The sequence below is a fragment of the Pseudomonas sp. KBS0707 genome, from assembly GCF_005937945.2.
GTDB lineage: Bacteria > Pseudomonadota > Gammaproteobacteria > Pseudomonadales > Pseudomonadaceae > Aquipseudomonas > Aquipseudomonas amygdali.
This window is the reverse complement of record NZ_CP041754.1, coordinates 893015-1008357: the sequence shown is the minus strand read 5'-3', so window position 1 is coordinate 1008357 and position 115343 is coordinate 893015. Positions and strand designations below refer to the sequence as shown.

General features: G+C 58.0%; 90 protein-coding genes, 2 tRNA genes, 3 rRNA genes and 10 pseudogenes (1 of these 105 cut by a window edge). 48 read left to right on the top strand and 57 right to left on the bottom strand.

From position 1 onward, the window contains the following. The 5 genes from FFH21_RS04705 to FFH21_RS04685 all read right to left on the bottom strand — a co-directional run. Positions 1-811, bottom strand: the 5' portion of a protein-coding gene (locus FFH21_RS04705; protein WP_011167788.1) for a phospholipase D-like domain-containing protein. It extends 431 nt beyond the left edge of the window; only the first 811 of its 1242 coding nucleotides appear in the window; it begins with the start codon at positions 809-811; the stop codon falls past the left edge of the window. A gap of 62 nt (positions 812-873) precedes the next feature. Next, entirely contained in the window at positions 874-1524 is a 651-nt protein-coding gene (locus FFH21_RS04700) for a MotA/TolQ/ExbB proton channel family protein (RefSeq protein WP_004655464.1), read from the bottom strand. A gap of 25 nt (positions 1525-1549) precedes the next feature. Further along, positions 1550-3832 (bottom strand): TonB-dependent receptor, encoded by a 2283-nt coding sequence (locus FFH21_RS04695; protein WP_041924448.1) that lies wholly within the window; start codon positions 3830-3832, stop codon positions 1550-1552. A 20-nt stretch (positions 3833-3852) separates the two neighbouring features. After that, entirely contained in the window at positions 3853-4614 is a 762-nt protein-coding gene (locus tag FFH21_RS04690) for an energy transducer TonB (protein ID WP_011167786.1), read from the bottom strand. 2 nt (positions 4615-4616) lie between these two features. Further along, positions 4617-5024 (bottom strand): biopolymer transporter ExbD, encoded by a 408-nt coding sequence (locus FFH21_RS04685; protein ID WP_002552107.1) that lies wholly within the window; start codon positions 5022-5024, stop codon positions 4617-4619. A 188-nt stretch (positions 5025-5212) separates the two neighbouring features. Between FFH21_RS04685 and FFH21_RS04680 the strand changes: the two genes are divergently transcribed. The 3 genes from FFH21_RS04680 to ycaC all read left to right on the top strand — a co-directional run bounded on the left by FFH21_RS04680 (position 5213) and on the right by ycaC (position 8125). Then, entirely contained in the window at positions 5213-5776 is a 564-nt protein-coding gene (locus tag FFH21_RS04680) for a GNAT family N-acetyltransferase (protein ID WP_011167785.1), read from the top strand. Next, positions 5773-7344, top strand: a complete 1572-nt coding sequence (locus FFH21_RS04675; protein WP_011167784.1) for an alkaline phosphatase — start codon at positions 5773-5775, stop codon at positions 7342-7344. The genes FFH21_RS04680 and FFH21_RS04675 overlap by 4 nt, the downstream gene beginning before the upstream one ends. 154 nt (positions 7345-7498) lie before the next feature. Continuing rightward, complete coding sequence (gene ycaC / locus FFH21_RS04670; protein WP_011167783.1) at positions 7499-8125, top strand: isochorismate family cysteine hydrolase YcaC; 627 nt, start codon at positions 7499-7501, stop codon at positions 8123-8125. Positions 8126-8135: 10 nt separating this feature from the next. Here the strand turns inward: ycaC and FFH21_RS04665 are convergent, their stop codons facing one another. The 4 genes and pseudogenes from FFH21_RS04665 to FFH21_RS30975 form a co-directional block, all read right to left on the bottom strand. Continuing rightward, the gene (locus FFH21_RS04665; protein WP_011167782.1) at positions 8136-8996 is read right to left on the bottom strand and encodes an SH3 domain-containing protein; all 861 of its coding nucleotides are present in this window, start codon (positions 8994-8996) and stop codon (positions 8136-8138) included. 25 nt (positions 8997-9021) lie between these two features. Beyond that, on the bottom strand, positions 9022-10287 hold the full coding sequence (locus FFH21_RS04660; protein WP_011167781.1) for a hypothetical protein: 1266 nt from the start codon (positions 10285-10287) through the stop codon (positions 9022-9024). Between the two features lie 174 nt (positions 10288-10461). After that, positions 10462-10896 (bottom strand): annotated as a pseudogene (locus tag FFH21_RS30980) (methyl-accepting chemotaxis protein); the annotation flags it as partial. A 162-nt stretch (positions 10897-11058) separates the two neighbouring features. Beyond that, positions 11059-11685 (bottom strand): annotated as a pseudogene (locus FFH21_RS30975) (PAS domain-containing protein); the annotation flags it as partial. Positions 11686-12033: 348 nt separating this feature from the next. Between FFH21_RS30975 and FFH21_RS04650 the strand changes: the two are divergent. Both FFH21_RS04650 and FFH21_RS04645 read left to right on the top strand, forming a co-directional pair. Next, positions 12034-13227: a diguanylate cyclase gene (locus FFH21_RS04650; RefSeq protein ID WP_041924447.1), complete on the top strand. Its 1194-nt coding sequence runs from the start codon at positions 12034-12036 to the stop codon at positions 13225-13227. Positions 13228-13310: 83 nt separating this feature from the next. Beyond that, entirely contained in the window at positions 13311-13748 is a 438-nt protein-coding gene (locus FFH21_RS04645) for a GNAT family N-acetyltransferase (RefSeq protein ID WP_011167778.1), read from the top strand. Positions 13749-13756: 8 nt separating this feature from the next. On the opposite strand, the gene FFH21_RS04640 is transcribed toward FFH21_RS04645, so the two are convergent. Further along, positions 13757-15397, bottom strand: coding sequence for a methyl-accepting chemotaxis protein (locus FFH21_RS04640; RefSeq protein ID WP_011167777.1), 1641 nt, complete (start codon positions 15395-15397; stop codon positions 13757-13759). A gap of 264 nt (positions 15398-15661) precedes the next feature. Between FFH21_RS04640 and FFH21_RS04635 the strand changes: the two genes are divergently transcribed. After that, entirely contained in the window at positions 15662-17671 is a 2010-nt protein-coding gene (locus tag FFH21_RS04635) for an alkaline phosphatase D family protein (RefSeq protein ID WP_011167776.1), read from the top strand. An 87-nt stretch (positions 17672-17758) separates the two neighbouring features. Further along, complete coding sequence (gene pcsA, locus FFH21_RS04630) at positions 17759-18478, top strand: phosphatidylcholine synthase (RefSeq protein WP_011167775.1); 720 nt, start codon at positions 17759-17761, stop codon at positions 18476-18478. Positions 18479-18544: 66 nt separating this feature from the next. Here the strand turns inward: pcsA and FFH21_RS04625 are convergent, their stop codons facing one another. The 5 genes and pseudogenes from FFH21_RS04625 to FFH21_RS04605 form a co-directional block, all read right to left on the bottom strand. After that, entirely contained in the window at positions 18545-19753 is a 1209-nt protein-coding gene (locus tag FFH21_RS04625) for a sugar transporter (protein WP_041924731.1), read from the bottom strand. A gap of 267 nt (positions 19754-20020) precedes the next feature. Next, positions 20021-20134: pseudogene (locus FFH21_RS30445) on the bottom strand (thiol-disulfide oxidoreductase); the annotation flags it as partial. 15 nt (positions 20135-20149) lie between these two features. After that, entirely contained in the window at positions 20150-21253 is a 1104-nt protein-coding gene (locus FFH21_RS04615; RefSeq protein ID WP_004663854.1) for an IS5-like element ISPsy19 family transposase, read from the bottom strand. Between the two features lie 14 nt (positions 21254-21267). Beyond that, positions 21268-21636, bottom strand: a complete 369-nt coding sequence (locus FFH21_RS04610) for a DUF393 domain-containing protein (RefSeq protein ID WP_011167773.1) — start codon at positions 21634-21636, stop codon at positions 21268-21270. Positions 21637-21744: 108 nt separating this feature from the next. Then, entirely contained in the window at positions 21745-22089 is a 345-nt protein-coding gene (locus FFH21_RS04605) for a zinc ribbon domain-containing protein YjdM (RefSeq protein ID WP_041924730.1), read from the bottom strand. Between the two features lie 255 nt (positions 22090-22344). Between FFH21_RS04605 and FFH21_RS30820 the strand changes: the two are divergent. The 6 genes and pseudogenes from FFH21_RS30820 to FFH21_RS30965 form a co-directional block, all read left to right on the top strand. Further along, positions 22345-24186, top strand: a pseudogene (locus tag FFH21_RS30820) (acyltransferase family protein); the annotation flags it as partial. 96 nt (positions 24187-24282) lie between these two features. After that, a pseudogene (locus FFH21_RS04590) lies at positions 24283-25515 on the top strand (IS91-like element IS801 family transposase). A gap of 172 nt (positions 25516-25687) precedes the next feature. After that, positions 25688-25867 (top strand): annotated as a pseudogene (locus tag FFH21_RS29890) (SGNH hydrolase domain-containing protein); the annotation flags it as partial. A 65-nt stretch (positions 25868-25932) separates the two neighbouring features. Next, positions 25933-26592 carry an HD domain-containing protein gene (locus FFH21_RS04580; protein ID WP_011167768.1) on the top strand — a complete coding sequence of 220 codons (660 nt, stop codon included), beginning with the start codon at positions 25933-25935 and terminating at the stop codon, positions 26590-26592. 119 nt (positions 26593-26711) lie between these two features. After that, positions 26712-27518, top strand: a pseudogene (locus FFH21_RS30970) (MCP four helix bundle domain-containing protein); the annotation flags it as partial. Then, positions 27513-28376, top strand: coding sequence for a methyl-accepting chemotaxis protein (locus FFH21_RS30965; protein WP_371217768.1), 864 nt, complete (start codon positions 27513-27515; stop codon positions 28374-28376). The pseudogene FFH21_RS30970 and the gene FFH21_RS30965, both read left to right, overlap by 6 nt. A gap of 71 nt (positions 28377-28447) precedes the next feature. Here the strand turns inward: FFH21_RS30965 and can are convergent, their stop codons facing one another. Then, positions 28448-29086, bottom strand: a complete 639-nt coding sequence (gene can / locus FFH21_RS04570; RefSeq protein WP_002552086.1) for a carbonate dehydratase — start codon at positions 29084-29086, stop codon at positions 28448-28450. Between the two features lie 170 nt (positions 29087-29256). On the opposite strand from can, the gene FFH21_RS04565 reads away from it, so the two are divergent. Continuing rightward, complete coding sequence (locus FFH21_RS04565) at positions 29257-29664, top strand: hypothetical protein (protein ID WP_011167766.1); 408 nt, start codon at positions 29257-29259, stop codon at positions 29662-29664. Positions 29665-29673: 9 nt separating this feature from the next. On the opposite strand, the gene rimI is transcribed toward FFH21_RS04565, so the two are convergent. Beyond that, complete coding sequence (gene rimI / locus FFH21_RS04560) at positions 29674-30126, bottom strand: ribosomal protein S18-alanine N-acetyltransferase (RefSeq protein WP_002552084.1); 453 nt, start codon at positions 30124-30126, stop codon at positions 29674-29676. Beyond that, entirely contained in the window at positions 30119-30922 is an 804-nt protein-coding gene (locus FFH21_RS04555; protein WP_011167765.1) for a hypothetical protein, read from the bottom strand. Before FFH21_RS04555 ends, rimI begins: the two co-directional genes overlap by 8 nt. 144 nt (positions 30923-31066) lie before the next feature. On the opposite strand from FFH21_RS04555, the gene mksB reads away from it, so the two are divergent. Genes mksB through mksF form a run of 3 tightly spaced genes read left to right on the top strand, consistent with a single transcriptional unit; the run spans position 31067 to position 35857 of the window. Continuing rightward, positions 31067-32344, top strand: a complete 1278-nt coding sequence (gene mksB / locus FFH21_RS04550; RefSeq protein ID WP_004661079.1) for an Mks condensin complex protein MksB — start codon at positions 31067-31069, stop codon at positions 32342-32344. Next, a complete protein-coding gene (gene mksE / locus FFH21_RS04545) occupies positions 32334-33041 on the top strand; it encodes an Mks condensin complex protein MksE (protein ID WP_011167764.1) in 708 nt (235 codons plus the stop codon). The genes mksB and mksE overlap by 11 nt, the downstream gene beginning before the upstream one ends. Beyond that, positions 33038-35857 carry an Mks condensin complex protein MksF gene (gene mksF / locus FFH21_RS04540; protein WP_011167763.1) on the top strand — a complete coding sequence of 940 codons (2820 nt, stop codon included), beginning with the start codon at positions 33038-33040 and terminating at the stop codon, positions 35855-35857. The genes mksE and mksF overlap by 4 nt, the downstream gene beginning before the upstream one ends. Before the next feature lie 101 nt (positions 35858-35958). Here mksF and FFH21_RS04535 read toward each other — a convergent pair. Continuing rightward, a pseudogene (locus tag FFH21_RS04535) lies at positions 35959-37212 on the bottom strand (IS256-like element ISPsy17 family transposase); the annotation flags it as partial. A gap of 104 nt (positions 37213-37316) precedes the next feature. On the opposite strand from FFH21_RS04535, the gene FFH21_RS04530 reads away from it, so the two are divergent. Beyond that, a complete protein-coding gene (locus FFH21_RS04530; RefSeq protein WP_011167762.1) occupies positions 37317-38441 on the top strand; it encodes a right-handed parallel beta-helix repeat-containing protein in 1125 nt (374 codons plus the stop codon). Positions 38442-38571: 130 nt separating this feature from the next. On the opposite strand, the gene rrf is transcribed toward FFH21_RS04530, so the two are convergent. From rrf to FFH21_RS04470, 11 genes are all read right to left on the bottom strand, one after another. Beyond that, positions 38572-38687: ribosomal RNA gene (rrf, locus tag FFH21_RS04525) — 5S ribosomal RNA — on the bottom strand. Between the two features lie 160 nt (positions 38688-38847). Then, a 23S ribosomal RNA gene (locus FFH21_RS04520) occupies positions 38848-41740 on the bottom strand. 239 nt (positions 41741-41979) lie between these two features. Beyond that, a tRNA-Ala gene (locus FFH21_RS04515) sits at positions 41980-42055 on the bottom strand. A 30-nt stretch (positions 42056-42085) separates the two neighbouring features. Continuing rightward, positions 42086-42162: transfer RNA gene (locus tag FFH21_RS04510), tRNA-Ile, on the bottom strand. A gap of 123 nt (positions 42163-42285) precedes the next feature. After that, positions 42286-43824: ribosomal RNA gene (locus tag FFH21_RS04505) — 16S ribosomal RNA — on the bottom strand. Together the 16S, 23S and 5S rRNA genes with 2 tRNA genes alongside form the textbook arrangement of a ribosomal RNA operon. A 499-nt stretch (positions 43825-44323) precedes the next feature. After that, entirely contained in the window at positions 44324-44956 is a 633-nt protein-coding gene (msrQ, locus tag FFH21_RS04495; RefSeq protein ID WP_004658606.1) for a protein-methionine-sulfoxide reductase heme-binding subunit MsrQ, read from the bottom strand. Further along, positions 44956-45969: a protein-methionine-sulfoxide reductase catalytic subunit MsrP gene (gene msrP / locus FFH21_RS04490; protein ID WP_011167761.1), complete on the bottom strand. Its 1014-nt coding sequence runs from the start codon at positions 45967-45969 to the stop codon at positions 44956-44958. Before msrP ends, msrQ begins: the two co-directional genes overlap by 1 nt. A gap of 69 nt (positions 45970-46038) precedes the next feature. Further along, complete coding sequence (gene pssA, locus FFH21_RS04485) at positions 46039-46884, bottom strand: CDP-diacylglycerol--serine O-phosphatidyltransferase (RefSeq protein WP_002552077.1); 846 nt, start codon at positions 46882-46884, stop codon at positions 46039-46041. A 145-nt stretch (positions 46885-47029) separates the two neighbouring features. After that, positions 47030-48046 (bottom strand): ketol-acid reductoisomerase, encoded by a 1017-nt coding sequence (ilvC, locus tag FFH21_RS04480; protein ID WP_002552076.1) that lies wholly within the window; start codon positions 48044-48046, stop codon positions 47030-47032. A gap of 47 nt (positions 48047-48093) precedes the next feature. Beyond that, on the bottom strand, positions 48094-48585 hold the full coding sequence (ilvN, locus tag FFH21_RS04475) for an acetolactate synthase small subunit (protein ID WP_002552075.1): 492 nt from the start codon (positions 48583-48585) through the stop codon (positions 48094-48096). 2 nt (positions 48586-48587) lie between these two features. Then, complete coding sequence (locus FFH21_RS04470) at positions 48588-50312, bottom strand: acetolactate synthase 3 large subunit (protein WP_002552074.1); 1725 nt, start codon at positions 50310-50312, stop codon at positions 48588-48590. A 397-nt stretch (positions 50313-50709) separates the two neighbouring features. On the opposite strand from FFH21_RS04470, the gene FFH21_RS04465 reads away from it, so the two are divergent. After that, on the top strand, positions 50710-51126 hold the full coding sequence (locus FFH21_RS04465; RefSeq protein ID WP_004663736.1) for a DUF4124 domain-containing protein: 417 nt from the start codon (positions 50710-50712) through the stop codon (positions 51124-51126). Between the two features lie 9 nt (positions 51127-51135). Here FFH21_RS04465 and FFH21_RS04460 read toward each other — a convergent pair whose 3' ends face one another. The 3 genes from FFH21_RS04460 to mrcB are packed head-to-tail and all read right to left on the bottom strand — an operon-like array spanning position 51136 to position 54544. Then, on the bottom strand, positions 51136-51465 hold the full coding sequence (locus FFH21_RS04460) for a YqcC family protein (protein ID WP_004658614.1): 330 nt from the start codon (positions 51463-51465) through the stop codon (positions 51136-51138). Next, positions 51465-52205: a M48 family metallopeptidase gene (locus tag FFH21_RS04455; protein WP_162893457.1), complete on the bottom strand. Its 741-nt coding sequence runs from the start codon at positions 52203-52205 to the stop codon at positions 51465-51467. The genes FFH21_RS04460 and FFH21_RS04455 overlap by 1 nt, the downstream gene beginning before the upstream one ends. A 17-nt stretch (positions 52206-52222) precedes the next feature. Further along, complete coding sequence (gene mrcB, locus FFH21_RS04450) at positions 52223-54544, bottom strand: penicillin-binding protein 1B (RefSeq protein ID WP_011167759.1); 2322 nt, start codon at positions 54542-54544, stop codon at positions 52223-52225. A gap of 130 nt (positions 54545-54674) precedes the next feature. Between mrcB and FFH21_RS04445 the strand changes: the two genes are divergently transcribed. Further along, entirely contained in the window at positions 54675-56213 is a 1539-nt protein-coding gene (locus tag FFH21_RS04445; protein WP_004658616.1) for a bifunctional aminoglycoside phosphotransferase/ATP-binding protein, read from the top strand. A gap of 101 nt (positions 56214-56314) precedes the next feature. After that, complete coding sequence (locus tag FFH21_RS04440; protein ID WP_002552068.1) at positions 56315-56659, top strand: pentapeptide repeat-containing protein; 345 nt, start codon at positions 56315-56317, stop codon at positions 56657-56659. 368 nt (positions 56660-57027) lie between these two features. Here the strand turns inward: FFH21_RS04440 and deoC are convergent, their stop codons facing one another. Further along, positions 57028-57807, bottom strand: coding sequence for a deoxyribose-phosphate aldolase (gene deoC / locus FFH21_RS04435; protein ID WP_011167756.1), 780 nt, complete (start codon positions 57805-57807; stop codon positions 57028-57030). Between the two features lie 214 nt (positions 57808-58021). On the opposite strand from deoC, the gene FFH21_RS04430 reads away from it, so the two are divergent. Next, a complete protein-coding gene (locus FFH21_RS04430; RefSeq protein ID WP_011167755.1) occupies positions 58022-58360 on the top strand; it encodes a Rieske (2Fe-2S) protein in 339 nt (112 codons plus the stop codon). Between the two features lie 20 nt (positions 58361-58380). Here FFH21_RS04430 and sfsA read toward each other — a convergent pair whose 3' ends face one another. Both sfsA and FFH21_RS04420 read right to left on the bottom strand, forming a co-directional pair. Continuing rightward, positions 58381-59094 carry a DNA/RNA nuclease SfsA gene (gene sfsA / locus FFH21_RS04425; protein ID WP_004658618.1) on the bottom strand — a complete coding sequence of 238 codons (714 nt, stop codon included), beginning with the start codon at positions 59092-59094 and terminating at the stop codon, positions 58381-58383. Further along, the gene (locus FFH21_RS04420; protein WP_002552064.1) at positions 59094-60266 is read right to left on the bottom strand and encodes a pyridoxal phosphate-dependent aminotransferase; all 1173 of its coding nucleotides are present in this window, start codon (positions 60264-60266) and stop codon (positions 59094-59096) included. Before FFH21_RS04420 ends, sfsA begins: the two co-directional genes overlap by 1 nt. Before the next feature lie 350 nt (positions 60267-60616). Between FFH21_RS04420 and dksA the strand changes: the two genes are divergently transcribed. The 12 genes from dksA (at position 60617) to FFH21_RS04345 (ending at position 76136) form a co-directional block, all read left to right on the top strand. Then, positions 60617-61057, top strand: coding sequence for an RNA polymerase-binding protein DksA (gene dksA / locus FFH21_RS04415; RefSeq protein WP_002552063.1), 441 nt, complete (start codon positions 60617-60619; stop codon positions 61055-61057). 768 nt (positions 61058-61825) lie between these two features. Next, positions 61826-62713 (top strand): tRNA glutamyl-Q(34) synthetase GluQRS, encoded by an 888-nt coding sequence (gluQRS, locus tag FFH21_RS04395; RefSeq protein ID WP_011167754.1) that lies wholly within the window; start codon positions 61826-61828, stop codon positions 62711-62713. A gap of 98 nt (positions 62714-62811) precedes the next feature. After that, positions 62812-62988 carry a hypothetical protein gene (locus FFH21_RS04390; RefSeq protein ID WP_002552060.1) on the top strand — a complete coding sequence of 59 codons (177 nt, stop codon included), beginning with the start codon at positions 62812-62814 and terminating at the stop codon, positions 62986-62988. After that, positions 62972-65926 carry a sensor histidine kinase gene (locus FFH21_RS04385; protein WP_138858487.1) on the top strand — a complete coding sequence of 985 codons (2955 nt, stop codon included), beginning with the start codon at positions 62972-62974 and terminating at the stop codon, positions 65924-65926. The genes FFH21_RS04390 and FFH21_RS04385 overlap by 17 nt, the downstream gene beginning before the upstream one ends. A 22-nt stretch (positions 65927-65948) precedes the next feature. Then, the gene (locus FFH21_RS04380) at positions 65949-67382 is read left to right on the top strand and encodes a sigma-54 dependent transcriptional regulator (protein ID WP_004663726.1); all 1434 of its coding nucleotides are present in this window, start codon (positions 65949-65951) and stop codon (positions 67380-67382) included. 700 nt (positions 67383-68082) lie between these two features. Further along, positions 68083-69486, top strand: a complete 1404-nt coding sequence (locus FFH21_RS04375) for a polynucleotide adenylyltransferase PcnB (protein ID WP_041924445.1) — start codon at positions 68083-68085, stop codon at positions 69484-69486. After that, positions 69479-69985, top strand: a complete 507-nt coding sequence (gene folK / locus FFH21_RS04370; protein WP_011167751.1) for a 2-amino-4-hydroxy-6-hydroxymethyldihydropteridine diphosphokinase — start codon at positions 69479-69481, stop codon at positions 69983-69985. The genes FFH21_RS04375 and folK overlap by 8 nt, the downstream gene beginning before the upstream one ends. Before the next feature lie 228 nt (positions 69986-70213). After that, on the top strand, positions 70214-71014 hold the full coding sequence (gene panB / locus FFH21_RS04365; RefSeq protein WP_004658626.1) for a 3-methyl-2-oxobutanoate hydroxymethyltransferase: 801 nt from the start codon (positions 70214-70216) through the stop codon (positions 71012-71014). Beyond that, positions 71011-71862, top strand: coding sequence for a pantoate--beta-alanine ligase (gene panC, locus FFH21_RS04360; protein ID WP_011167750.1), 852 nt, complete (start codon positions 71011-71013; stop codon positions 71860-71862). Before panB ends, panC begins: the two co-directional genes overlap by 4 nt. A 253-nt stretch (positions 71863-72115) precedes the next feature. Then, positions 72116-73780 carry a glucose-6-phosphate isomerase gene (gene pgi / locus FFH21_RS04355; protein WP_004658628.1) on the top strand — a complete coding sequence of 555 codons (1665 nt, stop codon included), beginning with the start codon at positions 72116-72118 and terminating at the stop codon, positions 73778-73780. A gap of 211 nt (positions 73781-73991) precedes the next feature. Then, positions 73992-74861 carry an oxygenase MpaB family protein gene (locus FFH21_RS04350; protein ID WP_011167749.1) on the top strand — a complete coding sequence of 290 codons (870 nt, stop codon included), beginning with the start codon at positions 73992-73994 and terminating at the stop codon, positions 74859-74861. A gap of 96 nt (positions 74862-74957) precedes the next feature. Then, positions 74958-76136: an acetyl-CoA C-acetyltransferase gene (locus FFH21_RS04345; RefSeq protein WP_011167748.1), complete on the top strand. Its 1179-nt coding sequence runs from the start codon at positions 74958-74960 to the stop codon at positions 76134-76136. Positions 76137-76154: 18 nt separating this feature from the next. Here FFH21_RS04345 and FFH21_RS04340 read toward each other — a convergent pair whose 3' ends face one another. From FFH21_RS04340 to ptsP, 3 genes are read right to left on the bottom strand one after another with little or no spacing between them, the layout of a single operon-like run. Beyond that, complete coding sequence (locus FFH21_RS04340) at positions 76155-77897, bottom strand: PTS fructose-like transporter subunit IIB (protein WP_011167747.1); 1743 nt, start codon at positions 77895-77897, stop codon at positions 76155-76157. A gap of 12 nt (positions 77898-77909) precedes the next feature. Continuing rightward, a complete protein-coding gene (gene pfkB, locus FFH21_RS04335) occupies positions 77910-78851 on the bottom strand; it encodes a 1-phosphofructokinase (RefSeq protein WP_002552049.1) in 942 nt (313 codons plus the stop codon). Next, the gene (gene ptsP, locus FFH21_RS04330) at positions 78851-81718 is read right to left on the bottom strand and encodes a phosphoenolpyruvate--protein phosphotransferase (protein WP_011167746.1); all 2868 of its coding nucleotides are present in this window, start codon (positions 81716-81718) and stop codon (positions 78851-78853) included. Before ptsP ends, pfkB begins: the two co-directional genes overlap by 1 nt. A 354-nt stretch (positions 81719-82072) precedes the next feature. On the opposite strand from ptsP, the gene cra reads away from it, so the two are divergent. After that, complete coding sequence (cra, locus tag FFH21_RS04325) at positions 82073-83068, top strand: catabolite repressor/activator (protein ID WP_004658635.1); 996 nt, start codon at positions 82073-82075, stop codon at positions 83066-83068. Next, complete coding sequence (locus FFH21_RS04320; RefSeq protein ID WP_041924444.1) at positions 83065-83865, top strand: TatD family hydrolase; 801 nt, start codon at positions 83065-83067, stop codon at positions 83863-83865. The genes cra and FFH21_RS04320 overlap by 4 nt, the downstream gene beginning before the upstream one ends. Positions 83866-83899: 34 nt before the next feature. Here FFH21_RS04320 and ampE read toward each other — a convergent pair whose 3' ends face one another. The 3 genes from ampE to FFH21_RS04305 all read right to left on the bottom strand — a co-directional run bounded on the left by ampE (position 83900) and on the right by FFH21_RS04305 (position 87737). After that, positions 83900-84736 (bottom strand): regulatory signaling modulator protein AmpE, encoded by an 837-nt coding sequence (gene ampE / locus FFH21_RS04315; RefSeq protein ID WP_011167744.1) that lies wholly within the window; start codon positions 84734-84736, stop codon positions 83900-83902. A 15-nt stretch (positions 84737-84751) separates the two neighbouring features. Next, a complete protein-coding gene (ampD, locus tag FFH21_RS04310) occupies positions 84752-85300 on the bottom strand; it encodes a 1,6-anhydro-N-acetylmuramyl-L-alanine amidase AmpD (protein WP_011167743.1) in 549 nt (182 codons plus the stop codon). Positions 85301-85481: 181 nt separating this feature from the next. Next, positions 85482-87737, bottom strand: a complete 2256-nt coding sequence (locus FFH21_RS04305; protein ID WP_011167742.1) for a DUF1631 domain-containing protein — start codon at positions 87735-87737, stop codon at positions 85482-85484. A 351-nt stretch (positions 87738-88088) separates the two neighbouring features. Here FFH21_RS04305 and nadC point away from each other — a divergent pair, with 351 nt between their 5' ends. Genes nadC through FFH21_RS04290 form a run of 3 tightly spaced genes read left to right on the top strand, consistent with a single transcriptional unit; the run spans position 88089 to position 91373 of the window. Then, positions 88089-88937, top strand: coding sequence for a carboxylating nicotinate-nucleotide diphosphorylase (gene nadC, locus FFH21_RS04300; protein ID WP_011167741.1), 849 nt, complete (start codon positions 88089-88091; stop codon positions 88935-88937). A gap of 57 nt (positions 88938-88994) precedes the next feature. Then, the gene (locus FFH21_RS04295; protein ID WP_004667371.1) at positions 88995-90071 is read left to right on the top strand and encodes a TIGR00266 family protein; all 1077 of its coding nucleotides are present in this window, start codon (positions 88995-88997) and stop codon (positions 90069-90071) included. Between the two features lie 60 nt (positions 90072-90131). Then, the gene (locus FFH21_RS04290) at positions 90132-91373 is read left to right on the top strand and encodes a VWA domain-containing protein (RefSeq protein ID WP_011167739.1); all 1242 of its coding nucleotides are present in this window, start codon (positions 90132-90134) and stop codon (positions 91371-91373) included. 306 nt (positions 91374-91679) lie between these two features. Here the strand turns inward: FFH21_RS04290 and FFH21_RS04280 are convergent, their stop codons facing one another. The 13 genes from FFH21_RS04280 to FFH21_RS04220 all read right to left on the bottom strand — a co-directional run bounded on the left by FFH21_RS04280 (position 91680) and on the right by FFH21_RS04220 (position 103219). After that, entirely contained in the window at positions 91680-92258 is a 579-nt protein-coding gene (locus FFH21_RS04280; RefSeq protein ID WP_002552039.1) for a TerD family protein, read from the bottom strand. Positions 92259-92295: 37 nt separating this feature from the next. Beyond that, positions 92296-92871, bottom strand: coding sequence for a TerD family protein (locus FFH21_RS04275; protein ID WP_002552038.1), 576 nt, complete (start codon positions 92869-92871; stop codon positions 92296-92298). A 27-nt stretch (positions 92872-92898) separates the two neighbouring features. Next, complete coding sequence (locus FFH21_RS04270) at positions 92899-93933, bottom strand: TerC/Alx family metal homeostasis membrane protein (RefSeq protein ID WP_011167738.1); 1035 nt, start codon at positions 93931-93933, stop codon at positions 92899-92901. A 26-nt stretch (positions 93934-93959) separates the two neighbouring features. Further along, positions 93960-94409, bottom strand: coding sequence for a tellurite resistance TerB family protein (locus FFH21_RS04265; RefSeq protein WP_002552036.1), 450 nt, complete (start codon positions 94407-94409; stop codon positions 93960-93962). A gap of 51 nt (positions 94410-94460) precedes the next feature. Then, positions 94461-95654 (bottom strand): TerD family protein, encoded by a 1194-nt coding sequence (locus FFH21_RS04260; protein WP_054073232.1) that lies wholly within the window; start codon positions 95652-95654, stop codon positions 94461-94463. Then, entirely contained in the window at positions 95651-96244 is a 594-nt protein-coding gene (locus FFH21_RS04255) for a TerD family protein (protein ID WP_005757133.1), read from the bottom strand. Before FFH21_RS04255 ends, FFH21_RS04260 begins: the two co-directional genes overlap by 4 nt. A gap of 47 nt (positions 96245-96291) precedes the next feature. Further along, positions 96292-97038, bottom strand: a complete 747-nt coding sequence (locus FFH21_RS04250; protein ID WP_005757136.1) for an HAD-IB family hydrolase — start codon at positions 97036-97038, stop codon at positions 96292-96294. Next, positions 97039-97989 (bottom strand): HpcH/HpaI aldolase/citrate lyase family protein, encoded by a 951-nt coding sequence (locus FFH21_RS04245; protein ID WP_005782711.1) that lies wholly within the window; start codon positions 97987-97989, stop codon positions 97039-97041. It abuts the gene before it with no gap. Next, positions 97989-99083 (bottom strand): cysteine protease StiP family protein, encoded by a 1095-nt coding sequence (locus FFH21_RS04240; RefSeq protein ID WP_011167735.1) that lies wholly within the window; start codon positions 99081-99083, stop codon positions 97989-97991. Before FFH21_RS04240 ends, FFH21_RS04245 begins: the two co-directional genes overlap by 1 nt. Then, complete coding sequence (locus FFH21_RS04235) at positions 99076-99834, bottom strand: hypothetical protein (protein WP_002552030.1); 759 nt, start codon at positions 99832-99834, stop codon at positions 99076-99078. The genes FFH21_RS04240 and FFH21_RS04235 overlap by 8 nt, the downstream gene beginning before the upstream one ends. Then, positions 99827-100960, bottom strand: coding sequence for a phosphoribosyltransferase domain-containing protein (locus tag FFH21_RS04230; RefSeq protein ID WP_011167734.1), 1134 nt, complete (start codon positions 100958-100960; stop codon positions 99827-99829). Before FFH21_RS04230 ends, FFH21_RS04235 begins: the two co-directional genes overlap by 8 nt. Before the next feature lie 66 nt (positions 100961-101026). Then, positions 101027-102166: a trypsin-like peptidase domain-containing protein gene (locus FFH21_RS04225; RefSeq protein ID WP_011167733.1), complete on the bottom strand. Its 1140-nt coding sequence runs from the start codon at positions 102164-102166 to the stop codon at positions 101027-101029. A 54-nt stretch (positions 102167-102220) separates the two neighbouring features. Further along, positions 102221-103219 carry an ATP-grasp domain-containing protein gene (locus FFH21_RS04220; RefSeq protein WP_011167732.1) on the bottom strand — a complete coding sequence of 333 codons (999 nt, stop codon included), beginning with the start codon at positions 103217-103219 and terminating at the stop codon, positions 102221-102223. Positions 103220-103338: 119 nt separating this feature from the next. Here FFH21_RS04220 and FFH21_RS04215 point away from each other — a divergent pair, with 119 nt between their 5' ends. From FFH21_RS04215 to FFH21_RS04205, 4 genes and pseudogenes are all read left to right on the top strand, one after another. After that, positions 103339-103884 carry a DUF1523 family protein gene (locus FFH21_RS04215; RefSeq protein ID WP_011167731.1) on the top strand — a complete coding sequence of 182 codons (546 nt, stop codon included), beginning with the start codon at positions 103339-103341 and terminating at the stop codon, positions 103882-103884. A gap of 189 nt (positions 103885-104073) precedes the next feature. Continuing rightward, positions 104074-105327: pseudogene (locus tag FFH21_RS30170) on the top strand (IS256-like element ISPsy17 family transposase); the annotation flags it as partial. A gap of 9 nt (positions 105328-105336) precedes the next feature. Next, positions 105337-106527 carry an O-antigen ligase gene (locus FFH21_RS30165; protein ID WP_054088532.1) on the top strand — a complete coding sequence of 397 codons (1191 nt, stop codon included), beginning with the start codon at positions 105337-105339 and terminating at the stop codon, positions 106525-106527. A 112-nt stretch (positions 106528-106639) separates the two neighbouring features. Continuing rightward, positions 106640-107866 (top strand): annotated as a pseudogene (locus FFH21_RS04205) (polysaccharide biosynthesis C-terminal domain-containing protein); the annotation flags it as partial. 42 nt (positions 107867-107908) lie between these two features. Here FFH21_RS04205 and FFH21_RS04195 read toward each other — a convergent pair. Together FFH21_RS04195 and FFH21_RS04190 are read right to left on the bottom strand one after the other, a co-directional pair. Further along, positions 107909-109168 carry an IS256-like element ISPsy17 family transposase gene (locus FFH21_RS04195; protein ID WP_004663377.1) on the bottom strand — a complete coding sequence of 420 codons (1260 nt, stop codon included), beginning with the start codon at positions 109166-109168 and terminating at the stop codon, positions 107909-107911. 564 nt (positions 109169-109732) lie between these two features. Then, the gene (locus tag FFH21_RS04190; RefSeq protein ID WP_011167729.1) at positions 109733-110128 is read right to left on the bottom strand and encodes a prepilin-type N-terminal cleavage/methylation domain-containing protein; all 396 of its coding nucleotides are present in this window, start codon (positions 110126-110128) and stop codon (positions 109733-109735) included. 224 nt (positions 110129-110352) lie between these two features. On the opposite strand from FFH21_RS04190, the gene pilB reads away from it, so the two are divergent. The 5 genes from pilB to yacG are packed head-to-tail and all read left to right on the top strand — an operon-like array spanning position 110353 to position 114967. Continuing rightward, complete coding sequence (gene pilB / locus FFH21_RS04185; RefSeq protein WP_011167728.1) at positions 110353-112047, top strand: type IV-A pilus assembly ATPase PilB; 1695 nt, start codon at positions 110353-110355, stop codon at positions 112045-112047. Positions 112048-112049: 2 nt separating this feature from the next. Next, on the top strand, positions 112050-113267 hold the full coding sequence (locus tag FFH21_RS04180; protein ID WP_011167727.1) for a type II secretion system F family protein: 1218 nt from the start codon (positions 112050-112052) through the stop codon (positions 113265-113267). 1 nt (position 113268) lies between these two features. After that, the gene (locus tag FFH21_RS04175) at positions 113269-114141 is read left to right on the top strand and encodes an A24 family peptidase (protein WP_011167726.1); all 873 of its coding nucleotides are present in this window, start codon (positions 113269-113271) and stop codon (positions 114139-114141) included. Beyond that, the gene (gene coaE / locus FFH21_RS04170) at positions 114138-114761 is read left to right on the top strand and encodes a dephospho-CoA kinase (RefSeq protein WP_011167725.1); all 624 of its coding nucleotides are present in this window, start codon (positions 114138-114140) and stop codon (positions 114759-114761) included. Before FFH21_RS04175 ends, coaE begins: the two co-directional genes overlap by 4 nt. Further along, positions 114758-114967: a DNA gyrase inhibitor YacG gene (gene yacG, locus FFH21_RS04165; RefSeq protein WP_007251656.1), complete on the top strand. Its 210-nt coding sequence runs from the start codon at positions 114758-114760 to the stop codon at positions 114965-114967. Before coaE ends, yacG begins: the two co-directional genes overlap by 4 nt. Positions 114968-115343: the final 376 nt, after the last annotated feature.

The following is a 115343-nucleotide window of genomic DNA, read 5'->3' as shown; positions in this document are numbered from 1 at the left end:
TGTCAGGTCCGTAGGACAAGGGTGCGTAATCCAGCAACTGGACGCGAACCTCGCGTCTGGCTTGCGCCAGCAAACGCGGCAGCTCGGTCTGGGAGTCGAGTACGCCGGGCGGGTTATAGCGCTGCGGACTGGCGACCAGATAGTTGCCAGCGGGCAAAGCGTTCTTGTTCGAGTGTGGCACCGGAATCGGTTTGCCTTCGGCGATGGCGGCCTGGGCTAGCCAGTCCTGATCGAACACGGCCTGCGTCTGGCGCACGACATTCGGCTCGTCGATGCGCAGGCCGGTTTCATGGATGTGCTCCAGAGAGCGCCAATCGAAATTCTGACTGCCTATGAACGCCTGCCGGCCATCCACGACGATGAATTTGGCGTGAATGATGCCGCTGCCCGTGAGCTTGGCGTATGGCAGTACGCGCAAGGTGAGGTTGGGTATCGCCCGCAACCGTTCAAGGGTCTGCGGATCGGACATTTTCAGGCCTTTTTCCTCCAGCAGAAAACGGATTTTCACTCCGCGCTGCCCCGCTGCAGTCAGGCTTTCAAGCACCTTGTCCATCACCGAGCCGGCCTGGTCTGCGACATAGAACTGCTCGATATCGATACCCTTGCGGGCCCCATCGAACAGTTCACGCCAGACCTCGCCGGGCGCTCGCAGGTCAGGCGTCTGCAGGTCGGTTCCGAGCGGAACGGTGTGTACCAGCTCGAAACCTGGAATAGCGAAGTCGGCCTGAGCAAACGAGCTCGTCAGCAGTAACGCTGCGATCAAGGCGCGGGAGCGCGCAAGTACCCTACGACCTGGAAGATTAAAGAACATGCGGGCCTCATCGCCGGACACAGGCAGGAAGGCGCATGCCAAGGGCACACGCCGCAGGTTGATCAGGCAGTGCGGTATTTCGGTTGGACAGGGGCAGCCGAATGCTCGGTTTCATCCTGCACCCGTGCGCCGCTGGAAGCGCGGATCAACAGGATCTTGAGTTGATCGTTGATGCGTTCCAGGCTGTCCTGAAAGTAGTTATGAAAGACCACGCAGAACAAGGCGATGGCAATACCCAGCCCGGTCGCGAACAGCGCCGTGCCGATACCGGCAGAAATCTGCCCGGGATCGGACACCCCGGCACTGGCCAGCGCCTTGAACGTGTCAATGATGCCCAGAATGGTGCCCAGCAACCCCAACAGAGGTGCAGCGGTAGTGATGGTCTCGATCAGCCAGAGGCTGCGGGCCAGCGGCGCGCGAGTGCTCAGGTACTGGGTTTCGATGACATCATCCAGATCCCTGCGCGAGCCCTGAGCATTTTTTTGCGCAAGCACCGGCAGGACCATGCTCAGCGGCAAACCGGCCCGGCGTGTCAGCGCCTCCGGCAGGTCCTTTTCACTGTGCACCGAAGCACTGAGTGCCGTTTGCAGCGCCCGTGCCTGACGGCGTACGTAAGCAAAGTAGATACCCCGTTCGATCGCGACAAAGATCGCTATCGCGATGGCGGCGTACATCACATAGAAGGTGATGTCGTGAAGCTGATTCATGTCCATGGCACAGACCTCTGGTCAATGAAGATTAGAAATTGGCTTCAAGAGAAACGGTAACGGTACGCTCGACGCCGACGATGTACGCCGGGTCGCCATCGCGGAAGCCGCTGTATGCACCTGCGTTGGTCTTGGTGGTGTACACGCCGTCCAGGTACTCCTTGTCGAACAGGTTGTCGACGTTCAGACGCAAGGTGGCATCCTTGACGATTTTCTTGTCCACCGGCAGATAGATGCCCGCGCCCAGATTGAAGATGGTGCGCCCCGGAATGCTTTCGTCGTTGGTCAGGTCGCCATACAGCTTGCTGGTGAACTTGGCTCCGAAGGTGCCGTAATAACTGCCGTCGTCGTAGCCGATGTTGGCGGCCAGCATGTTCTTCGGCACGTTGGCAAACTGCTTGCCGCTGGTAGGCAGCTCGATGGCGGCGCCGTTATTGAAAACGGTCAGGTCATCCTTCTGTTTGGCGCGGGTGTAGGTGTACGAGGTGTAGTAATTGAAATGGTGCGGCAGCAGGCCGCTCCACTCCAGTTCCAGCCCGCTGTTATCGACTGCACCGGCATTGATGTCGGCAAAGTCACCATTGATGTCTCTCGATGACACCTGGCGGTCCTTGAACTGCATATAGAACAGGGTGGCGGCCAGCGTCATGTCCTGTTCGGTAAAGCGCCAGCCCAGTTCATGGTTCCAGCTGGTCTCCGGCTTGCTGTTGATGGAACCGGTGCCTGGGTCATAAAGGACGTAGTTCTGCGGTATGCGCATGTTGCGCGACAGGCTGTAGAACAACTGGTCACGCTCATCCAGCTGATACTTGAGGCCTACGTTCGGCAGCAGTTTATTGTAGGTCTGGTCACGTTTTTCGGGCCGCTCGGTAAGGCTGCCGTGGTTATTGCCTTCACGCTCGACATTCATGTAGGCCAGGCCGCCGATCAGCGTCCAGTCCGGGGCGAAATACCAGGTGTCCTGAGCCCATACTTTTTGTGCAGGCGTCACGGTATAGCGATCACGGCCCTGGATCTCATTGCCGTTGGCATCGACCATGTAATCCGAGTCTGGCCAGATGCTTTCCGGCTTGCCGTTGCTCTTCAGGCGAATGAAAGGCTGAGTCTGCAACTGACGCGCGCGCTCATACCAGTAGCCGACTTGCACGCTGTGCTCGTCGTTGACATCCCAGTTGAGCTTGGTGGTGATCCCCGGACGCCAGGTCTGGGTGCGCGAAGGTCGGTAATACACGCCGGTGGTCGATGAGCCATCAGCGTTATAAGCGGCAGCCGTCGGCAAGTTGCTCAGGTCGAATACACCGTTCTGATTCGAGCCGCGATTGAGCGCATAGGAGGAACTGTTTACTCCGCTGCCGTTACCCCAGAAGTAATAGGGGATGACTGAAAGCGCCAGATTGTCGGCCAGTTTGAATTGGGTATTGAGCACGGCGGTGAACGTCTGGAACGGGTTTTGCGCCAGTTCGTAATAACTGGACAGCTTGCCGTTGCTGCCCCGCGCGGGCGTCGAAGGATAGGGGTCAAACTTGCGCCCGTTCTGCTGGAACTGGCTCTTGGTGAGCTGGCTGTAGCTGTTGTTGTCCTGCTCGTGATACTTGAGGATCAGGTTGGCCGTATTGCCCGAGCCCATGTCGAAGAAGCTGTTCCACTCCACCTTGTCAGCGCGCACGGCACCGTCACCGCGCCATTTCTGACCTTCGGTATGAGACATCGACAGCCAGTTGCTCAGCCCGTTGATTTCGCCGGTATTGAGCCGCGCAAAGGTTTTGTAAGTACCGTTGCTGCCTGCACTTTGTTTGACGAATGCGCCGGTTTCCTTGGTGGGCCGAATGGTGACAATACCGATGTTGCCACCGCTGGAACCGATGTGCGGGCCGTCACTCTCGGCAGAGCCCTGGGTGACGAAGATCTGATCGATGTTTTCCGGGTCGCCCAGCAGGTTGGAATACAGTGCATAGTTGCCGGAGTCGTTGATGGGCATGCCATCTACCGACATGCCGACCTGATCGGAGTTGAGGCCGCGCATGGTAAAGCGAAAGCCCGACAGGCCTGTGGCATCTTCACTGGAGATATTCAGGCCCGGCGTGTACTTGAGTTTATCGATCGCGTTACCTGTTGCGGTCTGCTTGTCGAGCGCCTCCTTGGTTACCGTGGAGCGCGCCTTGATGCTCTCCTCCTGAACCATGTAGCCACCGCCCACCGTCGCCTTCCCTTTTACGCCAATGGTGCCGACGTCACTGGCACTCGAATCAGCCATGGCCATGCCCTGGCTCATGCCAGCGGCGACCAACGCAAGGTGAATTCTGGAAAACTTCATCACTCTGTTCCTTGTCAGTGCTATTGCACGCTGTAGTTGAAGGTGGCGGTGAAGCGCTGTTCGCTACGCCCGCCGAAGGCTTGTTCGGGAAACGGTTTGACTTGCTTGATGCGTCGCAGACTGTTGGCTGCTGCGCGGTTGAGCAGCATGCTGGACGCCTGGGTCTGAATGCCGGAGTCCAGCACTCGCCCCTGGCGATCAACCAATAACCACACCACGACCTCGCCGCTCGGGCGCTCCAGCGAGGCCTGGCGTCCGGTCGGGTACTGTTTGTAGCCATCCAGATCGTTACGCAGCCCTTTGAGGTAGCCGCCTTCGAGGCCCTGCGTGTCTACTTTCGGCTGCGCCGGTGGCTGAGGCGGCGCGACGGCAGCGCTGGCCACAGGCTTACTGGGGGCCTGGACCGGCTCGGCGGGCTTTACTAGCGCCGGGGCTGGCTTGGGTACAGGTTCCGGGCGCGGCTTGGGTTCCGGCTTGGGCTTGGGCTTGGGGACAGGTTTAGGCATGGGCTTGAGCGGTGGCGGAGCAGGCTCGGCGTCTTCGCTTTCCACCACGGGCGGCGGTGGCGGCGACTCTTCAGGCTGAACCGGAAGCGGCTCGGTCGGCACCACGGGCTCTGGCGCTGGAGGCTCGGGCTCGATCAACGCCAGCTCCACGGCTGACTCGTCGTAAACCGGCTCTACCTTAAGGGCCCGCGTCTGCACCCCCATCACAATCACGATGAGCGCCACCAGCGCTGGAAGGCCTGCGAGCCACTGACGTACACGAAACAGGACATACATGGTCAGGATTTACGCGTGGCAATGGAAACCGAGGTAAAGCCACCCAGACGCAAGGTGTCCATGATCTCGACCAGACGTGCGACCTCAACGCCCTTGTCGCTGTTGACGATAATGGTGGTTTTAGTATCGGGCTTTTCCAGCGCCTTCAAGGCAGGCACCAGAGCCTCGACTGTGGTCGCCTTGCCATCAAGCTGTAATTCGCCGTTGAGGCCCAGGGTCAGGATCGATTTGTTCTGCGGCTTGAGCTGCTGTGAACTGCTGGCGCTCGGCAGCTGGGTTTTCATCCCCAGAGCCGGAATCACGTTCAGGCTGACCAGTACGAAAAAAACCAGCAGAAACATCATCACGTCGATCATCGGGATCAGTTCGATGTGCGCCTTGCGTTTTTTAGGTTCGTCCCACGTTCTCATACCATCCGCCCTTCTTGTCAGAGGCCGAGAATCTAGCAACCGAATATGACCGATCAGTTAGGTTTACATGACTGTTACATGGCCTTTGTAAGCTCTTTTGATGGCACTAAAATGTTTCTCGCAGCCGTCATAAAAACGCCATGGAAACGCGGCAATTCTTGAGTATTCAACTCAACGGAAAACCCGGGATGCGTCTCGATATGCCCAGTATCCGCACCTCACGACTATTGCTCTGCCCGTTGCGAGCCGAGCAGTCCAGCGCCTTGTCGCGACTGGCTGACGACCCCGTGATTGCGAACATGACGGCCACAGTCCCCTCGCCCTATACCTTGGAGCATGCACAGGCTTTCATTGCCGATGCACCGGAACAATTCGCCGCTGGACGAACATTGAGCCTGGGGGTTCATGCCCAGGAAACCGGGGAACTGACCGGGGTCGTCTCACTGCGCCTGTCAACCTCGCATCGCAGCGGCAACCTGGGTTACTGGATCGGTGCCGATTACCGAAATCAGGGCTACACCAGCGAGGCGGTGCAGGGTTTGCTGATGCATGGCTTCACCGTCATGAACCTCAACCGCATCGCCGGTCAGTGCTTTGCCGACAACATGGCCAGTGCCAGGGTGCTGGAGAAGTGCGGACTGTCGTATGAAGGCTGTATGAAAGAAGCATTTTTGAAAAACGGTGTTTTCAAAGACATGTTGCTGTTCGGGCTGTTGCGCTCGCAGTACGAATCAGCAGAGGCCGCGCAATGACTGATTTCAATCCGGATCGCCGACGCATCATTACCGGCGTGGCCGGTGCCACGCTGCTATCGATCCTCAGCCCGTTTGCCCGCAGCGCGGGTGTCGATTATCCGTTCACGCTGGGCGTGGCATCCGGCGACCCGCTGCCTGACGGCTTCGTGATCTGGACACGCCTGGCGCCACAGGTGATGACAGCCACGGGCGATGGCGGCCTGAAAAAACCCGTCGAAGTGCGCTGGAAAATCGCCAGCGATGCAGCGATGACTCGTGTAGTACGTACAGGACAAGCGACCGCCCAACCGCGCTTTGCCCATTCGGTACATGTTGAAGTGGGCGGTTTGCAGCCTGGACGTCCCTACTGGTATCAGTTCGAAAGTCTGGGCGCGCAAAGCGCCGTGGGTCAGGCCTGCACTGCGCCGCTGGCAACCACCATGGTCTCGGCACGGTTCGGCTTCGTGTCATGTTCGCATTGGGAGGCAGGATATTTCAGCGCCTACAGGCACCTGGCTGCAGAGCGTCCTGACATGGTGTTCTTTCTGGGTGATTACATCTATGAAATGAACGTCTCTCCCACAAACATACAGTTCCCGCGACGCCATGCCACCTCAGACCCGATGGACCTGGCGGGCTATCGCAACCGATACGCGCAGTACAAGACCGACCCTGACCTGCAAGCGCTGCATGCCTGCGCGCCGAGCGTGGCCACCTGGGACGATCACGAAGTACAGAATGACTACGCGGCGCAGTGGTCCCAGGACCCGAATGTTCCGGTGGACAGCTTTCTGCGTCGCAGAGCCGCCGCTTATCAGGCGTTTTACGAGCACATGCCCTTGCGCGCCGGCAGCCTGCCCAAAGGTCCGGACATGCGTATTTACCGGAACCTGGACTATGGCCGCCTGGCGCGCTTCCATGTGCTGGACGGTCGGCAGTATCGTTCCGAACAGGCGTGCATCCAGGCCAACGGCAGCCGTCGAGGCTACGTAGCGCCCAGCGACTGTCCGGATCTGAGTGACCCCAAACGCACCATGCTCGGCTGGGAACAGGAAGCCTGGCTGGACCGCAGCTTCGCTGAATCACCTGGGCAATGGAATGTCATTGCCCAGGACTTGCTGGTCGCTCCACTGGAACAGCGCAATCTCAAAACGCAGGCACTGGGCCACTGGACCGACGGCTGGGACGGCTACGCGGCGACCCGCGAGCGCATGCTGGCATCCCTGCAACGCCAGCAGACCCGCAACCCGGTGTTCTGGGGTGGCGATATCCATTCGTTCTGGACCACCGACCTGCACGCCGATGCGGGCAATCCGGATTCCGCCGTCGTCGCCACTGAATTCGTCGGCACCTCGGTGACATCCGGCGGACCACCATTCGACGCCTTCAACAGTATTCTGGGGCTCAACCCCCACGTGAAATTCTTTGACAGCCGCCAGCGTGGCTATGTGGCAGTGGACCTCAGTGAGCAGCAGATGCTGACCCGCTTCCAGGTAGTGTCGGATGTGCTCGACCCCGCTGCCAGTGTGTCGACGCTCAAACGCTTTGCGGTGGAGGCTGGCAAGGCCGGGGCGGTTTCTGGGTAGGCGATTCGTAGGGAGGGCAGCACTTGGGACAGTATTGTCCACTGTGAAGAGACAGTAAAACGCGCGTCAGGCGCTTTTTCCCTTTCCGGTGAGCTACTAGTCTGAACCCACGTTGAACGCCACACCTTACCTACCCAAACGAAAGGACTTGACCATGAAAAACGCCCCTTACAGCCGCCTGAACAAAGATGACGCCATCGTGCTGCTGATCGATCATCAGACAGGCCTGATCTCGCTGGTACAGGACTTCTCGCCGAACGAGTTCAAGAATAACGTCCTGGCCCTGGCTGACCTGGCCCGCTTCTTCGAACTGCCGACCATCCTCACCACCAGCTTCGAACAAGGCCCCAACGGCCCGCTGGTGCCGGAACTCAAGGCCATGTTCCCCGATGCGCCATACATCGCCCGTCCAGGCCAGATCAACGCCTGGGACAACGAAGATTTTGTAAAGGCGATCAAGGCGACCGGCCGCAAGCAGTTGATCGTCGCCGGGGTAGTGACTGATGTGTGCGTGACCTTTCCGACCCTGTCGGCACTGGCTGAAGGCTTTGAAGTGTTCGTGGTCACCGATGCATCCGGCACCTTCAACACCACTGTCCAGCAAGCCGCCTGGTCGCGTATGACCCAGGCAGGTGCGCAGTTGATGAACTGGTTCTCGGTGGCCTGTGAGCTGCAAGGTGATTGGCGCAACGATATCGAAGGGCTGGGCAACCTGCTGTCCGAGCGGATCCCGAACTACCGTAACCTGATGAACAGTTATTCGGCACTGACTGCCCGCTAGAGGCCCTGCTTCAAATCAACTCCCACGTATCATTGGTCTGCCTGCAGAATGTGTTGTCCTGCTTTTCAGTGGTGCCACCGTTGGCTTCCAGGCTTACAGAAAGCGGTCGACAAGTAGTCTCGACCGCTGTTTTGCCGGAGGGCAAGGAAGAGATTGAGCCCAGATCGAATGCTTCAGTCTCTTTGCTGGCCGACACATTCATATCATCGAACCTGACTGAAGCAAGCCTCTTTCTGGTATCGGCATCGGACTGCGTCATCACGTAGTCCTTGTGCACGTAGCCCACGGTCACGCCCTTGCGCCCCACCAGAATCCAGTCACCGGTAGAACCCACGGCAGTGAATTGCGTATTGCCCGGCAGGCTGCCCACCTTGTCAGCGTTCATGTTCGGTGCAGAGCGCACGTTGAGGGTAGACCGGGTGACATAGGGTTGATTGATAAGCTTCATCGACGGCACGCCCTGAATGTTGGGCGTGCGTTTGACATCGATGGTCCGGACCGCCTTGAACTCCGGGCCTGGCGTGATCCGGGCGCATGCATTGGAGTGATCGGAACGCCAGATGGCCGTGGGCTGCGCTACAGGAGTTGCGGGCTGACTCAGAACTTCCTGAGTGCGCAGCGCCAGTGCCTGTTTATCCCTGTCGTCGAGCAACTGACCGATGCGGTTACCAATATAGCCGCCGACGCCTGCAACGATCAGCGCGGCTGCGATCTGACCGTTACCCTTGCCCATCGTTGCACCGACCGCCAGACCGGCAATACCGCCGATAACAGTACCCGCCTGTTCCTTGCTGATGCCCATCTGCGCGCATCCGGTGACTGAGGTGGCGATGCTTACCGCCAGAATTGATGCAACGAATTTCTTGCGCACGGGGCTTACTCCCTTTTGAAACGTTTTACTCGGCGTTGAGCAGAGGTCTGGTCAAGTTGTACAACATGGCTTCTGCAGACATCGCCCAATGAAAGACACCGGCCATGAGGGTCGGGCCGGCCTCGATGTCCTTGAACGCAGTGCGATAGCCTGGCGATTGAATGATTGCGTTACCGGCGAGCAATGGAACCATCACGATCAGGGCCACCGCTGCCGCTCTGACGGCGACAAGCCTCTTCTGTATGAACGCGCGCTGCTCGACGGTCGACAACAACAACCCGACGATATTGAGCGCGCCCATGAAAAGACCACTCAGCAACGACCAGGGTACGAACCACATGTTTTTGAGGACGCTCAGGCTCTGTGCGCCATGCACATCAGTGCGCGCGACGTCGCTGGCCATGTTGCTGGCGATGCCATTGAGGTACGTGTTGAACTGACTGGGCGTGGCAAGCAGGTCCATTCCTTCCACGTAGAGCGGGCCCAGGACCTGACGCGCCATGCCGCGCACCTGCGCAGTATTGGCCATCGCCTGACGGGTACGCAGGCCTGAAGGCATCGCCAACGCGTAGTCTTCGGCGCTCGGCGGGGCCTGTTGCAGGGCTGCGTTCGGGAGCGCAAGCGGCTTGCGTTTATTACCCGCTACGCCAGAGCGCCGTAAGGCTTCTACCTTTGCGTATTCACGGGCGATATCGTCAAAGACCGGGATGACTTCTGCTTGCAGCCGGCTGTAGAGCCTATCGGCGTTGCGTCGGGTATAGCCCTTGAAGACGGTTTGGGCGAAGCCCTGAAAATTGTGGCCAATCTGCTCGACGTACGAGCCCTGAACACTCATGAGTACGCCAAGATTGGCGATGAAGGCCTTGCCCTCGCCCTTGTCGCGATATTCCTGATAAGGAATGCCGGGTATCTGCACCGAATCGTAGAGCAGGCCTTTTTTCGTCACGTAGGCGTAAAGGCTGTAAACCCGCAGATCGGCCGGAAACTCTTCAGCAATCGCGTCCGGGACCACACCCTGAACCCACCAGGTCAGCGGGGCCAGTACCACGGTACTGAGCAGGATGGAGCGCATGAGATGCTGCTGATGTCCCCATTTCCCGTGAGCCCAGATACACAGGCGCCAGGCCGCCAGGCACACGCTCACTGCGGCAAGGCTCTGCCCGTATATTTCCAGCGCCTGCAGGTTTTTGAGGGGAATATCGGCGCCAGCCTTGTTCAACAACTCTGCGTTGAACAGCAAGCCACCGATCAGGCAAAGGGCATTGAGAACGGTAAGTACAGCAAGCAGCATCCAACCAATCCTTGTCAGAGTGGAACCAGTGATTCACAACACTTGAGTGCGAAGGTGATCACTGACCAACTGCGGCGCATTCTGCCTGCCGTCCAAAAATGATGCCAGAGCTATCAGGTGTTGCCGGTCGTCCGTGCCCTGCAACACCTGAAATACCGACAGTGACGTCAGCTGCTACTTCAACTGATTGGCAAACCGACCCACTGCGCCTACCACCTGTTTGGCCCCCTCCTGAATCTCGACGATCACCGCGCCCGCCTCGTTTGCCAGCAAAAGACCCTGTTCCGCCTGAGTGCGGCTGTTGGCCATGCCGCGTACCGCCTCATCGGCCAGCGACTGGTTTTGCTGCACGACGCTGACGATCTCTTCGGTCGCGGCGCTGGTGCGGCCGGCCAGTTGGCGGACTTCATCGGCGACCACGGCAAAGCCCCTGCCCTGTTCACCGGCACGCGCGGCCTCGATGGCGGCGTTGAGTGCCAGCAGATTGGTCTGCTGGGCGATGCCGCCGATGGTCTGCACGATGGAGCTGATCAACAGGGACTGCTTGCCCAGTGCTTCGATGCCTGAGGAAGCCGACTGCATCTCTTCGGATATCTTGCGCATGGTCTGCACAGTGTTCTGCACCACATCCGCGCCGCGCTGGGCGCTGACGTCGGTCTGCTGGGAGATTTCAAACGCCACGCTGGCCGCCTGGCTGACTTCATCTTCGCGGGCGACCTGATCGGTCACCAGCGTGGCGAACTTGACGACCTTGTAGAGTTTGCCCTGAGCATCATGAACCGGGTTGTAAGTAGCCTCCAGCCAGACCTCACGCCCGCTGCTGTCGATACGTTTGAAGCGCCCTGCGACGAACTCGCCGCGGTTGAGCATCGCCCAGAACTCCCGGTACGGTGCCAGTGAAGTTTCAGCCGGATCACAGAACATGCTGTGGTGCTTGCCCTTGATCTGCGCCAGGTTGTAACCCATGCCACGCAGAAACTGATCATTGGCCGTGAGCACGTGGCCGCCAAGATCGAACTCGATCACGGCGGTAGAGCGCAGCAATGCCTGAATGAACGCAGAGTTCTCGGCAGCGGTCTCGACGGTCTGGGTGATGTCCGACCCGTAGCATTGCAAGGTCACCAGTTTGCCCTGGTCATCCAGAACCGGCTGCCACATGGCACGAATCCACACCAGACTGCCGTTGGCATGCAGAAAACGGTAGTTGTCGATCACCGACTCGCCTTTCTGCACCGCCAGCTTGAGGTTACGGTAGCAATCGAGCTGTTTGACGTAGGACGGCACCATCTGGTCCATATCCTTGCCCAGCAACTGGTCGGCAGAATAACCAAGCGCCCTCAGGAAGTTGTCATTGGCATGGACGATATGGTTGTTGGCGTCCAGACTCAGCGACACCATCCGCGCGTCCATCCCTTTCTGCATTTGCCGATACATCGATAACTCGGCGTGTTGTGCCTGTAATTCCTTTTTCAAGCGAGTGTTGAACATGACGGCACCAGTAGTGGGTTGTACGTATGTATCGGCCTAAGCGTAGACGGGATTAAGGCGTTTCGTCTGATGATGGCAGATTGAATTGATGCGTGTTGCCCAGCGGCATATACCCGCCTCCTGCCCCCCTTGCAGTCGCTCAGCCAGTGCCGACAGGAACCGCCGGTCGCCTTCAGGACCCACACACTACACACTAATAGCACTAAGACATCATTCGTGATGTCCTAATGTCTCTCGATGTTAATGTACCGGTGTCACATGCTCGTTTCTGCCCTTGAACGCCCCAATCCTGAAGATGCACAACTCCTTGCGGAGGTAGAGCAGACGATTACTTCAGGTGTGGGTGCGTTGCGCTTCAGCCGGGTGCTTGAGCAACGCTACCAGGCGGAAACCAGACCACAGCGGCGCGAATTCCTGACGGCGGTGGGGATTGGTGGCAGCCTGATCTACAACCTGTTTCTGATCAGTGACTGGTTGATTCTGCGGGATGTGTTTGTCTACGTGGCGCTAGGGCGTCTGTGCCTGATAACGCCGATGTTTATTGTGCTGTTAGTGCTGGCGCAGCGCTTTTCCACTCGCTGGGCAATGGAAACGACCGCTGCGACCGCGACGGTACTGTGCTCGCTCATGCCCATGCTGGTGATGATTCACAGTCAGAGCCCGTATCAAATCTTTTATCAACTGGGCATGCTGTTGATCATGGTCTATTGCACCATGATCCAGCAATTGCCCCTGCGCCATGCAGCCGTCGCGATGTCATGCATGCTGATCATCCAGCTGGTGACAACCTACATTGCCAATTTCGCAGACTTTGTGATCTGGCAGGCCAATGCAGTGCTGTTCGTCTCCACGGTAGCGCTGCTGTTAATGGCTTCGTATTTTCTGGAGCGCGCCAGCCGCATGAGCTATCTGTTCGCGCTTCGCGGACGCCTGCTGCAAGTGCAGTTGATGGAGTTCGCACGCACCGATGGTTTGACCCGCCTGTTCAATCGACGCTATCAGGACGAAGTGATGACCTCGGTTTGGGAACGCGCGCGTAAAACACCGGCGAACGTGGCCATCATCCTGCTGGACATCGATCACTTCAAATCCTACAACGACAACTATGGGCATCCACAAGGCGATACCTGCCTCAAGTTGCTCTGTCAGAAAATCCAACAAAGCGCACATGAAAACGATGCCGTGGCGTTTCGTTTTGGCGGTGAAGAGGTTCTGGTTCTGATGAATGGCGATGCCGGACAGGCCAGAGAAATGGCCGACGTCCTGCAGGCCGCTGTCGCGGCGCTCAAGTTGCCGCACCCGGCGCTGGGCGAAAGCGCGTTCGTTACTGTAAGCCTGGGGGTCGCGTGTGCAACCGCGCCGCAGACCACTGCCGACCACCTGATCAGCGCTGCTGACAATGCCCTCTACGCCGCCAAGCGCGCCGGACGTAACTGTGTTTGCTTTGCGTGAAATGACGCTTTGCAGGGCCTGGCTTTACCCCACATCCAGGCCGCTTTAAGCTCGTCGCGCAAACCAAGGCCAGGAGCCAGCGCATGAGCGTTCACATTGATGTCAATAACAACCCTACAGAAGAAGATCGCCTGGCGATTCTGGAACCACTGAAGCGCTTTAACGCCGAGCAAGCGGGTGACGGCAAGTCAGAGAAAGTGGCGATGTTCATTCGCGATGATCAGACCCGGGAAATTCTCGGTGGCCTGCACGCACGCATTCTTTATCAATGGTTGTTCATCGAGTTGCTGGTGGTGCCGGAGCAAACCCGGGGGCAAGGCATGGGCTCGCGTTTGATGCAGATGGCTGAGGATCTTGCGGTCGAGAAAAGCTGTGCAGGGATCTGGCTGGATACCTTCGACTTCCAGGCTCCGGACTTCTATCGCCGCCACGGTTACACCGAGTTCGGGCAGATTGACGACTATCCGCCCGGCAGCAAGCGCTTCTTTTTCCAGAAGCGCCTGCCGGTATCAGCGTCCTGACGCTTGCGTCAGACCTTGAACTTGCCTACCAGGTTGTTGAAGGAAATCGCCAGACGAGACAGCTCCTGACTTGAAGCGCTGGTCTGGTGAGCGCCAGCAGCGGTCTGGGTGGAGAGGTCCTGAATGTTGATCAGATTGCGATCCACCTCGCGCGCAACGTGGGACTGCTCTTCGGAAGCGGTAGCAATCAGCATGTTGCGATCGTTGATTTCAGCAATGCTCTGCGCAATGCGCTCCAGCGACTGACCAGTGGCCTGAGCCAGGGATTGAGTATTGCTGGCAAGGGTACGGCTGTTGCCCATGGCCCGCACAGCCTGATCGGCACTGGCCTGCACGCTGCCTATCATGGTTTCGATTTCACCTGTGGACGCCTGAGTACGAGCGGCAAGCGCACGTACTTCGTCGGCCACCACGGCAAAGCCGCGGCCCTGTTCACCGGCGCGCGCAGCCTCGATGGCGGCGTTGAGGGCCAGCAGGTTGGTCTGTTCGGCGATACCACGAATCACGTCCAGCACCTGACCAATCTCACGAACCCGCCCGGCAAGCTCTTCAACCATTGAGGTGGAGCTGCTGATCTCGGCGCTGACGTTATTGATCGCACTGACCGCATCACGCGCCTGATCACGCCCGGTAGCCGCTTCGGTACTGGTCCGCTTTGAGGCGTCAGAGGTAGACATGGCGTTACGCGCCACTTCTTCGACCGCAGCGGTCATTTCGGTGACCGCCGTGGCAGCCAATTGAATCTCGTCGTTCTGTCGCATCAGGCCACGGCTGCCTTCTTCGGTAACGGCATTGAGTTCTTCAGCAGCCGAAGCAAGCTGGTCGGCAGCGCTGGAGATCTGTCCGATGGTGCTCTTCAGGCTGTTTTGCATATCACTGAGCGCCGTAAGCATCAGGCCTGCTTCATCCCGGTGAGTGCTGACGATCGGCTGGGTCAGATCGCCACCGGCAATGCGCTGCGCACTGACAAGGGCAGAGGAAATGGGCGAACTGATCACACGACTGATAAACAGTGCCAAAAGGAAGGCGGCCACGAAGGCAATGCCGATCCCCATATACAGATTGAGATTGGCCGCTGATTCTGTTTTTTCAGCGGCGATTGCACCTTCACCTATCTGACGGTTGTTGGAGCCGACCATGATGTACAACTCGTCCACCACGGTCAGATAGGCCTTGCGAACGTCGCCTTCGATCAGCGCCCTCGCGGCTGCAACGTCTCCGGAAAAGACAACAGCCACAGCACGATCAACCAGCGTCTGATAGACGGGCCAGTCCTTGTCCATCTTATCGCCTGCAGCGCGCTCGTCATCTTCAAGCGGTGTTGCACGATAGGTCGCATAAGCTTTTTCTGCTTCTGCGCGATTGTTTTTCATACTGTCGAGAACTTCATCCTTCACGCTTTGTGGCGCGTTGCTGGCAGTGACCGAAAGCAAGCGATACAAATCACGATTCTGCTCGACAACATTGATGGTGGCCTCGTTGGTTTTCGACACCGACACCAGGTTGTTGGAGAACGCAAGTTTCAGGTTGCTGGCGAGCTCACCGATCCCCCGGCTGGCAACCATGCCCACCGCGAGGGTGATAACCGCGCAGAGTGCAAATGAGATAAACAGCTTGGTGGACAGCTTGGCGTTGTAGAACCAGTTCATGGAGAAATCTCTAGTTTTAACAGCTGGCTGAGGCTGGGCTGCGGTGCTCGGGGACCGGCAGCTTCAGGCTCTGTATAAAGCGTCTATCGGCAGCATCGAGCGCCACTGAAGTGACATTCATCCGATTGACCGTCAAGGGCTCAGGGCTAACGGCGCAATGCTTTGAAACAGGCTGAAGGTCGCAGCCCAGCGGTGTAACAAGAACTTTCCACACTGACTGCGTTAGTATTTCCCGCCTACGATCAGTCAGAGCCATGAATCAGGATGCCGTCTTCGCCCGCCGAAAAACGTCCATTACCGTCCATCCTTGCCGGTCCGCTGTTACGCCGCCAGGAAGCCGGACGCCTGGTGCTGTGGCTGGTGGGCTCGCGCCCGCTCAAGCTGATACTGCGTCTGCGTCATGGCGTTGAGAATGCAGCAGATGACTTCAACGACCATTCACTGACCGATCAGCAATGCCAGATCGTCGCGGTAGGTCGCCACGCATTCATTCATCTGATCGACCTGCAACTGGAGGCCGAGCTGCCCCTGGACACCTGGATCGATTACGACCTGTTGGTAGATGGCGAACCGGGCGGTATCGCCGAGTGGGCGCCGCACCTGCTATACGACGGTGCCTTTTATCCGAATTTCGTAGTGCGCAGCAGCATTGATCAGCTCTTGCATGGCTCGTGTCGCAAGCCACATCACAGCGCGGCCGAGGGTCTGCTCTGCGTGGATCGCCTGTTGGCCGACAACCAGGACCCGTTGCAACGCCCTGCGCTGTTGATGATGAGCGGCGATCAGATCTACGCCGACGATGTCGCCGGGCCGATGCTGCGCGCCATTCATGTGCTGATCGAACGGCTGGGGTTGTTCGATGAGCAACTCGACGGTGCTGTTGTCGACGACAGCACCAGCCTTTATGCGCACCCGGCCAGCTATTACCAGCGTGCCGACCTGCTACCCGCCCTGAAAAGCAACGACACGCTGCGTGAGCGGTTCTTTGGTGGCACCAGCAAGCCGGTATTTACCAGCAGCACTGCGGATAACCATTTGGTCACTCTGGCGGAAGTGGTGGCGATGTACCTGCTGGTCTGGTCACCCACGCCCTGGACCCTGATCGAGCCAGGCAAGCCGCATCTGGAAGCCGACGAAGTCGAGCGTTATGCCAGAGAGCAGCAACTGGTCGAGGATTTCACTGCGGGGCTTGAGGGCGTGGCGCGTGCGATGGCTCACCTGCCGTGCATGATGATTTTTGACGACCATGACATCACCGATGATTGGAACCTGTCGGCAAACTGGGAAGAAACCGCGTACGGCCATCCCTTCTCGAAACGCATCATCGGCAATGCCCTGCTCGCCTATCTGCTCTGCCAGGGCTGGGGTAACAATCCCGACGCACTCAACGACCTGGTCCGGCAGGTACATGAACTGAGTGCAGCGGCTGTGCGCAAGGATAACTGGCTGGACAGCACGGCCCAGGACGCGCTGATCGATCAGTTGCTGAAGTTTCAACAGTGGCATTACGTTCTGCCGACCAGCCCGGCGCTGGTGGTACTGGATACGCGCACCCGACGCTGGCGCAGTGAATCGAATTTCAATCACCCGTCCGGCCTGCTGGACTGGGAAGCACTCAGTGAACTGCAACAGGAACTGATCGACCATAAATCGGCGATTATCGTGTCACCTGCCCCCGTGTTCGGCGTCAAGTTGATTGAGGCGATCCAGCGTGTCTTCAGTTGGTGCGGCTACCCGTTGCTGGTCGATGCGGAAAACTGGATGGCGCATCGTGGAGCAGCCAACGTCATTCTGAACATCTTTCGCCATTCCAGAACCCCGGGCAATTACGTGATCCTGTCGGGTGATGTGCATTACTCGTTCGTCTACGAAATCCTGATCCGTCAGCGCAGTGGCGGGCCTCACATCTGGCAAATCACCAGCAGTGGCATCAAGAATGAATTCCCCCGTCGTCTGCTGGACACTTTTGATCGGCTGAATCGCTGGTTATACTCTCCCCGCTCACCTCTTAACTGGTTCACCAAGCGTCGCCTGATGAAGGTTGTTCCGCGCACGCCCGAGCACAGCAAGGCCGGTGAACGCTTATGGAACTCGGCAGGTGTCGGTCAGGTAATGTTCAATGAACAGGGCCAGCCGACCCTGATCAACCAACTCAATGCCAACGGTGACGCGCCTACCTGTTTCGTCGAACCGCAAGATTCCAGAGACGAGCGGTCTGACACAGATTGCGGTTTTCTGGAAAGTAACCGGGAAACAAGGGATAGTCACCGCTAAACTTATCGGCAATTGCCGGGTCGATAGTTGCTACCGGTCAGGTTTGCGGCACACCCTGGCAAGCATTATTTCCTGGAGAGCGCCCCCGTGATAACCAATCAACGCATAGCCAGACTCAACGCCTGGGGCGCGCATGGCTTCACCGCCACCGGCGTCGTCCTTGCGTTCCTGGCTACCATTGCACTATTCAACAACGAACCCAAAGCATGCCTGCTGTGGCTGGGCGCTGCCCTGATCGTGGATGGCGTAGACGGCTCACTGGCTCGCAAAGTCAATACCACGTCGGTACTGCCGCACTTTGATGGCTCGGTGCTGGACCTCGTCATCGACTATCTGACCTACGTGTTCATTCCGGCACTGTTCATCTATCGCTACATACCGGTGCCGGATTACACGTTGCTGCTCAGCGTATCGGTGATTCTGGTGTCGTCGCTGTTCTGCTTCTGCAACGTCGACATGAAAAGCAAGGACAACTATTTTCAGGGCTTTCCCGCAGCATGGAACGTAGTTGCCCTGTGCCTTTACATTCTGTCGCCCGCGCCGTGGCTGACGTTTATCACCATCATCGCCCTGGCATTGCTGACCCTGACGCGCATGAAGTTTCTGCACCCGTTCCGTGTGCGTCGCTTCATGCCGATCAACATCGCAGTCACCACCGTGTGGTTGTTGTCCAGCGCGCTGCTGATCATCAACCACCCACACAACGGTCATGTGGTCATGGGGCTGTGGCTGGCGATGTCGGCGTATTTTCTCGGAATTTGTGTCTGGAGAACGTCGCTGGAGTGGCTGGGCCGGCTTAAAGCCTGACGCCGAGGCCAGAACAAAAAGCTCGCTGATCGCATTGCGCGGTCTGCGAGCTTTTTTATGCGCGCCCTATTTGCTCTCGGCCTGCACCTCGGCAGCAGGCTGGATTTTGCCGAAGTAATGCGTCGTAAAGCAGCACAACCCCAACCCGCCCAAGGCCAGCAGGCCGCCCACAATACCGACATTGGCAACCCCGAGATGGCTGCTGACCACGCTGCCGAGCAGCGCACCGCCACCAATTCCGATATTGAAGATGCCCGAGAACAGCGCCATTGCCACATCGGTCGCATCCGGTGCCAGAGAGAGTACACGCGCTTGCAAGGTCAGCCCGAAGCACATGATCGCCATGCCCCAGATAATGGTCAGCGTGCCGAGCGCTGTCGCATCGCCGGAGAGTGGCAATAGCATGAGCAGGCAAACGGTCAGCGTGCCAATGGCGGTGATCAATAGCCCGTTAGGGAAGCGGTCGCTGAACAGGCTGAAGATGATCGAGCCCATGATTCCTGCACCGCCAAAGACCAGCAGCAGAATCGTGGTCATTTCGCCGCTGAGTCGGGACACAGTCTGGGTGAACGGCTCGATATAGCTGTAGGCGGTGAAATGAGCGGTCACCACAATCGCTGTCAGCAGGTAGATCGCCATTAACCGTGGGCGTTTGAACAGGATCGGCAGGCTGCGCAACGAGCCGGAGTTCTGGCTGGGCAGCAAAGGCAGCGCGCGAGCCAACAGGAAGACTACCAGCGCAGCGATGCCGGCGATGCCCAGAAAGGTAGTCCGCCAGCCCAGGGCCTCACCCAGCACGCGGCCCAGCGGAATACCCAGCACCATCGCCAGCGACGTACCGGTCGCCAGCAGGCCAAGCGCCTGAACCTGCTTGCCGGGCGGTGCGATGCGCACGGCCAGCGACGCCGTGACCGACCAGAACACCGCATGTGCAAAGGCGATACCGACCCGACTCACCAGCAGGATTGCGAAGCTGGGGGAGATTGCGGAGAGTACATGGCTGACCACAAACAGGCCGAACACGAACATCAGCAACTTGCGGCGCTCGATGTTGCGCGTCGCCAGCATCATCGGCAACGACATCAGCGACACAACCCAGGCATAGATCGTAAGCATCAGCCCGACCTGGGCCGGGGTCATCTCGAAGCTCTGGCCGATGTTACTCAGCAGACCGATCGGCACGAACTCGGTGGTATTGAAAATGAAGGCCGCCAAGGCCAGCGCGAATACGCCAAGCCAGCTACCTGCCTGCTCGTTTGGAGGTGAAGTTATCAAGAATCGCAACGCCCTGAAAATGTTCCGACCCGAAGGCCGATCGCCACGCATGAACACGCACGCCTGACACCTGTATGGAACCGCGGCTCGCCCCCACTGAAAAACCAACGCAAAAACGCTCCGCTCGACCTTCTGAATCGGGCGCAGTGTGCAAAGTGGATTATTGTGGATATGGGGAGTGGAGCCAGATGACACGAATTCTACGGACCGCCAGAGTGGATCACAACCCGTACAGTCATGACAGACTTTACAAATGACCGCCGGTCGTCAGCCGTCAAGGAAGCGCTGGCGGTTCTCGGGCGACGGCAACAGACAGTGATCATAGCGCCCGAACAGACGATATCGGTTGAGCGCGATACGGTTGTAGGCCCAGTCCCTTAGAGGGTGTAGACAAAATCATGTAGTGAGTCGGCGCGCGAGTATTCGAGCCTCGGCCAACCAAACCCATGCCTCGCTTACCGCAAAAAGGCGATCATGATGCATGATCAGTCGCCGAGCTCTCTCATTCCAGGCATGAGTTCGCTCCACTACCCATCGCTTGGGCATGACCACAAATCCAGTCTGAACAGGCTCCACGGAAAATAGATCGCCTTGTTCAGAGTGCCATTGCCCTGTTCTTCTGTTATTCGGGCCACGGATCACTTGAACATCGATAGCGTGCAGTTGATGGGTGCGCTGTGCCCATTTTCCTGCGTACGCACTATCAACAAAAAGCGTGCTCAGTGACGGATATTTTTCCTTCGAGTACGCCACCGCATCATCCGCCGCGTCACGATCCTGCACGCTTGCAGCACTGATACTGACAGCCAGCAGCAGGCCCAATGTATCGACAATCAGACTTCGTTTACGCCCCTTCACTTTTTTGCCTGCGTCGTAGCCGCTGTCACCGCCTTGAGGAGAACTGCGGGTCGACTGTGAATCCAGGATCGCTGCTGACGGGCTGTCAGCGCGTTCTTCCCGCTCACGCCATTGAGCTCGCAAGCGATCATGCATTTGCTCGAACTTGCCTTGAGCGCTCCACCGGCGGAACGTTTTGTAGACATTGTCCCAATGAGGAAAATCGCGGGGTAGCATTCGCCATGAGCACCCCGTGCGTACGACATAGCAACAGGCTTCCAGCAACGTGCGCCGAGAGTGAAGCGGTGGCACTCCTCGTCCGCCCTGGCTTTCAAACAGGTCGGCGACCAGTGCCCACTCGGTATCTGTCAAGCAACTCGGATATAGCTGCTCCGGCAGTTGGCGGCGGTGGGTTTCATTGTAGCCATAGGCTTTATTAGGTTCAGGTGACTGAAAACTTCCCTTGGCCCGCTGCTTTACACGCGTAATCCCTGCCATTTTCAACGCTTTTGCAAAGGTGTCGGGATGCGCAGTGATACCGGTTTCGGCGAAGAATACGAGCGCCAATTCGGCCTGGCTGGAATAGGGCTGTGCATGAGCGAGTTTCACCAGCACGGGATAGTGCTCGGCGGCAATCGAGCGAGGACGTCCGGTTTTAGGCATGGCTTGAGGGCTATTCAGACAAGGGAGTGAAAGTTTAATTTATTTTGTCTACACCCTCTTAGAAAGCGTGGAAAAATACCCAGCACTTTCAGCAGCGGCCACGGCGCAGGCAGCAGCCCCATGATGTGCAGAAATGCATCCGAGCGTACGAACACCCGATTGTTAACGATGACTGCGATGGTATGAAAATCGTCGAGCGGCAGCCCGGCCCACTTCAGCAATGCCTGCCCTTGCTCCGACTGTACGGCGGCCAAGCGCAGACGCTGGTGCGGATCATGGCGAATCAGAAACTTCACCACACCATTGCACAGTTTGCAGACGCCATCGAACAGCACGACACATTCATCGGGTTTCAGATACGGGGCGGGGGTAGTCGTCGGCACGGTATTCACCTGTTCAGGAAAAACAGCCCTGGCGCGCCCGGAAACATGAACGCCCCGCCAGTCGAAGGACCGGCGAGGCGTTCAGGCTAAAGCCATTGCCCGACAGAATCAAACCTTGCGGACGAACTCGGACTTCAGCTTCATCGCGCCGATGCCGTCGATCTTGCAATCGATATCGTGGTCGCCATCGACCAGACGGATGTTCTTGACCTTGGTACCGACCTTGACCACCAGCGAAGAGCCTTTGACCCTCAGGTCCTTGATCACGGTAATGGTATCGCCGTCCTGCAGCACATTTCCCGTGGAGTCCTTGATGACTTTCACGTCGTCGGCTGCATCGGCGCCAGCAGCGTCTGCAGACCATTCATGGGCGCATTCCGGGCAGATCAGCAGGCTGCCGTCTTCGTAGGTGTATTCGGAATTGCATTTCGGGCAGGACGGTAAGCTCACAATGGTTCTCGCATCGAGGATGGGTAAAACCATGCATTATAAAGGGCTTTTCCTGTTTCAGGTGGGAAGAGACTGATCTGTCTTCATAAACCGGCTTCAGCCATTGGACAGAAGCGAATACCTGAACTAAAAAATACACCACTCTCTCCTGCGATTCCCTTCTGATCCTTCATCCCCAACGCCTGCGCCCTGCGTTGGCGGTAGCTATTGCAGCGCGCATTTACCGCCTTTCACCACTTCCTGTATCGAGCACACTTCATGGGCATTCCTCATAACCCGGCGCTCGACTATCGACCCGAAATCGATGGCCTGCGCGCGCTCGCGGTGATCCCGGTCATCCTGTATCACGCGGGTTTGCCGTTATTCAGCGGTGGATTCGTGGGGGTCGACATCTTTTTTGTGATCTCTGGCTATCTGATCACCTCGATCATTCTTGCGCAGATGCTCAACGGCAGATTCTCGCTGATCGATTTCTACGAACGGCGCGCCCGACGCATTCTGCCGGCGCTGTTCGTGATGATGCTGGTCTGCCTGCCTGTCGCGTGGTTGACGCTCGATCCGTCTGACCTGAAATACTTCGCCAAAAGCCTGGTGGCGGTGCCGACCTTCTCTTCCAACCTACTGTTCTGGCTGGAAAGCGGCTATTTCGACGCAACCGCTGAACTCAAACCCTTGCTGCACACCTGGACGCTCGCGGTAGAGGAGCAGTACTACCTGTTTTTCCCGCCGCTACTGATGTTGGCCTGGAGCATGGGCCGCAAGTGGCTGATTGTGCTGCTGATCGCAGCTGCCCTGGCAAGCCTGGCGCTGGCGGAGCTGGGGGCGCGTCATAACGCCAGTAACGCTTTTTATCTGCTGCCTGCACGCGCCTGGGAATTGCTGACGGGCTCGTTCATCGCCTTCTACTTTGTCTGGCGCCCGCGTAGCGTTGATAGCGCCAGCCATCTCGATCAGGCGGCGACGCTGTTGGGGATTTTGCTGATTGGTTATGCCGTGGTTTGTTTCGACAGCAGTACAGCCTTCCCTGGCCTCAACGCGCTGCTGCCTGTGCTGGGTGCGGCATTGATCATTGTCTTCGCCAATGGCCAGACCTGGGTCGGCAACGCGCTGAGTTCACGGGTAACGGTCCTGATCGGCATGATCAGTTACAGCGCCTATTTGTGGCATCAGCCCGTCTTTGCCTTCGCTCGTCAGCGCAGCCTGATTGAGCCAGGCCTGCCGTTGATGCTGGCGTTGACCCTGCTCTCGCTGCTGCTGGCCTGGCTGAGCTGGCGCTTCGTCGAGCAGCCCTTTCGCAAGGCCGGTGCATTCAACCGCCGTCAGCTCTTCGCCTCGGCAGGCGTTGCTTCGACGCTATTTGTCGTGCTGGGGCTGGTCGGCTATCTCAATAACGGCTTTAGCCAGCGCTTCGCTGTCGATCCGGCGATGCATTAGGCATTTGTCGACCCGCAGATACGCGAAAAATGCGACCGGAACCTTGATAGCCAAGGCTGGAATGTCGATTTTTGCCTGTTTGGTCTTGCCGACAGCAACGTCGTACCGGAGATGGCTCTGTTTGGTGACAGCCACTCAGAGGCCCTGTTATCGACGTTTGACGCCGCCGCGCGGGATCTGGGCAGAACTGTCGCGCACATAGGTCTGGGCGGTTGCCTGCCCTTGCTCGGCGTGGACATCGCCAAGGGTAACTACTCTGCCGGGGTATGCGAGGCGCTGGCCAATCGCGAGTTTGAATACGTGAAGCAGCGGCAGATCAAAAAGGTCGTGCTAGTGGCACGCTGGACGCTGTACACCGACGGCAATTACGGCGAGCGGAAGATGAGCAAGTATTTCCTGACCTCCCGCACCCACCCGGAAAAAAACCGGGAAACCTCGCGAGCAGTGTTCAGGCAGGCATTTGAAACCACGATAAAGGCCTACCGCGATATCGGCACCGAGGTATTCATCGTCGCGCAGGTGCCGCAGCAATTGATCAATCCCGAGAGCCTCTACTACCGCCTGGCCCGTGATGCCTGGGACAGTGATGCGCAGAAACTGCAGCGGGTCAGTGAATTGTCGGTGCCAGTCGAAAAACATGCTCTGTTGCAACGCTTCACTCGCGAACAGGGCAGCCTGCGGCTGCAAATCGCCCGTTCTTACGATCGCGTAGCAGCAGAAACATCGATTTGAGCTTTGCCATGAGGCCCGTTATTGACCATCATGAAGCCTGCTTACCCACCGCTGCTGCTTCAGATGAGTCCTGCCTACACACCTCGACCGCTCAAAAACCTCTTCACCGCTAACCAGTGCTGGGCACACCTCCTCGAGGAGGGCGGCTTACGCGACATCGAAGTCGAGTCCGTCACCAAAATGCTCGCCTGCGGCACCTCGATACTGGGCGTCAAACACTACACCTGCGGCAACCACAGCTGCCCGCACGTCAAATACCTGTGCAACACCTGCCATTGCCGGGCCTGTCCCTCCTGCGGCAAAAAGGCCACCGACCAGTGGATCACCGTGCAAAACAACCGTCTGCCCGACTGCCCCTGGCAGCATCTGGTGTTCACGCTGCCCGACACGCTATGGCCCCTGTTCTTCTACAACCGCTGGCTGCTCGATGCGCTGTTTCGGCTGGCGGCCGATAACCTGATCTACGCCGCCAAGCGGCGCGGTTTGCGCGTCGGGATTTAAGGGGCGCTGCACACCTATGGCCGGCGGCTCAACTGGCATCCCCACGTCCACCTGTCGGTGACCGCGGGCGGCCTGGATGAGCAGGGCGTCTGGAAAAATCTGTCGTTCCACAAAGAGGCCCTGCGGCGGCGCTGGATGTGGCTGGTGCGCGATTACCTGCTGGGACAGCCGCTTTCGCAACTGACGATGCCGCCGCCGCTGGCCCACATCCTCTGTGAAAGCGACTGGCGCCGTTTGATACTGACCGCTGGTGGCCAGCACTGGCACATCCACTTGTCGAAGAAGACGAAAAACGGCCGAAAGACCGTCAATTACCTGGGCCGCTACCTGAAAAAACCGCCCATCTCGGGCAGTCGTCTGGCGCATTACACCAACGGGGCCACGTTGAGCTTCACCTACCTGGATCACCGCACACAGACCTATCAGCAGGAAACGCTGAGCCAGGCCGACATGCTTTTCCGGGTGGTGCAGCACATCCCGGAAAAGCATTTCCGGATGATCCGGTATTTTGGTTTTCTGGCCAATCGGGTCTGCGGGCAGTACCTGCCAAAGGTCTATGAAGCACTGAAGATGGCGACGCCAGGACCGACACCGAAGCTGTATTTTGTGCAGATGGCCAAAGCCTTTCTAAACGTCGATCCGTTCCGCTGCGTGCTGTGTGGCGCGCGGATGGTATACACGGCGGCAATCAGCGGGCTGACGGTGCAGGGACTGAACCTCAACGCTCAGGCGATTGCGCAGATGAGGTACGTGAAGCCCTGACAGGGCCTAGGTGCGTCCGCACCTAGGCTTCGCGGTGAAATAACCTGCATTAATGCTTGTTGATAGGGATTTTCACTGCATAAGTAACGCATCAGCGTCTTCCTACCCATCGCTTTGAAGGCATGACGCCTCCGTCATAGCGTCAGCCTGATGCATAGGCATTTTGAAATTCCTATGCATGCACGCCAGCCAGGCGAAGCAGATCAGGTTGATCACCCTGGATGAAGCCTTTTGCAAGGACAAGCAATGCCTGATTGGCGATATGAACTCGTACTACAAGGACTTCAATCACCTCAACGCCAAGGGCGCAGGGCTGCTTGCCGGCCAGATCAGCCGAATTCTTGACCAGTGAAAGGGTTTTATCAGGCGGCATTGTCTGTAATGCTGATACCCGCACAGACGCCTGAGGACCATCGCATGACCGCCGCCAGCTTCGCCCCGTTTCAGGATATGGCCAGCCTGCTGATCCCGCATACTCATGCAGAGAAAATCGATGGCGCGCACGACGTATCGCACTTGCTGCGCGTCTGGAAAAACGTCTGCGCCATCCGTGACCGGGAAGGCGGCGATGCCCGCGTACTGATCGCCGCCACGCTGTTACACGACTGTGTTTCGGTCGAGAAAGACTCACCGTTTCGCTCCAGTGCTTCGCGACTGGCGGCAGCACGGGCCCGCGAATTGCTTACCGAGATGGGCTGGGACGAAGAAAGTATCGCTGCGGTTGCCCATGCTATCGAAGCGCACAGTTTTTCGGCGGCGATAACTCCGTTGACGCTGGAAGCCCGAATTCTGCAGGACGCCGACCGCCTGGATTCTCTGGGCATGATCGGCGTGGCTCGAACCTTTTACGTATCAGGGCGGATGGGCAGACAGCTTTACGAACCGAACGACCCGCATGCCAGCCAGCGCCCGTATGACGACAGGAACTTCGCCGCCGACCATTTTCATACCAAGCTGCTGCACCTCGCCGACAGCTTTCAAACCGACACCGGGACACAGATGGCGAAGATCAGGCACGACCGGCTGAAGCGTTTTCTGGATGAACTGATGGAGGAAATCGGCGCGCCTCAGCCATGATGGGTTACCTGTTTCCGATATAAACATCAGATGTCATAAAGACATCACACAACTGCCCTATAAACGGCTCTCCGAGAAGGTCTGCGTGTGTATAGGGGTTGTGTGCCGTGAAAAGATTTATGCCTCGTTTCCTGCGTCGGCAATCCACAACGCCAACACTATTGCGCCGCTTCAGGATTACCCTGCGCCTGGTGATCTGTTTCGGCATCACTTCCCTGCTGATGGTCGCGCTGGGGGCTTTCTGCCTGCTGCAGATGCAGGAGATCCGCAATCAGGGCGAAGCTGTCGAGAGCGGCGCACTGCCCAGTATCGCCATGGCCGATGCCATCGCCATCGGCCTGGTCAAACTGCGCAGCGAGACCACCCGGCTGATCGCCAATGCCGACGATCCGGGTGCGGTCATCAACAGCAAGATCAATGTCGAACAGCTCAAGAACGAAGTCGAGAAAGGTTTCTCGGAATACCTTGCGCGCGTTCAATCGGGCACTGAACATGACTCTATCGTCGCCTTGCAGGATGCCTATAAGGCGTTCATGCCCGGCTTGCAGGATCAGATCGCGTTGATCGAGCAGAACAAGCTGGACGAGGCCCGAATTCTGGCCAATACCATGCTCGCGCTGCAAGGCGACCTGATGGACATGCAGGTGCAGTTGCTGCGCGAGCTGAACAAACAGAGCGCTGCCGCCGCCGTAGAGTCAGCAGGCACCCGCTACGAGCAGGCACGAATCATTGCGCTGAGCGTCATCGCCGTCGTGTTGGCTCTGACCCTGCTGCTGGCCTGGCGTTTGAGCGTCAGCATCATTCACCCGGTCCGCCAGGCTTTGCACATTGCCAGCACCATCGCCGATGGTGATCTGACAGAGCACCGGATACCGGATGGCAAGGACGAGACCGCGCAGCTGCTGATCACCCTGGGGCGCATGCGCACCAACCTGCACGGCACGATTGATCAGATCTACGCAGCGGCAACGCAGCTTTCGCAGTCGGTTCAGGAGATGGGCACCATTGCCGAAGCCAGTGCGCTCAATCTGCAATTGCAGAACAACGAAATCGAGCAGGCCGCAGTCGCCGTCAACCAGATGAGTCAGGCGGCCATCGAAGTAGCAGGCAATGCCAGCAGCACCGTGACCGAATCACAGGCGTCGACCCGGGCGGCAGCGCAAGGACAGGAAAAACTGTCGGCGACGATTCTTTCGATCAAGCAACTGACTGAAAACGTACTGGACTCCTCGCATCAGGCTGAAGGACTGGCCGAGCGCACGCAGAGCATCAGCAGCATCCTCGATGTGATTCGCGCGATCGCCAACCAGACCAACCTGCTGGCCCTGAACGCCGCCATTGAGGCAGCCCGGGCGGGCGAAGCCGGGCGCGGATTTGCCGTGGTAGCTGACGAGGTTCGTTCACTGGCGCAACGCACCAGCGCCTCGACAGCAGAAATCGAAGGGCTGATCAGCGGCGTGCAGCAAAGCACTCAGCAAACGGCCAGCTCGTTGCGCCAAACGGCAACGCAAGCCAGCCTGACGCTTGAGCAAGCTGCATCAACCGGCGAAGCATTGACCGTGATCATCCATTCAACGGGCACCATCAACGACCGCAACCTGCTGATTGCCAGTGCCGCAGAACAGCAAGCCCAGGTTGCGACTGAAGTAGACCGCAACCTGAGCAGTATCCGCGACCTGTCGAGCCAGACAGCGTCAGGCGCGCAGCAGACCACCGTGGCGAGCAATTCGCTGTCGATGCTGGCGGCTGATCTGAACCTGATGGTGCAGCGCTTCGTGCTGTGATGACCTGCCTGTCGCCAACCAGCCGTCGCAAAAACAGACTGGCTGGCGATGCTGCAGCCTGAGGGCGGCTGTCAGTCCTGCGGACGCAGACGGTACTGCGGCGGCAACTGCTCGAAGCCGCTGATGGTTACGTCGAGGCTCTTCCAGCGACCGTCCTTGATGCCGTAGATGCAGCCATGCACAGACAGGCTCTGCCCACGGTGCCAGGCGTTCTGCACAATGCTGGTGTGACCGACGTTGGCCACTTGCTGAATCACGTTCAGCTCGCATAGACGGTCGACACGTTCTTCCTCGGTCGGCAGCTTGGCCAGCACTTCACGGTTTTCGTAATACAAATCACGAATCGTGCGCAGCCAGCCGTCGATCAGGCCAAACTGGCGGTCCTGCATGGACGCGCGTACACCGCCGCAACCATAGTGGCCCGTCACCAGAATGTGTTTGACCTTCAACACGTCCACTGCGTACTGGATCACCGACAGGCAGTTGAGGTCGGTGTGCAACACAACGTTGGCCACGTTGCGATGGACGAACAGATCGCCGGGCAGCATGCCGACGATCTCGTTGGCCGGGACACGTGCATCCGAACAACCGATCCACAGGAACTCAGGTGTTTGCTGGCGGGCCAGCTTGGCGAAAAACTCTGGGTCTTCCTGCTTTATCGCATCGGCCCAGCGTGCATTGTTATCAATCAGGTCTTGTAGCTCGTTCATGCTTTGACGCCTCGATAATGATGCCCAGCCTTGGACTGGAGTCGAATCCTTCAAGTCACGCCTATTTGCCACTACTGACAAAATTCACCAAAGCTCGTCGGTCAACAAAAAGGAATCTTCAAAGTCATGGCCGGTCCATTTTTTACGACCACCTGAAATGAGGATTTCCCATGAACGATTCACGCCGTCCGTTCTGTGCTACCGAACCGGAACCCATCGACGATAACGAAGACCGTATGGGCTCCATGGAAACACTCGACTTCAATGAAGATGAGACCGCCCGTATCGGTGATCTTATTCCTGAAGACGAACTGCAACATGAAATTCCGGATCAGCGTGTGCGTGAGACAGGCCTGACCGGTGCCTCGACTGACGATCACCATTCGACCGATGACGATTTGTCTCCGGAAACCCTGATCCGCGAAGACGGTGCCCGTTCACCGAATGAGCAGGGCGAAGACGATCCTGCCGACCTGGACCTGACGGTAGTCGATAAAGATGACATCGGTGGTGGCAACGGTCTGGACGAGGAGGAACTGGCAATCATCGACCCGCTGGACGGTAACACCCAGCGCTGACAGCCTGCACTATTCGAAAAGCGTACAGGCCATGACCACAGCGTCTTCGCGGCCGCCGACCGCCGGGTAGTAATCGCGACGCCGGCCTATCTCGTTGAAACCGTAGTTTTCATACAGACGATAGGCTGGACGGTTACTGTCACGCAGCTCCAGAAAGCATTCCCGCGCGTTTAGCTGATAAGCGCGCTTCATCAGATGATCCAGCAGCAGCAAGCCAAGACCACGGCCCTGATTTTCAGGTTTGACGGTGATATTGAGTAGATGCGCTTCATCGATGATGACCTGAATCACACCGTGCCCGACCTGCTGCGCCCCTTCGAACATCAGCCAGATCTCGTAGGACTTGAGGCCATCGAGAAAGATGCCGCGTGTCCAGGGATGGCTGAACGCTGCGTATTCGATTTTCAGTACCGCATCCATGTCGGCTTCGGTCATGGGGCGGAAGGTTACGGCATCACTCATCGATCGATTTCCAGCGCGTCATCAGCCGACGCATGGCTTTCCAGACATCGGCCTTGCGCTCAGGCTCGTCCATCATTAATTCGAGACCCGGCAACGCCCAGGCAGTACCCAGACCTTCGATCTGCAATTCGCGGTTATAGGATTCGGCGTCGGCTTCACCGGCGAACTTCATCGACGGCAAACCGATCAGCCACAGGCACGCACAGGGTTCGTCCTCAAGCCGGGCACCGACAAAGCCTTGCACGAAGTCGCGCGCCGCTTCCGGGCCCTGATCCATCTGGCCGCGCACCAGCAACGGCCAGCGCACCGGTTCGCCGATAATCTGCGGGCTGTCGGGCAGACCGGCAGCGCGCAGCATGTCCTTGAGCAGCAGGTAGGACGGATCGCGGTTCTGAAACGGCTGGCCGGTGGTCAGCTCTACCAGCAGCATGCAACGCCCGGCACGCAGCAATTGCAGGGCAAAACGCGGTGGCGGCACAACCGCGGCCTTGGGCGGCGCAGGCGCGGCCTCTTCGACCGGGGCAACTGTGCGCGTGCTGGCCAGTGACGGACGCGGCACCTCGACCTTCGGGCGCTCGGGCTGCCGGGTGATCGGCACAACGTTCGCAGCTTCGACCGGCGCAGCATGCGCAGATGGCGCGGCAGCAGGCGCAATGTTCTGCACCTCGACCGGCGGCGGTAACGGCGCAAGCAGCTCCGGACGCGAGGGCGCAGCGAATGGCAGTTCTGTGCGCGGCAGCCAGTTGACCACCTGCATGGCGGTCAAATAAGCGCGGCGACGGGACTCGTTGAGCAAGGGTCAGCCACCTGTGGATAAGTTAAGCGCGCAATTCTAGCGTTGTTCGCCTTTTTGCGCTGCAGCATATCGCCCGCAGGTGAAATATCAGGCGACTGATGCAGTACAATTGCCGCTTTTCACTTGCCAACAGTCGGCCTAACGATGATCGAACCCAAGCGCGTCCTGCGCGCCCTTGCCGAGCACTGGGCGCTACTCGAGCCCTTATGCGAACACTTCGACCAGGGTACGTTGAGCCTGAGCGAGCTGCGCCTGCAATTGGGCGCTCAGCAGCAGGATAGCACCCCGCAAGACATCACCAACCTGCTGGACGTGTGGATTCGTCTGGACATTCTGGTGCCCGTCGCGAAAAGTCCGAACCGCTTTGAGCTCAACGCACAGATCCATGACTTCCTGTCCTACCTGCGCCGCGAGCACCGGCTGGGCCTGTGCCTGGAAATCGAGGCTTATCTGCGCCATCTGGAGCGCCTGGCCGGTTACATCCAGGACGCGTTCGATATTCGCGATGCCAATGATCTGGCCAGGCAGCTGCGACTGCTGGACATGCGGGTGCGCGACGTTCTCAAGAAGCTTGCCAACGACGAACAGGCACTGGTCGCGGTCGCCGACCGGGCCAAGACCAGCAACCGGCAGATCCCTTTGCGCCAGCGGTATGCAGAAGTTCTGGCCACCTGGGACGAATACGTCGAGCCGATGATTCAACTGGTCAATGCCGACGGTGCTTTCGAACAGGGTGTGCGCAAGGTCGAGAATGTGCTGCTGCGCCTGTTGACCGAGCAACAACGCCTCGGTCATCTGGTCGACGACGACATGCTGCTGCGCACCCATGCGCGCATTCTGGAGATGCAGACCAGCGCTCAGTTGACCTTGCGCCATGCACGCGAGCTGCTGTTGCCGCTGCGCGAGGAGGCACGTCGCCATAATGCCGTGACTCGTGGCGCGGCACTGGCCTTGTCGGCGATTCGGCGCAAGGGCCTGGACGCAGTGCCACAGGCTGCCATGCCATTGTTTACCCGCCCGCAAAGTACCTTTCTGGGCAGCGCGAGCCAGGTCGAGGCTTACGTCTATGCCTTGGCGCGCTTTGAACCCAAGCCTGCGAAATTCCCCAAGGCCAGTGGTACACGCAAGGGCGAACCACCCCGCGCGCCACGTACGGTCAAGGAAATGCTCGAGCGCTGCGAAAGCGCCCTGCCGATGCCTGACCTGATGGTCTGGTTGCTGGAGCAGGAACCAACCGGCGAAACCGACGAGCTGTTGTACTGGTTCTCGCGGTTGTCGCGGGACAAGCGCTTCGCCCGTGAACGCCTCGAGCGTCGCGAATATTTCACCCGGGAGCACCGCGTCAGCCTGCGCTCCTTTGCCCTGCTCGCCGCAAAAGACGAGCAGCCAGAGCATTCCGAGAGCCCTGTTCATGCATCTTGATCTATCCGAAATGTCCCAGCTCGCGCCGATCTTTCGCGAGCTGTTCAAGGGCTATCACATCAGCCGCCGTGACCCGGAGCTGTATGCCCAACTCTCCAACTGCCAGGACCAGTACCGCGCGCTGTTCAAGGCATTGGGCTACGAACTGATCTGCGACACCCGCGGTTTCTACTATTTCGTGCCTGAACTGGCCGCCGCGCAGGTCAACAAGACCGCTCAGCGTCTGGCGCTGTTCACCTTCATCCTCGTCGAGCATCTGGCCGATCAGGGCCGTGACCCGATGGCCGTGCTGGATGGCGGCAGTCTGGGCCGTGACGAACTGCCTTCGATGCTGGAAAAGTACCGGGACCTGTTTCTTCAGGCGGAAGTGCAGACCCAGGAAGAGCTTGAAGAGAAGATCATGCGCCGCATGACGCAACTGGGTTTTGCCAGTGAAGAGGTCGCTATCTACCGCTTCCTGCCGCCGATGCACCGTTTTCTCGATGTATGCCTGTCGGTGCAACAGGACCGCGATCTGGCGGCCAGCCTGCATAGCGCCCTGCCACTGCCAACGCCTGTGCTCATCGATGACGACAGCGACGAGAAGCTGCTGGAAACCGATGACCCGCTGGACCTGGCTGAATTCGGTGAAGAAACCGAGGAAGAGGCACTTGCCCGGGCAATCGCCGATGAGCAACAACAGGAGATGGACACATGAGCCAGGAACGTTATGGCATCCGCCGCTTTGCCCTGTTGAACACCGCCGGTTACAGCCTCGGCCTGTTCCCGCTGGAAAACCCGCTGTCGGTGTATGGCGCGAACAACCTGGGCAAGAGCGCCTCGATCAACGCCCTGCAATTCCCGATTCTGGCACGCATGTCGGACATGAGCTTCGGCAAGTACAGCCTTGAGCAGTCCCGGCGCTTCTACTTTGCCACCGACACCAGTTACATTCTGGTGGAAGTCTCCCTGCCCCACGGCCCGCATGTGATTGGCGTGGTAGGCCGCGGCCCGGGTGGCGGTTTCGGCCACCAGTTCTTTGCCTATGCCGGCGAGCTGGACCTGGGTCATTACCAGAAGAACGACAACTGCCTGCGTCAGAAAGAGCTGTTCAGCAACCTGGAAAGCCAGGGCCTGAAAGCCTACGAACTCAAGCCGGACGAGTTGCGCCGCCTGCTGGTCGGCGGTCATACCTCGATCCCGCTGGACCTGACCCTGATCCCGCTACGCTCCACCAGCGAGCAGAGCCTGAAGACTTTCCGCGCGCTTTTCATCAACCTGCTGCACATGCGTGAAATCACGGCAGCCAAACTCAAGCAGCTGTTTCTCGATGCGTTCGAGCACAGCCTGCGTTCGGGCAGCGTCGACTACATCGCCGCCTGTGAAGAAGCTTTCCGCGACGTGCGGCGCATGGAACAGGATTACAACTCGCTGGTACTGGCTGGCCCGCTGGTCGAGGCACTGGCTGCCGGGGTCAAACAGCGTGATCTGTTGCGCGGCAAACTGCATCGTCTGTCGCCGATCCTTGATTCACTGCTTGGCACTTGGTCGGACTACTCTGGCGCGCGCAAGGAAGAACTGGTCGCTCAGGCCGAGCATTACCGTGCTCAGCAGGATGAGATGCAGAACGATCAGCGCAGCAGCACTCAGGAACTGATGCGTCTGGAGCGCGAGATCAGCAGCATCCAGCGCTGGGTCGGAGAGCTGTCGGTGCTGAAGAATCGTTTCGCGCTGGTCGATGACGTCAAGGTGCTGGAGCAGCAACTGCTTGCAGCCAAGGATGCTCACGATGAGCTGGCCGGTGCGCTGGCCCAGTCCCGGCAGTTCAGCGCCGAAGACCTGGACGAGCGTCTGCGCGACCTGGAGAAACGCCTCAAGTCGGTCAAGCAACAGCTCGACCACGCGGACAACAACAGTTACGCCCGTCTGCGTGAAGAGTTCTCCCAGCCGGACGTAGAACGCCTGATGCGCCTGTTCAACAGCGCGCTGTTCAGCCTGCCACTGGGTGAGCAAGGTATTGCGCTGGACGACGGCGACGCGTGGGTCAAATCGCTGGAGACCATTCTGGATGGCTTCAAGGGCGATCAATTCGCCGTACCCGGGCTGACCATCAACCTGTCGAGTATCGAGCCTCCTGCCCTGCAGGCGCTGGCCGATCGTGCTGCGCTACGCGATCAGAAAGAGCGTTTGGAAAAAGAGCTCAAGCAACTGAAAACCCAGCAGGCTGTGGCCGCCGACCGTTCGGCGAGCAAGACCCAGACCGAATCGCTGTACCAGCAGGTGCTGGATGCGCAAAAGGCACTTGAAGACTTCCGCCGTTGCCAGACCTTGAGCGCAGAGGAGTCCGGCAAGCTGGAAGAGCTGGCGCAGATGGAAGCCGCTCAGGATGAACTGAAGCGCTCCAGTGATGCGTTCACTGAGCGCGTCCAGCAGCTCTCGGCCAAGCTGCAACTGATCGCCCGTCAGATTGGTGACATGGAATCCAAGCAACGCACGCTGGACGACGCGCTACATCGCCGCCAGTTGTTGCCTGCGGATCTGCCGTTCGGCACGCCGTTCATGGACCCGATTGATGATTCCATGGATAACCTGTTGCCACTGCTCAACGATTATCAGGACAGCTGGCAAGGTCTGTTGCGCAGCGATGGGCAGATCGAAGCGCTGTATGCCCAGGTTCGCCTCAAGGGCGTGGCCAAATTCGACAGCGAGGACGACATGGAGCGTCGCCTGCAACTGCTGATCAATGCCTACGCACACCGTACCGATGAGGCACTTACGCTGGGCAAGGCTCGTCGCGCTGCGGTTACTGACATCGCCCGCACCCTGCGCAATATTCGTAGCGACTACGATAGCCTTGAGCATCAACTGGCGCTGTTCAACCGCGAGATCAACAAGCGTCAAGTCTCTAACCTGGCAAGCTTCCGTATCGTGCTCGCGCCGAACAAGGAAGCACTCAAGCACATCGATCAGATTATCCACAGCGCCGGGCAATATGAAGAAGGCGAGACACTATCAGTCTTCGACCTGAGCCAGAGCGCCGAGCAGGACAACAAGAACGAAGAGGCCAAGGAATATCTGGCGCGACTTGTGGCTGCCAATCATAACCAGCTGGGCTTGAAGGACTTGTTCGAACTGGCATTCGAGATCACCAAGGTCAATGGTCAGCCGGTTATCCACACCGATATCGACGGCGCAGCTTCCAACGGCACGACGATGACCATCAAGGCATTGACCAACATGTACCTGTTGCTGCACTTGATGGATCGGGATCAGGCTGGTCGGGTGCGCTTGCCTTATTACCTGGACGAAGCAGCAGACATCGATGAGAAGAACCAGGCTGCGCTGCTGGAAACGAGCCTGCAACTGGGCTTCGTTCCGATTCTGGCAAGTGTGAAGCCACAGGTCTCCGCCCATGTGGCAATCGACCTGGAAGGCGGCAGCGGGCCTAACGGGATATACATCGATGAGGCTGACTGGAAATACATTCAGCGTCGCGATGAAGTGAAGCCAGCGGTTCCAGAGCTGGCTTCGTAAGGGTCGTTAGCTGTAGTCAGAAGGCCGCATGAGAATGCGGCCTTTTTTATTGTCTTTGAATTGAGTGAGGCCATATTGCAGGGGAGTATCAGTTTTTTTGTGTTCGGGCTGGTAAATCGGTCTCCGTACAGGATCGCAAATTGATTCATTGCCACTTTCCAGTCGTGTGCCGCATGACCCCAGTTGGCGGTGATGTTGCGCAACCCAAGCCATATCAGTTTCGTCGCAGCCTCATCGGTCGGGAAGTGCCCTCGAGTCTTGATGATCTTGCGTAACTGGGCATTGATGCTCTCGATGGCATTGGTCGTGTAAACCACTTTGCGAATGCCCGCCGGAAAAACAAAAAACGGTATAACCCGATCCCAGGCGCGACGCCATGCAGCAACTACAGTCGGATACTGCTTGCCCCAGGGGCCCGCTTCAAAGGCGTTAAGCTCTTGCTCAGCCACATCGGCATTGATCGCCTGGTAGATCGGCTTGAGTGCTTTGGCCAGTGCCCGACGTTTATCCCAAGCGGCATAGTCCAAGCTGTTGCGGATCAGATGCACGATGCAGGTTTGCAGCGTCGTGGCAGGAAAAACCGCCCCCAACGCCTCCGGTATTCCTTTGAGGCCATCCGTGACGGCGATCAGAACATCTTCAACGCCACGAGTCTTGAGGTCGTTGAACACCTTCATCCAAAACTTGGCACCCTCGGTGCTCTCGATCCATATACCCAGAATGTCGCGCGTGCCATCAGGTAATACCCCCAGCGCCAGATAAATAGCCTTGTTGCACACTAACCCCTCGTCCCGGATTTTGACCCGTAACGCATCGAAGAAGATCACCGGATACATCGGTTCCAAGGGTCGTTGCTGCCAAGCGCCCACCTCTTCCATGACCGCATCGGTGACTGAGCTGATGAAGTCATGGGACACGTCAGTTCCATACTGCTCAGATAGAAAAGCGCGGATCTCACGCACCGTCATGCCCCGGGCGTACATGGCAATTATCTTGTCGTCGAAGCCTGTAAAACGTCGTTCGTGCTTGGGAATCAGGATCGGGGCGAAGCTACCATCGCGGTCTCTGGGGATATCCAGGCGAAGCGGCCCGTCGTCGGTCAGAACCGTCTTGCTGCTTTTGCCATTGCGCTGATTGGTCGACTCCTCAGGGCGCTCCGCGCCCTGAGGATAACCAAGGTGGTGACCCAGCTCGGCGCCTAGCGCACGCTCGATCAGAGCCTTCTTGAACGCCATGGACGCGTCTTGAATGGCTTCGGCGCTCATCGGGCCTTTAACAAACTGCTCGATCAGCTCTTGGGGAATCGAGGGCAACTCCCTCGCTGTTGCATTGGCGGACTTCTTTTTGGTCGGCATACATGCACCTCTAGCTACATGTTATGCCCGAACACAAAATTTCTGACAGTCTCTATTGCAGGCCTTGCACAAACAGACTCTTTATTCATTGAATTCACAATGGGGTGCAGCAAACACGCATACGATTACGAGACGCTGGCCGCAAAAGCTGGCGACACGGAGTCTATGCCTACACAGCAGGCATCAACAGCTGCGCTACCCGTACAGACACCGTCAATGCCATCACCCTGAACAACAGCGGCAGCGAAAACAAACCTATACGTTACTGGGCCTATCCGGGCGAAACACCGGTCTTCGATTTCTCGGCCATGAAAGACGATTGTCGCGTCAAAGGCTTCAACGTTACCGGTAGCTGGTTACACCTGAAGGGGCTGGAGGTAACGGGCGTACCGCAGCAGCCGGATAACCATCTCAATCACGAGTCCTGGGGCATCTGGAACAGCGGCAGCCACAACACTTTCGAGCAACTCAACTTGCATCACAACATGGGGCCAGGCCTGTTCATTCAGAACGGCGGTTATAACCTGGTACTCAATACCGACTCCCACCACAACTACGATCCTTACACCTCAAACGGCGCAGGTCAGAGCGCTGACGGCTTCGGCGCGCACATCAAGGCGGGCCATCCAGGCAATGTATTTCGCGGTTGCAGAGCCTGGGCCAATTCCGACGACGGCTTTGACCTGATCAATGCCTTCTCGCCGGTAACCATCGAAAACTCGTGGGCATGGCAGCAAGGTTACCTGCCTGGCACGCACACCAAACTCGAAGCGGGCAACGGTAATGGGATCAAAGCGGGCGGATACGGTGGCAAGTATGTGCCCAACGGCGTGAAACATATCGTCCGTAATTCAGTTGCCTTCGACAACAAATCCGCCGGTTTCTACGCCAATCACCATACATTGGCACTGGACTTCATCAACAACACGGCTTTTTCCAATGGCGCAAACTACAACATGGCGGGTATCGCGCCAGACGGCTCGCTGATCCCTCTCAGCCACCTGCTCAACAATATTGCCTACAAGGGACGTTTGATTGTAAACAGCGAAGGACTGGATATGGCCCACAACTCGTGGGCGCTGCAAACGCCTGTAACCGACGCTGACTTTGAAGATGTCTCGGATATTGGTTGGGATGCGAAGCGTCAGCCGGACGGAAGCCTGCCAGTGCTGAGCAGCTTCCATCTGCGCCCCGGTAGCAGGCTGGCAGGCATGGGGGCGTTCAACTGAGCTAGAGGGGGAGTCTCTGGCTTCAATACTGAAAGGCGGGGTTATGAGTTCAGGAGAATACAGAGGTTTGTGGAACCCCAGACAAACAAAAACCCTCAACGCGTAAGCGATGAGGGTTTCTGGAATTTAATCTTGACGATGACCTACTCTCACATGGGGAAACCCCACACTACCATCGGCGATACATCGTTTCACTGCTGAGTTCGGGATGGGATCAGGTGGTTCCAATGTTCTATGGTCGTCAAGAAATTCGGGTACCGAATCGTGCCATGCGGCGCGCTTCAGCAAATCGGGTATGTGATAGCTCGGTGCGTTTGTGACGCAAACTTTCGGTTCGTGTCGTCTTCACAGTCACCGCAATCTGATGCTCCTGTCAGGAAGTCCACTCAAATTGCTTGGGTGTTATATGGTCAAGCCTCACGGGCAATTAGTATTGGTTAGCTCAACGCCTCACAGCGCTTACACACCCAACCTATCAACGTCGTAGTCTTCGACGGCCCTTTAGGGAACTCAAGGTTCCAGTGAGATCTCATCTTGAGGCAAGTTTCCCGCTTAGATGCTTTCAGCGGTTATCTTTTCCGAACATAGCTACCCGGCAATGCCACTGGCGTGACAACCGGAACACCAGAGGTTCGTCCACTCCGGTCCTCTCGTACTAGGAGCAGCCCCTCTCAAATCTCAAACGTCCACGGCAGATAGGGACCGAACTGTCTCACGACGTTCTAAACCCAGCTCGCGTACCACTTTAAATGGCGAACAGCCATACCCTTGGGACCGGCTTCAGCCCCAGGATGTGATGAGCCGACATCGAGGTGCCAAACACCGCCGTCGATATGAACTCTTGGGCGGTATCAGCCTGTTATCCCCGGAGTACCTTTTATCCGTTGAGCGATGGCCCTTCCATACAGAACCACCGGATCACTAAGACCTACTTTCGTACCTGCTCGACGTGTCTGTCTCGCAGTCAAGCGCGCTTTTGCCTTTATACTCTACGACCGATTTCCGACCGGTCTGAGCGCACCTTCGTACTCCTCCGTTACTCTTTAGGAGGAGACCGCCCCAGTCAAACTACCCACCATACACTGTCCTCGATCCGGATAACGGACCTGAGTTAGAACCTCAAAGTTGCCAGGGTGGTATTTCAAGGTTGGCTCCACGCAGACTGGCGTCCACGCTTCAAAGCCTCCCACCTATCCTACACAAGCAAATTCAAAGTCCAGTGCAAAGCTATAGTAAAGGTTCACGGGGTCTTTCCGTCTAGCCGCGGATACACTGCATCTTCACAGCGATTTCAATTTCACTGAGTCTCGGGTGGAGACAGCGCCGCCATCGTTACGCCATTCGTGCAGGTCGGAACTTACCCGACAAGGAATTTCGCTACCTTAGGACCGTTATAGTTACGGCCGCCGTTTACCGGGGCTTCGATCAAGAGCTTCGCTTGCGCTAACCCCATCAATTAACCTTCCGGCACCGGGCAGGCGTCACACCCTATACGTCCACTTTCGTGTTTGCAGAGTGCTGTGTTTTTAATAAACAGTCGCAGCGGCCTGGTATCTTCGACCGGCGTGGGCTTACGCAGTAAATGCTTCACCCTCACCGGCGCACCTTCTCCCGAAGTTACGGTGCCATTTTGCCTAGTTCCTTCACCCGAGTTCTCTCAAGCGCCTTGGTATTCTCTACCCAACCACCTGTGTCGGTTTGGGGTACGGTTCCTGGTTACCTGAAGCTTAGAAGCTTTTCTTGGAAGCATGGCATCAACCACTTCGTGTTCTAAAGAACACTCGTCATCAGCTCTCGGCCTTGAAATCCCGGATTTACCTAAGATCTCAGCCTACCACCTTAAACCTGGACAACCAACGCCAGGCTGGCCTAGCCTTCTCCGTCCCTCCATCGCAATAACCAGAAGTACAGGAATATTAACCTGTTTTCCATCGACTACGCTTTTCAGCCTCGCCTTAGGGGCCGACTAACCCTGCGTCGATTAACGTTGCGCAGGAAACCTTGGTCTTTCGGCGTGGGTGTTTTTCACACCCATTGTCGTTACTCATGTCAGCATTCGCACTTCTGATACCTCCAGCAAGCTTCTCAACTCACCTTCACAGGCTTACAGAACGCTCCTCTACCGCATCATCAAAAGATGATACCCGTAGCTTCGGTGCATGGTTTGAGCCCCGTTACATCTTCCGCGCAGGCCGACTCGACTAGTGAGCTATTACGCTTTCTTTAAAGGGTGGCTGCTTCTAAGCCAACCTCCTAGCTGTCTAAGCCTTCCCACATCGTTTCCCACTTAACCATGACTTTGGGACCTTAGCTGACGGTCTGGGTTGTTTCCCTTTTCACGACGGACGTTAGCACCCGCCGTGTGTCTCCCATGCTCGGCACTTGTAGGTATTCGGAGTTTGCATCGGTTTGGTAAGTCGGGATGACCCCCTAGCCGAAACAGTGCTCTACCCCCTACAGTGATACATGAGGCGCTACCTAAATAGCTTTCGAGGAGAACCAGCTATCTCCGAGCTTGATTAGCCTTTCACTCCGATCCACAGGTCATCCGCTAACTTTTCAACGGTAGTCGGTTCGGTCCTCCAGTTAGTGTTACCCAACCTTCAACCTGCCCATGGATAGATCGCCCGGTTTCGGGTCTATTCCCAGCGACTAGACGCCCTATTAAGACTCGCTTTCGCTACGCCTCCCCTATTCGGTTAAGCTCGCCACTGAAAATAAGTCGCTGACCCATTATACAAAAGGTACGCAGTCACCCAACAAAGTGGGCTCCCACTGCTTGTACGCATACGGTTTCAGGATCTATTTCACTCCGCTCTCCGCGGTTCTTTTCGCCTTTCCCTCACGGTACTGGTTCACTATCGGTCAGTCAGTAGTATTTAGCCTTGGAGGATGGTCCCCCCATATTCAGACAAGGTTTCTCGTGCCCCGTCCTACTCGATTTCATTGCAAAGGGATTTTCGCGTACAGGGCTATCACCCACTATGGCCGTCCTTTCCAGAACGTTCCGCTAATCTCAATACAACTTAAGGGCTGGTCCCCGTTCGCTCGCCACTACTAAGGGAATCTCGGTTGATTTCTTTTCCTCAGGGTACTTAGATGTTTCAGTTCCCCTGGTTCGCCTCTTGCACCTATGTATTCAGTACAAGATAACCATCTTATGATGGCTGGGTTCCCCCATTCAGACATCTCCGGATCACAGTCTGTTTGCCGACTCCCCGAAGCTTTTCGCAGGCTACCACGTCTTTCATCGCCTCTGACTGCCAAGGCATCCACCGTATGCGCTTCTTCACTTGACCATATAACCCCAAGCAATCTGGTTATACTGTGAAGACGACATTCGCCGAAAGTTTGCATTCACAAACTTTACCTTAGCCCGGACACGCACCAGTGAAAGAGGTGCCCGGTCTATTTCTTTCTATCACATACCCAAATTTTTAAAGAACGATCTAATCAAAGACTAGAAATCAACATTCATGCACTGATCATCAGGATCAATGGAATGCTCATTTCTAAGCTTTCAAACAGAAGCAGTAAGTGGTGGAGCCAAGCGGGATCGAACCGCTGACCTCCTGCGTGCAAGGCAGGCGCTCTCCCAGCTGAGCTATGGCCCCGTATTTCTACAGGCGTTTCCCACACAAAATTGGTGGGTCTGGGCAGATTCGAACTGCCGACCTCACCCTTATCAGGGGTGCGCTCTAACCAACTGAGCTACAGACCCAATTTCGAGCTTGTAGCCGCTAGCGTTGAGCTATCAGCTTGGAGCTTAAAGCTGCTTCTAATCGTCTTCTTCAATGAATCAAGCAATTCGTGTGGGTGCTTATGGTGCAGCTGAGTCGTCGATTAAGGAGGTGATCCAGCCGCAGGTTCCCCTACGGCTACCTTGTTACGACTTCACCCCAGTCATGAATCACACCGTGGTAACCGTCCCCCCGAAGGTTAGACTAGCTACTTCTGGTGCAACCCACTCCCATGGTGTGACGGGCGGTGTGTACAAGGCCCGGGAACGTATTCACCGCGACATTCTGATTCGCGATTACTAGCGATTCCGACTTCACGCAGTCGAGTTGCAGACTGCGATCCGGACTACGATCGGTTTTGTGAGATTAGCTCCACCTCGCGGCTTGGCAACCCTCTGTACCGACCATTGTAGCACGTGTGTAGCCCAGGCCGTAAGGGCCATGATGACTTGACGTCATCCCCACCTTCCTCCGGTTTGTCACCGGCAGTCTCCTTAGAGTGCCCACCATAACGTGCTGGTAACTAAGGACAAGGGTTGCGCTCGTTACGGGACTTAACCCAACATCTCACGACACGAGCTGACGACAGCCATGCAGCACCTGTCTCAATGTTCCCGAAGGCACCAATCCATCTCTGGAAAGTTCATTGGATGTCAAGGCCTGGTAAGGTTCTTCGCGTTGCTTCGAATTAAACCACATGCTCCACCGCTTGTGCGGGCCCCCGTCAATTCATTTGAGTTTTAACCTTGCGGCCGTACTCCCCAGGCGGTCAACTTAATGCGTTAGCTGCGCCACTAAGAGCTCAAGGCTCCCAACGGCTAGTTGACATCGTTTACGGCGTGGACTACCAGGGTATCTAATCCTGTTTGCTCCCCACGCTTTCGCACCTCAGTGTCAGTATCAGTCCAGGTGGTCGCCTTCGCCACTGGTGTTCCTTCCTATATCTACGCATTTCACCGCTACACAGGAAATTCCACCACCCTCTACCATACTCTAGCTTGCCAGTTTTGGATGCAGTTCCCAGGTTGAGCCCGGGGATTTCACATCCAACTTAACAAACCACCTACGCGCGCTTTACGCCCAGTAATTCCGATTAACGCTTGCACCCTCTGTATTACCGCGGCTGCTGGCACAGAGTTAGCCGGTGCTTATTCTGTCGGTAACGTCAAAACAATCACGTATTAGGTAACTGCCCTTCCTCCCAACTTAAAGTGCTTTACAATCCGAAGACCTTCTTCACACACGCGGCATGGCTGGATCAGGCTTTCGCCCATTGTCCAATATTCCCCACTGCTGCCTCCCGTAGGAGTCTGGACCGTGTCTCAGTTCCAGTGTGACTGATCATCCTCTCAGACCAGTTACGGATCGTCGCCTTGGTGAGCCATTACCTCACCAACTAGCTAATCCGACCTAGGCTCATCTGATAGCGCAAGGCCCGAAGGTCCCCTGCTTTCTCCCGTAGGACGTATGCGGTATTAGCGTCCGTTTCCGAGCGTTATCCCCCACTACCAGGCAGATTCCTAGGCATTACTCACCCGTCCGCCGCTCGCCACCAGGTACAAGTACCCGTGCTGCCGCTCGACTTGCATGTGTTAGGCCTGCCGCCAGCGTTCAATCTGAGCCATGATCAAACTCTTCAGTTCAAACATCTAACTGGGTTTTGAGAAAACCCTAAACTTGGCTCAGCAATCGTTGGCTACATCTTTGATTTCTCGCGGAGTAACTTGGGTTGCTGATAATCTGTTGACTTCAGTCTGACACCACAAGCACCCACACGAATTGCTTGATTCAGTTGTTAAAGAGCGGGTGGTTAAGAGCTTTCGTCTCAACCGAGGCGCGCATTCTACAGCGTCTCTTGTATCTGTCAAGCGGTTATTTTAAGAAGTTTTCAAAGTTTCCTTTGCAACTTCAACCACTTGGGCTTCGATCAACTCTTCAGTTGCTCATCAGCGGGAGGCGAATTATACAGCGTTACAACCGCGTGTCAAACTCTTTTTTCTCACCGCTGTCGATCACTGCAGACTCGACCTCCTTCCTCGCTTACTCTTCACTCTAAACCCTTGTAAATTATTGATCTAAAAGGCTTTTTCGTTTCCGTCTGCGCCGGAAGTGGGGCGAATTATAGACAGATCACAGAGGGCGTCAACCGTTATTTTGAACTTTCTTCGATCCTGTCCCGGCAGAACCTCCAAGACGCGGGATTCGCCTTGTAATCATTGGAATCCGCAGCAGCAACAGGAACGCACCTATCCCCGCATACAGCGCCCATTCCTTAAGGTCAGCCCTGACAATCCAGAACATGTGCAGCAAGCCCAGCCCCAGAATCACATATATAAGCCGGTGTAGCTTCTTCCAGCGCGCTCCGAGTCGACGCTGACTATAGCGATTGGACGTCACAGCCAAAGCCAGCAGCCCGAGAAACGCCAACGCCCCCACGATGATATAGGGACGCTTGACCAGCTCCACGCCTAACTGTCCTAAATCCAGCCCGAGAATGAACAGCGCATACATCGTCATGTGCAGCACCACATAAGCGAAACACCACAACCCCAATTGACGACGGACGACGATCCACCCCGGCCAGCCAGTCAGACGCTGCAAAGGGGTCATGGACATTGTGATCAGCAACATCACCAGAGTCGCTAGCCCGAAATCTTCTACCAGAACCTTGCCCGGATCAGGCCCCAAGGCAAAGATCCATGCCTGATAGAGCCACCAGACCGGCGCAACGCACGCGGCGAGAAATACAGCCAGACGCCAGAACGGGTATCGCATCAATAGTCCTTCCGCAAATCCATACCGGCATACAAGGCACCCACCTCCTCCTCATAACCGTTGAACATTTTCGTGTCGCGCAGATTCGGACTGAACAGGCCGCTCGGCAAGCGACGCTCTCGGGCCTGAGTCCAACGAGGGTGATCCACCGTCGGGTTAACGTTGGCATAGAAGCCGTACTCATTTGCCGCAATGCTTTGCCATGTGGTCTTCGGCTGCTCACTGACCAGACTGATACGCACAATTGACTTCACACTCTTGAAGCCATACTTCCAAGGCACCACCAAACGCAGCGGCGCGCCGTTCTGATTAGGCAACTCACGCCCATACATGCCCACCGCAAGAATCGCCAATGGATTCATCGCCTCATCCAGCCGCAGTCCTTCTACATACGGCCAGTCGATGAGGGCAAAGTCAGAGCGTTGCCCAGGCATGGACTTTGGGTCTTCAAGCGTTTCGAAGCGAATGTATTTGGCCTTCGAGGTCGGCTCTACCTGCTTAAGCAGTGCAGAGATAGGAAAGCCCATCCAGGGAATGACCATCGACCAGGCTTCGACGCAGCGCAGCCTATAGATCCGCTCCTCCAGCTGATAAGGCTTCATGAAGTCTTCCAGCGCATAGCGGCCCGGCTTGCCGACTTCGCCATCGATCACGACACTCCACGGCTCGGTCTGCAAGGAACCGGCATTCTTTGCCGGATCGCCCTTGTCGGTACCAAACTCGTAGAAGTTGCTGTAGTGGGTCGCGTCCTTGAACGGCGTGATCGCCTCATCCTTGACGTTGACCGCCTGCCATTTTGTAGAAGGCAGCTTGTCGGCAAACCAGCCCGGCGCTTTCCCGGGCTCTACATCCGCATAGCGCGAAGCGTCTGCAGCGCTTGCCCAGCGTGGCAGTGCCGTGACGGCCAGACCCGCAAGCGAGCCGCCGAGCAATGTACGTCGCGAGAGATAGATGGATTCAGGCGTGACGTCCGACTCTTTGGAGTCGGACGAAGAAGGAAGCTTGATTAGCATGATGACTCCGCAGGCCAGGGAACTGATGCACCAATAGACTACGGAGTATGGTGGAAATTAGATCATTGACTAGGCCTTGCGGCGACGCAATAGATACTGAATCGGTCCAGACAGGGCATAGGCGAGGAATATCAGCAGCAGAATACGTGGCGGATCGCTGAATACCACGGCAAACACCAGCACCACGGCCAGAATCGCAACAAAAGGTACACGCCCTTTCAGGTCCAGCTCCTTGAAGCTGTTGTACTTGATGTTGCTGACCATCAGCATGCCTGCCGCCGCAACCAGCAAGGCCACCAGGAACGACAGCTTCGAACCCTGAATCCCGAAATCACTGAACGCCCAGACCGTGCCGGCCACAACACCTGCCGCAGCCGGGCTAGCCAAACCGATGAAGTAACGTTTGTCAGCCTTGCCGACCTGAGTGTTGAAGCGCGCCAGACGCAATGCCGCGCCCGCCACATAGATGAAGGCGACCATCCAGCCCACCTTGCCCATGTCACCCAATGCCCAACCGAATGCCAGCAGCGCGGGCGCCACACCAAAGGCGACCATGTCGGACAGGGAATCGTATTCGGCACCAAACGCGCTCTGGGTATTGGTCATGCGCGCAACGCGACCATCCAGCCCGTCGAGAACCATGGCGACGAAGATCGCAATGGCAGCGAACGCGAAATACTTGCTCGCGCCGGCGGTATCACCCGCACTCATCGCGCTTTGTGCGCTCATGGAACTGATGATGGAGTAAAAGCCAGCAAACAGGTTCGCAGTGGTAAACAGGTTGGGCAGCAGATAGATACCGCGATGCCGGACCTGCCGGCCTTCGGCGTCATGCCCTTCTTCCACATGTTCATCGATAGGTAGCAGACTTTCAGCGTCGGAGGCCTTGTTAGGCTCCTCGGGACGTTCGCTCATGGAGATTACCTTGCAGCGGTATGAAAAGGTTCGACAGAGGTCTGCCGCGAGGGTTCGGCGGCAAACGATGCAGCTTTATACCAGAGCCTGACCCATAACGAAAAAACGCGACCGATTGGCCGCGTTTTTTTTGCGAAGCTAAAGCTTAGTTCTTGTCTTTGTCGACGATTTTGTTCGCAGCGATCCAAGGCATCATCGAGCGCAGTTTCTCGCCGATGATTTCGATGCCGTGGGCAGCGTTGTTACGACGCTTGGCGGTCATCGATGGGTAGCCGGTAGCGCCTTCGCTGATGAACATCTTCGCGTATTCACCATCCTGGATGCGCTTCAGAGCGTTGCGCATGGCCTGGCGGGATTCAGCGTTGATAACTTCAGGGCCGGTCACGTACTCGCCGTATTCGGCGTTGTTGGAGATCGAGTAGTTCATGTTGGCGATACCGCCTTCGTACATGAGATCAACGATCAGCTTCAGTTCGTGCAGGCACTCGAAGTAGGCCATTTCCGGCGCGTAGCCAGCTTCAACCAGTGTTTCGAAACCAGCTTTTACCAGCTCGACAGTACCGCCGCACAGAACAGCCTGCTCGCCGAACAGGTCGGTTTCAGTCTCGTCCTTGAAGGTGGTTTCGATGATGCCGGTACGGCCGCCGCCAACACCCGAAGCGTAGGACAGGGCAACGTTCTTGGCGTTGCCGGAAGCATCCTGATAAACCGCGATCAGGTCAGGAATACCGCCGCCCTTGACGAACTCGGTACGTACGGTGTGGCCTGGAGCTTTTGGCGCGATCATGATCACGTCGAGGTCAGCGCGCGGTACAACCTGGTTGTAGTGAATCGCGAAGCCGTGGGAGAACGCCAGTGTTGCGCCCTTTTTCAGGTTCGGCTCGACTTCGTTCTTGTACAGCTGGGACTGAAACTCGTCCGGTGTCAGGATCATGACCAGGTCGGCAGCAGCAACGGCAGAAGCAACATCAGTCACTTTCAGGCCATGAGCCTCGGCCTTGGCGACAGTAGCCGAACCTTTACGCAGGCCAACAGTGACATCAACGCCGGAGTCTTTCAGGTTGCACGCTTGAGCGTGGCCTTGCGAACCGTAACCGATGATGGCGACTTTCTTGCCCTGGATGATCGAAAGGTCACAGTCTTTGTCGTAGAAAACTTTCATGGAAATCCCCTGTTATCTTGGCCGTTCAGGCCATTTGCTTAATTGATTTAAATGCTCAGCACTTTGTCGCCACGGGCAATGCCCGTTACGCCGCTACGTACTGTTTCCAGGATAGCGGCGGTGCCGATGGCCTGAATAAAGCTGTCCAGTTTGTCGCTCGTGCCGCTCAGCTGCACGGTATAAACGCTGGCGGTCACGTCGACGATCTGCCCGCGGAAAATATCCGTGGTGCGCTTGATCTCGGCACGCTGCGCGCCAGTGGCCTTGACCTTGACCAACATCAGTTCGCGCTCGATGTGAGCGCTTTCCGACAGGTCGACCAGCTTGACCACTTCGATAAGTTTGTTGAGGTTCTTGGTGATCTGCTCGATCACCTCATCATGGCCTACGGTGGTGAGCGTCAGACGCGACAGGGTCGGGTCTTCGGTCGGCGCAACCGTCAGGCTTTCGATGTTGTAGTTGCGCTGGGAGAACAGACCGACGACGCGAGACAATGCACCCGGTTCGTTTTCCAGCAGCAGGGAAATGATATGGCGCATGATTATGTCCGCTCCGTCTTGCTCAACCACATATCGCGCATGGAGCCGTCCTTGATCTGCATCGGGTAGACGTGCTCGGTCACATCGACCTGAATATCCATGAACACCAGACGATCAGTCATGGCAAAAGCTTCTTCCATCTTCGGCTTCAAGTCCTTCAGGTCAGTGATACGCATGCCGACGTGGCCATAGGCTTCGACCAGCTTGACGAAATCAGGCAGCGATTCCATGTAGGAATGCGAGTGACGCGAGCCATAGCTCATGTCCTGCCACTGACGGACCATGCCCAGAACACCGTTATTGAGCAGGATGATCTTCACCGGCAAGCCGTATTGCAGACAGGTCGACAGTTCCTGAATGTTCATCTGGATACTGCCTTCACCGGTCACACAGGCAACGTGCGCATCCGGAAAGCTCAGCTTGACGCCCATCGCAGCCGGGAAGCCAAAGCCCATCGTGCCCAGACCGCCCGAGTTGATCCAGCGGTTCGGCTTGTTGAAACGGTAGTACTGCGCAGCGAACATCTGATGCTGGCCAACGTCCGAGGTGACGTAAGCGTCGCCCTTGGTGACTTCGCACAGCGTTTCGATAACGGCTTGCGGCTTGATGACCGTGCCATCGCCACGGTTGTACGGGAACAGATCACCCGCACCGCGCCACTCGTCAATCTGCTTCCACCACGCGGCAACGGATGCCTTGTCAGGTGTCTCGCCGATCTCTTTCAAAGTGGCGACCATTTCGGTCAGCACGCTTTCGACAGGACCGACGATAGGCACGTCGGCCTTGATGGTCTTGGAGATCGAAGCCGGGTCGATGTCGATGTGGATGATTTTTGCGTTCGGGCAGAACTTGCTCGCGCCATTGATGACACGGTCATCAAAGCGCGCGCCTACAGCCAGAATGACGTCGGTGTGGTGCATCGCGAGGTTGGCGGTGTAGCTGCCGTGCATCCCGAGCATACCGACGAACTGACGATCCGTGCCCGGATAGCAGCCAAGCCCCATCAGGGTATTGGTGACCGGAGCATTGAGCAGTTGCGCCAGTTCGGTCAGTTGCGCCGAAGCATTGCCCATGATCACGCCGCCACCGGCGTAGACGATAGGACGCTTGGCCGCCAGCAGCATCTCGACGGCTTTGCGGATCTGGCCGGAATGGCCACGAACCGCCGGGCTGTAGGAGCGCAGCTTGGCTTTTTTCGGAAAGACGTATTCGAATTTCTCGGCCGGGTTAGTCATGTCTTTCGGAATGTCGACTACTACAGGGCCCGGACGACCGGACTGCGCCAGGTAGAAAGCCTTTTTCAGGACTTCCGGGATTTCCGACGGGTGCTTGATCATGAAGCTGTGCTTCACGATTGGCCGGGAGATACCGATCATGTCGGTCTCCTGGAAGGCATCGGTACCCACCAGCGTACTCGCTACCTGACCAGACAGAACCACCATCGGAATGGAGTCCATGTACGCCGTGGCGATACCGGTAATGGCATTGGTTGCACCTGGGCCGGACGTCACCAGCACCACGCCCGCCTTGCCGGTAGCCCGCGCATAGCCATCGGCCATGTGCGTGGCAGCCTGCTCATGGCGAACAAGGATATGGCTTACCGCCGGTTCTTTGAACAGGGCATCGTAGACATGCAGGAGAGCACCACCCGGGTACCCATAGATATGCTCAACGCCTTCGTCACGCAAAAAGCGGACGACCATTTCAGCGCCAGATAAAAGCTCCACGTTGTTCACCTCTAAAACGCCAGAATACCGCCCACTCCGGGACGGGTCTTAATAGGTTTACTGCCAGCAGAGCATGAGCGACGGTGGTCGCCGACTACGTCAGCACTGACTGAGCAAGTATTGGGAGGTCCCTGAGTGTTGCGGAACATTCCCACCCAGCGCGAGGTAACGCGTTGCGGGTGTTACAGGTCGGCGCGGGTGTGCGCCTCATGATCTACTGAGAGGGTCTGCTTCTGGCAGTCCTTCTACAGCGAACTTTGGATTGTTGTGATTCCCCCCCTTCAAGTCAAGTGATCCGTGCGCTTTCTTGACAGAGGACCGGCGAAATCGCACCGTTTCGGACTGAAATGCACCGTTATGGTAGTTTTCTGTGTGCACAGACTCTCAAGGACACGACATGCATTGGATGATTCTCGCCGCCGCACTGGCCCTCAGCACAACCAGCCAGGCCGCCTCAATCTATAAGTGGGTCGACGCTCAGGGCGTGACGCATTTTGATGCTCAACCCCCCACCGGCCAGCAGGTGCAGGAAATCAATGTGCAGACGCCGCCGCCTGCCTCTGCGCCCAGCACTCCTGCGGACGACGGAGCTGCACAGCAACGCGTTATTGACCAGAAAGTCAAAAGTCAGGTGAAGGCTCAGGAAGCGAAACGCGCGGAGAATTGCGAAACCCTGCGCACCAACCTCGCGCAGTTGCAGAACAATCCGCGAGTGCGCGAGCAGGTTGGAGGAGAATCGAGGCGTCTTACGGAAGAAAACCGCAAGACGCGTACCGAAGAAACCGAGAAAGCCATCAGCGAATTCTGTCGCTAGAGGATTGGCTCAGCGAGCGGCCGTAATCAACTGGTCGAACCGTGCCAGATGCTGCTGCAGCAGCCGGGTTTCGCTCAGGCGCCCGGCATAGACCATCTCGGCCATCTCCAGAATGCCGGACGCATTGGGCAGCGGCAGGTCACGCTCGAGGATGACTTTCATGCGCGGCAGGAAGATCCATTGCAGCCACTGCGCGAACTCGAGCGTATCGACGCTGAACGGTTCCTGACTCGCAAGCGCCTGCTCGCTGGGCGGCGTCGCATCCCACCAGCCCAGCGCGCGCAACTCGCGCTCTATCAACAGCAACTGCTCAGCCACCTCAGGTAAACGCACGTCCATCAGCGAGCCTTTTGGCGAGCCAGCGCAGCACCGGCCGCGTCACCCTGCTTTTCGCGAGACTGGGCGATCAGACCCCAAAGGCTGGCCTGAAGGCTGGTACGCCCGTTGGCGTAGGTCAGACCGCGACGAGCCAGTTGCTCGGCCTGGGCTGCATCGCCCTGAGCCAGACGCACCTGAGCCAGACGATAAAGCACCTGAGGCTCACGCGGGGCGACACGCTGCGCGCGCTCCAGGCTTGAGGATGCGCCGTTGAGGTCGCCACCGCTCTGCTGTTGCTGTGCCGTGGTCAGCAACGCCAGTACCGGCCCGTCAAGCTGCTCGTCCTCTGACAGACCGCCGCCACTGGACGGAATGCCGGTCGGTGCAGAGGCAGCCGGCATGCTGTAACTGTTGTTCGCCGGAGCCGGGCTGATCGGGGCCTGATTGACCGGAGCGGCATCGACAGGCGGCGTGTTGACACTGAACGGCGCCTGACTGGTCGGCGCAGAGAAGCTCTGCCCTGCATCGGCACCACCCGCACCCGGCACCATCACCACGACACCCGAATCCTGCGGCACGGCTTGCGGCTGCTGAACCGGGGCGGTGTTGGTTCGGTAAGTGCCATTACGCGACGCTGCCGCGCGCTCGCCGTTGGACACCTTGGAGCTCGAATCCACGACCGGAATCGAGCCGCGTTCCACACTGGCGCAGCCGTTCAGCAAGGCCAGTGCCGTTAAAGCTGGAATCCACCATTTATTCACTTCAAAACCTCGATTGCCTAGTTCAACCAACCCTTGACCCAGTCCATCACCTCAGTGGCAGGTGCCGGAGCGCCGCCGCATGTCGCGCCGGGCTGGGGCTCACTGCCGCGAATATACGGCATCTGCACTGCATTCGGGCAGCTTGAGTCAGAACCCTGGCCTGTCTGCGCATCGACCCATGCCTGAACGACGTTATCCGGCATCGCCATGTCCAGCGGCAGCGGATTGGCCTTGCGCATAAAGCTGGTCCAGACCTGCAAGGCACCAGTGGCGCCAGTAAACGGTGTCTTGCCGTTATCATCACGGCCCATCCACACTACGGCCAGCAGATCCTGACTGAAACCGGCGAACCAGCTGTCGCGCGAGTCATTACTGGTGCCGGTCTTGCCCGCCAGATTCAGCGAGCTCGGCAACACGTTGTAAACAGATTTGCCCGTCCCTTCGCGCATGACCCGCTGCATCGCATTCTGTACCAGGTAAATGGCACCCGGATCGAAACGCTGCTCGATCTTGAACGGATAACGCTTGAGCGGTTCACCTTCGGCGGTCAGCACACTGCGAATACCACGCATCGGCGTATTGAACCCGCCGCTGGCGATGGTCTGGTACATGGTGGCGACTTCCATCGGACTCAAGCCACCCGCACCCAGCAGCATCGACGGATAAGCAGGCCACTCACGCGTTACACCCAGTTTGGCCAGTGTCTTGAAGACAGTTGGAATACCCAGCTCAAGGCCCAGCTTGGCAGTCGACAGGTTGTAGGAATGCGCCAGCCCTTGATACAGAAAGATGTTGCCATGCGACTTGTGATCGTAGTTCTGCGGTTTCCAGATCTGGCCATCAGCGCCCTTGACCTGAAACAGTTCGTCGGCAATCCAGCTGGTCAGCGTGTACTGGCTCGGACGTTCCAGTGCGGTCAGGTAAATAGCCGGCTTGACCAGCGAGCCTATCGGACGCACTGCATCGATCGCCCGGTTGAAACCCGAGAACCCGGCCTCGCGACCGCCAATCAGCGCCTGCACCTCACCGGTCTCCGGGTTGGTGACGACCATACCCGCCTCTACTTCATCAACACCCTTGCGCCCGGCGAGCTTTTTGAACGTGTCGTCCATAGCGGCCTGGGACTTCATCTGCAGGATCGGATCAAAGCTGGTAAAGATCCGCAGCCCTTCTTCGGTCAAGTCTTCATCGCGATAGTCTTCGCGTAACTGGCGCTTGACCAGATCCAGAAAAGCCGGGAACGAGCTGTCGGCGAGCGTGCCGGTCTTGGTCACACCCAGTGACAATTTCTTCGCGGCGGCCACCACTTCGGGGGTTGCCACACCTTGCTGCTCAAACAGGTCGAGCACCAGATTACGACGCTCCAGAGCACGCTCGGGATTGCGGCGCGGGTTGTAGAAGGACGGCCCCTTGACCAGCCCGACCAGCATCGCCACCTGATGAATCTTCAGTTCGGAAAGCGGCTGGCTGAAGAAATACTGACTGGCCAGACCAAAACCGTGCACTGCACGCTGACCGTCCTGACCGACAAACACTTCATTGAGGTAAGCCTCGAGGATTTCCTGCTTGCTGTAATGGATCTCCAGCAAGACCGCCATCATGGCTTCGGTGAGCTTGCGGGTCAGGCTGCGCTCGTTGGTCAGGTAGAAGTTCTTGACCAACTGCTGGGTCAGCGTACTGCCGCCCTGGCGCATCTGCCCTTGCGAAGTATTCACCCAGATAGCCCGGGCAATGGACTTGGGCGACACGCCGAAGTGGTGATAGAAATCGCGGTCCTCGACCGCCACCAGCCCGTCGAGCAGATACGGCGGTGCCTGATCAAGCTTGATCAGGATCCGGTCTTCGAGGTTCTTCGGGTAAAGCCCGCCGATCAGCAAGGGCTCAAGCCGCGCCACGGCAAGCTTGGCACCATTGCCCGACGACAGGTCGGCGACGTAATCACCGGAAAAGCGCACGCGCACCTGCTGAGCCGCATCAGTGCCTTCGTAGAACTGGAAACCCCGCGTGTTGAGGTCGACGGTATTGCCATTCACCGCCGCAGCGCCAGGACCATTCGCGACGCTTTCGCGGCGATAACCCAAGGCGTCGAGTTCGATGAGAAAATCATCGCGGCTCAGCTTCTGTCCGACGAACAGCTCCAGCGGTCGTGCATAGACCTTGGCCGGAATGGTCCAGCGCTTGCCGGAGAACTTCTCCTGAACGATTGCATCGAGGTAAATGGCCAGGCCGCCCAGCAGAACCAGGCCGACAATACCGAGCTTCAACGCCCAGCCCAGCCACTTGTTCAGGCTGCGAGGAGGTTGCTTTTTAGGAGAACGAGAGGTGCGGGATCGAGTCATGGGCGCGGATTATACGCACTTTAGCAAGGATCGACAGACGCCCGAGTCAGCGGTTTGCAGCCTCGCGCCAAGCGGCCATAATGGCGGCATCGCGTACTTACATTTTGAACACATTCCTGAAGGATCGCCCGTGAGCCAGTCTTTGATCGCTGCCCTGCAGAACCCTGCTCTTTTCCCACATCCGGTGGAGAATTTCCAGCTCATCGAAACGCACATTTCGTGGGTTCTGCTGACTGGCCCGTATGCCTACAAATTCAAGAAGCCGATGAACTTCGGTTTCCTGGATTTTACTACGCTGGCTCTGCGTAAGCATTTCTGCCACGAAGAGCTGCGCCTCAATCAGCGCCTGACCGACGACCTCTACATCGAAGTGCTGCCGATCACCGGCACCGTCGACGCGCCGCAATTGGGCGGCGACGGCGAAGTCATCGAATACGCCTTGAAGATGAAGCAGTTTTCACAGGACGGCCTGCTCAGCACCCTGCAGGCCAACGGCGAGGTGACCACTGCGCATATCGACGAACTGGCGCGCCAGATCGCAGGCTTCCACCTCAGCTCGCCGCAGGTCGGAACCGAAAGCGAACTGGGCTCGCCAGACAGCGTGATGGCCCCTGTGGTACAGAATTTTGAGCAGATTCGTCCACTGATCAGCGAAAAATCCGACCTGGCACAGCTCGATGCCCTGCAGGCGTGGGCAGAGTCGAGCTTTGCGCGGCTCAAGCCACTGCTGGCTCAGCGCAAGGCCGACGGATTCATCCGCGAATGCCACGGCGACATCCATCTGGGCAACGCGACAGTGATTGACGGCAAGGTCGTGCTGTTTGACTGCATCGAGTTCAACGAACCGTTCCGCAAGACCGACGTGTACGCCGACATCGGCTTCCTGGCAATGGACCTTGAGGACCGCGGCCTGAAATCCCTTTCCCGGCGCCTGATCAGCCAGTACCTGGAAGTCACCGGCGACTACGCAGGCCTGGAACTGCTGAATTTCTACAAGGCTTATCGGGCGATGGTTCGTGCCAAAGTGGCCCTGTTCAGCCAGCCATCCGATGCCGACGGTGTGCAGCGCGCAGCGACGCTTCGTCAATACCGCAACTACGCCAATCTGGCCGAAAGCTACAGCGCCATTCCCTCACCGTTCCTGACAATTACCCACGGTGTATCAGCCGTCGGCAAAAGCCATGTCGCAATGCGCCTGGTGGAATCGCTGGGCGCCATTCGCCTGCGTTCGGACATAGAGCGCAAGCGCCTGTTTGCCGGGCGAGATGAAGAGATGTATGGCGCGCAAGCCAACGATGCAACCTATGCACACCTGCACGAACTTGCCGGTATAACCCTTCGCGCAGGCTTCTCGGTAGTGATCGATGCCACCTACCTCAAGCATGGGCAGCGTGATGCAGCGGCAAAAGTCGCCGAAAACACCGGCGTGCCGTTTATGATCCTCGATTGCGAAGCACCACAGGCAGTGATCGCTGGCTGGCTTGCCCAGCGTCAGGCACAGAACAATGATCCTTCCGACGCAACCCTGGAGGTCATCGAGGCCCAGCAGGCCAACCGCGAACCGCTGAGCGCAGAGGAAACGCTGCGCAGCAAGAAGGTTGCCACCCACATCAGCAGTGAGCTGGACAGCCTCATCGACAACCTGCGCCAGCGCTTGCCGGGGCTGTAAAACCGGTACATGGCCGTTGAGCGGGTAATGCTTCACGGCCTCACAATGATGGCGATATAATGGCGTCATAATTCCAACGCAACCACATGTCCGAGGCCATCATGAGCCAGCCCAAACAGATCGACTCACCGCTTTATATGCTGCTGCGCAAAGATGATGTCGAAGGTTTCAACCAGGAAAAACCGCGGACGGGCACAATTGACATGGCCGGGGGTGACTTTCGAGGGCTGGACCTGCGGGCACTGGACACCGCCGGTATCGACTTCACCGACGCCTATTTCCGGTCTGCCGACCTTCGCGGCCTGGACCTGCGGCACACGCCTATGGAAGGTGCGAGTATCGCTCATGCACAGATTTCAGGCGTGTTCTTCCCCGCCGAGCTCTCGGCTGACGAGATTCTGATGTCGGTAAATTTCGGTACGCGTCTGCGCTATCGCACCCGCTAAAACCGTAAAACCGTAAAACCGTAAAACCGTCGCAGCCTGCATGCGCAATGCATGTCAGGCTGGCGCTGCGTCGCTTCATTTCCGAAACTCCCCCTCTAAATATCGCGGCCATGCGCAGCCAGCCGTTATGCCGTGCAACGCATTTTTGGCCTATGGATAGCTGTCAGGTGATGAGCATGGACAGGTTCAAAAGAACTGTTGACTTAGAAATGAGAATCGTTATGATTATCGCATCCGGTCGCGAGACTGGACGGTAACTGAAAGACCTTGGTTCGGACTTTCAGATTATCTCCTCATCAGGCTAATCACGGTTTTTGACCCGGCTCTTTGCCGGGTCTTTTTTTGTCCTTCAAAAAGCTGCCCACCGCTCAAAAACCGTTGCCATACGACTCATATAGGCCAAGTCTGGCCAGCAAATCGTCCAGTAAGCTTGAGCCGCCCAACCGCACGCGCCCGGCGTTCATCCATTGCCGACCAAAACGGGCACGCGCCAGCGTCATGTAAAAACGTGCCTCGTCGAACGTCCGGATCCCTCCCGCAACCTTCAACCCCACCTGCCCGCCGACGTCCGCGATAGACTCGAGCATCACCCGCGCAGCCTGCGGTGTAACGTGGGTGGCTGATTTGCCCGTGCTGGTTTTGATAAAGTCGGCACCCGAAACAATCGCATCGCGGCAGGCATTGAGGATCATTTGGGAATCGCGCAGATCGCCGGTTTCAAGTGTCGCGGTGAGTTTGACCCGCCCTGCACACAATGAGCTGCACGCCGATATCATCTCAAGGCCGGGCTGCCTGTCCCCACCGAGCAGTGCGCGAAAGGGGTACACGACATCTATTTCGTCCGCGCCGGACAGCAGCGCAGCGCGAACTTGCGAGGTCACTGACTGAATGTTGCTGCTGCCGTGAGGGAAATTGACTATGGCGACAACCTTGATGTCATGCGCCAGCATACGGTCCAGGGTGGTGCGCGCCAGACACACGAAACGCGGCTGCACGCAGACCGCGGCAACCTGCCCCACAGGCGTCCATGCGCGCTGACAAATGCCGACGATGCGCTGCTCCGTATCGTCGGCATTGAGGGCAAACAGCTCAAGCAGCCTTATGACCTGACGCGCCAGCCGCTCATCATCTGCTGTCATCTCTTTCATGGCGTATTCGCTCTGCAAAACATGAGCAGAACGATATACGGGCTTGAAGGCCAGAAGGCGCAAGGACCATGCTCAGAGAAAAAAGCCACAGGAAGACAGGAAAAAACTGACGCAGCCTGTAACAAGCCCCGCGTACGACAACGCGACAACCCAAAGAAGCTGTCAGACTACCCAGGTCAGGCGTCTACACAAAAAACAGGCCTGTGGAGGCTTCTTGAAATTCCTTTGCACCTCAAGTCACTTGCACGAAGCCCAAAGCAGGGGTTTCGAGCTAGGCGAGCACGCATTGCTGGCAGTACGTCGTCAGGGTGAAGTGTTCATCTACAAAAACCGCTGCCCGCATCGCGGTATCGCCCTGGAATGGCAGCCGGATCAATTCCTCGACAGCAGCGCCAGCCTGATCCGGTGCGCAATGCATGGGGCGTTGTTTCTGATCGAGAATGGCGAATGCGTTGCCGGCCCCTGCGAAGGCCAATCATTGACGGCGATCCAGAGCCGTGAAGATGCTGAGGGGATCTGGGTGTCGCTGCCCATGGAGGATGACGAGGGCTGACTCGTCACGCCCAGAACGCTTCAATCCAGCCAGTGCACCTGCAGTCGTCGGTCAATAACAATTTCGTCTGGCGTCAGGTGCACACCGTAGGCAAGAATTTGCACACCAGCGTCAATGGCTTCGCGCAACGCAGCCGCGTAAACCGGATCGATCTCCTTTGCGGGTCGCACGGCGTCGATACCGGTGAGGTTGACGCAATACAACAACACGGCCCGCACGCCCTCGCGCGCCAGCGTGGCCAGTTCACGCAAGTGCCGCGCACCACGCTGGGTAACCGCGTCGGGAAACGCAGCGACACTGGAATCATCGAAACCCAACGTGACACTTTTCACTTCCAGATACAGATAGCCATCAGGGTATTCAAGGCGAAAGTCCACACGACTCTTTTCCTGCCCGTAGGCCACCTCGCGCTTGAGCGTCGTAAACCCCTCGAGTTCGCTGATAACCCCGGCGCGCAAGGCCTCTTCAACCAGCGTATTGGCTCGCCCGGTGTTGATACAGGCCAGCCTGCCCTGCGGCGTCTCGCTGATTTCCCAAGTGCCCGGCAGCTTGCGCTTCGGGTCACTTGAACGGCTGAACCACACACGCCCACCGGGCATCATGCAGTTGAGCATCGAACCGGTGTTGGGGCAGTGAATGGTCAACAGCTCGCCGCTGTCGGTTTCGATATCAGCCAGAAAGCGTTTGTAACGAATCAGCAGGCGTCCCTGTTCAAGCTGCGGAGCAAAACGCATCAGGCACCCCAGCTACGCAAACCGCGAGCAATTCGCTCGACTGCCTGCTGAAGGCGCGGCAGGCTCTGTGTATAGGCAAAGCGCACATGATGCCCAGCCTGATGGCGACCAAAGTCCAGGCCTGGCGTAAAAGCGACATGCTCGGTTTCCAGAAAATGCCGGCAGAACGCGAAGGCATCGCCGCCAAACGCCGAGATGTCGGCGTACAAATAGAATGCCCCTTCCGGCTCGACGGCAATACCGAAACCCAGTTCGCGCAGCGCAGGCAACAGGAAGTCCCGGCGACGGCCGAACTCGGCGCGCCGCTGCTCGAATATTTCAAGTGTCTGCGGCTCAAAGCAGGCAAGCGCGGCATGTTGCGCCATGCTTGGTGCGCTGATGTAGAGGTTCTGCGCCAGTTTTTCCAGATCGGCCACGGCGTCTTGCGGTGCAACCAGCCAGCCGAGGCGCCAGCCTGTCATGCCGAAATACTTTGAAAAACTATTGAGGACAAACGCTTCGTTATCAACCTCCAGCACACTGCTGGCCTCCACGCCGTAGGTCAGGCCGTGGTAGATCTCATCCACCACCAGGTGGCCGTTGCGAGCTTTCAGCGCTTGTGACAAGGCTGCCAGTTCGTCGCGATTCAGCAGCGTGCCGGTAGGATTGGCAGGCGATGCCACCAGTGCGCCGACACTGTTCTGGTTCCAGTGAGCCGCCACCAGTTCGGGATTCAGTTGATAGCGTTCTTGCGGACCGACCGGCACCAGTTGCGCCTCGCCCTCGATCAAACGCAGGAAGTGTCGATTGCAAGGGTAGCCAGGGTCGGCCAGCAACCAATGCTTGCCCGGATCGACCAACAGGCTGCTGGCAAGCAACAACGCGCCCGAACCGCCCGGCGTGACCAGAATGCGCTGGGGATCAATATCAACGCCGTAGCGTCGGGCGTAGAATCCGGAAATCGCTTCGCGCAGTTGCGGAAGACCACGAGCGGCGGTGTAGCGAGTCTTGCCGTCTGCCAGCGCCGCCTGGCCAGCCTTGATGATGGGCTGCGCAGTCGTAAAATCGGGCTCGCCGATTTCAAGGTGAATAACGTCATGACCCGCTGCCTGCAGTTCATTGGCACGCGCCAGCAAAGCCATGACATGAAAAGGTTCGATGGCGCGACTACGTGCACTGTAAGGCTGGGGCATGGATATTCCTTTATGGGTGCGGGTATTAAAAACATGATTGTCATGACGACGCGGCATGATTCTACCGAACCGACCGCACTACGGTGCTTTAACGGGCTGAAAAACCCAGTCGTCGAATGCTGAATAAAAGAAAGCTACGACGGTACGCATCGACTAGAGTTCATTTAAGTGAAGGGCAGATGTGAAATAGCCATCTCTATACGCGGACGGCGTCGTCATGCTCGACAACCGGGAGTAGCGCACTCCGATTTGATCTGGTAAGTTCGCCCGCTTGCAGCTGCAGGGCCGACGGGTGTCGGTGATGGAACAATCCTGCGCAATAGATTAGAAGAGTGAGAGGCGGTCCAGACATGCCCACCCCAGAAAAGCAACACAGCCATCTAATCGGCGGCTTTGCACCCTACCCGGAAACAAAGGGTGAGGAGTACATGAGCGAGCCCATGCGCGCGCACTTCACCAAGATCCTGAACAAGTGGAAGCAGGACTTGATGCAAGAGGTCGACCGAACGGTAGACCACATGAAGGACGAAGCAGCCAACTTTCCCGACCCGGCCGACCGTGCCAGTCAGGAAGAAGAGTTCAGCCTCGAACTTCGTGCCCGTGACCGCGAACGCAAGCTGATCAAGAAGATCGACAAGACGCTGCAACTGATCAAGGACGAAGAATACGGCTGGTGTGAATCGTGCGGCGTAGAGATCGGCATTCGCCGTCTTGAAGCGCGCCCGACTGCCGACCAGTGCGTCGACTGCAAGACACTTGCTGAAATCAAGGAAAAACAGGTCGGTAAGTGACCTGGGGCCGCCTTTGACTGAAAAAGACGCTTCGGCGTCTTTTTTTGTGCCTGTTGGAATCACGCCCCTCGTGCCAATACGCGCGTTGACTATCGTGCCGACGCTTCACTTCGGTTCGTCGTTCTGGATTTGCGTCCGATCTTGAATGTGCGATGCGGCACAAATCTGTGACGCGGAGCGTCGCCCAAGGCATTCCTACGCTGGAGCGTGAGGAACGAGAATCTCAACTATCGTGCGACGCTCCGCGTCGCATGCCGTTCTGGACGCTCTGCGTCACATGGCAGTTCTGTGATGTCAGGTGGGTTGGATTCTGCTCAAGTCCCCTTTTCGCCCCTCGGCGACCTACTTTGATGGGGCCAAAGTAGGCAAATCCCCTCGCTCCTGTTTCCGGCCCGACTTCGTCGGGTTCCTTCGCCCTGTCACTGATCCGGGGGTCGCCGCAACGGGTCACCCATGGCCCGGTGCGGCTAGCCTGGCGTCCTGCCAGGCTACCCCCGGATCAGCGCCAGGACTCAGCCGTCACTAACGTCGCAATTTGCGTCGCCAGTGCTATCGCGACCGAAAAGCTTTGCGTTGGCAGCGGCTGCGTGTAGGGCGTGACAGTATTAACTATCGTGCGACGCTCCGCGTCGCATGCCGTTCTGGACGCTCTGCGTCCGGTCTTGGACGAGCAACGCGGCGCAGAGTGAACATCGTCACGAGAGTCCGCGTGAAGACCAACCGCGTTTCGCTTGCCCACTCAAGCTAGCCACCCGTAACATCCCGCCCATGAAAAAACCGGCCTATATCGGGCGCTTTGCGCCGACTCCCAGTGGTTATCTGCATTTTGGCTCGCTGGTCGCAGCGCTGGCGTCCTATCTGGACGCTCGCGCAGTCGGCGGCCAGTGGCTGTTACGCATGGAAGACCTGGACCCGCCGCGCGAGGTGGCCGGCGCGCAAGCCGCGATTCTTGAAACCCTTGAGCGCTACGGCTTTGAATGGGATGGCGAGATGGCTCGGCAGAGCGAGCGCCATGATGCCTACGCCGAAATACTCCAGCGCTGGTTCAATCATGGCCTGGCCTATGCCTGCACCTGCTCGCGCAAACAGCTCGAGCCGTTTGAAGGCGTGTATCCCGGTTTTTGCCGCAATGCGGGACATGCACCCGAGAATGCCGCAATCCGCATCCGGGTCCCGGAGCTTGAATATCGCTTCGAAGACCGTGTGCAGGGCACATTCAAAATGCACCTGGGACGCGAAAGCGGTGACTTCGTGATCCGCAGGCGCGACGGCCTGTATGCCTATCAGCTCGCCGTGATAATCGATGACGCCTGGCAAGGCGTGACCGATATCGTGCGCGGTGCCGACCTGCTGGACTCGACGCCCCGCCAGTTGTACTTGCAGGAACTGCTGGGCTTGCCCCAGCCACGCTACCTGCATGTGCCGCTGATCATCCAGCCGGATGGCCACAAGCTCGGCAAATCCTATCGCTCGCCACCGTTGCCGGCCGAACAGGCCACCCCTCTGCTGATTCGGGCATTGCGGGCACTGGGACAACCACTCGATACGCACATGAACGATGGCACCGCGCAGGAAGTGCTTGCCTGGGGAATCGGCCACTGGAACGCCGACCTGATCCCCAGACTACGCAATATTGAAGAAGCCCGGATAGACTGATCCAGAGCGGTCGCCGCAAACTGCGACGCAAGTATGCTTGCAGGTTATCCGGCATCCGTTAACATGCCGCTCCTCATCTACCAGCACAGGGAGACCAGATGTACATATACCGGTTGGTTTTGCTTCTGGTGGTAGGCATCTATCTGTTCTCTCCGGCCATCATGGACTGGTGGATCGATGCGACCGGTGCCTGGTATCGCCCCTACATGCTGTGGCTGATCCTGATCGTGGTGACGTTCATTCTGCAGAGCCAGCGAGATGCCGATGAGCTTTAGTCTGACGCAGATGCTGATGGTCAGCGCCGCCTACCTGCTGGTGCTGTTCGGTGTAGCCTGGGTCAGCGAGCACGGCCTTATTCCACGCTGGATCATCCGTCATCCGTTGACCTACACCCTGTCACTGGGCGTGTACGCCAGCGCCTGGGCGTTTTATGGCACGGTCGGCCTGGCCTATCAGTATGGCTACGGTTTTCTGTCCAGCTACCTGGGGGTTTCCGGTGCATTCCTGCTTGCGCCAGTGCTGCTCTACCCGATCCTCAGAATCACCCGCACCTATCAGCTTTCATCGCTGGCCGATTTGTTTGCCTTCCGCTTTCGCAGCACCTGGGCTGGTGCGCTGACCACCGTATTCATGCTGATCGGCGTACTGCCGTTGCTGGCCTTGCAGATTCAGGCAGTGGCCGATTCCATCGGCATTCTGACCCGCGAACCGGTGCAGGATCGGGTGGCCGTGGCGTTTTGCGCGCTGATCACCCTGTTCACTATTTTCTTTGGCTCGCGACACATCGCAACCCGTGAGAAGCACGCAGGGCTGGTATTCGCCATCGCCTTCGAATCGCTGATCAAGCTGATTGCACTGGGCGGTGTCGGGCTGTACGCCTTGTATGGCGTGTTCGACGGCCCGCAACAGCTGGAACTGTGGCTGTTGCAGAACCAGACTGCCCTCGCCTCGCTGCACACGCCGTTGCAGGAAGGCCCCTGGCGCACCCTGCTGCTGGTGTTCTTCGCCTCGGCGATTGTCATGCCGCACATGTATCACATGACCTTCACTGAAAACCTCAACCCGCGCTCGCTGGTCAGCGCCAGTTGGGGGCTGCCACTGTTTCTGCTGTTGATCAGCCTCGCTGTTCCACTGATCCTCTGGGCCGGGCTCAAACTCGGGGCCACGACCAGCCCGGAATACTTCACCCTCGGGATCGGTATCGCGGCCAACAGCAAGTCGCTGGCCCTGCTCGCCTATATCGGCGGGCTGTCGGCGGCCAGCGGGCTGATCATCGTGACTACGCTGGCGCTGTCCGGCATGGCCCTCAACCATCTGGTGCTGCCGCTTTATCAGCCGCCAGCCGAGGGCAACATCTACCGCTGGCTGAAGTGGACGCGACGCGGGCTGATCGTGGCGATCATTGCCTTGGGTTACGGCTTCTACCTGCTGCTCGGTGCCCAGCAGGATCTGGCCAATCTCGGCATCGTCGCTTTCGTTGCGACGCTGCAATTCCTGCCGGGCGTACTGTCGGTGCTTTACTGGCCGACCGCCAACCGGCGAGGCTTCATCGCAGGCCTGCTGGCCGGCATTGCGGTCTGGGCAGTCAGCATGCTGCTGCCGCTGATCGGCAACCTGCAGGGCTTTTATATCCCCTGGCTGAACATGATCTACGTGCTGGACGACACCAGCTGGCACATGGCAGCTATCGCGTCCCTCGCGGCCAACGTGTTGTTGTTCACCCTGATATCCCTGTTCACCAATGCCAGCCCTGAAGAAGTCGGTGCAGCCGAGGCCTGCGCGGTCGATAACGTGCGCCGCCCGCAACGCCGTGAACTGCATGCCGTGTCGCCCCAGGAATTCGCCACCCAACTGGCCAAGCCGCTGGGCGCGAAAGCCGCACAGAAGGAAGTCGAACAGGCGCTGCGCGATCTGTACCTGCCATTCGACGAGCGCCGTCCTTATGCCCTGCGCCGCCTGCGCGACAGGATCGAGGCCAACCTGTCCGGGTTGATGGGGCCAAGTGTCGCCCAGGACATGGTGGAAACCTTCCTGCCGTACAAATCGGGCAGCGAAAAATATGTCACCGAAGACATACATTTTATTGAAAGCCGTCTTGAGGACTACCACTCGCGCCTGACCGGCCTTGCTGCCGAACTCGACGCCCTGCGCCGCTACCACCGCCAGACCCTGCAGGAACTGCCGATGGGTGTGTGCTCGCTGGCCGAAGATCAGGAGATCCTGATGTGGAACAGGGCGATGGAAGAGCTGACCGGCATCGTCGCCCAGCGCGTGGTCGGTTCGCGACTGGAAACCATTGCCGAACCCTGGAAAAGCCTGCTGACCGGCTTTGCCAGCCTGCCCGATGAGCACCTGGACAAGCAGAAACTCGGTCTGGACGGCCAGACCCGCTGGCTAAACCTGCACAAGGCGGCCATCAACGAGCCTCTCGCCCCTGGCAACAGTGGCCTGGTGGTGCTGGTCGAGGACCTGACCGACACGCAGATGCTTGAAGACAAGCTGGTGCACTCAGAGCGGCTGGCCAGCATTGGTCGACTGGCAGCAGGCGTGGCGCACGAAATCGGCAACCCGATCACCGGCATTGCCTGTCTCGCGCAAAACCTGCGTGAAGAGCGTGAAGAAGACGGCGAACTGAAAGAAATCAGCAGTCAGATACTTGAACAGACCAAACGTGTGTCGCGCATTGTCCAGTCATTGATGAGCTTTGCCCACGCGGGGGCTCACCAGCACAGCGACGAGGCCGTTTGTCTGGCTGTGGTGGCCCAGGATGCTATTGGTCTGCTGGCGCTTAACCGGCGCAATTTCGAAGTACACTTCTATAACCTGTGCAACCCCGAACATTGGGCTGTCGGCGACCCGCAGCGCTTGGCACAAGTGCTGATCAACCTGCTCTCCAATGCCCGCGACGCATCCCCGGCAGGCAGTGCGGTCAGGGTCAGAAGCGAAGTATCCGAGCACACGGTGGACCTGATCGTCGAAGACGAAGGCAGTGGGATTTCAAAGGCAATCATGGACCGATTGTTCGAGCCGTTCTTCACTACCAAGGAGCCTGGCGAAGGAACCGGACTTGGCCTCGCGCTGGTCTATTCCATCGTTGAAGAGCATTATGGACAAATCACTATCGACAGTCCGGCCGATCCCGAGCAGCAGCGTGGAACCCGTATTCGGGTGACCTTGCCACGTCATGTCGACGCGACGTCCACCGTGAACTGAGACCGTCGAGAGAACTGAATCAATGCCGCATATTTTGATCGTCGAAGACGAAACGATTATCCGCTCAGCCCTGCGTCGCCTGCTTGAACGCAATCAGTATGAAGTCAGTGAAGCCGGCTCCGTTCAGGAAGCTCAGGAGCGCTTCAGCATTCCGTCTTTTGATCTGATCGTCAGCGACCTGCGCCTGCCAGGCGCGCCGGGTACCGAACTGATCAAGCTCGGCGAAGGCAAACCGGTGCTGATCATGACCAGTTACGCCAGCCTGCGCTCAGCGGTCGATTCGATGAAGATGGGGGCAGTGGATTACATCGCCAAACCCTTCGATCACGATGAAATGCTGCAAGCAGTCTCGCGAATCCTGCGTGATCGCCAGACGGTCAAGGGGCTTCAGGACGAGCGTAACGCCCTTGCCAAGGCTAACGGCGCTGAAAAAGGCCCGGCACAGAATAATAATGGCGAGATCGGCATCATCGGTTCTTGCCCGCCCATGCTGGATCTCTACAGCAAGATCCGCAAAGTGGCACCGACCGATTCCAATGTTCTGGTTCAGGGCGAGTCGGGCACCGGTAAAGAACTGGTCGCCCGCGCCCTGCACAACCTGTCACGCCGTGCCAAAGCGCCGATGATTTCGGTCAACTGTGCGGCCATCCCTGAATCGCTGATCGAGTCTGAATTGTTCGGTCACGAGAAAGGCGCATTCACCGGAGCCAGTGCAGGTCGTGCTGGTCTGGTCGAAGCTGCTGACGGAGGCACGCTGTTTCTCGATGAAATCGGCGAGCTGCCTCTGGAAGCCCAGGCACGCCTGCTGCGCGTTTTGCAGGAAGGCGAGATTCGTCGTGTCGGCTCGGTGCAATCGCAAAAGGTTGATGTACGCCTGATTGCCGCAACCCACCGCGACCTCAAGACACTGGCCAAAAATGGCGAGTTTCGTGAAGACCTGTTCTACCGCCTGCACGTCATCGCCCTGAAACTCCCCGCGCTGCGCGAGCGTGGCAGCGATATTCTGGAAATCGCCCGTGCGTTTCTGGTACGCCAGAGCGCCAAGGTCGGTCGCGACGACCTGAAGTTTTCCCCCGACGCCGAACAAGCCATTCGCCATTACAGTTGGCCAGGCAACGTACGCGAACTGGAAAATGCGGTGGAGCGCTCGGTGATCCTGTGCGAAAACCCGGAAATCACCGCAGACCTGCTGGGCATCGACATCGAGCTCGATGGTCTGGATGACGACGAGTACATGGGCATGGCACCGCTGCCGGGGTCTTCCAGCTCGACGGGCAATGAGCCGGCCGAAGACCTGTCGCTTGAGGACTATTTCCAGCACTTCGTTCTGGAGCATCAGGACCATATGACTGAAACCGAGCTGGCGCGCAAACTGGGCGTCAGTCGCAAGTGTCTGTGGGAACGTCGTCAGCGTCTGGGCATTCCGCGTCGCAAGGGCGTCGCCAACGAGACGTAAAAAGCGGCAAAAGGCTCTGGCACGGGGTGCGCAGAGCGGGTAGAAACTGTTACCGCAAACACTTCACGTAACAAAAGCCGGGTCTTACGGTAACGCAGGCCCGGCTTTTTTATGCCCGCAACAACCGCCTTTCGCCCGCAAACGCCCGGTTTACGGGGCTTCGCAAAAGTTGGCACAGCTTCTGCTATATGCTTAGTACAAGAAAAACAACAAGCAGTACGACACCCATAATAAAAACAACACGAATCGACTCACGCATAACAAGAACAACACGGCGGAGGCGCAGCTAACTGATTCTTTTGGAGAGGAGTTGTATTTGGGGCTTGCCCCGCAACCAGGCCGAGAACAACAAAAACTACCCTTAGGTAGAGCCTGAACTGGTTGGATCGAATGATCATTGCAACGCAGCGACCAAAGCAATCCGTTTGCTCTTGACTCCCGATTGGGAGGTTTCACAGACGAAGGTCTCGTGAATGGGCACTCAACAAAAACAAGAAGCCCATACAGAAAACAATAATAAAGAGCACACACTTTGGGGGAGCTTCGGCTCCCCCAGTAGCTTCCCCAGCGTTAATACGCGCCATCGTTTGCCCTTCCGCGACAGCTTCCTACACCATCCCCCGACTAAATGCTAGAATCCCCGCCCATCATGCGGTCATTCCACGTTTTTGGCCGAATATTCCTTCAAACAGTGCATCCCATGCTGAAGAAGTTGTTCCAGTCATTTCGTTCCCCACTGCGCAAACCGCAGCAACATACGCGTACCACGCCTGAAGTGCTCAATAGCAGCCAGCATTCGCTGCAACGCAGCCAGTTCAGCCGTTATGCCGTTAATATCGTCGAGCGCCTGCAGAACGCCGGCTACCAGGCCTATCTGGTCGGCGGCTGCGTACGCGACATGATGCTCAATATCACGCCCAAGGATTTCGACGTCGCCACCAGCGCCACGCCGGAACAAGTGCGTGCCGAATTCCGTAATGCGCGAATCATTGGCCGCCGGTTCAAGCTGGTGCATATCCATTTCGGTCGTGAAATCATCGAAGTGGCGACCTTCCGCGCCAATCATCCCCAGGATGACGAAGAAGAGGACAGCAACCAGTCCTCGCGCAATGAAAGCGGGCGCATTCTGCGTGACAACGTGTACGGCACGCTTGAAGAGGACGCCCAGCGTCGCGACTTCACGATCAACGCGCTGTATTACGATCCGGTCAGCGAGCGTGTTCTGGATTACGCCAATGGCGTACACGACATTCGTAACCGTCTGATCCGCCTGATCGGCGACCCCGAACAACGCTACAAGGAAGACCCGGTGCGCATGCTGCGTGCGGTGCGCTTTGCTGCCAAGCTGGACTTCGGCATCGAAAAGCACAGCGCCCAACCGATTCGCTCGCTGGCACCGATGCTGCGCGATATTCCGTCGGCACGCCTGTTCGAAGAAGTGCTCAAACTGTTCCTCTCCGGGCATGCTGCTCCCACCTTTGAAATGCTGGTGGACCTTGAACTGTTCGAACCGCTGTTCCCGGCCAGTTCCAAGGCGCTGGAATACAACCCGACCTACACCCATACACTGATCAGCAATGCCCTGATCAACACCGACCTGCGCATCAAGCAGAACAAACCGGTCACGCCGGCATTCCTGTTTGCCGCGCTGCTCTGGCCTGCCCTGCCGGCCAAGGTACTGCGCGCCCAGGAGCGCGGCATGCCACCGATTGCAGCCATGCAGGAGGCCGCTCACGAACTGATTATCGAGCAATGCCAGCGCATCGCGATTCCAAAGCGCTTCACGCTGCCGATCCGCGAGATCTGGGATATGCAGGAGCGCCTGCCGCGCCGTTCGGGCAAACGTGCAGACCTGTTGCTGGACAACTCAAGGTTCCGTGCGGGTTACGATTTCCTCCTGTTGCGTGAAACTGCGGGCGAGCAGACCGATGGTCTGGGCCAGTGGTGGACCGATTATCAGGACTGCAACGACAGCGAACGCCGCGACATGATTCGTGACCTGAGCAACAAGCCCGAAGCGGCGGGCGCAGCGCCACGCAAGCGTCGTGGTAACAGCGGAGCCAAACGCAAGCGCACCACCGGCGAGGCGCAAAGCGGTGAATGAACCGCTGTTGACCACTGAACGCGTTTACATCGGCCTGGGCAGTAATCTTGCTGACCCGGCTGAGCAATTGCGCGGTGCCCTCAAGGCAATGGCACAACTACCCGATTGTGAACTGACCAGCGTGTCATCGTTCTATGTCAGCGACTCGTTGCTGCCCGGCCAGCCGCGCTTTACCAACGCCGTCGCAGCACTCGACACTACCCTGACGCCACTGACCCTGCTGGACGCCCTACAGGCCATCGAGCTGGATCAGGGCCGCGAACGCCATGAACGCTGGGGGCCTCGCACGCTGGACCTCGACATTCTGCTGTTCGGCAATCGCCTGATCGATGAACCGCGCCTCAAGGTGCCGCATTACCACATGCAGGCGCGGGCATTCGTGCTGTACCCGCTGGCAGAGCTGGCCCCAGGCCTGACGCTGGCCGACGGACGCGAACTCGATCGTCTACTTGAAGACTGCCCGTTTACGGGCCTTGAACGCCTGCCCGCCGAGGCATAAAGCCTGTCTGTCACCGCACATGTGTAACCGGTCCGACGCACAGGTAACACCTTCAATTGACTTCACGCCCCCTCCTCACGAAGATAGGCCTCCCGCCGCCGCACCACAGGCGAACGGGCGCGAAACAGGCCTTTGCAAAACACCGCGACACGACGGTGTGCCTGCTTTTCCAGGATGACTCTCACGCGCTGAACACCCGTCTTCACAGCGCCTGATGGAGGACTTTACATGCCGAACATAACCGTTACGTCGCTGCTGGCCATGAAGCAGAAGGGTGAGAAGATCACCATGCTGACCTGCTACGACGCAACCTTCGCCCACACGGCCTCCCAGGCGGGTGTCGAAGTGCTGCTGATAGGCGACTCGCTGGGCATGGTCCTGCAGGGTCACGACAGCACCCTGCCCGTCACGACCGCCGAAACCGCGTACCACGTTGCCTGTGTCAAACGCGGTAATCAGGGCGCGATGATTCTCGCCGACCTGCCGTTCATGGCCAACGCCACGCTGGAGCAGACCTTCATCAACAGCGCGACGCTGATGCAGGCAGGTGCGCACATGATCAAGGTCGAAGGCGCTGCATGGCTTGGCGAGTCGATCCGTTTGCTGGCAGAACGCGGCATCCCGGTGTGCGCACACATGGGCCTGACGCCGCAGGCAGTCAACGTACTGGGCGGCTACAAGGTTCAGGGTCGACTGGAAGCACAGGCACGGCAGATGCGTGCCGACGCGATCGCGCTGGAACAGGCGGGCGCAGCGATGATCCTGCTGGAGTGTGTGCCGAGCGAACTCGCCGAAGAAATCACCCAGGCGGTGAAAATTCCGGTCATCGGTATTGGCGCAGGCAGCGCTACCGACGGCCAGGTACTGGTGCTGCACGACATGCTGGGCCTGTCCATCAGCGGGCGCGTACCCAAATTCGTAAAAAACTTCATGACCGGTCAGCCCGATATCCAGTCGGCTATCCGGGCCTACGTGGCCGCGGTCAAAGACGTCAGCTTTCCGGCAACTGAACACGGATTCTCGGCATGAACACAGTAAAGACCGTACAGGAACTGCGTGCCGCCGTTGCGCGGGCACGCAGCGAAGGCAAACGGATCGCGTTGACGCCGACCATGGGCAACCTGCACAGCGGCCACGCCGCACTGGTCGCCAAGGCGGCCCAACGTGCCGACTTCGTGGTCGCCACCATTTTCATCAATCCGCTGCAGTTCGGCCCCAACGAAGACTTGGCCACTTACCCTCGCACCCTGGCGGCCGATCAGGAAAAACTTCTGCAGGCCGGGTGCAACCTGCTGTTCACCCCAAGCGTCGAGGAAATGTACCCGCACGGCATGGCCGATCAGACGCTGGTCAGCGTGCCACACCTGTCGCAAGGCCTGTGCGGTGCGAGCCGTCCCGGCCATTTCGAGGGCGTTGCTACGGTCGTCAGCAAGCTCTTCAACATGGTGCAGCCAGACCTGGCGATTTTCGGCGAAAAAGACTTCCAGCAGCTGGCGGTGATTCGCGCCATGGTCCGTGACCTGAACATGCCGATCCAGATCATCGGAGAACCTACCGTGCGTGCCGAAGACGGTTTGGCGCTGTCCTCGCGTAACGGTTATCTGAATGAAGCTCAGCGCGCTGCGGCACCCGCGCTGTATCAGGCCATCCGCCAGACCGCCGACGCGATCAGCGCAGGCGAGCAGGATTTCGACGCACTGCTGACGAGCAAGAAGCAGCAACTGGAGGCAGCCGGTTTTCGTATCGATTATCTGGAAATACGTGACGCCACCAGCCTGCGCCCGACCACTGCCGAAAATCGCGATGTGGTCATCCTCGCCGCCGCATTCCTGGGTAAAACCCGCCTGATCGACAATCTGCACCTGACCAGAAGCTGACGGGATGCGCCGGGGCAATGAACTAAGCCACACCGGCAATGCCATACCGGTACAGGTTGCCTGAACCACAACCGACAGCATTTGAGCGCAAGCCCCGGTTTCTTGTGTGCGAAAAAGTACCGGGGTCATGTAAGGCGAGGCGCAGACAAACGGATACGCGAAGGGTAGTCTGCTATGTATAGCCCGTGAGAAAGCTTGCGACCTCGCCCCAAGAATATCCAAAGACAGAACCAGTTAAAGGAAACCCGCAGCGATGGCGTACTACCGCAATCCTTCCGATGTGACCGCTCTGCCCGCCTGGCAAGCGTTGAGCAAACACCGCCAGTCCATGCAGAATTTCAGCATGCGCGAAGCGTTCAATTCTGATCCGCAGCGCTTCAGCCAATTCACCCTCAGCAGCGCCGGTCTGTTTCTCGACTACTCCAAAAACCTGATCACCACCGAAACCCGTGATCTGTTGGTCAGCCTGGCGGGCGAAGTGAACCTCAAGGACGCCATCAAGGCTCAATACGATGGCGAGCTGGTCAACTCATCCGAAGGTCGCCCGGCGCTGCACACCGCTCTGCGCCGGCCGGTCGGCGACAAGTTGAAAGTCAACGGTGTCGATGTGATGCCGGACGTACACCGCGTACTCAATCAGATGACCGAACTGGTCGGCCGAATTCACGACGGTCTGTGGCGCGGTTACACCGAAAAGCCGATCACCGACGTGGTGAACATCGGCATCGGCGGCTCGTTCCTCGGCCCGGAGCTGGTCTCCGAAGCGCTGGTGGCCTACGCGCACAAAGGTGTGCGTTGCCATTACCTGGCGAACATCGATGGCAGCGAGTTTCATGAACTGTCGATGAAAATTCGCGCCGAGACCACGCTGTTCATCGTCTCGTCGAAGTCCTTCAACACGCTGGAAACCCTGAAAAACGCTCAGGCTGCACGCGCCTGGTACCTGGCGCAGGGCGGCTCCGAAGTTGAACTGCATCGCCACTTCATCGCGGTTTCCAGCAATAACGCGGCAGCCGTAGCCTTCGGCATCCGTGAAGAAAACATCTTCCCGATGTGGGACTGGGTTGGCGGTCGCTATTCGCTGTGGTCGGCCATCGGCCTGCCTATCGCGCTGGCTATCGGCATGTCCAACTTCAAGGAACTGCTGTCCGGCGCCTATACGATGGACCAGCATTTCCAGAGCGCCCCTTTCGAACAGAACATGCCGGTGCTGCTGGCGCTGCTGGGGGTCTGGTACGGCAACTTCTGGAATGCGCAAAGCCACGCGATCCTGCCGTACGACCACTACCTGCGTAACATCACCAAACACCTGCAACAACTGGACATGGAATCCAACGGCAAAAGCGTCCGCCAGGACGGTACGCCGACCTCCACTGACACCGGCCCGGTCATCTGGGGCGGCGTGGGTGCCAACGGTCAGCATGCTTATCACCAGTTGCTGCATCAAGGCACACAGATGATTCCGGCCGACTTCATTGTGCCGATCGTCAGCTTCAACCCGGTTGCCGACCATCACCAGTGGCTGTATGCGAACTGCCTGTCACAGAGCCAGGCATTGATGATGGGCAAGACCCGCGCCGAAGCCGAAGCCGAGCTGCGCGAGAAGGGCATGAGCGAGGAAGAGGTGCAGAAACTGGCACCGCACAAGGTCATCCCCGGTAACCGTCCGAGCAACACCCTGGTGGTCGAACGCATCAGCCCGCGTCGTCTTGGCGCACTGGTGGCGATGTATGAGCACAAGGTGTTCGTGCAGAGCGTGATCTGGGGCACCAATGCCTTTGACCAATGGGGCGTGGAACTGGGCAAGGAAATGGGCAAGGCCGTGTACCAGCGTCTGACCGGCGGCACCGAAGAGCCGGCTGACGATGCATCGACCCAAGGTCTGATCAACTACTTCCGCGGCCGTCACCGCGGCTGATTTGTCCCTCTCATGGTGATGACCATCGTTCCCACGCTCCGCGTGGGAATGCCGTTCGTGATGCTCTGCGTCACAAAGAGGACGCAAAGCGTCCAGAACTGCGTGCCGACGCGGAGCGTCGGCACGATAGTCAGCCAGGCGATGAGCGCTCCGCGCTTCGAACGAGCTTCAGTCAGTTTTATCCACGCCCTCCCCGATGCACGAGCACGACATGGAATTCATCCGCACCCGTATCGAAACCCAGGTCATCAGCCTTACCGGCCTGGCCCTGGGCCAGCTGGATCTGGAGAACCCCAAGGGCGACCCCGGTCTGTTTGGTCCTCAGGCAGTGTGCTGGAAGGTACACGGCGACTTCACCAGCATGCTGGTCGGCGGCATCAGCGCATTGATGCTGCAGGCTTTGCACCCGCTGGCACTGGCGGGCATCTGGGACCACTCCAACTTTCGTCAGGACATGCTTGGCCGCCTGCGGCGCACCGGGCAGTTTCTGTCCGGCACTACCTACGGCTCCACGCGAGATGCCAACTGGCTGATCGACAAGGTGCGCAACATTCATCTCAATATCGTCGGCACCGCGCCCGATGGCCGGCCGTATGCCGCCAGCGATCCGGATTTGCTGACCTGGGTGCATGTGGCCGAAGTCAGCAGCTTTCTCGCAGCCCACTTGCGCTACCTCAACCCGGATATGTCGCTCGTCGATCAGGACGCGTACTACGCTGAAACAGCGCTGGTTGCCGAACGGCTCGGGGCTCGTAATGTTCCGCGCTCACGTCAGGCCATCGCTGATTATCTGGCAGACATTCGCGGGCAACTGGTATGTGACGAACGCAGTCACGAAGTGCTGCGCCTGCTGCTCGATGCCCCTGCGCCCAACTGGCTGGCCAAGCCTTTCGGTGTGTTGATGATGCATGCCGGTATCGACTTGCTGCCGGACTGGGCCAGCGAAATGCTCGACATTACCCAGGGTTCCGTGCAGCGCCGGATGATCCGCCTGGGCGTCAACAACACCGCGCCCATTTTGCGTTGGGCCGTACGGGACGGATCAGCGCAACGTGCCAGACGCCGCATGGACGTTACGTAAAGGTTTTCGGCAAAACGTGACCGAGCGGTTCACGGTTGGAACCTGCCTGCCTATCTGTGCCACCATGAGCTCTCAATAACAATGAGGATCAGCACCATGCAGGACGTCGTTATCGTCGCCGCCACCCGTACCGCCGTCGGCAGTTTTCAGGGTTCTCTGGCTGCCATTGCTGCTGTAGATCTTGGCGCTGCAGTCATTCGTCAACTGCTGGTGCAGACCGGCGTGGACGGCGCGCAAGTCGATGAAGTCATCATGGGCCAGGTGCTGACCGCCGGCGCAGGCCAGAACCCGGCGCGACAGGCCGCCATCAAGGCGGGCCTGCCCTTCTCGGTACCGGCCATGACCCTGAACAAAGTCTGCGGCTCGGGTCTCAAGGCACTGCACCTGGCGACCCAGGCGATTCGCTGCGGTGATGCCGAGGTCATCATTGCTGGCGGCCAGGAAAACATGAGCCTGTCCAACTACGTACTGCCGGGCGCACGCACCGGTTTGCGCATGGGCCACACCAGCATGGTCGACACCATGATCACTGATGGTCTGTGGGATGCATTCAATGACTACCACATGGGCATCACCGCCGAGAACCTGGCGCAGCAGTACGACATCAGCCGTGAAGCCCAGGATCAGTTCGCTGCCCTGTCTCAGCAAAAAGCGATTGCGGCCATTGAAGGCGGGCGCTTCGTCGATGAGATCACCCCGATCCTGATCCCTCAGCGCAAGGGCGAGCCATTATCATTCGCCACTGACGAACAGCCCCGCGCGGGCACCACGGCCGAAACACTCGGCAAACTCAAACCTGCGTTCAAGAAGGACGGCACCGTCACCGCTGGTAATGCGTCTTCGCTCAACGACGGTGCCGCCGCCGTGATGCTGATGAGCGCGGCCAAAGCCGAGCAGTTGGGCCTGCCAGTGCTGGCGCGCGTCGCCGCATACGCCAACGCAGGTGTCGACCCGGCCATCATGGGCATCGGCCCGGTCAGTGCAACCCGGCGCTGTCTGGACAAGGCTGGCTGGACGCTGGACGAGCTGGATCTGATCGAAGCCAACGAAGCCTTTGCCGCACAGTCGCTGTCGGTCGGCAAGGAACTGGGGCTGGACCCGCAAAAGCTCAACGTCAATGGTGGCGCCATCGCCCTTGGCCACCCGATTGGCGCGTCGGGCTGCCGCGTGCTGGTGACGTTGCTGCACGAGATGATCAGGCGCGATGCCAAGAAGGGCCTGGCCACGCTGTGCATCGGCGGTGGCCAAGGGGTTGCCCTCGCGCTGGCACGCTGAGGGCGCTTACTATCTTAATCAGGCGCCTGCGGGCGCCACTTCCATGTCCACCGGCTCTGGACGCTTGATCAGCGCGTAGACCACGCCGGTCAGCACGCTACCGGCGATAATCGCCAGCAGATACAACAGCGCATGGTTGATGGCGTTGGGGATCAGCATCACAAACAGGCCGCCGTGTGGCGCCATCAGTTTGCAGCCGAAGTACATCGACAATGCACCGGTCAGCGCGCCACCCACCACACTGGCCGGAATCACCCGCAACGGATCCTTGGCGGCAAACGGAATGGCGCCTTCGGAAATAAAGCACAGCCCCAGCACGAACGCCGCCTTGCCTGCCTCTCGCTCGCTCTGGGCAAACTTGCGACGGGCCAGAATCGTGGCGATGCCCATACCGATGGGCGGCACCATACCGGCAGCCATTGCAGTGGCCATCGGCGCATAGCTCTGGGACGCCAGCAGACCGACCGAGAACGCATAGGACGCCTTATTGATCGGCCCGCCAAGGTCGACGCACATCATTGCACCCAGCACCACGCCCAGCAGAATGGCGTTGGTGGTACCCATGCTGTCGAGGAAGTGTGTCAACGCTTCCAGCATGCCCGCAACCGGCTTGCCGACCACGTAGATCATCACCAGACCGGTGAACAGGCTCGACAGCAACGGGATGATCAGAATCGGCTTGAGCGCTTCGACGCTGGCTGGCAGGCGTGCATAGCGGTTGATCGCCGCAGCGCTGTAACCAGCCAGAAAACCGGCAATGATACCGCCAATGAAGCCGGCCCCCAGCGTACTCGCCAGCAGACCACCGATCATGCCAGGCGCAAGCCCCGGGCGATCAGCAATGGAATACGCGATGTAGCCGGCCAGCAACGGCACCATGAGTTTGAACGCAGCTTCCCCGCCGATCTGCATCAAGGCCGCCGCCAGCGTGCCTTGCTCTTTGAACGCGGTAATGCCGAACACAAACGACAGGGCGATCAACAGACCGCCTGCCACCACCATCGGCAGCATGAACGAAACACCGGTCAGCAAGTGCTTGTACACACCCGCCTTTTCTTGCCTGGCAGGTGATTGGGCAGCAGCCTCGTCGGACTCGACCTGGCCTTCTGCCAAGGCTTTTTTCAATGTTGCTTCGGACTGCTTGAGCGCGATCCCGGTGCCACACCGGTAGATTTTCTTGCCTGCAAAACGATCAGTATTGACTTCGATATCTGCCGCCAGCAGCACCACGTCAGCCTCGGCAATGGCCTTGGCGCTGAGTGGATTGCGCGCGCCGACCGAGCCCTGGGTTTCGACTTGCAGGTCGTAATTCAGACGCTTGGCCGCTTGCTGGATGGCTTCGGCAGCCATGAACGTGTGCGCAACCCCGGTCGGGCAGGCGGTGATCGCAACAATGCGCGGCTGCGCACCGGAGCTATCGGCTGCTTGAGGTGTGACCGCCTCAGACGTCGCATGCACCTGCGCTTCTCGCTCGGCGCGTTGCAGAAAACCGTCGACGTCCTGCAACGCATGGGCAGGCGAATCCTGAAACAGACGTTTGCCGACAAAGCGGCTCAAATCCACAGGACCGGTATTGACCACCAGAACGAGGTCAGCGGCTTCGATGTCCTGAGCCGACAACTGCTGGTCCGACTTGTTGGGATCGATGATTTCGACGCTGGTTTCCCAGCCCTGGCGCAATGCCGCCGCTTCGAGCAATCGTGCGCTGAGTACGCTGCTGACCTTGCCGTTCGGGCAGGCCGTAACTATGGCTAACTTCATGACGATCCTCTCTTATTGTTCTGAAAGGCTGCGTACAGTGACGCCGCCTTCAAGCCGTTTGAGTTGCGCGGCATCGGTGATACCGAAACCGATCTGGGTCACTGCCATGGCGGCAATCGCCGTAGCGGTGCGCAAGGTCTTCTGTGGCTCGTGAGCGCTGATCAGCCCGTGCACCATGCCGGCCAGAAGCGAATCGCCAGCACCTACCGTGCTGGCCACCGTGACCTTGGGCGGCAGCGAGTGCAGCGCCACACTTGGACTGAACCAGTGCACGCCTTCAGAGCCCTGAGAGATCACCACATGCTCGATGCCCTGCGTGTGCAGGCGAGCAGCCACTTCGGCTTGCGCGGCGATGGAAATGATCGGTGCGTCGAGCGCATCGGCCAGTTCTTCGGTGTTGGGCTTGATCAGCCACGGCCCGGCGGTAAGACCGGCGCGCAGGGCCAGGCCGCTGCTGTCCAGCGCTACTTTCAGACCGAGGTCCTTGAGCATCACCAACAGTTTGTGCAGCCACTCCGGCGTGACACCACGCGGCAGGCTGCCAGCAACCACGACAACATCGAAACCTGATGCAATCTGTTGCACACGGGCGAAAAGCGCTTGCTGTGCCTCTTCACTGACCTGCGGGCCAGGGCCGTTGAGGTCGGTGATGCGGCCACTGCCTTCGGCCAGCTTGATATTGCTGCGGGTTTCTCCCGGCACACGGACGAACTCGTCAACAAAGTTGCGACGTTCGAACAACGCCTCGAACGCTTGCTGGTTGTCGACACCAAGAAAACCGGCAACGGTCAGGTCGTGACCCAGGTCAGCCAGCACCTGCGCCACATTCAGGCCTTTGCCCGCTGCGTGAGTGAGCATTGCATTGCTGCGGTTGACCTGGCCCAGCTCCAACTGGCCCAACTGCACAGTCAGGTCCAGCGCCGGGTTCATGGTCAGGGTAAGAATCTTAGCCATTACACAGCCTCCACAAGCGCACGAACTTCGGCGGCGCTGCCCGCCGTCAGCGCATTTTGCGCCAGTTGTTGCGCGCTGCTCAGGGTCAGCTCACGCACGCACGCCTTGACCTCGCCAATACTGCGAGCCGAGACACTCAATTCATCCACGCCCAGCCCGACCAGAATCGGCACCGCCAGCGGGTCGGCGGCCAGCTCGCCGCACACGCCCACCCATTTGCCGTTGGCATGCGCAGCGCGCACGGTCATGTCGATCAGTTGCAGCACCGATGGGTGCAGGCCGTCAGCCTGAGCCGAAAGAGTCGGATGGCCGCGGTCGATGGCCATTGTGTACTGCGTCAGGTCGTTGGTGCCGATGCTGAAGAAGTCCACTTCCTTCGCCAGCACCGGGGCAATCAGCGCCGCCGATGGCACTTCGATCATGATCCCCAGTTGCAGGTCGCTGACCGGAATCTCCTCGCGCAACCGCTCGGTCATTTCCCGCGCCTGACGCCACTCTTCAAGCGTGCCGATCATTGGGAACATGATGCGCAGCGGGCCGCTGTCTGCCGCGCGTAACAGGGCGCGCAACTGGCTTTCCATCACATCCGGGCGTTGCAGGGTCAGGCGGATACCGCGTACGCCAAGAAACGGGTTTTCTTCTTTGGCGATCGGCCAGTAAGGCAAAGGTTTGTCGCCACCCACGTCCAGCGTACGCACCACCAGCGGACGGCCACCCAGATCAGTCAGCACGCGACGGTATTCAGCTTCCTGCGTGGCTTCATCGGGGGCCTGAGAATGCGCCATGAACAGCAGCTCGGTGCGTAGCAGGCCAACGCCTTCCGCGCCCTGCTCCACAGCCGCTGGCGTCCCGGTGCTGTCGCCGATATTGGCGAACACTTCGACGGCATGCCCATCACGCATCACAGCAGGCTCCATACGCGCTGCCGCTGCGGCCTTGAGGCGCTCTTCGCGGGCATCACGGTCCTGAGCGGCGCGCTGCAAGGTTGCTTCGTCAGGTGCGACGGTCAGCCGCCCGCGCTGGCTGTCGAGCAGCAGCACGGTGCCTGGCTTGAGCAGCAACACCTCGTCACCGGCACCGACCAGTGCGGGAATGCCCAACGCACGCGCCACGATGGCACTGTGCGCGGTCGCGCCGCCACGGGCGGTGAGGATGCCAGCGACCTGCGCCGGGTCCAGACGGGCTACGTCGGATGGGCCGACTTCGTCCATCACCAGAATGTAAGGTTCGTCCGGGGCCGCAACGGTTTCGACGCCGCAGATCTGCGCCAGCACGCGACGCCCCACATCACGCAGGTCGGCGGCACGCTCGGCCAGCAGTGCGTCCTGCAGTTGTTCCTGCTGAACGGCAGCGGTCTCGATGACCGTGGCCCAGGCCGCAGCCGCGCTTTCGTCGTTGTTGAGGCGCGCCTCGACTTCGTTGGTCAGTTCCGGGTCTTCGAGCATCTCCTGGTGGGTGATGAAGATTTCCCGGATGGCCTTGGACTTGCTGCGCTGAATGAGGTTTTCGATGTCGCTGCGGACTTCACCGATCGCCTTGTGCAGGCGCTCGCGCTCGGCAGCCACCGACTCACCCTGCTGCGGATAATCAAAGATTTGCAGCACCTGAACGTGGGCCGGGCCGATAGCAATGCCCGGCGAAGCAGGCACGGCCTGCAACACGCTGCCGGCAGCCGGGGCGTTGAGCGGCTTGGCTACAGCAGCAGGCGCTGGCGCAGCCTGAGCCTCTGAAGCAACGGGCAACGGTTCGACTTCTTCACCCAGGCCCTGCTCTACCGCGGCGATCAGGGCAGGCAACGCGTCGTTGGCAATCGTCGGTTCGGCAATGAATTCCAGCGTCTGACCACGGCGCGCACCGAGGCTGAGCAGCTTGCTCAGGCTCTTGGCCGACACCGCAGATTCACCGCTTTCCAGCACGCGCATGCGGATCTCGCCGTCAAACTCCTTGGCCAGTTGCGCCAGTATCTTCGCCGGACGGGCGTGCAGGCCGTGGGCGTTGGCCAGCTGGACGCGCTGGGTCGGCCACTCGGCAGGCACTTCGCCGCCCAGAGCTTCCAGCACAACGCGACTGTTGGTGGCGTGGCCCAACTCATGACCACGGCCTTCGATCAGCAACAGGCACAGACGCTCCAGCAGCGCCTGATGCGCCTCACCCAGACTGGCGAGACAGAACAGACCGGTCAGCGGCTGGCCCAGATAGCGGATAGGTTTGTCCGGCGTGACGAACGCCAGACCAGGACGTTTGACCGTTTGCTCGCTGTGCAGCCACCACAGGCCATCACCCAGCGACAACGCTTCAACCTGCTGCAGCACGGCAGCGAAACCGTTGCTCACGCAGTCGGCTTTGCGCAGCAGGCGTGCGCCGCGCCAGACCAGTTCTTCAAAATCGTCGGCCGACACGCCGAGGCTGATCATCTGTGCGTCGAGCGCCAGTTCCTGAGGTGCGCCCTGTAGCAGTTTGAGCAGGTCTTCCGGCGTCCTGGCTTCGCGCAGCGCCTGGCCCAGATCCTCTTCACCCAATGCGCGGGTCAGCAGTTGCAGCAGACGCAAGTGCTCATCGGACTTGGCCGCAATACCAATCGCCAGATAGACCATTTGCCCGTCGCCCCAGTCCACCCCTTCGGGGAACTGCATCAGACGCACACCGGTGGTAACCACCAGATCGCGGGTTTCGGGAGTACCGTGCGGGATGGCGATGCCCTGACCGAGAAAGGTCGAGCCCTGCTGCTCACGGCTCATCAGCCCGGTGAGGTAGCCCTCGGCAACCAGGCCATCAGCGACCAGGTGGTCGGCAATCAGCTTAAGTGCGGCAGTTTTATCCACAGCCGACCGGGCCATGGATATTTGCTCCAGAGTGAGTTCGAGCATTGCCTTGACTCCTGTGCAGCGCCAAGGCGCCACCTGATTCTTGTTTTAATGACGATCACGTGATCGACAGCTTGGGGGGATGCAAGCGATGCTTGTCCGGACATCGTATCGGACATCACTTTCATCTCGATTGCAGCAGACAACAGGCGTGCTGAATCGTTTAATCTACAATTGCCCGGCACGTTACTCGATTCTGGGGATTCATTGAAGCCCAGTCGGGCTGATCACTGTGGGACACTTCCCAAAATACTTGAAGCACATGGGAATTTCCTACGGTCTGGTGTAAAGATCATCGTCATAGCAAAAATAATTCGACTGTCCAGAGCCACTTACCTGACTAAAGGAAATTTCGGGGTGAAACTGAGCGATATCGCACGTCTGGCAGGTGTTTCTGTCACTACGGCCAGTTATGTGATCAATGGCAAGGCCGAACAACAACGCATCAGCCCGGCAACGGTCGAACGCGTCAAGGCAGTGGTCGAGCAGCACGACTTCCGACCCAACCCGCAAGCGGCGGGCCTGCGTAGCCGTCATAGCAAAACGCTGGGCTTCATCCTGCCGGACCTGGAAAACCCCAGCTATGCGCGCATCGCCAAACTGCTTGAACAAGGCGCACGCAGCCTCGGCTATCAACTGCTGATTGCCAGCTCCGATGACGACCCGGTCAGCGAACTGCAGCTCTTGCAGCTTTTCCGTGCGCGACGTTGCGATGCACTGCTGGTCGCCAGTTGCTTGCCACCTGATGACGACAGCTACCGCGACTTGCAGCTCAAGGGCATGCCGATCATCGCCATCGACCGGGAAATGAATCCCGAATTTTTCTGCTCGGTAGTCAGCGACGACCATGACGCAAGCCTGCAACTGACTCGCAGCCTCTTGCAAACCCGACCGCGACACATCGCCCTGATCGGAGCACGCCCTGAGCTGAGCATCAGTCGCGCACGTGCCGCAGGCTTCGAACATGCACTCGACGGCTTTACCGGGGCCACCATCATCGAGCACGGCGAAGCGTTCAGCCGTCAGTGTGGCCAGCGTTTGATGACCGAGATGCTACAGCGTGAGGGGCATTTTCCCGATGCGCTGATCACCACGTCCTATGTGCTGCTGCAAGGCGTGTTCGATGTGCTGCAAAGTCAGGCACTGCAATCGACTCAACTGCATCTGGGAACCTTCGGCGATACACAACTGCTGGACTTCCTGCCGCTGCCCGTCAATGCCATGGCCCAGCAGCATCAGTTGATCGCCGACACGGCGCTGCGACTAGCCCTGGCCGCTATCGAGAAGGATACTTATCAGCCTGGTGTGCATGCCATTGCACGCGCCTTCAAGCAACGTATTCACGAGGTGTGAATGTGACGCTGATCGATACCCACACCCACCTGGACTTTGCGGATTTCGATGCCGACCGCGCCCAGGTTCTGGATAGCTGCCTGTCACTCGGCGTGCAGCGCATCGTGGTGCTTGGGGTGTATCAGCGCAACTGGCAGCGGCTGTGGGAGCTGACCGAAGCAAACCCTGCCCTGCACGCAGCTTTCGGGCTGCATCCGGTGTATATCGATGAGCACCGGGCCGAACACCTGAACGAGCTGGCGGACTGGCTGACGCGCCTGCAAGGCCATCCGCAGCTGTGTGCCGTGGGCGAGATCGGTCTGGATTATTACATCGAGCATCCGGACAAGCCACGTCAGCAGGAGCTCTTTGAAGCACAACTGCAATTGGCATCAGACTTCAAGCTGCCCGCCCTGCTGCATGTGCGCCGCAGCCACGCTGACGTAATTGCCGCCCTCAAACGCCACAAACTCAAACGCAGCGGCATTATTCACGCCTTTGCAGGCAGTCGTGAAGAGGCGCGTGAATACATAAAGCTGGGTTTCAAACTGGGCCTTGGCGGCGCAGCGACATGGCCCCAGGCGCTGCGCATGCATCGTGTCATCGCCGAGCTGCCGCTGGACAGCGTCGTGCTGGAAACCGACTCACCGGACATGGCACCTGCCATGCATCCCTACACGCGCAACAGCCCGCAGCACTTGCCTGACATTTGCCAAGCGCTCGCCGACCTGATGAAGATCCCCTCTGAGCGCCTGGCCCAAGCGAGCACCGAGAATGCCTGCGAGCTGTTCGGCTGGCCTCGTACGGCCAGCGCATAAGTCAAAATCGTTTGGTCAAAACTGCCGAGCCGAATCAGCGCAACAGAGTCCACAACGCAAATCCTGCGTACCAGACAATTGCAGCACGAACCAGCAGCTCCCAGAGCATGTCGAGACCGGTGACACCTTGCGGACCGATCACCGGCGGCGGCACCTCGCTGGCAGCGCAACCCACACGCGTAATCAGCTGTGCGGCGCTGATGTTCCAGTTGAGCAGTTCGTGCAACATCACGCGACTCACGGCTACAAAGTTGCCGACCAGCGCAAAGCTTGCGGCGAGCAGCCTGACCGGCACCCATTCAAAGGCGTGGCGCAGTTGCCCTGCCCGCTCTACCAGTGCAGGTGTCGTGCCCTGTTCAGCGGCAAGCGCCAATAGCCTGTAGGACAATGCCGCTAACGGGCCGAGCACGAAATACCAGAAAATCACGGCGAAGAAACTCTGAAACGCCTGCCAGAGCATGTAGCCCTGCACGCCGTGCAGCAATTGCTCGCCGTTATCTGCCTGCACACCCATGTCGCGCCCGGCCACGTGCACCGCGGCCTGCGTATCACCACGCCTGCAGGCATCACGAAACGGCCCGAGTACCGCGACCAGGTCAACCCGACCCAGGCTGTAGATCAGCACCAGCAGGTGGATAGGCAGGACCAGCCAGCCATAAGCCACCGAGCCGATGATGGTCAGCGCCAGTTGCAGCAGCAGGACAGGCACTAGAACCAGCAGCGCCAGCATGACCCAGGGACGTGTCGCCGTCCGCGGGCTGGCTTCGAGCCTGGCCAGTTCCTTCAGCCAGGGCCCGTCACGCTGAACGCGCTGACGCAGAGCCGAAAACTTCTCGACAAGAACGGCCAGCAGTAGCACCAGAAAACTCATTGTTCGTCCCTCACATCAATCCAGCAAAGCCGCTTGGAACCTGGCCCAGTCAAAAAAGGGGCCAGGGTCAGTCTTGCGTCCCGGCGCTATGTCACTGTGACCGCAGATGCGCTCGGGGGTGATTGCCACGAAAGCCTGACGCAATTGACGCGTCAGCTCGATCAGAGCGTCGTACTGCGCCTCGGTGAACGGCTGCTCGTCAGTTCCTTCCAGCTCAATGCCGACAGAGAAGTCATTACAGCCCTCACGCCCTTGAAAACTGGAAACCCCTGCGTGCCACGCGCGATCAAGACAGGAGACGAACTGAATGACCTCGCCATCACGTTCAATCAGAAAATGCGCTGAAACGCGCAGATCGGCAATCCCCACAAAGTAGGGATGCTCGGTGCTGTCGAGCTGGTTCTGAAAGAAAGCCTGCACTTTGCCGGTCTTGAATTGCGCAGGCGGCAGACTGATGTTGTGGATGACCAGCAGCGAGATTTCGCCCTCAGGTCGCGCATTGAAGTTGGGTGAAGGGCAATGCTGTACGCCATCGCACCAGCCGCTTGCGGGGTCCAGTTGCATGAGCGCTCCTTGAACGGGCGGATAAGTGGCGCTGATTATGCCCGCGACAGGAATGGATGTGGAGGTTTAGCCGTTGACCCGCGGTGTAGGAAACACGCTCTACACACCAGAGACGTGTGACGCAGATCGTCGAACTGCATGCCAACGCGGAGCGCCGGCAAGACGGTCAATCAGATCACGATCAGGCACCCTTGAGCTTGCGCAGGTTGCTGATGACCGATTCCAGTGCCCGGTCGAACAGCAGCGCATCATCGAGAATCCGCACGGCACCGCGCCGAAACTCGATGGCAAGACCGGTACGGGTCTTTTCCAGGACCTTCATGCCGGTTCGGTTGACGAACACATAGCGCCCGGTCGGCTCGACAATCGCGGTCAGTTTGCAGCGCAGCTTGTGCTCTTCATCTTCCTGAATCTCGACCCAGCAACCGACGCGCAACTTGTCGACCATCTGCAGGCCGGCATCGTCGGCAGGCAGCTGCACAGTTGGCTCATTGAGCATCCGCTCTTCGGGTGTGACCAGAACGATTTCCTCAACAACGGCCATCATCGATGGGCCTTCAAAGAGCTGTGCGCCTGTCAACGACGTTTCACCACCTTGGGCATCCTCACCGCCTTCCTGCAAGCGCGAGAAGTGCTGAAACGCCTGAACATGCAGCGATTCCAGCTGGCTGAAGAATTCACTGGTGGCAAACGGGTCGAACGCAGCGCTGGTCAGGCCATCGCGCAGGGACTTGAGCAGCCCGGGCACCAGATCGAGCAAGCGCTGCAGCGCCTGGGGGTCGTCATGTTGTTCGACGCTCCAGATCAGCTCATCCATGGTTGCCAGTCCGGCCTGCCATTCGCTGGACTCTTCGCCATGCTTTAGGCAGGTTAGCAGAAGCACCTTGCTCCAGGCCTCCTGCAGCAGACGCACAACCACCTCCGGCAATGTGCGGCCCAGCAGGCGCTGATTCAACTCATGCTGCACCTGCTGCCGTGCCAGTTCGGCACGCGCGCGCCCCTCTTCGGCATCGCGGGTGCGCTGTTCAAGCAGCTCACTGCGACGACGTTCGTCACTGGTGAACGCCAGAAAATCCGCCAGCAATTCAGAGAAGATTGCCGGATCATCGACAAAGTCATTGAGCAGGCGCTGCACGATCTGCTCGACGCGCTGATAAAGCGAGTCGCGCTGATAGTCATCACGGCTGCCCCAACCCAGCGCGGCAGTGGCAATTTCGTTGAGCAGGCGGCGGGCCGGATGGCTGCCGCGACTGAAAAAGCTTTTATCGAGCACCGCCACTTTGAGCATCGGGATCTGCAAGCGCCCGATCAGCGCACGCAATGAAGGCGTCAGGTTGCGATCATCAAGGATGAACTCGAAGAGCATGGCAATCAGGTTGATCACATCCTCGTCGCCGCCGCCAACAATCCTGGATTTGCCGGTTTTGACGTTGACTCGGGTCAGCAACTGTTCCAGCTGATTGCGCAGGTCAAAATCGTCTGCGGTGTCTTGAGACGGGACGTACTGCTGCAGGTGAGAAAGCAGGCGCAGCAGGTCCCGGCTGGAAATCGGCCGAACCTCGGCATTGGGCTCATGACGCGGAGCGAGGTTGCCACGAACCTGCAGCAACAACTCCTGCAGTGCAGAAAAAACCTCCTGCACACCCTTGTCGAGCTTGTCGGCGGCCTCATTCAGCGCAGGATCAGACATCTCGGAGACGCGATTCCTGGGAGCCGCCCGATCAGACGATCGACGGGCCGGCAGTGCTTTCATGTCCGGCAACACACCCGTGGCAATCAGCAGTTGATTGGCTTCACTGTAAAGGTGGTCAGTATTGGCCAGGACGTATTTCTCGAACAGTTTGAGAATGATCAGCTTGACCTTGATCTCGACGCCAAGGCTACGTCCTGCATCCAGGAAAAACCGGCACAGCATTGCCGGACCCAACGGGTTGGCATCCTCGGCGATGGTTTGCGGAATCAGAACATTCAGGCGGGCAGTGAGCTGGCCCAGCGCGAGGCTGTCGCGGCTCATGACCTTGCTGACCATGGCATCCACCGCCACAGTCTTCTCGAGATCATCGTTATGCACCAGCGCCAGCTTATCGAACGACACGGCGGTGGGCAGCACGGGCTCGTGAATCTGATACTGGCCCAAAGCCAGAAAAGACTCATAAAACTTGTCGAGGAAGCCACGCTCGATGCTTTTGCGCTTGAGGCGCAGGTCGCGCATCGCTTCAAAGAAGATGTTCTGATCAGTATGGCTGCGGGCGCGGTCAGCCATTTCGAACAGCGTATCGTCGGCGTTGTCGAACAGCGCCTGCAACGCATCCTTGAGCTGCTGGGCCGCCTTGTCGCGGACCTGCAACAACACAACAGGTAATCGGGCCAAAGGAGTACCGGCCCCCTGCGCGGGGAGCAGTTTGCTCAACGGCACTACTTTTTCGTCGTTCGGCATTACACCCCCTGACAGGAAACAACCTGAACCCCATCACAAACGTGGCTTGCTACCCTCGCACTGTGAAGCGACCCGCTTGGCCTTGCAAAACGTCAAAGTCATGACGTCAATTACAAGTCGGATTATCTTTCAAAACTTGTCATCAACGCCAGTGACACTTCTATGGTTGTCGTTGGAACTGTGACAAGGCACTCATATGCTGCGATAGACCGCGATATTCGCTTTCCATCGCAAACGAATTTGCCAAACCGACCAACTGCATGTTCTCAAGGCTGCACCGGAGCATCGCCGCAGGTGGGTTAGCGGTGTGCGGTGCCTTATACTCGGACGACTTTGCTACTGGAGCCCGCTATGCCGAATTTACGAATTGCCGACCTGACCGCCGAGATCGAAGCCAATGTGCGCCGCGCATTGTTTGAGGATGTCGGCAGCGGCGATATCACCGCCCAATTGATTCCGGCGGAACGGCTGGCCAAGGCCACCATCATTTCCCGCGATGCAGCGGTGATCGCCGGCACCGCATGGGTCGATACGGTCTTCCGCCAACTGGACCCTCGCGTGGCGGTGCACTGGCAGGTGACCGATGGCGACCGGGTCAGCCCGAATCAGGCGCTGTTTCACCTGGAAGGTCCGGCTCGCTCGCTGCTAACCGGCGAACGCAGCGCGCTTAATTTTCTGCAGATGCTCTCGGGTGTGGCCACGCGTGCACAGTACTTCGCAGACATGGTCTCGGGCACCCAGGTCAAATTGCTGGACACCCGCAAGACACTGCCGGGCCTGCGCCTGGCGCAAAAATACGCCGTCACCTGCGGTGGCTGTCATAACCATCGCATCGGTCTATACGACGCGTTTCTGATCAAGGAAAACCATATCGCAGCCTGTGGCGGCATTGCCCAGGCAGTAGAGGCAGCCCACCGGATTGCGCCGGGCAAGCCTGTGGAAGTCGAGGTGGAAAGCCTGAGTGAACTCAAGCAGGCGCTGGACGCAGGCGCCGATATCATCATGCTCGATGAACTCAGCCTCGAGGACATGCGCGAAGCCGTGCGTCTCACCGCAGGCCGCGCCCGTCTGGAAGCCAGCGGCGGCATCAATGACGACACCCTGCGGGTGATTGCCGAGACCGGTGTGGATTACATTTCCATTGGTGCGATGACCAAGGACGTGAAGGCCGTGGACCTGTCCATGCGCCTGAGCCTCTGATATCGCGCAAAAACGCGCGCACAAACGACTGTCACGATTCGCTCGGGAGTAGACGCTTTGGAACAATGGTTTGTGATGAATGCGGGCCGACAGCTTGGCCCGATGGATGCGGACGCTGCACGGCTGATTGCCCGTGAGTCACCCGGCGCATGGTGCTGGAAACAGGGCATGCCGGACTGGCAACCGATCTATCAGGTGGCGCAGGTGCGCGCCATGAAGAAGGACGGCGTGACGCCCTTCCCGGACCCGACGCCAGACATGATCCAGCCGAAGCCGTCCGGGCTGCCCGCACAGGCGGCATCCACACCTGCGGCACCTGCACCTCCTGCCAAGCGTCCCTCATTCACGCCAGACCCGAACGCCTCGGGCGGCTATGGCCTGGCGCAGACCACCGATGGCGTGGACTTCAAGCTGTACGGTGCGGAAACACAATTTGTCGAGCTGGAGCTTGATCCCGGCGAAAGCGCCGTCGCCGAAGCCGGGGCGATGATGTACAAGACCTGCGACGTGCAGATGGAAACCATCTTCGGCGACGGCAGCAACCAGTCTTCAGGGCTGCTGGGCTCGCTGTTCGGTGCAGGCAAACGCATGCTGACCGGCGAAAGCCTGTTCACCACGGTGTTTTCGCAACAGGGTTCGGGCAAGGGGCGCGTGGCGTTTGCAGCGCCCTACCCCGGCACCATCCTGCCACTGAACCTGCGGGATTTCGGCGGCAAACTGATCTGCCAGAAGGACAGCTTTCTGGCCGGTGCCAAAGGTGTATCCATTGGTATCCAGTTTCAGAAAAAAATCCTCACTGGCCTGTTCGGTGGCGAAGGTTTCATTCTGCAAAAGCTGGAAGGCGACGGCTGGGTATTCGTGCACATGGGCGGCACAGTGCGCAAGATCGAGCTGGCGGCAGGTGAATCGCTGGATGTCGATACCGGATGTCTGGCGGCCATGACGCAGACAGTCGATTACGATATCCGCATGGTTGGTGGCGGCATCAAGTCGATGCTGTTCGGCGGCGAAGGCGTGTTTTTCGCTAGGCTGACCGGGCCGGGCACTGTGTGGCTGCAAAGCCTGCCTTTCTCTCGACTGGCCGGGCGCATGCTGGCAGCAGGGCCTGCCGGGGTGGGCAGAAGCGAACGTTAACGTCAGCACTTCGTCATTCGACCGAGGGCCATGCTGCGCCCTCATTGCCAAGGAAGAGACATGCAGATTACTCAAGGTCAACGTGTTCCCCTGTCCAGCCTGATTCAGGGCTCTGATCTCACCCTGTCGATTGCCATCAAGTCCGCACAGGTCATTGATTACGTCTGCTTCGGCGTCGATGCCAACGGCAAGCTGTCGGACGACCGCTACATGGTTTTCTTCAATCAGCCGAGCAGCCCCTGCAACAGCGTCAAACAGGTCAATGGCGGGAGTTTTCAGCTATCGCTCGCGGGCTTGCCTGCCTTGATAGAGCGATTGGTATTTACTGCGTCCATCGATGGCGCGGGCACCATGAGCGAGATTCAGGCGAGCCATTTCAGCATCCAGAGTCAGGGCCGCGAAGTGGCTCGCGGCGAGTTCTCCGGCGCAACCTTCACCGCCGAAAAAGCCATCATGGTTGCCGACATCTATCGCAAGAACGGCGAGTGGCGCATCGCCTCAAATCTGCAGGGCTATAACGCCGGGCTGGACGCGCTGGTGGTGCATTTCGGCGGCGAGGTGGCTGATGCTCCAGCACCCGCGCCAGCAGCACCCCCGCGTATTTCGCTGGAAAAGAAAATCGCTGACGCCGCGCCGCAATTGATAAGCCTGGCCAAGAAGGCTCAGGTCAGCCTGGAAAAAGCCAGACTGACCGATACCAAGGCCAGGGTTGGTCTGGTACTGGATGCGTCCGGTTCGATGAATCCGCAGTACACCCGCGGTCATGTTCAGGAAGTGGTAGATCGCCTGATTCCGCTTGCTGTCCATTTCGACGACGACGGCGCACTGGACTGCTGGGCTTTCGGGGCGAAGCCACAGCAGTTGAATGCGGTGACGCTGAGCAACTTCCAGAACTTCATCAGAACCGACCATGGCGGCTGGAAAGACTGGGAACTGGGCGCACGCATCAACGATGAGCCCAAGGCAATGCGCATGGTCATCGACTACTACAAGAAGTCCGGTGACAAGACTCCGATCTACATCCTGTTCATCAGCGACGGCGGCGTGCATCAGGATCGCGAAATTACCAGGTTGATGACCGAAGCGGCGAAGCTGCCGATCTTCTGGCAGTTCGTCGGCCTTGGCGGACGCGGTTACGGCATTCTGGAAAAACTTGATGACATGGGCGGTCGCGTTGTCGACAACTGCAACTTCTTCGCCCTCGACCGGCTGGACGAGATCCCGGAAGAAAAACTTTATGACCTGCTGATGGAAGAGTTTCCCGACTGGCTGAAAGCGGCAAAGGGTGCAGGGATTTTGTAACGCATCGAGCTCTCAACTATCGTACAACGCAGAGCGTCGAGAACTGCTTTCCCAGCCGGAGCCTGCGGAACGACAATCTCAACTATCTCAACTATCTCAACTATCTCAACTATCTCAACTATCTCAACTATCGTGCGACGCTCCGCGTCGCATGCCGTTCCGGACGCTCTGCGTCCTCTTTGCGACGCAGAGCGTCGAGAACTGCATTCCCACGCTGGAGCGTGCGCAACGGTAGCCTCGTAACCAGCCCCAATAAAAAACCCCCGCCATTGCTGACGGGGGTTTTTATCGTGCGCTGCTCGGGGTTTAGCCGATTGCCACGCCGTGCGCTTCTGCCAACGGCTTCAGGCCGCCTGCAAAGCCTTGGCCGATGGCCTTGAACTTGAACTCGTCGCCATTACGGTACAGCTCGCCGAAGATCATCGCAGTTTCGGTCGACGCGTCTTCCGACAGGTCGTAACGAGCGATTTCCTTGCCATCAGCCTTGTTCACAACGCGGATGTAAGCGTTGGACACCTGACCAAAGCTCTGCTTGCGCTCTTCAGCCGAGTGGATAGTGACCGCAAAAACCAGCTTCTTGACCGCAGCAGCCAGACCGGTGAGTTTGACGTTTACCGACTCGTCATCACCATCGCCAGCGCCGGAACGGTTATCGCCAAGGTGCTCGACCGAACCATCGGCCGATTTCTTGTTGTTGTAGAAAATGAAGCTGTTGTCATCCAACACCTTGCCACTTTCACCAACGATGAAGACCGATGCGTCCAGGTCGAACTCGGTGCCATCGGTAACACGTGGATCCCAGCCCAGGCCCACGGTGATTTCTGTCAGGCCCGGAGCCTCTTTCGACAGCGAAACGTTACCGCCTTTACTCAGACTTACTGCCATGTTCGTAATCCTTTCTGGAAAAATGGTTAGGCGCGAATCAGAAATTCATGCCGAAAGAGTTGGCCACAGCTTTCAGGCCACCGGCGAAGCCGCTACCCACTGCGCGGAACTTCCACTCGCCATTGTTGCGATACAGCTCGGCGAAGATCATCGCGGTTTCAGTCGAGGCGTCTTCCGCCAGGTCGTAGCGAACGATTTCCGAGCTGGATTTTTCATTCAGCACACGGATAAACGAGCCGCCCACCTGACCGAAGTTCTGCTTGCGGCTGTCAGCGTCGTGAATGGTCACAACGAAGACGATCTTGTCCACGTCAGCAGGAACGCTGGTCAGATTGACCTTGAGCACTTCGTCATCGCCATCACCAGCACCGGTACGGTTGTCACCGGTGTGTTCGACGGAACCATCGGCGCTCTTGAGCTGGTTGTAGAAAATGAAGTCAGCTTCACTGCGGACCTTGCCATTGGCGCCCAGCAGAAATGCGCTGGCGTCCAGGTCAAATTCCTGGCCGTCAGTGGCACGCGGATCCCAGCCCAGGCCAATCAGTACATTGGTCAGGGTAGGGTCGGTTTTCGACAGCGAAAGGTTGCCACCTTTTTGCAGAGTCAAAGCCATGATTCGGTTATCTCCTTTATCCAGTGTTTACGCTTTTTCTTCAGCGGATTCTTCTTTACCCGGGAAGAGCAGGCTTGCAACGATACCGATGATCAACACGACGACCACAACCAGCAGGCTGGTATTGGCGCTGATCTCGTAACCGTGGTGGAACAGGTGGTTGGTTGCGTTGAGGCCCAGTTTGATGGCGATGAAGAACAGCAAGGCGATAACCGCTTTCTCCAGATGCACCAGATAGCGCTTGAGGGCTTCAAGAACGAAGTACAGGGTACGCAGACCAAGAATCGCGAACAGCATGGCCGAGAACACGATCAGCGGCTCGCGGCTCACTGCAATGATTGCCGGCACGGAGTCGAACGCGAACAGCACGTCGGAGATTTCAGCCACAACCAGACACAGGAACAATGGGGTCGCGAACAGAGCGCCCTTGGCGGCCAGGGTGATACCGGCGTTTTCCGTTTTTTTGACTTCTTCTTCCAGTACCGAGCGACGGACGAAGAAGTTGCTGCCGTGCAGCTTCGGCCATACCGGGAACAGCTTCTTGGCGAAGCGATACGCCATGTGTTGCGAGTAGTCGACTTCTTCATCGTCGTCATCACCCGCTCTGAGCATCATGATGGCGGTCCAGGCAACGATGACCGCAAACACCACTTCGACCCACGGCCCCAGAGCCAGCAGGCCTGTACCGATGGCGACGAAGATGCCGCGGAAGACGATGGCACCGATGATGCCCCAGTACAGAACGCGGTGGCGCAGGCCATCCGGGATCTTGAACCAGGAGAACAAGGCCATGAACACGAACAGGTTGTCGACGCTCAGCACTTTTTCCAGCGCGTAGCCGGTAACGAACAGCGTGGCGACTTCGGAGCCGTGCTGCACATACAGGAAACCGGCAAAAGCCAGCGAAATGGCGACCCAGAAAATCGACCACGCCGAGGCTTGCGCGAGGGTGATCGGCTTGTTTCCCCGGTGGGAGAACATGTCGATAGCCATGGCCGTAATGGCCAGGCCGACGAAAACCGCCATCGTGAGTGGAGGGAAGCCTAGAGAGGTGCTTTCCATTTAACTGCGTTCCTTAGGGTAAAAAATTACAGGTCGAAATCGGACGGGTTCAGGCCAAGCTCTCGGCAGATCGTGCGGCAGACTTCCCGCTCTTTCTCGTCGAAGCTGCCATCAGCGCCACCGATAGCACAGCAGACGCGCACCAGCAAACGGGCGGCATCTTCTTTCTTTTTGATCTTGCCGATGGTTTTCAACGCTTCGGCACGACCAATTTCAAAATCGAACTCGAACTTGGAGCACGCTTCCTGAAAACCCTGGATGACTTCCTTCATGTCAAAAACTTTCAGTTCCTGAGAGTTCTGGATGAAGCCAGCCATTTTCTGCTTTTCACTGGAGCTGATATCGCCGTCAGCGGCCGATACCAGCGCACAGCCGGAAACCACAGCTTCCATGAATTCGCGGTTCTTGAACTTCGAAACTTCCGAAGCCAGCTTGTCGCGAGCAGCCGTTGCGTTTGTTTTCAACCAGTCCAGCATGTCTATCTCCCATGAGGCGGCACAGCCAGCCCAGAAATACCACGGTATTGTTTACTTGGAACCGGCAGCCCAGCGCATGCCCCAGCCATAGGCCTTGTCCATGTTGCTGTGGCCATTGTGGAAATCCACCCGGCGGGTCACCTTGACTGCGCCGTTGTCATTTTCCAGCAAGGCAATTGCACACATGCCCTGACGACCACCTTCTTCGTTGAGGCGAACCTCGATGGGCGGCTGGCCCGGCGCATGAATGGTGACAACACCGTCGGTTTCTTTCCAGTTCGGCGCACCTTCATAGATGAACGCATAAACCAGAATGCGACGGATCTTGCTCCAGTGCGCGCCGTTGATATGCAGCCACTCACCGTCACTGATCGAGCCAGTACGGTCATCGCCCATCAGTTTGATGAAAGGCTCGGTGTTGAGCGAACCGAACGAGTTGCCCAGCGCCTGAACCGCGCCTTTCAGGCCATCCTGCAGTTCGAAGAGGCAGCCTACATCAAGGTCGATGGCATTGCTCTTCTTCATCGAGAAGAAGCCGCCGCTCTTGCTGTCGCTGCGACGGTTCCAGTTCAGGTTGACCCGAATCTCACCGAAACCGGCGCTGGATTTCTCCAGACTGATCGAAGCACGGGTCTTGTCGAGCGTGATCTTGCTCAAACTGACGGTCGACTTGGGTGCAGACGCGGGTGCAGGTGCAGGTGCAGGTGCAGGTGCAGGTGCAGGTGCAGGTTGATCCTGGGGCGCTGCGACCTCTACGCCAAAGTTTTTTGCCAGCGGTTCAAGCCCGCCGGCAAAACCCTGGGCGACGCAGCGGAATTTCCACGCGCCCTGACGCAGATAAAACTCGCCCAGAATCAGTGCGGTTTCTTTCATGCCGCTGGTAGGGATATCGGCTTCGATACCGCCAGTGATGCTCAGCGCCAGCCGTGACACGCTGCCAAAACTGGCCTTGTTCTCGTAGATGGTTGCCGTCAGGGCGACCTTCTCGATGACTGAATCCAGACGGCTCGGGTCAAGGCTGAACACAGCACGCCCGGCCGACGCTTCCGTCTGCTGGACCGCACCGCCGTTGACGCTTTTCTGGCCGTAGAAACACATGTCCTGATCGCCACGCACCTTGCCGGAGGCGGTCAGCAGGAATGCAGACACGTCGATATCCGCATCCGCCAGCGGGGAATAGCTGACCTCGACCGTCAACGGACCGGCAGCGACTGGCGCGTTGGCGCCTGGGACAAGTTGGGTCATGCGCGTACAGCTCCGATGGCCAGTTCGACCAGATCATCTGCAGTACGGCCGTTGGTAACCTGACCAACTGCGGTGAAATCCCAGCCTGCGGGGGTGCGCGCCAGGTAGGACATCACAACGCCGGTGTGCTGGCCTTTCTCGGACAGATCAAAGCGGCCCAGTTCGTTGCGGCTGCCCAGATCGACAATGCGGCAGTAGGCGTTGGCGACTTTTTCGAAATTCTGACCGGTGAACGAGTTGACGGTGAACACCAGGTATTTGACCGCGGCTGGCAGTTTTTCCAGATCAACGCTGATGGTTTCATCGTCGCCCGCGCCTTCGCCGGTGCGGTTGTCACCCGAGTGTTGAATGGCACCGTCGCGCGACTGCAACTGGCGGAACCAGACCAGGTCGAGGGGCTTCTTGTCGGCGTCGAGCATGATGCAGGAGGCATCCAGGTCGATATCGCCACCGCCACCGCCGAGCAACTTGCCGAAGAAACCGCTGGCTTTTTCAGGGTCCCATCCAAGGCCCATACTGACTTTCTTGAGGCCGGTACCAGCGGTTTTCTCCAGTGAGATCGTCTGGTTCTTTGCCAAAGTGAGTGCCATTTTTCGCTCCATGTGAACGTCGGAATTCGGATAAAAGTGTTACAGCCTTACCGTGTTGGCCCATCTTTGCCATCAGGATTGTGTAACTTGGCGTTAACGGGGCCTTTATAACGGCCTCGACGCCACGTCGGATGGAACAAACGCCAGTGCGCATCCTGAGCAGCGGCGAGCAATTCGTGATCACCACGCGTGTCGCCCCAGGCACGAACCCGGAACTGCGTGAGCGGCCCATAAACACTTTCAAGGCGTGCGACTTTCGAATCGCAACGACAGTTGCTGCCTTCGATCAATCCAGTCAGTTTGCCGTCGATGACTTCCAGATTGGTGCCGATCAGCTCTACTTTCAAGCGATCAGCGAAGGGTTGCAGAACCATAGCAGGCGATGCTGAACAAAGCGTGACAATGGCACCCTTGTCGATTTCGGCGGCGATGGACTCCAGCGCAGCCGGGCGCATCAGGCGGCTCCAGTGCGACTGGCAGAACGCCTCGGCCTTTTGCTGCAGCCATTGCACTTCAACGCCGCTGAGGAACGCCTTGATCAAGCGCCCCTTCAGTTCATCGCGGGTCACGCGCTTGGCGAGATAGCCGATGCTCGGCAGCACCAAACGGGCCATGCGCACGGAAAAGGCACGTTGCCCAAAGGCGAACTTGAGAAAAGGCACAAAGCTGTCATGCCGGGTGATGGTCCCGTCGAAATCGAAAACCGCCAGCAGGCGTTGTTCCACTTCGATTTCAAGATCAGGTCCTACAGGTTCAATATCAGGTTCTACGGTTTCAAGGTCAGGTTCTATCATCTAGCTAACTGCCTCAGCGAGTCGAATGCTGGCATCCATGATCGAAGCGGGTGCGGATAACACTCCATGCCATTTGGCGCGCTCCATGATGTGGGTTGCCCATTTGTAATGGGTAGCCGGTTCACACATCGCATCGTTGTACTTGAACACTGCGGGGGCCACAGAGTTCAAAATCATCCGGGCGGAGTTCATGTCCTCCAGACTGACGCGTAGTGCATTCTGAATGATATTGACCTGCGAGGGGTGAATTGCCGTTTTACCGACCAACCCATTGGTAATATCCAGTGCCAGTTCATGCTCCAGAATGTCAGGTGTGGCCAGTTGCTCGAACACTGGTGCGGTGAGTGCAAACCCCTGCGAACCCATCACTCCCGCCAGCATCGGGATCACATAGCCCATGGGCGTCGAATACAGGGTCATGGCCGGATTGCGGCGCAGCCCCAGACAGCCCATCAGGTCATTGCCACCGATACGTAACGCAATGATCCGCTCGTACAGACTGGCTTTCAGCGCTTGCCCAAGCTCGACCATTGCCGTCGGATCGAACACTTCCGGGGTTTCCAGTGTAGGCATCAACGCCAGTGCCGGGTTGGTAACGGACTGCTCCCAACTCGTCAGACTTTTCAGCGAAAGCTTGGGGACAACGAACCCATCAACGTGCGCCATCAGCGGCCAGTCATTGAGAATCCGCGCCATTGCGGCATCTCTCGGACGAACGAACAACAGCGGACCGTTGGCCGGGCGGCCGCCACGGTCCTGAATGCGGGTCAGCACCTGGCGAAGGTTGACCAGCGCTGTATCGACATCAATCAGCGCTACCGCATCTTCCAGGCACACGACCAGCGAACGCAGTTCGGGAATCTTTTCACCGAACACCACATCGACGATGTCATCGCGGGTGGCGGGCATGTACAGCGTTGCCCCCAACGCATAAGGCGAAAATAAGGCCATTAGCTCAGACTCCGAATGATGGTCACTGCCCGATAAGGTCCCAGCACATCGCCGACTTCTTCAACGGGAATCCCCGCTTTTTCGGTCAGGTGCAGCAGCAATTGCACATCGCTGTCCGCCCGATTGCGTACCAGCACATGGTCTGGAACACGGCGCATGACCGCGCGAGTGGCTTCGGCAATGCCCGGTTTGATGCGATTGAAGTTAGTGATATCAAAGCGCTCGGCCAAGCGGTCGACCACCTGCGTTGCAGCGTCCTTGAGTCCGGCTCGCTGAGTCAGCGTCCAGGGTGTCAGCGTGAGCGTAGAACTGTTTTGACGACGCTGGCTGTCGATGTGTTCAATAAAAGACTGCGTGACGTCGTGGCCCTGCAATTGCTCGTAAACCACACAACCATGCAGCCCGCCGTCCGTCGGCCAGATAGAGCGCGACACTAGCCCGGACACGGTCGCGCCAAGAATACCGGACGGGATCACCCAGTCTTCTGCCGACGCCGCCAGCCAGGCACTGCCGCAGGGATCGGCCAGCACCACCAGTCGTGGTTCTTTAGGGAAACGCGTGTCGCCTGCCAGACTGCGACGTATTTCACCCGAAATTGCGCCCTTGCCGGTCCAGCCGTCGACAAACACGATGTTTTGCGCGCCGTGGGCCAGAATGATGGCCTCCAGCGCGACTTTATCGATGCCGCGATCACGAACAATACTGATGCCGTAGTGATGCGCTTCGCGGTGCAGATCGATCAGCGCCCGACGCAACAACACACCCAGCGGCAGACCGGCACGCACGAACGACACCAGAACGATTTCAGCGCCGGTGCATTCGCGGTCAAGCGCCTGCGCCAGGGCTTGCACGTCATCGGCCATACGCGCACCGTTCTGGCTGAGTGCACGCTCATACAACGCCTTGTGAGCGGCGCTGGGGGCGGACTCCTCGCTGATCATTTCCGAGTAGTGCTTCTGGCGTGTCTGGATCAGGCGCTCCTTCTCCGCCACGCTAGTGGCCTGCATCGCAACGCTGCGCAGCAGAAAATGCACGTCGTCGTACAGATAACTGCCACTGCCTACCGTATCGAGCCCGTGAACAGGATCACTCATGCTCTGCTCCGACAAACATTTTCGCCAACTGACTGCGGGCGGGTGTCGCCCACCAGTGGCACTCGTCCATGAAACCCAGGTCGGTAATGCTGTCGCCAAAACCGAGCACCGGGCGTTCGCCATTGATGGCCTTGTCGCGCCGCAGCCACTCCTGAACCGCGTAACGCTTGGCCAGCCCCTCGGGCAGAAAGGCCAGGTTGTTGCCATTGCCGTGGATGTGCATGCCGTCAAGCAGGCCGCGGGCCTGCACTTCGGCCAGCACCTTGCTGAGCACGCTGTCATCGCTCTCGTTATGCTTTGTCACCACGTAATGAAACAGCTGCGCCTCTTCAACCACCCAGCCGCGCAGTGAAAAGCCCAGTTCATGACCAATCGCCAGTGTGGCGGCAGACAATTCATGCAACCGCGATTGATAGCTGGCCAGGGTATTTTTCATCTGCTCGTTCCAGTCCTGGTCCAGCCGCCCCATGACATCGAGCATCACACCGCCGTGCGAACAGATCGCGCCTGCGGTGAACGGCAGTTTGACCCGGCTGTAGGCCTCGACACTGCGCGCGGTCACCGGCACCACATCGGAATGCGCCAGCAGCCAGTGCGCGAAGGACTTCTGCACGTTGGTCATGTAGCCATTGGCGTTACCGCTGATATCCAGCGTTGCGACATGTTTTTCAATGTTCGCGGGCGTTTTGCGGGCGGTCTGGAAGAGTGTGTCGTCCAGATCGACGAAGATCAGCGGGCGGTCGTTACTCATCGCAGATAACCTCGGCGTTCAGCGCTTCGATAAGCTCGGCGGGTACGGCCTGCCTTGGGGTTTCGGTGCAAATCAGCACCCGGTCAAACTGACCCGGCCGCACGTTGTACAGGAAGTTGGGAATGCCCAGGCCATAGTTGTCGGAGAACGACAGCGCATGGTCGATGGCATGCCCCAGTGCAATCGGTGAACGGCTGGTAGAGCTGAAATGCACATCGGCACCGGCTTTTTCCAGACGCTCGGCCAGCAGAAACGGACGCCAGACGAACTCGCTGGTGCCCACCACCAGAACGCGTTCACCCTTTTGCACGGTAAGCCCTGGCGCCAGCGTATCGGCAACCGACAACACGCCCATCCGCCCCCAGTCATTGGCGGTTACCAGCGGCCAGTCGCCCATTGCCACGGTGCCAACCTCAGGCATATCCGGCAATGGCGCGCTCACGTCTTCATCGAAAGAGTACGACCCCTGCAACAGCGAGACCTGCTCGGCCACTGCGCCCATCGACGTGCTGACTGCACCTGCCGACCAGTCGGTAAGCACACACGTCACCACCCGCTCGATGTTGCTGAGCCCGGCCTCGACCAGCGCCTGATGGAGATTGATGAAGGTCTTGCCCGTCGACGCCTCGTCATCGACCAGCACCAGCGAACGTGCGCCGAGCATCATCTCGCGTAGCGCCGGATCGACAGGCAGATGGATAAGGTGAGCGCTGGCGTGGCTGTGCTCTTCTTCAAAGCGGGCGAACAGCTCGCTGCCGGTAGGATGGCGCGTGCTGACCAGATACAAGGCATCAGATCGCTTTGCGCTGTAGGCACGGTGCACGCCGGCACCGAGACCGACTGCGGTTTCGGCCATGCCGATGACCAGCACCGGGCCGGGCAGGTCTGCCGGAATCTTGTGCGCCAGGTCCTGAAAACTTTTCAGCATCACGCCCGGACGCGCGGGAATATGACGCCCAAGCACCCGGGACACGAACAGAAATGCACGCTTGGGGTTGCGTCGTTCAGCAAAGCCGAACAGAGAATCCGGGGCAATAGTGGACGAATCGACGCTGACGTCGAGACGACCACGAAGCAGGTCAGCACGAAGCTTTGTAGAGTTGGAAAAAGCTGCGCTGCTGTCCATTGATAAATTCCTGAGTAACGGGGCCGCAGCCCCAGACGCCTGCCACTTGAGCAGGCAACACCGACGTCATTGGCGAGAAGCTTCAACGAGCCATAACGATGACTGTGCGGCGCGTGAGATTTCTGTGGTGGTGTACGACCTTTCCGGGCGGGCATGCGGCGCATCGATACGGCATGCCTGCAGAAAGGACAGCAGCAGTGCGGACTTCACTGCGAAGTTCATGTTTTGCCCGTCCGGCACGGTGGACGTCACCATGCCGATCACCGCGCCACCGTTGTCGAACAGCGGGCTGCCACTGGACCCTGGCTGAATCGGTGCCGTGAACTGGAACAGGCTGGCGTCATTGTGCAGACCGAACAGACCGGAGATCCCGCCCTGCGTCACCTGCAGCCCGCCACCGGAAATGGACGCCAACGGGTAACCCAGGACCGCTACGGTATCACCCGGCTCACAGCCCTGCCCGTCCCGGAATGTAACCGGAGACAACGGCGGCGCGCCCTGCACCCGCAGCAGCGCGATGTCGTTGCGACGGTCGATCACCACTGGTTCGGCCTTGTAACGGCCTTCCAATGAAGTGATGTAAAACACGCCCATGTCTTCAATGACATGCGCACAGGTCATGACGTGCGCCGGGCCAACCACAAATGCCGTGCCGGTCGCCGACTCATGCCGAGGCCCGCAACTGGAGCCAACGGACGGGTGGCGCGGGTGACGGTCATCAACGTCCAGGCCGATCTTGCGCCCGAACGCCGACAACCCATACGCCGAGCCTTCGCTCAGCGCGCGGAATTTCCACTGTTCATTACGCTTGTAGAACTCGCCGATGATGATCGCCGCTTCGCCGTTATCGCGCAGATCCAGCCGATGCTCGATGTCGGCATCCACCTTGAGATGCAGGCTGGCAATATCACGGATCGGCCCCATGGCGGCGTAGACGTAGACCATCAGCAGCACGCGATCACTGCCCGCCGGGAGCCTGTCCAGCCGAAGCGTACAGCCAACATCCTGAGGCCCGCCGCTCCACTCCATCCAGCTCTGTTCATGGTGCAGCAGCGCCGGGTCGCCCATGGGCTGGCGCTTGTCGTTGACCGCCAGCAAAGCGACTGCTGCGTACTCACCAAAAACCGAAGATTTGCCGCTCTCCAGATTCCAGGTGCAGTGGGCGTTTGCTAAAGCAGTGTTTGCACCTGGCGCAAGAAGCTTCATGCCCGATCCTCCCTGATAAGAGCGATTAGTGATAGCAAAAATCTATTATCCTGATCAAACCGTGGCCCGTACAGCGACCGTGATGGCCTTCACGCGGATATCCTCAAGCCAATGTGTTTCCGGTTCTTTCAAGCCGAGACGGCGTGTCGCAAAAATACCCGGCAGGTTGACGCCGGTTTCACGCGTATAACCGATCCCGCCGGAGTAACGCGGGTTGATTTCCAGCAAACGCGGCTTGCCGTCAGCGTCGTCACGGGTCTGCACATTGATCAGCCCGTCGCAGGCAAAATGCTCCGCTGCGCGCACCGCCAGTTGCACGGCTTCGCTGTCGCGCTCGAAGGTCTGATTCAACCCCACCTTGCGCCGCCCGACAAAAGCAACCGCGTTGCCGTGCTCACAGACCATGTCCACCGAGCATTCACTGCCGGGCATATACGGCATCAGCAGCATCGCCGGTACGTCTTCGGCCTGACGATAAGCATTAAGGTACGCCTGAAACGTCGTTTCACGCGCATCCGGATTGGCGAAACAGCGAAAATCGTCGACATCGGCCTTGAACCGCCAGAAGCCCCGCCCGTAAATCCCGACCACCGGCTTGATACACACCTCGCCAGATACCGACAACGAATCGTAAGCCGCCTGCAACTCCTCGGCGCTGCTCGCGGCAATTCCGGGAATGCAAGCCAGACCCGCCGCCTCGGCCGCCGCCGTGAAGCGGCTCTTGTCATCGACATCCATGAAGGTCTGCTGGGACGTCCCGCCCGTGACGAGGTCCAAACCTTCGGCAACAAAACGTGCACGCTGCGCTTCGTAAAAGCTGCCTATACGCCCGGCGACAATAGTTCTGACGCCCAGCGAACGAGCAGTCTCCAGCACCCAGTCGATACGCTCTTCATTATCGACCGGCTCTTGCAGTGCCACATGGGCCTGCCCGGTAATTTCGGAGCGCTGCTGGCGATGCGAGGCGATAATCTGCACCGACGCAGGCAGCGCATCGCGCGCGCCCATGATCACTTCACGCTGGCTGGACTGCCCTTCAAGGAACCAAATCATGTAAATCTCCGGAAGACAACGCCATCTGCAACGGCCTTGTCGAATTTTGTAATAACTGTTTTGCTTCGAAATGTTCGGATTAGGGCAAAGTCATGCAATTTTAAACAGAGGACGCTGGTATGAAGTGGCTGAGAAGGTCGATTTGGCTTGTGGTATTCGTGGCACTCGGGATCGGCGCATTAAGCCTTTATTACGTCCTGCCGCGCCATGATGTCGTGATGATCACCGGCGTGGAAGTCAAAAGAATGGACGCCGACGGCGTCATCAACGCCGAAAACCCGGCAGACGGCCCGACCCGCGACGTGTACTTCATCAACACCGAAGACCCGGACACCAAGAAAGTCGTGGTCTACCGCAACGAAGACACCGGCTGGAGCTTCCCGTGGTACTTCAAATTCGACTCCGCCGACATCCAGGCCAAAGCCCAGGGCTACTCGCGTGATTCCCAGCAACTGGCGCTGATTCGTTATTACGGCTGGCGCATAACGATCCTATCGATGTTTCCCAACGTGACCGAAGTTGAAGCGGTGACGAGCCGTGATCAGCCGTTTCCGGTGTTTAATACGATCTTTTTTGTGGTGGTGGGGTTGCTGGTGGTGATGGTTGTGGTTGGGGTGAGGAAGAGGTTTAAAGGGCGGGCTCGGGTTGATGGGGTTGTGAGGTAGCACTTAGCTCTGACTTACGGCCCTCGGCGGATAGTTTAAGGCGAGGGCCTTATTGAGCAGACGTGTCGTGCTTTACTGCGAGCATACCGCCCAGCAACAGCCAGAGAGTGAGTAGAGCTTCCGAGGCCACTGTAGGGAGACTGTCAGAAATTTTGTGTTCGGGCATAACATGTAGCTAGAGGTGCATGTATGCCGACCAAAAAGAAGTCCGCCAATGCAACAGCGAGGGAGTTGCCCTCGATTCCCCAAGAGCTGATCGAGCAGTTTGTTAAAGGCCCGATGAGCGCCGAAGCCATTCAAGACGCGTCCATGGCGTTCAAGAAGGCTCTGATCGAGCGTGCGCTAGGCGCCGAGCTGGGTCACCACCTTGGTTATCCTCAGGGCGCGGAGCGCCCTGAGGAGTCGACCAATCAGCGCAATGGCAAAAGCAGCAAGACGGTTCTGACCGACGACGGGCCGCTTCGCCTGGATATCCCCAGAGACCGCGATGGTAGCTTCGCCCCGATCCTGATTCCCAAGCACGAACGACGTTTTACAGGCTTCGACGACAAGATAATTGCCATGTACGCCCGGGGCATGACGGTGCGTGAGATCCGCGCTTTTCTATCTGAGCAGTATGGAACTGACGTGTCCCATGACTTCATCAGCTCAGTCACCGATGCGGTCATGGAAGAGGTGGGCGCTTGGCAGCAACGACCCTTGGAACCGATGTATCCGGTGATCTTCTTCGATGCGTTACGGGTCAAAATCCGGGACGAGGGGTTAGTGTGCAACAAGGCTATTTATCTGGCGCTGGGGGTATTACCTGATGGCACGCGCGACATTCTGGGTATATGGATCGAGAGCACCGAGGGTGCCAAGTTTTGGATGAAGGTGTTCAACGACCTCAAGACTCGTGGCGTTGAAGATGTTCTGATCGCCGTCACGGATGGCCTCAAAGGAATACCGGAGGCGTTGGGGGCGGTTTTTCCTGCCACGACGCTGCAAACCTGCATCGTGCATCTGATCCGCAACAGCTTGGACTATGCCGCTTGGGATAAACGTCGGGCACTGGCCAAAGCACTCAAGCCGATCTACCAGGCGATCAATGCCGATGTGGCTGAGCAAGAGCTTAACGCCTTTGAAGCGGGCCCCTGGGGCAAGCAGTATCCGACTGTAGTTGCTGCATGGCGTCGCGCCTGGGATCGGGTTATACCGTTTTTTGTTTTTCCGGCGGGCATTCGCAAAGTGGTTTACACGACCAATGCCATCGAGAGCATCAATGCCCAGTTACGCAAGATCATCAAGACTCGAGGGCACTTCCCGACCGATGAGGCTGCGACGAAACTGATATGGCTTGGGTTGCGCAACATCACCGCCAACTGGGGTCATGCGGCACACGACTGGAAAGTGGCAATGAATCAATTTGCGATCCTGTACGGAGACCGATTTACCAGCCCGAACACAAAAAAACTGATACTCCCTCTTATGGCTCATCAACCAACTTGGGCACTAACAGAACTATCAACTTTACTGCTCTCCTGCGCAATTGCCACTGCATTCACTCTGCAAAGACAGCACCACGGTGCCCAACTGGATCGCGCCTTTATAGGCTTTGTTATCCTTATCTGCACTGTTAAAACAATCCAGTTTCTATCCGCCTCCACCGCAGCATTCCTCAGCTCCGCCCCAACCTTCGATACTGACCTCCTACTCGACGGCTTTTCCAACAAGCGTTTCTACGGCCAATTCCAGACCTTCACTCTGCCCTTACTGGTGCTGCCACTACTACTGCCCTCCACACGACGCTCAATCAAGGTCGGTTTGTTCTGCCTGACCAGCCTCTGGTGGATGATCGCGATCAGTGGGGGGACTCGGGGCACATGGCTGGGAATGGCCGCCGCAGTTGCAGTTGTGTTCTGCCTCGGACGTGCCGGACGCCGTTGGGCTGGTTGGCAGATGGGCGCGGCCTCGGCGGGGCTTCTGCTGTTCACCCTGCTGTTCAACGTGCTGCCAAGCCTGCTGGGTATCGAAGTCAGCAATTTCGCAGGCGACCGCCTGACGACCTCACTGTCCGCACGTGAAATCCTCTGGCAGCAAGCATGGGAAATGATCAAAGAGCGCCCGCTCCTTGGTTTTGGTCCCATGCATTTTGCTGATATATGGAATGCCGTGGCAGCGCACCCACATCAGGCCATTTTGCAATGGGCCTGTGAGTGGGGGATTCCCTCGACGTTATGCGTGGCAGGCCTTGCGTTATACGGGTTGGTTACCACCGCGGTACTATTGCACAAGCGCGCGTTGTCTCTTGAGCCTGTAAACCTAATGCGCCTGTGCCTGTTCGCCAGTCTCGTTGGTGCCCTGACCCAGTCGATGGTCGACGGCGTGATCGTCATGCCCTATTCACAACTCTGGCTGGCGATCATTGTGGGCTGGCTGCTGGCGTTGCATGAATGGCAAACAGCCCCTCGCCCGGCCAGTATTGCGCTTAGTCGTGCTTGGCTGCTTTGCCTGACCCTTGCGACAGGCATGATTCTCTACACCATTGTTCGCGACGTACCCGACATGGACACACGCATACAGCAATTTGGTGAAGACTTCGGTGGTCGGTATCTTCCACGTTTCTGGATGCAGGGGGTTATTGCGCATCCATCTGGGAGGTGAGCCCCTGGCTTGTGCTAGCATTTTCCGTATATCCACTCGCTCAGCCCGGTGATATTTGATAGCCGGGTTCCTTTTACCTTGTAAATAGAGCCCTTTCTTTCGGAAGTATTCAATGTCTCCAAAGATGCCTTTACAGGGTGCGGAAATCACGTCGGGCTTCTCGCTATTTTCTTTACTGAGGAAAAGCAGTCCTCTGATCGCTCAGTGGATGTCAACGATTTACGGCGCTGCGATGTCGCTTGGCATTTCAATTTTCTTGGCTCGTAGCATGGGGCCTGACGCGTTTGGCGCTTACACCTACATTTATGTTCTGGCGATGTTTTTGGCGTTGATCCAGGATGCGGGTCTCAAAACCCTGCTGCTGCGTGAGAGGACATCCCCCACAGCTGCGCTAGAGACTTTGAATCAGGTCCTGCCAAGCCAAGCGTTGCTGCATCTGGTGATCAGTAGTGCGGTGCTGATGCTGGGTGCTTATCTGGCGTCGCGCTGGCTGGATGGCACGTCACTGGCCGCTGCCGTATTTTGTTTTGGCGCAATGACACTGGTCATGTGGCTCTCTTCGTGGCTAAAGGGGGCCGGGGATTTTGCCAGGGACGCGTTTTTCCAGGTTTGCGCGCGAAGCCTGAGCGCGCTGATGATCCTGAGCAGCATTGCTATTTTCGGCCTGACGCCAGTAGTGATCTTTTCTGCCTGGGGGGTTGGTCTACTGTTGACCTTCGTCTGGTTTGGCCGGGATCTGCCTGCGCTGCCCAGAATCCGGCTGGCATTGCCTGTTTGGGCTTACCGCAGTGCGTTTGTCTTTTTGCTGATGAATCTGCTGACCACGATCTACCATCGCGTAGACATAGTCATCCTCCACAGCGTTCTGGGCTACGTGCGGGAGGTCGGCTATTACGCCGTTGCCTGCCGTCTGATCGATGGCGTCATGTTGCTAGCCACACCGATTGCCTTGGTCATGTTTCGACGCATGCGGCGGCTGGCTGCGACGCCGGAAGGCAGCGTCGGCTTCAGCCGTAACGCTGTCTTCGTAGCCCTCGCAATCGGTATCGCGTTGGCGGGTATAGGCTGGACTTCGGGCGAATGGGGCGTTGGTCTGATGTTTGGCAGCGCGTATGCCGACGAGACTCGACCTGTCATGGGGTGGTTATCGATTTCTCTGATCTTCGAGTTACCGAATCTGGTTCTCGTTCAGTGCGCAATCGCAACTCATCGTGAGCGCTTTTTCATGATCAGTGCCGCGTTTTCACTGTTGGTCAATATATGTTTCAACGCTTGGTTGATACCTGCTCATGGAGCCCTTGGCGCCGCATGGGCTACAGTGGGAGTATCAGTTTTTTTGTGTTCGGGCTGGTTAGGGCCTGCCGTCAGGCAGGCCCTTGTTTTACCAGCTCGGTCTGGTAAATCGGTCTCCGTACAGGATCGCAAATTGATTCATTGCCACTTTCCAGTCGTGTGCCGCATGACCCCAGTTGGCGGTGATGTTGCGCAACCCAAGCCATATCAGTTTCGTCGCAGCCTCATCGGTCGGGAAGTGCCCTCGAGTCTTGATGATCTTGCGTAACTGGGCATTGATGCTCTCGATGGCATTGGTCGTGTAAACCACTTTGCGAATGCCCGCCGGAAAAACAAAAAACGGTATAACCCGATCCCAGGCGCGACGCCATGCAGCAACTACAGTCGGATACTGCTTGCCCCAGGGGCCCGCTTCAAAGGCGTTAAGCTCTTGCTCAGCCACATCGGCATTGATCGCCTGGTAGATCGGCTTGAGTGCTTTGGCCAGTGCCCGACGTTTATCCCAAGCGGCATAGTCCAAGCTGTTGCGGATCAGATGCACGATGCAGGTTTGCAGCGTCGTGGCAGGAAAAACCGCCCCCAACGCCTCCGGTATTCCTTTGAGGCCATCCGTGACGGCGATCAGAACATCTTCAACGCCACGAGTCTTGAGGTCGTTGAACACCTTCATCCAAAACTTGGCACCCTCGGTGCTCTCGATCCATATACCCAGAATGTCGCGCGTGCCATCAGGTAATACCCCCAGCGCCAGATAAATAGCCTTGTTGCACACTAACCCCTCGTCCCGGATTTTGACCCGTAACGCATCGAAGAAGATCACCGGATACATCGGTTCCAAGGGTCGTTGCTGCCAAGCGCCCACCTCTTCCATGACCGCATCGGTGACTGAGCTGATGAAGTCATGGGACACGTCAGTTCCATACTGCTCAGATAGAAAAGCGCGGATCTCACGCACCGTCATGCCCCGGGCGTACATGGCAATTATCTTGTCGTCGAAGCCTGTAAAACGTCGTTCGTGCTTGGGAATCAGGATCGGGGCGAAGCTACCATCGCGGTCTCTGGGGATATCCAGGCGAAGCGGCCCGTCGTCGGTCAGAACCGTCTTGCTGCTTTTGCCATTGCGCTGATTGGTCGCCCCCTCAGGGCGCTCCGCGCCCTGAGGATAACCAAGGTGGTGACCCAGCTCGGCGCCTAGCGCACGCTCGATCAGAGCCTTCTTGAACGCCATGGACGCGTCTTGAATGGCTTCGGCGCTCATCGGGCCTTTAACAAACTGCTCGATCAGCTCTTGGGGAATCGAGGGCAACTCCCTCGCTGTTGCATTGGCGGACTTCTTTTTGGTCGGCATACATGCACCTCTAGCTACATGTTATGCCCGAACACAAAATTTCTGACAGTCTCCCATAAGACTGGACATAAGCCCTACCAATAGCAGACCTTGAAAAGCAACCTTGACCCAAAATAGAAAAACGTCACTACTGGTAGCTTTCATTACGCGATGAAAGAAAAGAAAGGCAAGGGACATCACTCCAATAACACATTGACCCAACCTTTGAATATCGTGCGAAGCAAAACCATCAGTACCATCAGTGTATATACTAACAAAAAGAACGGTGCAACATATTAGAAAAAAAACATGAGATCTCAGCACTGCTAGCAAAATAAAACCCAACTCAGATATAGACTAAAAACCCTCACAAGCCTGCCTTTTCTTGCAAGCGCACTGCGCATCTGCGAGGTGGTTATTTAAATTTATAAGCAAAAACAGAAACCCTTTAAAATCATCTCAGACTAGAGATGAACAGACTGCAGCGACTTATTACTTACTATACATATAGCTTTATTTAAAAACAAACAAACTAGGGACTCACCACCCTACCAAAGTGATGAGTCCGCCTGGACACCAAGCTAGTTAGGTACCAGTGGAGGTGCATGTGCTGGAAGCAGACTTAGCATTACTTACCGTGCAAGTCCAAGTTATGGCACCTGCTGCACCCAAGTTAGGAGCCAAAGTAGCGGTAGTTGCAGAAGTTCCATTCCCAACCGACGGGCTAACCAAGACGCCCGTTGTAGCATTACATGTACCATTTGTAGGCAGGGTCACGTTAGTGCAGAGTGCAGTCGAAAGCCCTTCTTGAGCATTGATCCCCACCTGAGTCTTCGCAGCATCAAGCGTGGCGACCGCGCTGGCACCATTCGCGCGCGCGACATAGTTCTGGTATTGCGGAATTGCTACCGCCGCCAAAATACCAACGATCGCAACAACGATCATTAGCTCGATCAGTGTAAAGCCTTTTTGTGCGTTCATCTCTACTTCTCCGAGGCGTCAATTAGGTTGTGCCTTGGGAGCGTTGAAGCACAGGTCGTGCCAAAACCTATTCTCGGTTGCTGACATCACCAGCGCCATCTATGAGCGACAAGGACGTTCTGAAATCAGTAGAAACTGACAATTTTCGTCACATGCCTCTCTGCCATTTGGCAGCACAGCCCGACTGCGCTATAACCCACCCATTGTCTGTGTCTGGTGGTTTTATGACTGATGCTGTCCTCACTGGTTTGGCCAAACAGTTGGTCCACGCCGAGCTACTTACCGAATCTGTTGCGCAGCAAGCGTATCAACAGGCGCGCCGTAACAAGATTTCGTTGGTGAGCTATCTGGTCCAGAGCAAATTGGTCAAAAGCCTGACGCTGGCAGAAATGGCTTCCGATCAGTTTGGCGTGCCCTTCATGGACCTCGCCAGCCTGGACAAAGAAAGCCAGCCTAAAGGCCTGGTGAGTGAAAAGCTGGTTCGACAACATCATGCACTGCCGCTGTGGCGGCGCGGCAATAAACTATTTATCGGGATTTCGGACCCGACCAATCATCAGGCGGTGACTGATATTCAGTTCAGCACGGGCCTGAACACCGAAGCTATTCTGGTCGAAGATGACAAGCTGACTATTGCTATAGATCGCTTTTTTGACAGTGATAGCGGTCTGGGCAATCTGGAAGATGTAGATCTGGGTCTGGACATCGAACCGGCTGACGGCAAGGAAACCTTCCTTGCTACTCAGAGTGACGCTGACGACGCCCCGGTAGTACGCTTCGTCAACAAGATGCTGATGGATGCTATCCGATTAGGGTCATCCGACTTGCACTTCGAACCCTACGAAAAGATCTTCCGCGTGCGGTTGCGTACTGACGGCATCTTGCATGAAGTCGCCAGACCGCCGATTCATCTGGCAAACCGTATTGCCGCGCGCTTGAAAGTCATGGCTAGCCTAGATATCTCGGAACGGCGTAAACCACAGGACGGACGTGTCAAGTTACGTGTGTCCAAAACCAAAGCCATCGATTTTCGTATGAATACCTTACCCACGCTATGGGGAGAGAAGATCGTAATGCGGATCCTCGATCCGACCAGTGCGCAGATGGGCATTGACGCTCTGGGCTACGAGCCAGAACAAAAAGCGCTGTATCTTGAAGCGCTGAAGCAACCACAAGGCATGATTCTTGTGACCGGCCCCACCGGCTCGGGCAAAACAGTTTCGCTATACACCGGCCTGAACATTCTTAACACTGTGGACATCAACATTTCCACAGCTGAAGACCCAGTAGAGATCAACCTGGAAGGCATCAATCAGGTCAACGTCAACCCGCGTCAGGGACTGGACTTTTCTCAGGCATTGCGCGCATTCCTGCGTCAAGATCCCGACGTAATCATGGTCGGCGAGATACGAGATCTGGAAACCGCCGAAATCGCCATCAAAGCCTCTCAGACCGGCCATATGGTTTTATCTACTCTGCATACTAATAGTGCCGCAGAAACCCTTACTCGCTTGCATCATATGGGCGTCGCAGCGTTCAACATCGCTACGGCGATTAACCTCATCATTGCCCAGCGGCTGGCGCGCAAGCTATGCAGCCATTGCAAGAAAGAGCTCGACATACCCCGGGAAACGCTCATCCAGGAGGGGTTTCCAGAGGAGAAGATCGGTACGTTTAAAATCTATGGCCCAGTAGGTTGTGAGCATTGCAACGGCGGCTACAGGGGCAGGGTGGGCATTTACGAAGTAGTCAAGAAAACACCAGAACTGGAACGCATCATCATGGAAGAAGGCAATTCGCTGGAGATTTCCAGGCAGATGCGCAAGGACGGCTTCAATGATTTGAGGACCTCCGGACTGTCGAAGGCCATGCAAGGTATTACCAGCCTTGAAGAAGTCAACCGCGTGACCAAGGATTAAGCATGGCCAGCAAGGCAGTTAAAGTCAGTGTTTACACATGGGAAGGTGTGGACAAGAAAGGCGGCAAACTCAGTGGCGAAGTGAGCGGGCACAATCTTGCGCTCGTAAAGGCTCAACTGCGCAAGCAAGGTATCAACTTCACCAAGGTACGTAAAAAGCCTGTTTCGATATTTGGCAAAGGCAAGAAGATCAAGCCGCTGGACATCGCATTCTTTTCTCGGCAGATGGCGACCATGATGAAGGCAGGCGTGCCGCTTCTGCAGTCATTTGACATCATTGCCGAGGGTGCGGAAAACCCGAACATGCGTGCACTGGTTGGCTCACTGAAGCAGGAGGTGTCGGCAGGGAACAGCTTTGCGACGGCTCTGCGACAGAAACCGGAATACTTCGATGACCTGTTTTGTAATTTGGTCGATGCGGGCGAGCAAGCAGGTGCACTCGAGAGTCTCTTGGACCGCATCGCTAGCTACAAGGAAAAGACTGAAAAGCTCAAAGCAAAAATCAAAAAAGCCATGACATACCCTATTGCTGTGTTGATCGTCGCAATTATCGTGTCAGGTATTTTGCTCATCAAAGTGGTGCCGCAGTTTCAGTCAGTTTTCGCAGGCTTTGGCGCAGAGCTACCCGCATTTACTCTCATGGTAATCGGCTTATCAGATATCGTACAGAAATGGTGGTTAGCAATAGTTGGTCTTTTTTTCGTAGGCGCTTTTTTGTTCAAACGAGCTTATAAGCAGTCTGAAAAATTTCGCGATAATATTGATCGGTTTCTGCTGAAAGTACCGATCATTGGACCGCTTATTTTCAAGTCTTCCGTAGCTCGCTACGCGCGGACACTTGCAACAACATTCGCAGCAGGCGTTCCTCTAGTGGAGGCACTTGACTCAGTTGCAGGTGCTACCGGCAATGTTGTTTTCAGAGACGCTGTAAACAAGGTCAAACAAGACGTTTCCACAGGCATGCAGTTGAATTTTTCGATGCGATCGACCGGTGTTTTTCCAAGCTTGGCAATCCAGATGACGGCCATAGGCGAGGAATCAGGCGCGTTGGACAATATGCTGGACAAGGTAGCGACCTACTACGAGGATGAGGTCGACAATATGGTCGACAACTTAACCAGCCTGATGGAGCCCATGATCATGGCTGTGCTGGGTGTCATCGTCGGCGGCCTTGTTATCGCCATGTACCTCCCCATTTTCAAACTCGGAAACGTCGTCTGACATGCCCCTCCTCGACCTCTTGGCCAGCTCACCGCTGGCCTTCGTCATTACCTGCTGCATTCTCGGCCTGATCATCGGAAGCTTCCTCAACGTAGTCGTCTACCGCCTCCCCAAAATGATGGAGCGCGACTGGAAAGCCCAATCCCGTGAAATGCTCGGCCTGCCCGCGGAACCCGATCAGCCCGCCTTCAACCTGAACCGCCCTCGCTCCAGCTGCCCGCGCTGCGCGCACAAAATCCGCCCGTGGGAAAACCTGCCGGTCATCAGCTATCTGCTGCTGCGCGGTAAATGCTCACAATGCAAAGCCCCGATCAGCAAACGCTACCCATTGGTAGAGCTGACCTGCGCAGTGTTGTCGGCCTACATCGCCTGGCATTTCGGCTTCGGCTGGCAGGCAGCGGCGATGCTGGTGTTGAGCTGGGGCCTGCTGGCGATGAGTCTGATCGACGCCGATCACCAGCTGTTACCTGACTCTCTGGTGCTGCCACTGCTGTGGCTGGGCCTGATCGTAAACGCTTTCGGGCTGTTCACCTCGCTGAACGATGCGCTGTGGGGCGCGGTGGCCGGCTATCTGGCGCTGTGGTCGGTGTTCTGGCTATTCAAACTGGTGACCGGCAAGGAAGGCATGGGTTATGGCGACTTCAAGTTGCTGGCCATGCTTGGCGCATGGGGCGGCTGGCAGATTCTGCCGTTGACCATCCTGCTGTCATCGCTGGTGGGTGCGGTGCTTGGGGTGATCATGATGCGCGTGCGCAGGGTTGAAAGTGGTACGCCGATCCCCTTTGGTCCTTATCTGGCCATTGCGGGGTGGATCGCTTTGCTCTGGGGTGGTCAAATAACCGACTCTTACATGCAGTTTGCCGGTTTCAGATGACTCACCCTGATCAAAAACCCTGGATTCTTGGCCTGACTGGCGGCATTGGTAGCGGTAAAAGCGCAGCGGCGCAGTGCTTTACCAACCTTGGCATCGACACCGTGGATGCCGACCATGCCTCCCGCTGGGTGGTCGAGCCGGGGCGTCCAGCGCTGGAGCAGATAGCCGCGCACTTCGGTAAAGGCTTGTTGCAGGCCAGCGGCGAGCTGGACCGTGGCGCGCTACGCAAGCTGATTTTTGAAAACCCGGAGCAGCGACGCTGGCTGGAAGCGCTGCTGCATCCGTTGATCAATCAGGAAATCGTCAGCCATCTGGCCAAGGCCAAATCGCCATATGCCATTCTGGTTTCGCCGCTGCTGATCGAGTCCGGGCAATACCGTATGGTGCAGCGCCTGCTGGTGATTGATACTCCGGCGCATCTGCAAATAGAACGCACCATGCTGCGCGACAGTTCCAGCCAGGAGCAGGTCGAAGCCATTCTCAAGGTGCAGATCCAGCGCGAAGACCGTTTGCGCCATGCCGACGATGTGCTGGTCAATGACCGCGATCACGCCTGGCTGAACAGCGAAGTCGAGCGGCTGCACCACTTTTACCTTACTTTGCGTGGAGGCCAATCATGAGCCAACCAATGACCGTCCAATGCCCAACCTGCGATGCCCCGGTAGAATGGAGCGCCGCCAGTCCGAGCCGCCCGTTTTGCTCAGAGCGCTGCAAACTGATCGACCTGGGAGCATGGGCTTCTGAAGAGCATGCGATTCCGGTGAGCCCGGATGCTGAGGATGAGATGTTTTCGGGTGATTTAGAGGCTCCGCACCGGGGGCATTGATAGCCCTCAATGCGCAGGCAACTCTGCTTCTGCCCAACGGGCTCCGGAGTAACCAGGGCGGATATCCGCATTGCTCACGAAGGCGATCACACAGCCGCCTGATTCCAAGCGGCTGTGATGCCCACCAGAGACACTATTTTTTCTTGACCTTGTTCAGTTCCGCCAGTGGATCGCCACAACTCGACCGTTGACAGGGCTGAGCCGGCACGGGACGTGCCCCTGTAACCGTAAAGTCCCCTCGACGCGCGCCTTCTGTTGCGCATTTGTCACACCAGATCTCAGACACAACATCGTATCCATTAACGTTTCCCACTTGCATAAATCCCTCCTTGCTTTCCAAAAACAGAATAAGTCAGCGCACTGCGTAACTCTATTA

What these genes read in the sequence shown, in the direction of transcription:
- FFH21_RS04700 (WP_004655464.1), bottom strand. Translation starts at nt 1,524, where the DNA reads ATGGACATGAATCAGCTTCACGACATCACCTTCTATGTGATGTACGCC.
- FFH21_RS04695 (WP_041924448.1), bottom strand. Translation starts at nt 3,832, where the DNA reads ATGAAGTTTTCCAGAATTCACCTTGCGTTGGTCGCCGCTGGCATGAGC.
- FFH21_RS04690 (WP_011167786.1), bottom strand. Translation starts at nt 4,614, where the DNA reads ATGTATGTCCTGTTTCGTGTACGTCAGTGGCTCGCAGGCCTTCCAGCG.
- FFH21_RS04685 (WP_002552107.1), bottom strand. Translation starts at nt 5,024, where the DNA reads ATGAGAACGTGGGACGAACCTAAAAAACGCAAGGCGCACATCGAACTG.
- FFH21_RS04680 (WP_011167785.1), top strand. Translation starts at nt 5,213, where the DNA reads ATGCGTCTCGATATGCCCAGTATCCGCACCTCACGACTATTGCTCTGC.
- FFH21_RS04675 (WP_011167784.1), top strand. Translation starts at nt 5,773, where the DNA reads ATGACTGATTTCAATCCGGATCGCCGACGCATCATTACCGGCGTGGCC.
- ycaC (WP_011167783.1), top strand. Translation starts at nt 7,499, where the DNA reads ATGAAAAACGCCCCTTACAGCCGCCTGAACAAAGATGACGCCATCGTG.
- FFH21_RS04660 (WP_011167781.1), bottom strand. Translation starts at nt 10,287, where the DNA reads ATGCTGCTTGCTGTACTTACCGTTCTCAATGCCCTTTGCCTGATCGGT.
- FFH21_RS04650 (WP_041924447.1), top strand. Translation starts at nt 12,034, where the DNA reads ATGCTCGTTTCTGCCCTTGAACGCCCCAATCCTGAAGATGCACAACTC.
- FFH21_RS04645 (WP_011167778.1), top strand. Translation starts at nt 13,311, where the DNA reads ATGAGCGTTCACATTGATGTCAATAACAACCCTACAGAAGAAGATCGC.
- FFH21_RS04640 (WP_011167777.1), bottom strand. Translation starts at nt 15,397, where the DNA reads ATGAACTGGTTCTACAACGCCAAGCTGTCCACCAAGCTGTTTATCTCA.
- FFH21_RS04635 (WP_011167776.1), top strand. Translation starts at nt 15,662, where the DNA reads ATGCCGTCTTCGCCCGCCGAAAAACGTCCATTACCGTCCATCCTTGCC.
- FFH21_RS04615 (WP_004663854.1), bottom strand. Translation starts at nt 21,253, where the DNA reads ATGCCTAAAACCGGACGTCCTCGCTCGATTGCCGCCGAGCACTATCCC.
- FFH21_RS04580 (WP_011167768.1), top strand. Translation starts at nt 25,933, where the DNA reads ATGACCGCCGCCAGCTTCGCCCCGTTTCAGGATATGGCCAGCCTGCTG.
- FFH21_RS30965 (WP_371217768.1), top strand. Translation starts at nt 27,513, where the DNA reads ATGCGCACCAACCTGCACGGCACGATTGATCAGATCTACGCAGCGGCA.
- can (WP_002552086.1), bottom strand. Translation starts at nt 29,086, where the DNA reads ATGAACGAGCTACAAGACCTGATTGATAACAATGCACGCTGGGCCGAT.
- FFH21_RS04565 (WP_011167766.1), top strand. Translation starts at nt 29,257, where the DNA reads ATGAACGATTCACGCCGTCCGTTCTGTGCTACCGAACCGGAACCCATC.
- rimI (WP_002552084.1), bottom strand. Translation starts at nt 30,126, where the DNA reads ATGAGTGATGCCGTAACCTTCCGCCCCATGACCGAAGCCGACATGGAT.
- mksB (WP_004661079.1), top strand. Translation starts at nt 31,067, where the DNA reads ATGATCGAACCCAAGCGCGTCCTGCGCGCCCTTGCCGAGCACTGGGCG.
- mksE (WP_011167764.1), top strand. Translation starts at nt 32,334, where the DNA reads ATGCATCTTGATCTATCCGAAATGTCCCAGCTCGCGCCGATCTTTCGC.
- mksF (WP_011167763.1), top strand. Translation starts at nt 33,038, where the DNA reads ATGAGCCAGGAACGTTATGGCATCCGCCGCTTTGCCCTGTTGAACACC.
- msrQ (WP_004658606.1), bottom strand. Translation starts at nt 44,956, where the DNA reads ATGCGATACCCGTTCTGGCGTCTGGCTGTATTTCTCGCCGCGTGCGTT.
- msrP (WP_011167761.1), bottom strand. Translation starts at nt 45,969, where the DNA reads ATGCTAATCAAGCTTCCTTCTTCGTCCGACTCCAAAGAGTCGGACGTC.
- pssA (WP_002552077.1), bottom strand. Translation starts at nt 46,884, where the DNA reads ATGAGCGAACGTCCCGAGGAGCCTAACAAGGCCTCCGACGCTGAAAGT.
- ilvC (WP_002552076.1), bottom strand. Translation starts at nt 48,046, where the DNA reads ATGAAAGTTTTCTACGACAAAGACTGTGACCTTTCGATCATCCAGGGC.
- ilvN (WP_002552075.1), bottom strand. Translation starts at nt 48,585, where the DNA reads ATGCGCCATATCATTTCCCTGCTGCTGGAAAACGAACCGGGTGCATTG.
- FFH21_RS04465 (WP_004663736.1), top strand. Translation starts at nt 50,710, where the DNA reads ATGCATTGGATGATTCTCGCCGCCGCACTGGCCCTCAGCACAACCAGC.
- FFH21_RS04460 (WP_004658614.1), bottom strand. Translation starts at nt 51,465, where the DNA reads ATGGACGTGCGTTTACCTGAGGTGGCTGAGCAGTTGCTGTTGATAGAG.
- mrcB (WP_011167759.1), bottom strand. Translation starts at nt 54,544, where the DNA reads ATGACTCGATCCCGCACCTCTCGTTCTCCTAAAAAGCAACCTCCTCGC.
- FFH21_RS04440 (WP_002552068.1), top strand. Translation starts at nt 56,315, where the DNA reads ATGAGCCAGCCCAAACAGATCGACTCACCGCTTTATATGCTGCTGCGC.
- deoC (WP_011167756.1), bottom strand. Translation starts at nt 57,807, where the DNA reads ATGAAAGAGATGACAGCAGATGATGAGCGGCTGGCGCGTCAGGTCATA.
- sfsA (WP_004658618.1), bottom strand. Translation starts at nt 59,094, where the DNA reads ATGCGTTTTGCTCCGCAGCTTGAACAGGGACGCCTGCTGATTCGTTAC.
- FFH21_RS04420 (WP_002552064.1), bottom strand. Translation starts at nt 60,266, where the DNA reads ATGCCCCAGCCTTACAGTGCACGTAGTCGCGCCATCGAACCTTTTCAT.
- dksA (WP_002552063.1), top strand. Translation starts at nt 60,617, where the DNA reads ATGCCCACCCCAGAAAAGCAACACAGCCATCTAATCGGCGGCTTTGCA.
- gluQRS (WP_011167754.1), top strand. Translation starts at nt 61,826, where the DNA reads ATGAAAAAACCGGCCTATATCGGGCGCTTTGCGCCGACTCCCAGTGGT.
- FFH21_RS04390 (WP_002552060.1), top strand. Translation starts at nt 62,812, where the DNA reads ATGTACATATACCGGTTGGTTTTGCTTCTGGTGGTAGGCATCTATCTG.
- FFH21_RS04385 (WP_138858487.1), top strand. Translation starts at nt 62,972, where the DNA reads ATGCCGATGAGCTTTAGTCTGACGCAGATGCTGATGGTCAGCGCCGCC.
- FFH21_RS04380 (WP_004663726.1), top strand. Translation starts at nt 65,949, where the DNA reads ATGCCGCATATTTTGATCGTCGAAGACGAAACGATTATCCGCTCAGCC.
- FFH21_RS04375 (WP_041924445.1), top strand. Translation starts at nt 68,083, where the DNA reads ATGCTGAAGAAGTTGTTCCAGTCATTTCGTTCCCCACTGCGCAAACCG.
- panB (WP_004658626.1), top strand. Translation starts at nt 70,214, where the DNA reads ATGCCGAACATAACCGTTACGTCGCTGCTGGCCATGAAGCAGAAGGGT.
- panC (WP_011167750.1), top strand. Translation starts at nt 71,011, where the DNA reads ATGAACACAGTAAAGACCGTACAGGAACTGCGTGCCGCCGTTGCGCGG.
- pgi (WP_004658628.1), top strand. Translation starts at nt 72,116, where the DNA reads ATGGCGTACTACCGCAATCCTTCCGATGTGACCGCTCTGCCCGCCTGG.
- FFH21_RS04350 (WP_011167749.1), top strand. Translation starts at nt 73,992, where the DNA reads ATGGAATTCATCCGCACCCGTATCGAAACCCAGGTCATCAGCCTTACC.
- FFH21_RS04345 (WP_011167748.1), top strand. Translation starts at nt 74,958, where the DNA reads ATGCAGGACGTCGTTATCGTCGCCGCCACCCGTACCGCCGTCGGCAGT.
- FFH21_RS04340 (WP_011167747.1), bottom strand. Translation starts at nt 77,897, where the DNA reads ATGAAGTTAGCCATAGTTACGGCCTGCCCGAACGGCAAGGTCAGCAGC.
- pfkB (WP_002552049.1), bottom strand. Translation starts at nt 78,851, where the DNA reads ATGGCTAAGATTCTTACCCTGACCATGAACCCGGCGCTGGACCTGACT.
- ptsP (WP_011167746.1), bottom strand. Translation starts at nt 81,718, where the DNA reads ATGCTCGAACTCACTCTGGAGCAAATATCCATGGCCCGGTCGGCTGTG.
- ampE (WP_011167744.1), bottom strand. Translation starts at nt 84,736, where the DNA reads ATGAGTTTTCTGGTGCTACTGCTGGCCGTTCTTGTCGAGAAGTTTTCG.
- ampD (WP_011167743.1), bottom strand. Translation starts at nt 85,300, where the DNA reads ATGCAACTGGACCCCGCAAGCGGCTGGTGCGATGGCGTACAGCATTGC.
- FFH21_RS04305 (WP_011167742.1), bottom strand. Translation starts at nt 87,737, where the DNA reads ATGCCGAACGACGAAAAAGTAGTGCCGTTGAGCAAACTGCTCCCCGCG.
- nadC (WP_011167741.1), top strand. Translation starts at nt 88,089, where the DNA reads ATGCCGAATTTACGAATTGCCGACCTGACCGCCGAGATCGAAGCCAAT.
- FFH21_RS04290 (WP_011167739.1), top strand. Translation starts at nt 90,132, where the DNA reads ATGCAGATTACTCAAGGTCAACGTGTTCCCCTGTCCAGCCTGATTCAG.
- FFH21_RS04280 (WP_002552039.1), bottom strand. Translation starts at nt 92,258, where the DNA reads ATGGCAGTAAGTCTGAGTAAAGGCGGTAACGTTTCGCTGTCGAAAGAG.
- FFH21_RS04275 (WP_002552038.1), bottom strand. Translation starts at nt 92,871, where the DNA reads ATGGCTTTGACTCTGCAAAAAGGTGGCAACCTTTCGCTGTCGAAAACC.
- FFH21_RS04270 (WP_011167738.1), bottom strand. Translation starts at nt 93,933, where the DNA reads ATGGAAAGCACCTCTCTAGGCTTCCCTCCACTCACGATGGCGGTTTTC.
- FFH21_RS04265 (WP_002552036.1), bottom strand. Translation starts at nt 94,409, where the DNA reads ATGCTGGACTGGTTGAAAACAAACGCAACGGCTGCTCGCGACAAGCTG.
- FFH21_RS04260 (WP_054073232.1), bottom strand. Translation starts at nt 95,654, where the DNA reads ATGACCCAACTTGTCCCAGGCGCCAACGCGCCAGTCGCTGCCGGTCCG.
- FFH21_RS04255 (WP_005757133.1), bottom strand. Translation starts at nt 96,244, where the DNA reads ATGGCACTCACTTTGGCAAAGAACCAGACGATCTCACTGGAGAAAACC.
- FFH21_RS04250 (WP_005757136.1), bottom strand. Translation starts at nt 97,038, where the DNA reads ATGATAGAACCTGACCTTGAAACCGTAGAACCTGATATTGAACCTGTA.
- FFH21_RS04245 (WP_005782711.1), bottom strand. Translation starts at nt 97,989, where the DNA reads ATGGCCTTATTTTCGCCTTATGCGTTGGGGGCAACGCTGTACATGCCC.
- FFH21_RS04240 (WP_011167735.1), bottom strand. Translation starts at nt 99,083, where the DNA reads ATGAGTGATCCTGTTCACGGGCTCGATACGGTAGGCAGTGGCAGTTAT.
- FFH21_RS04235 (WP_002552030.1), bottom strand. Translation starts at nt 99,834, where the DNA reads ATGAGTAACGACCGCCCGCTGATCTTCGTCGATCTGGACGACACACTC.
- FFH21_RS04230 (WP_011167734.1), bottom strand. Translation starts at nt 100,960, where the DNA reads ATGGACAGCAGCGCAGCTTTTTCCAACTCTACAAAGCTTCGTGCTGAC.
- FFH21_RS04225 (WP_011167733.1), bottom strand. Translation starts at nt 102,166, where the DNA reads ATGAAGCTTCTTGCGCCAGGTGCAAACACTGCTTTAGCAAACGCCCAC.
- FFH21_RS04220 (WP_011167732.1), bottom strand. Translation starts at nt 103,219, where the DNA reads ATGATTTGGTTCCTTGAAGGGCAGTCCAGCCAGCGTGAAGTGATCATG.
- FFH21_RS04215 (WP_011167731.1), top strand. Translation starts at nt 103,339, where the DNA reads ATGAAGTGGCTGAGAAGGTCGATTTGGCTTGTGGTATTCGTGGCACTC.
- FFH21_RS04195 (WP_004663377.1), bottom strand. Translation starts at nt 109,168, where the DNA reads ATGCCGACCAAAAAGAAGTCCGCCAATGCAACAGCGAGGGAGTTGCCC.
- FFH21_RS04190 (WP_011167729.1), bottom strand. Translation starts at nt 110,128, where the DNA reads ATGAACGCACAAAAAGGCTTTACACTGATCGAGCTAATGATCGTTGTT.
- pilB (WP_011167728.1), top strand. Translation starts at nt 110,353, where the DNA reads ATGACTGATGCTGTCCTCACTGGTTTGGCCAAACAGTTGGTCCACGCC.
- FFH21_RS04180 (WP_011167727.1), top strand. Translation starts at nt 112,050, where the DNA reads ATGGCCAGCAAGGCAGTTAAAGTCAGTGTTTACACATGGGAAGGTGTG.
- FFH21_RS04175 (WP_011167726.1), top strand. Translation starts at nt 113,269, where the DNA reads ATGCCCCTCCTCGACCTCTTGGCCAGCTCACCGCTGGCCTTCGTCATT.
- coaE (WP_011167725.1), top strand. Translation starts at nt 114,138, where the DNA reads ATGACTCACCCTGATCAAAAACCCTGGATTCTTGGCCTGACTGGCGGC.
- yacG (WP_007251656.1), top strand. Translation starts at nt 114,758, where the DNA reads ATGAGCCAACCAATGACCGTCCAATGCCCAACCTGCGATGCCCCGGTA.